Annotated in this window: 116 protein-coding genes and 1 tRNA gene; 86 read left to right on the forward strand and 31 right to left on the reverse strand. The window is 62.1% G+C overall.

Translation table 11 applies throughout. The features are described from left to right. Positions 1-62 precede the first annotated feature (62 nt). A complete protein-coding gene (locus ACYVIT_RS25175) occupies positions 63-632 on the reverse strand; it encodes a DUF6097 family protein (protein ID WP_415805739.1) in 570 nt (189 codons plus the stop codon). A gap of 211 nt (positions 633-843) precedes the next feature. Then, on the reverse strand, positions 844-1,617 hold the full coding sequence (locus ACYVIT_RS25180) for an IclR family transcriptional regulator (RefSeq protein WP_415805740.1): 774 nt from the start codon (positions 1,615-1,617) through the stop codon (positions 844-846). 203 nt (positions 1,618-1,820) lie between these two features. Here ACYVIT_RS25180 and ACYVIT_RS25185 point away from each other — a divergent pair, with 203 nt between their 5' ends. From ACYVIT_RS25185 to ACYVIT_RS25245, 13 genes are all read left to right on the forward strand, one after another. Beyond that, complete coding sequence (locus ACYVIT_RS25185) at positions 1,821-2,630, forward strand: citryl-CoA lyase (RefSeq protein ID WP_415805741.1); 810 nt, start codon at positions 1,821-1,823, stop codon at positions 2,628-2,630. Between the two features lie 76 nt (positions 2,631-2,706). Then, on the forward strand, positions 2,707-3,885 hold the full coding sequence (locus tag ACYVIT_RS25190) for a thiolase family protein (protein WP_415805742.1): 1,179 nt from the start codon (positions 2,707-2,709) through the stop codon (positions 3,883-3,885). 11 nt (positions 3,886-3,896) lie between these two features. Continuing rightward, positions 3,897-4,814 carry an SDR family NAD(P)-dependent oxidoreductase gene (locus ACYVIT_RS25195; RefSeq protein ID WP_415805743.1) on the forward strand — a complete coding sequence of 306 codons (918 nt, stop codon included), beginning with the start codon at positions 3,897-3,899 and terminating at the stop codon, positions 4,812-4,814. A gap of 30 nt (positions 4,815-4,844) precedes the next feature. Beyond that, positions 4,845-5,933 carry an acyl-CoA dehydrogenase family protein gene (locus tag ACYVIT_RS25200; RefSeq protein WP_415805744.1) on the forward strand — a complete coding sequence of 363 codons (1,089 nt, stop codon included), beginning with the start codon at positions 4,845-4,847 and terminating at the stop codon, positions 5,931-5,933. After that, entirely contained in the window at positions 5,930-7,063 is a 1,134-nt protein-coding gene (locus ACYVIT_RS25205) for an acyl-CoA dehydrogenase family protein (protein WP_415805745.1), read from the forward strand. Before ACYVIT_RS25200 ends, ACYVIT_RS25205 begins: the two co-directional genes overlap by 4 nt. A gap of 48 nt (positions 7,064-7,111) precedes the next feature. Then, positions 7,112-7,903: an enoyl-CoA hydratase/isomerase family protein gene (locus tag ACYVIT_RS25210; protein ID WP_415805746.1), complete on the forward strand. Its 792-nt coding sequence runs from the start codon at positions 7,112-7,114 to the stop codon at positions 7,901-7,903. 53 nt (positions 7,904-7,956) lie between these two features. Further along, positions 7,957-9,156, forward strand: coding sequence for a CaiB/BaiF CoA transferase family protein (locus tag ACYVIT_RS25215; protein ID WP_415805747.1), 1,200 nt, complete (start codon positions 7,957-7,959; stop codon positions 9,154-9,156). Positions 9,157-9,187: 31 nt separating this feature from the next. After that, entirely contained in the window at positions 9,188-9,907 is a 720-nt protein-coding gene (locus tag ACYVIT_RS25220; protein ID WP_415805804.1) for a nitroreductase, read from the forward strand. A gap of 54 nt (positions 9,908-9,961) precedes the next feature. Continuing rightward, a complete protein-coding gene (locus tag ACYVIT_RS25225; RefSeq protein WP_415805748.1) occupies positions 9,962-11,098 on the forward strand; it encodes an acyl-CoA dehydrogenase family protein in 1,137 nt (378 codons plus the stop codon). A 176-nt stretch (positions 11,099-11,274) separates the two neighbouring features. Continuing rightward, positions 11,275-12,285 (forward strand): tripartite tricarboxylate transporter substrate binding protein, encoded by a 1,011-nt coding sequence (locus ACYVIT_RS25230; RefSeq protein WP_415805749.1) that lies wholly within the window; start codon positions 11,275-11,277, stop codon positions 12,283-12,285. 105 nt (positions 12,286-12,390) lie between these two features. Beyond that, a complete protein-coding gene (locus tag ACYVIT_RS25235) occupies positions 12,391-13,449 on the forward strand; it encodes a dipeptidase (RefSeq protein ID WP_415805750.1) in 1,059 nt (352 codons plus the stop codon). Between the two features lie 24 nt (positions 13,450-13,473). Continuing rightward, entirely contained in the window at positions 13,474-14,040 is a 567-nt protein-coding gene (locus tag ACYVIT_RS25240; RefSeq protein WP_415805751.1) for a DUF2889 domain-containing protein, read from the forward strand. A 230-nt stretch (positions 14,041-14,270) separates the two neighbouring features. Further along, positions 14,271-15,053, forward strand: a complete 783-nt coding sequence (locus ACYVIT_RS25245) for an enoyl-CoA hydratase/isomerase family protein (RefSeq protein ID WP_415805752.1) — start codon at positions 14,271-14,273, stop codon at positions 15,051-15,053. 84 nt (positions 15,054-15,137) lie between these two features. Here ACYVIT_RS25245 and ACYVIT_RS25250 read toward each other — a convergent pair whose 3' ends face one another. The 3 genes from ACYVIT_RS25250 to ACYVIT_RS25260 form a co-directional block, all read right to left on the reverse strand. After that, positions 15,138-16,493 (reverse strand): type II toxin-antitoxin system HipA family toxin, encoded by a 1,356-nt coding sequence (locus ACYVIT_RS25250; protein ID WP_415805753.1) that lies wholly within the window; start codon positions 16,491-16,493, stop codon positions 15,138-15,140. A 3-nt stretch (positions 16,494-16,496) separates the two neighbouring features. Next, entirely contained in the window at positions 16,497-16,757 is a 261-nt protein-coding gene (locus ACYVIT_RS25255) for a helix-turn-helix domain-containing protein (protein ID WP_415805754.1), read from the reverse strand. Positions 16,758-17,021: 264 nt separating this feature from the next. After that, a tRNA-Gly gene (locus ACYVIT_RS25260) sits at positions 17,022-17,097 on the reverse strand. Between the two features lie 132 nt (positions 17,098-17,229). Here ACYVIT_RS25260 and ACYVIT_RS25265 point away from each other — a divergent pair. Together ACYVIT_RS25265 and ACYVIT_RS25270 are read left to right on the forward strand one after the other, a co-directional pair. Continuing rightward, on the forward strand, positions 17,230-17,994 hold the full coding sequence (locus tag ACYVIT_RS25265) for a hypothetical protein (protein WP_415805755.1): 765 nt from the start codon (positions 17,230-17,232) through the stop codon (positions 17,992-17,994). Between the two features lie 136 nt (positions 17,995-18,130). Then, a complete protein-coding gene (locus tag ACYVIT_RS25270; protein WP_415805756.1) occupies positions 18,131-19,522 on the forward strand; it encodes a GntP family permease in 1,392 nt (463 codons plus the stop codon). A 23-nt stretch (positions 19,523-19,545) separates the two neighbouring features. On the opposite strand, the gene ACYVIT_RS25275 is transcribed toward ACYVIT_RS25270, so the two are convergent. The 4 genes from ACYVIT_RS25275 to ACYVIT_RS25290 form a co-directional block, all read right to left on the reverse strand. After that, positions 19,546-20,445 carry a DMT family transporter gene (locus tag ACYVIT_RS25275; protein WP_415805757.1) on the reverse strand — a complete coding sequence of 300 codons (900 nt, stop codon included), beginning with the start codon at positions 20,443-20,445 and terminating at the stop codon, positions 19,546-19,548. 70 nt (positions 20,446-20,515) lie between these two features. Next, positions 20,516-21,121 carry an FMN-dependent NADH-azoreductase gene (locus tag ACYVIT_RS25280; protein ID WP_415805758.1) on the reverse strand — a complete coding sequence of 202 codons (606 nt, stop codon included), beginning with the start codon at positions 21,119-21,121 and terminating at the stop codon, positions 20,516-20,518. After that, positions 21,118-21,549, reverse strand: a complete 432-nt coding sequence (locus ACYVIT_RS25285; RefSeq protein WP_415805759.1) for a carboxymuconolactone decarboxylase family protein — start codon at positions 21,547-21,549, stop codon at positions 21,118-21,120. The genes ACYVIT_RS25280 and ACYVIT_RS25285 overlap by 4 nt, the downstream gene beginning before the upstream one ends. A gap of 52 nt (positions 21,550-21,601) precedes the next feature. Continuing rightward, positions 21,602-22,033: a GNAT family N-acetyltransferase gene (locus ACYVIT_RS25290; protein ID WP_415805760.1), complete on the reverse strand. Its 432-nt coding sequence runs from the start codon at positions 22,031-22,033 to the stop codon at positions 21,602-21,604. Between the two features lie 90 nt (positions 22,034-22,123). Between ACYVIT_RS25290 and pdxR the strand changes: the two genes are divergently transcribed. Continuing rightward, positions 22,124-23,548, forward strand: a complete 1,425-nt coding sequence (gene pdxR / locus ACYVIT_RS25295) for a MocR-like pyridoxine biosynthesis transcription factor PdxR (protein WP_415805762.1) — start codon at positions 22,124-22,126, stop codon at positions 23,546-23,548. 3 nt (positions 23,549-23,551) lie between these two features. Here the strand turns inward: pdxR and ACYVIT_RS25300 are convergent, their stop codons facing one another. Continuing rightward, entirely contained in the window at positions 23,552-24,304 is a 753-nt protein-coding gene (locus tag ACYVIT_RS25300) for an IclR family transcriptional regulator (protein WP_415805763.1), read from the reverse strand. Positions 24,305-24,408: 104 nt separating this feature from the next. On the opposite strand from ACYVIT_RS25300, the gene ACYVIT_RS25305 reads away from it, so the two are divergent. From ACYVIT_RS25305 to ACYVIT_RS25340, 8 genes are all read left to right on the forward strand, one after another. Then, positions 24,409-25,398 (forward strand): Bug family tripartite tricarboxylate transporter substrate binding protein, encoded by a 990-nt coding sequence (locus ACYVIT_RS25305; protein WP_415805764.1) that lies wholly within the window; start codon positions 24,409-24,411, stop codon positions 25,396-25,398. 18 nt (positions 25,399-25,416) lie between these two features. Further along, positions 25,417-26,922 (forward strand): class I adenylate-forming enzyme family protein, encoded by a 1,506-nt coding sequence (locus tag ACYVIT_RS25310; protein WP_415805765.1) that lies wholly within the window; start codon positions 25,417-25,419, stop codon positions 26,920-26,922. Next, entirely contained in the window at positions 26,919-27,704 is a 786-nt protein-coding gene (locus tag ACYVIT_RS25315) for a citryl-CoA lyase (RefSeq protein WP_415805766.1), read from the forward strand. The genes ACYVIT_RS25310 and ACYVIT_RS25315 overlap by 4 nt, the downstream gene beginning before the upstream one ends. Before the next feature lie 2 nt (positions 27,705-27,706). Continuing rightward, entirely contained in the window at positions 27,707-28,459 is a 753-nt protein-coding gene (locus ACYVIT_RS25320) for an SDR family oxidoreductase (RefSeq protein WP_415805767.1), read from the forward strand. After that, positions 28,456-29,298: an SDR family NAD(P)-dependent oxidoreductase gene (locus ACYVIT_RS25325; RefSeq protein WP_415805768.1), complete on the forward strand. Its 843-nt coding sequence runs from the start codon at positions 28,456-28,458 to the stop codon at positions 29,296-29,298. The genes ACYVIT_RS25320 and ACYVIT_RS25325 overlap by 4 nt, the downstream gene beginning before the upstream one ends. 101 nt (positions 29,299-29,399) lie before the next feature. Next, positions 29,400-30,395: a Bug family tripartite tricarboxylate transporter substrate binding protein gene (locus ACYVIT_RS25330; RefSeq protein WP_415805769.1), complete on the forward strand. Its 996-nt coding sequence runs from the start codon at positions 29,400-29,402 to the stop codon at positions 30,393-30,395. A gap of 92 nt (positions 30,396-30,487) precedes the next feature. Beyond that, the gene (locus ACYVIT_RS25335) at positions 30,488-32,041 is read left to right on the forward strand and encodes an amidase (protein WP_415805770.1); all 1,554 of its coding nucleotides are present in this window, start codon (positions 30,488-30,490) and stop codon (positions 32,039-32,041) included. A 148-nt stretch (positions 32,042-32,189) separates the two neighbouring features. Further along, the gene (locus ACYVIT_RS25340) at positions 32,190-33,464 is read left to right on the forward strand and encodes an MFS transporter (protein ID WP_415805771.1); all 1,275 of its coding nucleotides are present in this window, start codon (positions 32,190-32,192) and stop codon (positions 33,462-33,464) included. A 181-nt stretch (positions 33,465-33,645) separates the two neighbouring features. Here the strand turns inward: ACYVIT_RS25340 and ACYVIT_RS25345 are convergent, their stop codons facing one another. Together ACYVIT_RS25345 and ACYVIT_RS25350 are read right to left on the reverse strand one after the other, a co-directional pair. Beyond that, positions 33,646-34,983 carry an epoxide hydrolase family protein gene (locus ACYVIT_RS25345; protein ID WP_415805772.1) on the reverse strand — a complete coding sequence of 446 codons (1,338 nt, stop codon included), beginning with the start codon at positions 34,981-34,983 and terminating at the stop codon, positions 33,646-33,648. A 298-nt stretch (positions 34,984-35,281) separates the two neighbouring features. Beyond that, positions 35,282-36,526, reverse strand: coding sequence for an alpha-hydroxy acid oxidase (locus ACYVIT_RS25350; protein WP_415805773.1), 1,245 nt, complete (start codon positions 36,524-36,526; stop codon positions 35,282-35,284). 163 nt (positions 36,527-36,689) lie between these two features. On the opposite strand from ACYVIT_RS25350, the gene ACYVIT_RS25355 reads away from it, so the two are divergent. Then, positions 36,690-37,586, forward strand: a complete 897-nt coding sequence (locus tag ACYVIT_RS25355) for a LysR substrate-binding domain-containing protein (RefSeq protein WP_415805774.1) — start codon at positions 36,690-36,692, stop codon at positions 37,584-37,586. 10 nt (positions 37,587-37,596) lie between these two features. Here ACYVIT_RS25355 and ACYVIT_RS25360 read toward each other — a convergent pair whose 3' ends face one another. Continuing rightward, entirely contained in the window at positions 37,597-38,199 is a 603-nt protein-coding gene (locus tag ACYVIT_RS25360) for a hypothetical protein (protein WP_415805775.1), read from the reverse strand. A gap of 143 nt (positions 38,200-38,342) precedes the next feature. Here ACYVIT_RS25360 and ACYVIT_RS25365 point away from each other — a divergent pair, with 143 nt between their 5' ends. From ACYVIT_RS25365 to ACYVIT_RS25385, 5 genes are all read left to right on the forward strand, one after another. Further along, positions 38,343-39,179, forward strand: coding sequence for an IclR family transcriptional regulator (locus ACYVIT_RS25365; protein WP_415805776.1), 837 nt, complete (start codon positions 38,343-38,345; stop codon positions 39,177-39,179). Positions 39,180-39,351: 172 nt separating this feature from the next. After that, positions 39,352-40,245 (forward strand): TauD/TfdA dioxygenase family protein, encoded by an 894-nt coding sequence (locus ACYVIT_RS25370; protein ID WP_415805777.1) that lies wholly within the window; start codon positions 39,352-39,354, stop codon positions 40,243-40,245. A 58-nt stretch (positions 40,246-40,303) separates the two neighbouring features. Next, positions 40,304-41,290 carry a Bug family tripartite tricarboxylate transporter substrate binding protein gene (locus tag ACYVIT_RS25375; protein WP_415805778.1) on the forward strand — a complete coding sequence of 329 codons (987 nt, stop codon included), beginning with the start codon at positions 40,304-40,306 and terminating at the stop codon, positions 41,288-41,290. Positions 41,291-41,391: 101 nt separating this feature from the next. Beyond that, positions 41,392-42,297, forward strand: a complete 906-nt coding sequence (locus tag ACYVIT_RS25380; protein WP_415805779.1) for a 3-hydroxyacyl-CoA dehydrogenase — start codon at positions 41,392-41,394, stop codon at positions 42,295-42,297. A gap of 139 nt (positions 42,298-42,436) precedes the next feature. Further along, positions 42,437-43,177 (forward strand): phosphotransferase, encoded by a 741-nt coding sequence (locus tag ACYVIT_RS25385; protein ID WP_415805780.1) that lies wholly within the window; start codon positions 42,437-42,439, stop codon positions 43,175-43,177. Positions 43,178-43,920: 743 nt separating this feature from the next. Here ACYVIT_RS25385 and ACYVIT_RS25390 read toward each other — a convergent pair. Next, the gene (locus ACYVIT_RS25390; RefSeq protein WP_019726331.1) at positions 43,921-44,076 is read right to left on the reverse strand and encodes a hypothetical protein; all 156 of its coding nucleotides are present in this window, start codon (positions 44,074-44,076) and stop codon (positions 43,921-43,923) included. A 29-nt stretch (positions 44,077-44,105) separates the two neighbouring features. On the opposite strand from ACYVIT_RS25390, the gene ACYVIT_RS25395 reads away from it, so the two are divergent. The 54 genes from ACYVIT_RS25395 (at position 44,106) to ACYVIT_RS25660 (ending at position 90,635) form a co-directional block, all read left to right on the forward strand. Then, entirely contained in the window at positions 44,106-44,858 is a 753-nt protein-coding gene (locus tag ACYVIT_RS25395) for a hypothetical protein (RefSeq protein ID WP_019726332.1), read from the forward strand. A 118-nt stretch (positions 44,859-44,976) separates the two neighbouring features. Then, positions 44,977-45,189, forward strand: a complete 213-nt coding sequence (locus ACYVIT_RS25400; protein ID WP_009459729.1) for an AlpA family transcriptional regulator — start codon at positions 44,977-44,979, stop codon at positions 45,187-45,189. A 42-nt stretch (positions 45,190-45,231) separates the two neighbouring features. Next, positions 45,232-46,107, forward strand: a complete 876-nt coding sequence (locus tag ACYVIT_RS25405) for a ParA family protein (protein ID WP_009459727.1) — start codon at positions 45,232-45,234, stop codon at positions 46,105-46,107. Then, positions 46,091-46,339 carry a hypothetical protein gene (locus ACYVIT_RS25410; protein ID WP_019726333.1) on the forward strand — a complete coding sequence of 83 codons (249 nt, stop codon included), beginning with the start codon at positions 46,091-46,093 and terminating at the stop codon, positions 46,337-46,339. The genes ACYVIT_RS25405 and ACYVIT_RS25410 overlap by 17 nt, the downstream gene beginning before the upstream one ends. After that, the gene (locus ACYVIT_RS25415) at positions 46,332-47,981 is read left to right on the forward strand and encodes a ParB family protein (RefSeq protein ID WP_009459725.1); all 1,650 of its coding nucleotides are present in this window, start codon (positions 46,332-46,334) and stop codon (positions 47,979-47,981) included. The genes ACYVIT_RS25410 and ACYVIT_RS25415 overlap by 8 nt, the downstream gene beginning before the upstream one ends. A 15-nt stretch (positions 47,982-47,996) precedes the next feature. After that, complete coding sequence (locus tag ACYVIT_RS25420; RefSeq protein WP_009459723.1) at positions 47,997-48,557, forward strand: DUF2857 domain-containing protein; 561 nt, start codon at positions 47,997-47,999, stop codon at positions 48,555-48,557. Between the two features lie 3 nt (positions 48,558-48,560). Beyond that, positions 48,561-49,787 carry an STY4528 family pathogenicity island replication protein gene (locus ACYVIT_RS25425; protein WP_009459721.1) on the forward strand — a complete coding sequence of 409 codons (1,227 nt, stop codon included), beginning with the start codon at positions 48,561-48,563 and terminating at the stop codon, positions 49,785-49,787. 318 nt (positions 49,788-50,105) lie between these two features. Beyond that, positions 50,106-50,885: a PFL_4669 family integrating conjugative element protein gene (locus ACYVIT_RS25430; RefSeq protein WP_009459719.1), complete on the forward strand. Its 780-nt coding sequence runs from the start codon at positions 50,106-50,108 to the stop codon at positions 50,883-50,885. Continuing rightward, positions 50,882-51,409: a DUF3158 family protein gene (locus ACYVIT_RS25435; RefSeq protein ID WP_009459718.1), complete on the forward strand. Its 528-nt coding sequence runs from the start codon at positions 50,882-50,884 to the stop codon at positions 51,407-51,409. The genes ACYVIT_RS25430 and ACYVIT_RS25435 overlap by 4 nt, the downstream gene beginning before the upstream one ends. Before the next feature lie 72 nt (positions 51,410-51,481). Then, complete coding sequence (locus tag ACYVIT_RS25440) at positions 51,482-51,922, forward strand: single-stranded DNA-binding protein (protein WP_019726334.1); 441 nt, start codon at positions 51,482-51,484, stop codon at positions 51,920-51,922. A 278-nt stretch (positions 51,923-52,200) separates the two neighbouring features. Then, positions 52,201-54,213, forward strand: coding sequence for a DNA topoisomerase III (locus ACYVIT_RS25445; RefSeq protein ID WP_009459717.1), 2,013 nt, complete (start codon positions 52,201-52,203; stop codon positions 54,211-54,213). Positions 54,214-54,732: 519 nt separating this feature from the next. After that, positions 54,733-56,340, forward strand: coding sequence for a DNA cytosine methyltransferase (locus ACYVIT_RS25450; RefSeq protein WP_009459716.1), 1,608 nt, complete (start codon positions 54,733-54,735; stop codon positions 56,338-56,340). 242 nt (positions 56,341-56,582) lie between these two features. After that, positions 56,583-57,140: a hypothetical protein gene (locus ACYVIT_RS25455; RefSeq protein WP_009459715.1), complete on the forward strand. Its 558-nt coding sequence runs from the start codon at positions 56,583-56,585 to the stop codon at positions 57,138-57,140. A 331-nt stretch (positions 57,141-57,471) separates the two neighbouring features. Beyond that, a complete protein-coding gene (locus ACYVIT_RS25460) occupies positions 57,472-57,684 on the forward strand; it encodes a hypothetical protein (protein WP_003290186.1) in 213 nt (70 codons plus the stop codon). Positions 57,685-57,705: 21 nt separating this feature from the next. Beyond that, positions 57,706-58,098, forward strand: a complete 393-nt coding sequence (locus ACYVIT_RS25465; RefSeq protein WP_009459709.1) for a hypothetical protein — start codon at positions 57,706-57,708, stop codon at positions 58,096-58,098. Positions 58,099-58,271: 173 nt separating this feature from the next. Further along, complete coding sequence (locus tag ACYVIT_RS25470) at positions 58,272-58,958, forward strand: hypothetical protein (RefSeq protein ID WP_009459708.1); 687 nt, start codon at positions 58,272-58,274, stop codon at positions 58,956-58,958. A gap of 80 nt (positions 58,959-59,038) precedes the next feature. Further along, the gene (locus ACYVIT_RS25475; RefSeq protein WP_009459707.1) at positions 59,039-59,776 is read left to right on the forward strand and encodes a DUF5983 family protein; all 738 of its coding nucleotides are present in this window, start codon (positions 59,039-59,041) and stop codon (positions 59,774-59,776) included. 97 nt (positions 59,777-59,873) lie between these two features. Continuing rightward, positions 59,874-60,152 carry a hypothetical protein gene (locus ACYVIT_RS25480; protein WP_009459701.1) on the forward strand — a complete coding sequence of 93 codons (279 nt, stop codon included), beginning with the start codon at positions 59,874-59,876 and terminating at the stop codon, positions 60,150-60,152. Between the two features lie 288 nt (positions 60,153-60,440). Further along, positions 60,441-61,253 (forward strand): hypothetical protein, encoded by an 813-nt coding sequence (locus ACYVIT_RS25485; protein ID WP_019726335.1) that lies wholly within the window; start codon positions 60,441-60,443, stop codon positions 61,251-61,253. A 124-nt stretch (positions 61,254-61,377) separates the two neighbouring features. After that, complete coding sequence (locus tag ACYVIT_RS25490) at positions 61,378-61,731, forward strand: DUF3085 domain-containing protein (RefSeq protein ID WP_009459699.1); 354 nt, start codon at positions 61,378-61,380, stop codon at positions 61,729-61,731. Positions 61,732-62,099: 368 nt separating this feature from the next. After that, positions 62,100-63,017, forward strand: a complete 918-nt coding sequence (locus ACYVIT_RS25495; RefSeq protein ID WP_009459698.1) for a DUF3577 domain-containing protein — start codon at positions 62,100-62,102, stop codon at positions 63,015-63,017. A gap of 57 nt (positions 63,018-63,074) precedes the next feature. Beyond that, complete coding sequence (locus ACYVIT_RS25500) at positions 63,075-63,764, forward strand: DUF3275 family protein (RefSeq protein ID WP_009459697.1); 690 nt, start codon at positions 63,075-63,077, stop codon at positions 63,762-63,764. 94 nt (positions 63,765-63,858) lie between these two features. Continuing rightward, on the forward strand, positions 63,859-64,182 hold the full coding sequence (locus ACYVIT_RS25505; protein ID WP_009459695.1) for a hypothetical protein: 324 nt from the start codon (positions 63,859-63,861) through the stop codon (positions 64,180-64,182). 102 nt (positions 64,183-64,284) lie between these two features. After that, on the forward strand, positions 64,285-64,692 hold the full coding sequence (locus ACYVIT_RS25510; RefSeq protein WP_009459693.1) for a hypothetical protein: 408 nt from the start codon (positions 64,285-64,287) through the stop codon (positions 64,690-64,692). A gap of 16 nt (positions 64,693-64,708) precedes the next feature. Beyond that, positions 64,709-64,969, forward strand: coding sequence for a hypothetical protein (locus tag ACYVIT_RS25515; RefSeq protein WP_009459691.1), 261 nt, complete (start codon positions 64,709-64,711; stop codon positions 64,967-64,969). A 76-nt stretch (positions 64,970-65,045) separates the two neighbouring features. Then, positions 65,046-65,693 carry a hypothetical protein gene (locus ACYVIT_RS25520; protein ID WP_019726336.1) on the forward strand — a complete coding sequence of 216 codons (648 nt, stop codon included), beginning with the start codon at positions 65,046-65,048 and terminating at the stop codon, positions 65,691-65,693. A 25-nt stretch (positions 65,694-65,718) separates the two neighbouring features. Continuing rightward, positions 65,719-66,867, forward strand: coding sequence for a DUF6094 domain-containing protein (locus tag ACYVIT_RS25525; protein ID WP_219805742.1), 1,149 nt, complete (start codon positions 65,719-65,721; stop codon positions 66,865-66,867). A gap of 51 nt (positions 66,868-66,918) precedes the next feature. Then, positions 66,919-67,239 carry a hypothetical protein gene (locus tag ACYVIT_RS25530; protein ID WP_009459687.1) on the forward strand — a complete coding sequence of 107 codons (321 nt, stop codon included), beginning with the start codon at positions 66,919-66,921 and terminating at the stop codon, positions 67,237-67,239. Between the two features lie 90 nt (positions 67,240-67,329). Beyond that, complete coding sequence (locus ACYVIT_RS25535; protein WP_009459685.1) at positions 67,330-67,635, forward strand: hypothetical protein; 306 nt, start codon at positions 67,330-67,332, stop codon at positions 67,633-67,635. 135 nt (positions 67,636-67,770) lie between these two features. Then, positions 67,771-70,050, forward strand: a complete 2,280-nt coding sequence (locus tag ACYVIT_RS25540) for a helicase-related protein (protein WP_019726337.1) — start codon at positions 67,771-67,773, stop codon at positions 70,048-70,050. Between the two features lie 115 nt (positions 70,051-70,165). Continuing rightward, complete coding sequence (locus ACYVIT_RS25545) at positions 70,166-70,372, forward strand: hypothetical protein (RefSeq protein WP_009459683.1); 207 nt, start codon at positions 70,166-70,168, stop codon at positions 70,370-70,372. Between the two features lie 147 nt (positions 70,373-70,519). Then, positions 70,520-71,119, forward strand: coding sequence for a PFGI-1 class ICE element type IV pilus protein PilL2 (pilL2, locus tag ACYVIT_RS25550; RefSeq protein WP_009459682.1), 600 nt, complete (start codon positions 70,520-70,522; stop codon positions 71,117-71,119). Next, positions 71,116-71,757: a hypothetical protein gene (locus ACYVIT_RS25555; protein WP_009459681.1), complete on the forward strand. Its 642-nt coding sequence runs from the start codon at positions 71,116-71,118 to the stop codon at positions 71,755-71,757. Before pilL2 ends, ACYVIT_RS25555 begins: the two co-directional genes overlap by 4 nt. A gap of 14 nt (positions 71,758-71,771) precedes the next feature. After that, positions 71,772-72,497 (forward strand): TIGR03759 family integrating conjugative element protein, encoded by a 726-nt coding sequence (locus ACYVIT_RS25560; protein ID WP_009459680.1) that lies wholly within the window; start codon positions 71,772-71,774, stop codon positions 72,495-72,497. Next, a complete protein-coding gene (locus ACYVIT_RS25565) occupies positions 72,479-73,084 on the forward strand; it encodes a transglycosylase SLT domain-containing protein (RefSeq protein WP_009459679.1) in 606 nt (201 codons plus the stop codon). Before ACYVIT_RS25560 ends, ACYVIT_RS25565 begins: the two co-directional genes overlap by 19 nt. Beyond that, a complete protein-coding gene (locus tag ACYVIT_RS25570) occupies positions 73,081-73,620 on the forward strand; it encodes an integrating conjugative element protein (RefSeq protein WP_009459678.1) in 540 nt (179 codons plus the stop codon). The genes ACYVIT_RS25565 and ACYVIT_RS25570 overlap by 4 nt, the downstream gene beginning before the upstream one ends. A 4-nt stretch (positions 73,621-73,624) precedes the next feature. Further along, positions 73,625-75,814, forward strand: a complete 2,190-nt coding sequence (gene traD, locus ACYVIT_RS25575; protein WP_009459677.1) for a type IV conjugative transfer system coupling protein TraD — start codon at positions 73,625-73,627, stop codon at positions 75,812-75,814. Beyond that, positions 75,811-76,560 (forward strand): TIGR03747 family integrating conjugative element membrane protein, encoded by a 750-nt coding sequence (locus ACYVIT_RS25580; RefSeq protein ID WP_009459676.1) that lies wholly within the window; start codon positions 75,811-75,813, stop codon positions 76,558-76,560. The genes traD and ACYVIT_RS25580 overlap by 4 nt, the downstream gene beginning before the upstream one ends. A gap of 98 nt (positions 76,561-76,658) precedes the next feature. After that, positions 76,659-77,042: an integrative conjugative element protein, RAQPRD family gene (locus ACYVIT_RS25585; protein ID WP_009459674.1), complete on the forward strand. Its 384-nt coding sequence runs from the start codon at positions 76,659-76,661 to the stop codon at positions 77,040-77,042. After that, positions 77,039-77,272 (forward strand): TIGR03758 family integrating conjugative element protein, encoded by a 234-nt coding sequence (locus ACYVIT_RS25590; protein WP_009459672.1) that lies wholly within the window; start codon positions 77,039-77,041, stop codon positions 77,270-77,272. The genes ACYVIT_RS25585 and ACYVIT_RS25590 overlap by 4 nt, the downstream gene beginning before the upstream one ends. A 16-nt stretch (positions 77,273-77,288) precedes the next feature. Next, positions 77,289-77,648: a TIGR03745 family integrating conjugative element membrane protein gene (locus ACYVIT_RS25595; RefSeq protein ID WP_009459670.1), complete on the forward strand. Its 360-nt coding sequence runs from the start codon at positions 77,289-77,291 to the stop codon at positions 77,646-77,648. Between the two features lie 11 nt (positions 77,649-77,659). Next, entirely contained in the window at positions 77,660-78,058 is a 399-nt protein-coding gene (locus tag ACYVIT_RS25600) for a TIGR03750 family conjugal transfer protein (protein ID WP_009459668.1), read from the forward strand. Then, positions 78,055-78,744 (forward strand): PFL_4703 family integrating conjugative element protein, encoded by a 690-nt coding sequence (locus ACYVIT_RS25605; RefSeq protein ID WP_009459666.1) that lies wholly within the window; start codon positions 78,055-78,057, stop codon positions 78,742-78,744. The genes ACYVIT_RS25600 and ACYVIT_RS25605 overlap by 4 nt, the downstream gene beginning before the upstream one ends. Beyond that, a complete protein-coding gene (locus ACYVIT_RS25610; RefSeq protein ID WP_009459665.1) occupies positions 78,741-79,646 on the forward strand; it encodes a TIGR03749 family integrating conjugative element protein in 906 nt (301 codons plus the stop codon). Before ACYVIT_RS25605 ends, ACYVIT_RS25610 begins: the two co-directional genes overlap by 4 nt. After that, entirely contained in the window at positions 79,636-81,054 is a 1,419-nt protein-coding gene (locus tag ACYVIT_RS25615; RefSeq protein WP_009459664.1) for a TIGR03752 family integrating conjugative element protein, read from the forward strand. The genes ACYVIT_RS25610 and ACYVIT_RS25615 overlap by 11 nt, the downstream gene beginning before the upstream one ends. Continuing rightward, on the forward strand, positions 81,035-81,475 hold the full coding sequence (locus tag ACYVIT_RS25620) for a TIGR03751 family conjugal transfer lipoprotein (protein ID WP_009459662.1): 441 nt from the start codon (positions 81,035-81,037) through the stop codon (positions 81,473-81,475). Before ACYVIT_RS25615 ends, ACYVIT_RS25620 begins: the two co-directional genes overlap by 20 nt. Next, a complete protein-coding gene (locus ACYVIT_RS25625; RefSeq protein WP_019726341.1) occupies positions 81,475-84,342 on the forward strand; it encodes a conjugative transfer ATPase in 2,868 nt (955 codons plus the stop codon). Before ACYVIT_RS25620 ends, ACYVIT_RS25625 begins: the two co-directional genes overlap by 1 nt. A 13-nt stretch (positions 84,343-84,355) precedes the next feature. Beyond that, complete coding sequence (locus ACYVIT_RS25630) at positions 84,356-85,120, forward strand: DsbA family protein (protein ID WP_009459652.1); 765 nt, start codon at positions 84,356-84,358, stop codon at positions 85,118-85,120. A gap of 175 nt (positions 85,121-85,295) precedes the next feature. Then, on the forward strand, positions 85,296-85,790 hold the full coding sequence (gene radC / locus ACYVIT_RS25635; protein ID WP_009459650.1) for a RadC family protein: 495 nt from the start codon (positions 85,296-85,298) through the stop codon (positions 85,788-85,790). A 161-nt stretch (positions 85,791-85,951) separates the two neighbouring features. Continuing rightward, positions 85,952-86,398, forward strand: coding sequence for a TIGR03757 family integrating conjugative element protein (locus ACYVIT_RS25640; RefSeq protein ID WP_009459649.1), 447 nt, complete (start codon positions 85,952-85,954; stop codon positions 86,396-86,398). Then, complete coding sequence (locus ACYVIT_RS25645) at positions 86,395-87,342, forward strand: TIGR03756 family integrating conjugative element protein (RefSeq protein ID WP_019726343.1); 948 nt, start codon at positions 86,395-86,397, stop codon at positions 87,340-87,342. The genes ACYVIT_RS25640 and ACYVIT_RS25645 overlap by 4 nt, the downstream gene beginning before the upstream one ends. 9 nt (positions 87,343-87,351) lie before the next feature. After that, on the forward strand, positions 87,352-88,746 hold the full coding sequence (locus tag ACYVIT_RS25650; RefSeq protein WP_009459646.1) for an integrating conjugative element protein: 1,395 nt from the start codon (positions 87,352-87,354) through the stop codon (positions 88,744-88,746). Continuing rightward, positions 88,743-89,099: a hypothetical protein gene (locus ACYVIT_RS25655; RefSeq protein WP_009459645.1), complete on the forward strand. Its 357-nt coding sequence runs from the start codon at positions 88,743-88,745 to the stop codon at positions 89,097-89,099. The genes ACYVIT_RS25650 and ACYVIT_RS25655 overlap by 4 nt, the downstream gene beginning before the upstream one ends. Before the next feature lie 15 nt (positions 89,100-89,114). Further along, entirely contained in the window at positions 89,115-90,635 is a 1,521-nt protein-coding gene (locus ACYVIT_RS25660) for a conjugal transfer protein TraG N-terminal domain-containing protein (protein WP_019726345.1), read from the forward strand. An 11-nt stretch (positions 90,636-90,646) separates the two neighbouring features. On the opposite strand, the gene ACYVIT_RS25665 is transcribed toward ACYVIT_RS25660, so the two are convergent. The 3 genes from ACYVIT_RS25665 to ACYVIT_RS25675 form a co-directional block, all read right to left on the reverse strand. Next, positions 90,647-91,012 (reverse strand): DUF3742 family protein, encoded by a 366-nt coding sequence (locus tag ACYVIT_RS25665; RefSeq protein ID WP_009459638.1) that lies wholly within the window; start codon positions 91,010-91,012, stop codon positions 90,647-90,649. 84 nt (positions 91,013-91,096) lie between these two features. Beyond that, positions 91,097-91,729, reverse strand: coding sequence for an RES family NAD+ phosphorylase (locus tag ACYVIT_RS25670; protein WP_009459636.1), 633 nt, complete (start codon positions 91,727-91,729; stop codon positions 91,097-91,099). Positions 91,730-91,741: 12 nt separating this feature from the next. Continuing rightward, the gene (locus tag ACYVIT_RS25675) at positions 91,742-92,368 is read right to left on the reverse strand and encodes a hypothetical protein (protein WP_009459635.1); all 627 of its coding nucleotides are present in this window, start codon (positions 92,366-92,368) and stop codon (positions 91,742-91,744) included. A gap of 317 nt (positions 92,369-92,685) precedes the next feature. Here ACYVIT_RS25675 and mobH point away from each other — a divergent pair, with 317 nt between their 5' ends. Next, on the forward strand, positions 92,686-94,524 hold the full coding sequence (mobH, locus tag ACYVIT_RS25680) for a MobH family relaxase (protein WP_019726349.1): 1,839 nt from the start codon (positions 92,686-92,688) through the stop codon (positions 94,522-94,524). Positions 94,525-94,604: 80 nt separating this feature from the next. Here mobH and ACYVIT_RS25685 read toward each other — a convergent pair whose 3' ends face one another. The 12 genes from ACYVIT_RS25685 to ACYVIT_RS25740 form a co-directional block, all read right to left on the reverse strand. Further along, on the reverse strand, positions 94,605-97,256 hold the full coding sequence (locus ACYVIT_RS25685; protein ID WP_019726350.1) for an excinuclease ABC subunit UvrA: 2,652 nt from the start codon (positions 97,254-97,256) through the stop codon (positions 94,605-94,607). A 25-nt stretch (positions 97,257-97,281) separates the two neighbouring features. Further along, entirely contained in the window at positions 97,282-99,147 is a 1,866-nt protein-coding gene (nhaA, locus tag ACYVIT_RS25690; RefSeq protein WP_019726351.1) for a Na+/H+ antiporter NhaA, read from the reverse strand. A 60-nt stretch (positions 99,148-99,207) separates the two neighbouring features. Next, positions 99,208-100,521, reverse strand: coding sequence for a replication-associated recombination protein A (locus ACYVIT_RS25695; RefSeq protein ID WP_009459628.1), 1,314 nt, complete (start codon positions 100,519-100,521; stop codon positions 99,208-99,210). 51 nt (positions 100,522-100,572) lie between these two features. Continuing rightward, positions 100,573-101,880 carry an NAD(P)/FAD-dependent oxidoreductase gene (locus ACYVIT_RS25700; protein ID WP_019726352.1) on the reverse strand — a complete coding sequence of 436 codons (1,308 nt, stop codon included), beginning with the start codon at positions 101,878-101,880 and terminating at the stop codon, positions 100,573-100,575. A gap of 18 nt (positions 101,881-101,898) precedes the next feature. Next, the gene (gene fghA, locus ACYVIT_RS25705) at positions 101,899-102,729 is read right to left on the reverse strand and encodes an S-formylglutathione hydrolase (protein ID WP_007182551.1); all 831 of its coding nucleotides are present in this window, start codon (positions 102,727-102,729) and stop codon (positions 101,899-101,901) included. Between the two features lie 58 nt (positions 102,730-102,787). Then, positions 102,788-104,122: a DUF3422 family protein gene (locus tag ACYVIT_RS25710; protein WP_019726353.1), complete on the reverse strand. Its 1,335-nt coding sequence runs from the start codon at positions 104,120-104,122 to the stop codon at positions 102,788-102,790. Positions 104,123-104,304: 182 nt separating this feature from the next. After that, entirely contained in the window at positions 104,305-104,703 is a 399-nt protein-coding gene (locus tag ACYVIT_RS25715; protein ID WP_009459624.1) for a VOC family protein, read from the reverse strand. A gap of 43 nt (positions 104,704-104,746) precedes the next feature. Further along, positions 104,747-105,856, reverse strand: a complete 1,110-nt coding sequence (locus tag ACYVIT_RS25720) for an S-(hydroxymethyl)glutathione dehydrogenase/class III alcohol dehydrogenase (RefSeq protein ID WP_011871467.1) — start codon at positions 105,854-105,856, stop codon at positions 104,747-104,749. A 59-nt stretch (positions 105,857-105,915) separates the two neighbouring features. After that, the gene (gene frmR, locus ACYVIT_RS25725) at positions 105,916-106,191 is read right to left on the reverse strand and encodes a formaldehyde-responsive transcriptional repressor FrmR (protein WP_007182548.1); all 276 of its coding nucleotides are present in this window, start codon (positions 106,189-106,191) and stop codon (positions 105,916-105,918) included. Positions 106,192-106,473: 282 nt separating this feature from the next. After that, positions 106,474-107,364, reverse strand: coding sequence for a carbon-nitrogen hydrolase family protein (locus tag ACYVIT_RS25730; RefSeq protein WP_009459621.1), 891 nt, complete (start codon positions 107,362-107,364; stop codon positions 106,474-106,476). Then, positions 107,361-107,969, reverse strand: a complete 609-nt coding sequence (locus tag ACYVIT_RS25735; protein WP_009459619.1) for a GNAT family acetyltransferase — start codon at positions 107,967-107,969, stop codon at positions 107,361-107,363. The genes ACYVIT_RS25730 and ACYVIT_RS25735 overlap by 4 nt, the downstream gene beginning before the upstream one ends. Position 107,970: 1 nt before the next feature. Further along, complete coding sequence (locus ACYVIT_RS25740; RefSeq protein ID WP_009459611.1) at positions 107,971-108,378, reverse strand: ketosteroid isomerase-related protein; 408 nt, start codon at positions 108,376-108,378, stop codon at positions 107,971-107,973. 154 nt (positions 108,379-108,532) lie between these two features. Between ACYVIT_RS25740 and ACYVIT_RS25745 the strand changes: the two genes are divergently transcribed. Further along, positions 108,533-109,438, forward strand: a complete 906-nt coding sequence (locus tag ACYVIT_RS25745; RefSeq protein ID WP_009459605.1) for a LysR family transcriptional regulator — start codon at positions 108,533-108,535, stop codon at positions 109,436-109,438. 150 nt (positions 109,439-109,588) lie between these two features. Here the strand turns inward: ACYVIT_RS25745 and uvrB are convergent, their stop codons facing one another. Together uvrB and ACYVIT_RS25755 are read right to left on the reverse strand one after the other, a co-directional pair. Continuing rightward, positions 109,589-111,565 carry an excinuclease ABC subunit UvrB gene (gene uvrB / locus ACYVIT_RS25750; protein ID WP_009459603.1) on the reverse strand — a complete coding sequence of 659 codons (1,977 nt, stop codon included), beginning with the start codon at positions 111,563-111,565 and terminating at the stop codon, positions 109,589-109,591. A gap of 374 nt (positions 111,566-111,939) precedes the next feature. Further along, positions 111,940-112,371: a DUF488 domain-containing protein gene (locus ACYVIT_RS25755; protein ID WP_009459601.1), complete on the reverse strand. Its 432-nt coding sequence runs from the start codon at positions 112,369-112,371 to the stop codon at positions 111,940-111,942. Between the last annotated feature and the right edge of the window lie 285 nt (positions 112,372-112,656).

A 112,656-nucleotide genomic window follows, 5' to 3' on the forward strand; every position in this document is an offset into this window, starting at 1 on the left:
AAATCCCGTAAGGCACGGATGCCGCGTGGCGAGAGAGGCGGGACGGCCGAATCGTTGAATGCTTAATTCAGATCCAGATTCACGTCCTGGATCTTCGCCTGTACGGTGACGAACTGCGCAATCGATTCAGGATCGATGGTGGCGAAGTCCTGTTTTGCAGTCAGCTCGGGCGCCCAGCGCTGCAGGATCCTGGCCCACAGGGCGCTGAGGTCTTTGCCTAGGAGCTTCGTTTCCAGTGAGCGGATATAAAAGCAGCCGGCGATGATCCCAATCAGCAGCAAACCCGCCGCAATGCTGATGGTGATCGCAAACAGGATGAAGTCAGACATGAGCCCCTTGATCAGACCGCTGGTCGGTCCAAACATCGATAGCCCGTAAATGATCAGCGCGATCGCCAGAATCACGCCAGCAGCCACGACGAGACCTTTTTTGGCCGAATGGTAGCGGTTGAGCGATTGGCCGTATGTCTGGTCGCCCAGGGCTCGCTCCAGTGCTGCGGTCTGCGCAAAGAAGTCTTCTGACTTTTCGACGGGGATCTGCTTGGCATCAATCAGAGCGTGCAGGCCCTGTAGTTGCTGTTTTGCAAAAGCGATGAACTGAAGCGATGAGCCAAGATTGGTTAGAAAATTCACGGCAAACTCGTAAGAAAAGCATAACCGGCGGCATGTGCCCGGCATAAAAAGAGCAGGGCAGCGGCGGGATCATTGCGCCTATACGGCAACCGTCGGAGCACGACATGTCGTCAGCCCAGACGGGATCATAGCAGCGGTGCCGGCGGTGCCGGTGGGCAAGCGTCCCGATACCGATGACTCGCCTTTCCTTGTCGTATTGCGAAATCCAGCACTAGAGTATGTCCAGCGAAGATTGGATACTTGCAATGTGTTTCGCGATGGATATGGCGGCTGCCTGTTGGTCATCCCTGGTCATCCGACTGTCGATTGAGGATGTGGTGATCGCGCCCATGACGGAGCCAGCGGCGTTACGCATCACCATTCCTATCCCGATGACGCCGGGCACGTTGTAGTGCCCGATGATTGCATACTCGCGGCGTTGGGTTTCGCGAATGAGCGTGCGCAGCGTCGACTCTGTCAGCGAGCCGTAACTCCTCAGCCGCTTCGCATTCGCGCGAATGCATTCGTTTTGCTCGGCCAACGGCAACGTCGACAGGATGGCGAGACCGCCTGCACCTGCACCTAAAGGATTCCTGCTGCCGACGTTGACTGTCAGCACTTGCACAGGGTAGGAGCCGACCACACGGGCAAGGCAGATTGTCTCGTACCCGATTCGAGCAATGAGGAACGCACTGTTTCCCGTCTCATCCGCAATCCCTTTTAGTGCCGGTTCGCACACTGTTCTCAAGTCTGCACGGTCAGCGAAAGCAGCCGCCATCTGGCGGCAGTAGTCACCCAGCACATAGCGCTTCGACCCAGTGGGTCGCTTCAACAAGCCCTGTCTTTCCAGGGCCTGGACTATGCGATGCATGGTGGGGCGTTCAAGCCCACTGAGCGCCACGAGTTCGGCCACCGTCAAGCCGTGAGCTCCATGGGCAACCACTTGCTTCAACACACCGATCGTGCGATCGATGCTCTGTGTTCCGCGTGAATCTGTGTTGTTCATGATTTCGATCATATCGTGGACATGGTGAGGTAGTACAGGCCGTAATACGGGATTTTATCGAGAGTTTATTCGGAAATTTTAGTTAAAACATCCACATTGTGGATATGCAGGTTTTGAGATTAGACGCCCGGGAATACGATCCGCCCTGACGAGTTCGAGTTCCATCTGGACTGCTTTCACCTTTCATTGAAATGGAGCACTGCATGACTGACATGACAAAGACCGCGGATCGCAAATACTGGCGCACCGCTATCGGCGACCCGACACCACACGAAGGTACTTTGGTCAGGGGCTATGACGTCCTCACTGATCTCGTCGGCAAGATCGACTTTGGTGCCATGGTGTATCTGCTCTACAAGGGAGAGCTTCCCAAGGGTAACGAGTCGAAGATCATCAATGCCATGTTCATCTCGGTCGCTGATCACGGCATTTCGCCGTCCTCGACAGTCACCCGTTTTGTGCAAGCAGCTGGCGTGCCAATCCAGTGCTCGGTCGCAGCCGGTGCCATGATGTTTGGCGACGTTCACGGGGGGGCCGGTGAAGAGTTCTCGCGCTACATCCAAAAGTTGGTGTCCGAGGCAGCCTCCAGCGGACGTAGCTATGAAGACGTGGCGACAGAGTATGTCAATAATCACAAGCGGCTGGACGGTTTCGGTCATCCGCAGCATCCCGAGGGCGATCCTCGCGGAAAAGTGCTGTTTGCTCTGGCTGAAGAGTATGGGATTTCAGGTGACCATGTCCGGATGACTCGAGAGCTGGAAAAAGCGCTGATCAAGAAGAAAAAACGACCGTTGCTGGCGAACATCGATGCGGCAGTAGGCGCACTCATCTCGGACATGGGTTTTGACTGGCGGCTGGCTCGAGCCTTCATCGTTGTCCCCCGCACTGCTGGCCTGTTCGCTCATGCCTTCGAGGAGTCCGTACGCGAGCCCGGCTGGCGGCAGATCAGCTTGGACCAGGTGGAGTACGACGGTCCCGCCCGCCGCAAGAACGACAACCCCAGCGCAATCTGATTGCGCCAGCTTCGACTCTGCTGCATCTGCCGGCACCCCTTTTTGACCTTCACATAACTTTGATTGGAGAGAGACCATGACCACGCGCGTCGCAGTCGTTGGAATTGGCATGACTTCGTTTGGCAAATATATCGACCGCTCGGTCCGGACTTCGGCGGAAGAAGCCGTACGGAACGCGCTGGCAGATGCCGGCATCGGAGCCGAGCGCGTCGACCGCGTTTTTTTCGGTAACGCGGCGGCCGGACTTATCACGGGCCAAGAGATGGTGCGTGCTCAAGCCGCTTTGAGATACACCGGCCTTTTGGGCAAGCCCATGGTCAGCGTCGAGAATGCCTGCGCAACCGGTAGCACGGCTTTTCACCTTGCCTGGCATTCGGTCGCCAGTGGTCAGTCCGACGTGGCCATGGCTATCGGTGCGGAAAAACTGAGCCATCCTGACAAGGCGGTGTCGTTCGGGGCATTTGGTGGCGCGGTGGACAAGGAAGATGTCATGCCGTCGCATATCGGATCCGGCAGTGGGTCCATCTTCATGGACATCTATGCGGAGCGCACGCGGCGCTACATGGAGGCGACGGGGACGACGCCGGAGGACTTTGCCCGGGTCACTGTCAAGAGCCGGCGTGCTGGGGCTCTGAACCCATACGCGCAATTCCGTAAGGAGACGACGGTCGAAGAGGTGCTGACCGCCCGTATGATCAGCCAGCCACTTACGCTTCCAATGTGCTCGTCAATCGGAGACGGCGCGGCTGCGATCGTTCTCGTCTCGAGCCGCGTTGCCGCGCAACTGACAGGGTCCAGGCCAGTGTGGGTGGCGACCTCTGTACTTTTGTCAGGGATGGCCGACCCGACCAAGCCGAGCGCTTCCGTCAGCGCGGCGAAAGCTGCCTATGAGGATGCCTCGATCGGTCCCGATGAGGTCCATGTTGCCGAGGTTCATGATGCTTCGGCTCCCGGTGAGATCATCAACTACGAGGTCGTGCAGTTTTGTCCTGAAGGACAGGGCGCAGAGCTGCTCAGAAGCGGTGCCACGGACATCGGCGGTCGGATCTCCGTCAACCCGAGCGGCGGTTTGCTAAGCAGAGGCCATCCGATCGGCGCCACCGGTACGGCCCAGATCGCGGAGCTGGTCCAGCAGCTGCGCGGCGAAGCAGGCGAGCGGCAGCGTCCGTCGGCCAAGGTAGCCCTGGCGCAAAACTCGGGAGGCCAGGTTGGTCACGAGTCCGCCGTGGCGGTTGTCTCTATTTTGACTGCATAACGGAGGCGGCCATGACACAACGACTGCAAGGAAAAGTGATTGTGGTGACCGGCGCAGGCGCCGGCGTGGGCAAGGAAATCGCACTTGAGGCGGCGCGTCAGGGCGCGCGGGTGGTCGTGAATGACCTGGGCGTGAGCATGGATGGCGACAGCGCCCACAGCGCCGGACCGGCACAACAAACTGTCGAACAAATTCGCGCCGCGGGGGGCGAGGCCAGTGCCAACATAGACAGCGTGGCGGAATGGAGTTCGGCCCAGCAGATTGTGGCGCATGCACTCGATACCTACGGGCGTATCGACGGGCTGGTCAACAATGCCGGCAATCTACGCGACGGAATCTTCCACAAGATGACGGAAGAGGATTTCGACGCCGTGGTTAAAGTGCATCTGAAGGGCTGCTTCAATATGGCCCGCGCCGTTGCGCCGCATTTTAAAGGCCAGGAGGCTGGTGCAATCGTGCACATGACCTCGACATCTGGGCTGATCGGTAATGTCGCGCAAGCCAACTACGCTGCAGCCAAGATGGGCATTGTCGGGCTGTCGAAATCGATCGCGCTTGATATGGAGCGCTTCCACGTTCGGTCGAACTGCATCGCTCCGTTTGCCTTCACTCGCATGGTGAGCTCTATCCCGACTGACACGCCGGAAGGGTTGGCCCGCACGTTGGTCAACCAGCGTATGGAGGTAGCCAAGATCGCTCCGTTCACCTGCGCGCTGCTGACCGATGAAGCCAGCGATGTGACCGGCCAGATCTTCGGTGTCCGCAACAACGAGATCTATCTGTTCTCGCAGCCACGGCCGATTCGCACTGCGCACCGCAGCGAAGGCTGGACCGTGGATACGTGTCTCGACGTGGCGCTATCCATGATGAAGCCCTCCTTCTTCCCGTTGGACAAATCGCGCGACATTTTCACTTGGGATCCAGTTTGACGTGATGCGGATAACCACCAGGAGCAAGTGATGGGTGACGAGACAAGAGGCATGCTGCATGAGGCGGCCCTCCGAATCTTTGCAGACAAGCCTGACAATGTTTGGGAAGTGCTGCAAGGGTCCGGATTCGATAAGGCTCTGTTGCCAGAGCACAAGGGCGGCGCGGCCCTGCGTTGGACCGATGCATGCGGCATTCTGATGCTTGCGGGTGAGTACGCTGCGCCCGCGCCGCTGGCGGAAGCGATGGTCGGACATTGGCTTTTGGATCAAGCAGGTGTCGAGGGCGCGACTTTACCCACCATTGTGTCGACACACGACGAGCAAATTCGGGCGAGTCGCTCTCTCGACGGTTGGCGCGTTGATGGCACACTTCCGCGTGTGCCATGGGGGGGAGCATGCACGCATATCGCATTCATTTTGGGGGCCGGTACGGGCGCCCAACTGATCGTCGTGGCCCGCGATGCAGCAGGGGTCTCCATCTCATCGGGTCGCAATCTCGCCGGTGAGCCGCGCGACACACTGCTTCTCGATGATGTTGTGCCGCTGGCTGTTGTTGCCGCTCCCTTCGATGCCCGCGAGCTGCTTTCCCTTGCAGCTGTTCTACGTAGCGCGCTTATGGCAGGGGCGATCGAACGTTCGCTAGCGTTGGCAGTTGAATACGCCAACCTTCGTGTTCAGTTCGGACGACCGATCGGTAAATTTCAGGCAGTGCAGCAAAACATTGCCCATCTGGCAACGCAGGCGGCTGCTGCGCGTGCGGCAGCCGAGGCTGGCGGCGAAGCAATTGATGAATGGCTTGCTGGGGGTGGTAAGCCGCTAACGCAAAGCGTTGCAGCCCCCAGCGCGAAGATCCGGACTGGTGAGGCAGCAAGCCAGGCATGTGCGATCGCGCACCAAGTGTTCGGCGCAATCGGTTTCACGGAAGAACACGAGTTGCACCAATTCACCAAGCGGCTCTGGTCATGGCGGGACGAGTGCGGTAACGAAGCATTCTGGTCTCGCGAGCTTGGCGAGCAGATCCTGGCAGGAGATGTCGGACAGACCCTTTGGCATGCAATGGTCCCGACCGAAACGAGCGCAAGCGGTGCAGCAGCCGAATCCGTGGGAGCAACGCAATGAACAATCTCTCTTTTCCGCACCCGCGGCAATCCGAGATCGGCGAAAGGCTGAGGGTTGAGGTGCGCGAGTTCCTCGATGGCTGGCATGGGGATCGGCACGGCGCTGCTTCGTTTAGCGGCTTCGATCCTGAGTTCAGCAAGGCTCTCGGCAAGCGAGGCTGGATCGGCATGGGCTTTCCCAAGCAATATGGTGGCGGCGGCTACGGGCTAATGGAACGCCTTGTTGTCCTTGAGGAATTGCTTGCCGTGCGCGCACCGATCTTCGCGCATGCGGTGGCGGAGCGCCAGAGTGGACCGCTACTGCTGAGATTTGGCAACGAACGGCAGCGCGAGGAGATCGTTCCCCGCATTGCCGCCGGAGAGTGCTATTTCTGCATCGGTCTGAGCGAGCCGGACTCGGGTTCGGATCTCGCGTCGGTGCGAACGCGCGCCACAAAGGTTGACGGTGGCTGGGTCGTGAATGGCGCCAAGATCTGGACCTCGAGTGCACACCGTACTCACTACATGATACTGCTGTGCCGGACGGCGCCTCCGAGTGAAGTACGGCATGCTGGCCTGAGCCAGTTCCTGGTCGACATGAAGACACCAGGAATCACATGCCGGCCGATCGTCAACATCGCCGGCGACCACGATTTTAATGAAGTTCACTTCCAGGACGTATTCCTCGCCGACGATGCGCTCATTGGCGTAGAAGGGCAAGGCTGGCAACAGGTCACAAGTGAGCTCACGTTCGAGCGAAGCGGGCCTGATCGCTTCATGTCCCACATGGGTGCGGTTGAAGAGTTCGTTGCCGTGCTCAAGCAGCGGCCATCGAGTGAAGGCGCTAGGACTGTGGGGCGCCTCGTCGCTCACCTTTCGACGCTAAGACGGATGTCGCGCTCGGTGGCCACGATGATCACCGATGAGCAAGATGCCGCATTGCATGCGGCTCTGGTTAAGGACCTTGGCACCTGCTTTGAACAGGAGATTCCCGAGAACCTCCGGCTAGTTCTGCAGACCGAGCCCGGCGCATCTGACGCATACAGCTCGGCACTGGCCAACGTCATCCTGCACGCACCTTCATGCACTATCCGCGGCGGGACGAAAGAAGTGCTGCGCGGCATTGTAGCGAAGTCGCTGGGTCTGCGTTAGCGAGCCATCTCATTTACTACTTAAATCGAAACCCCTTAGGAGAGACAAATGGATACAGCAACGAAAACAGATGAACTGCAACAACAGCGGAGCGAAGCCGTTCTATGGTTGAAACTGAATCGACCGCAGGCATTGAACTCGCTAACGTTGTCGCTCGTCAATGCATTGGCGACGGCGATAAAAGATGCGGAAAACGACCCAGACGTTCGCGTTATTGTTCTGACCGGTGAGGGCCGCGCCTTCTGCGCAGGCGCCGATCTGAAGGATCCCGCCAGGAGTCGTCCAGAAAGCGGCGCTGAGTTTGTCAAAGCGATTGGCGCGCTAACGGAGCTAATAGAAGCTTCCCCCCGGCCGGTCATTGCAGCGATCAACGGAATTGCGGTCGCCGGCGGACTAGAGCTGGTACTTGCATGTGATGTCGTGATTGCCGCCGAGTCTGCCCGCCTTGGCGATGCTCATTCGAACTATGCGCTCTTTCCGGGTGCGGGCTCCACGGTGCGTCTGCCGAGAAAGGTGGGGCTCAACAACGCAAAGCTCCTCATGTTTTCGGGAGAGATGCTGCCCGCGAGCGAATGGAAGACGCTTGGACTGGTGAGTCAGGTGGTCGCGGATGACGGCTTTGTCGATGCTGTGTCGGCACTCGCCAAGAAACTGGCGGTCAAGAGTCCGCTGGTGCTGGCCAGAATGAAGCAGGCCCTCAATGATGCCGTGGACCAACCACTGCCGATTGCGCTGCGTTACGAGCGGGCCCTGAGCAACCTGCACCATTTCTCCTCGGATCGAGTGGAAGGGCTCACGGCGTTCAAGGAGAAGCGCGCCCCACGGTTCACGGGCAACTGAGTCTTTATCGCTTTCTGGTGACTTGGTATCGACGACTTGAAGGAAACAGAAGTATGGAATCGAAAGACAAAGGGCCGTTGGCCGGTATCCGCGTGATCGATATTGGCACTATGGTTGCAGGCCCGGTCGCCGCAACCCTGCTAGCAGACCTCGGTGCTGAGGTGATCAAGATCGAGCAACCAGGCCGCGGGGATTCACTGCGCCATATCGGGCCGTCGGTAGAAGGCGAGAGCCTATGGTGGAACGTGGAAGGTCGGAACAAGAAGTCCGTGACGCTTGACCTGCGCCAACCCGAAGGTCAGCGGGTCCTGAAAGAAATGTTGAAGCACGCGGACGTGCTCGTGGAGAATTTCCGTCCCGGCATCCTGGGTAAATGGAACCTCTCTTGGGAGCATTTGCGCGAAGTGAACCCAAGACTCGTGATGTTGAGTGTTTCTGGCTATGGCCAGACAGGCCCATACGCAAAGCGCGCAGGATATGACCGCATCGCCCTGGCGATGGGTGGTACGCTATACGCCACGGGTTATCCGGACCGTGCGCCGGTCAAACTGGGCACCGCGCTGGCCGACTACTCGACTGCGTTGTTTGGCGCTTTCGGGATCATGGTGGCCCTCTACCACCGTGACACGCGCGGTGGCGAAGGTCAGCAAATCGACCTCTCGTTGTATGAAACGGTGTTCCGCTTCACCGACGTAATGATCACAGCTTACGAGAAGTTGGGACTGTCGCGCGAGCGCACGGGCAACCTGCACTTCGCGGCAGCCCCTGGCGATCATTTTGAAACCTGCGATGGACGCTACATCGTTCTGACCGTGTCCAACGATCGCATGTTCGGTCGGCTGTGCGAGGCCATTCCGGCCCTGGGCGGCGAAGAGCGGTATTCGACACACGCGAAACGCACGGCGTGCGTCGAAGAGCTCAATGCCATCGTCGCCGCATGGATCAAGTCGCTGCCAGTGCTGGATGTCTGCCGCATCCTCGAAGAGAAAGGCCTCGCTTACTCGTTGATCTACTCTATCAAGGACATCGTTGCGGACCCGCATTATGCGGCTCGAGGCACCATCGCCAGCGTCAAGCACCCACAGATCGGCGAGCTGAAAATGCCAGCCGTACAACCACGGTTCAGCGGGACACCCTCCTCGCCGATCAAACCGGCGCCCGCCTTGGGTGCCGACACCGATGAGATTCTGCGTCAACTGGCAGGGCTCTCGGCCGGGCAGATTGCCGAGCTGCGTCAGGCAGGTACGGTCTGAGATGGTGAACACCATGGAGACACTCGTGACTATGTCCCACATCGACGCAGTCGTTCGGGATCCGGCCAGCGTGATGGCGGCCATCGAGAGCCGCTTCTCATGCCGCGCGTTTTCTCCTGACCGGCCGGTCGCGCGCCAGAAAATCGAAGAAATCCTGCGGGTCGCGAGTCGCGCTGCGTCCAGCACGAACACCCAGCCGTGGAAAGTGTACGTTCTGCAAGGCGATCGTCGGGATGCTCTCGTGGCTCAGGTGTGTGCTGCACACGATGCGACCCGTGACAATTCTTCCCTGACCGCTGAGTACGGTGAGGTAGACGGCTACTACCCCTCAGAGTGGGTCTCACCTTACATCGATCGGCGGCGCGACAATGGCTGGACCTTGTACGGTCACCTCGGGATCAAAAAGGGTGAGAAGGACAAAATGCATGCGCAGGGGCAACGGAATTACCGCTTTTTCGACGCACCGGTCGGCCTCATGTTCACCATCGACCGCGTCATGGGCCGCGGCTCGCTGATCGACTACGGCATGTTCCTGCAGACGCTGATGCTGGCGGCACGCGCGTTAGGCCTGCATACCTGTCCGCAGGCGGCGTGGAACAACTGCGCAAAGATCGTCCTCCCGTTCATCGGCGCGGGCGCCAACGAAATGCTGGTCTGCGGCATGGCACTGGGATACGCAGACGAGTCCGCGCCTGTGAATACCTACAGAACCTCGCGAGAGCCGGTGGAAAGTTTTACGCGTTGGATCTGAGTCCGGCGCCTGTGTTGACCTTTAACCCGTCCAACGACCTCATCAAGGAAATTTATGGATTTCAAACTTTCTGACGACTCGCTCGCCATGCAAGCGTCTACGCACAAAGTGGTCAACCATTTGCTCGAGTACGAGCAGCACTTCCACGAGACAAACGAGGTGCATAAGGACGTGGACGAAACCTTGCGGGAGATGGGCTACTACGGGTTGTCCATCCCTGAGGAGTTTGGTGGGACCCCTGTGGACAAAGTCACATTGGCATTGATCCAGATGGAACTCGCGCGCATGCCGCCGCAGTTCTGGCCGTCCATACGCCAGGCATTGGGGCCAATCCCACAATTGCTGCTCCTGCACGGCACGGCGAAACAAAAGGACAAATGGCTGTCACGGATCGCGGCTGGTGCCACCGCCTGCTTCGCGCTGACCGAGCCGGACGCCGGATCAGACGTCGGAGCGATGCGAACAACTGCGGTGAAGAAGGGCGACAGATGGGTCCTCGAAGGTGCCAAGACGTACATCTCGAACGCCGAACGCGGCGACCTGTTTCTTGTGTTTGCCAAGACCGACCAGAGCAAAGGCCGCGATGGCGTGTCGGCATTCCTCGTAGAGCCGACGACTGCCGGCTTCAGCATGAGCAAGCCCATTCGCACCATGGGCTTCATGACGAACGGTGTCTACGGACTGACGTTTGACAACTGCGAGATCCCTGCAGAGAACTTGCTCGGCGAGGAGAACCGCGGGTTCTACTACGCGGTATCGGGGCTGAACGAGGCTCGGGTCAACGTTGGCTGTCAAGCGCTGGGTGGCAGCCAGATCGCGTTTGAGCACGCGCTTCAGTACGCCAAGGATCGCGTGACGTTCGGTCAACCACTGTCGAACCATCAAGTTGTGCAGCACATGTTGGCCGATATGGCGATGGAGCAGCATGCCGCACGAATGCTGCTGCTGGAAGCGGCATGGGGCCTGCAAACCGGCGTGGACGTGCGCTTGAAGTCCTCTTACGCCAAGGTGTTCTGCACCGAAGTTGCCAATCGCATTGCGGATAGAGCTTTACAGATTTTTGGCGGTGCGGGCTATATCAAAGGCATGGTGGTAGAGCGGGTCTACCGCGAGTTGAGGGTCATGCGAATCTTCGAGGGGGCGAACGAGATTCAGCGCAACATGATTGCAAAACAGTTGCTAGGAGACTAGTGGGCGAAGGCTCTGTTCGGCCAATGCATAAAAACAGCCACATTATGGACTCCCTACTTTCGATTTGTGGCGCCGAAATTACGATTCAGTGACTCAGCTTCGGGCTGACTGCCGTGACCTGAGCGCCGCCATAGCGTTGTTCGACGATGATTTTTTATATAACTAGAGTGAGACAAATGAAATTCCAGAACACTTATTCGAGCCGCCGCAACTTCCTGCTGGTCGCTGCAGCCGCCTCCCTGTTGCCGCATTTAGCGTTCGCCCAGGTACCCGCCTGGCCCACCCAAGCGGTGAAAATCGTAGTGGGTACCGGCCCGGGCTCGCAGACCGACATGGTCGCTCGCCTTCTGGCGCCTCGGTTGGAGGCAATGTGGAAGCAGCCAGTCATCGTGGAGAACAAGGCGGGCGCGGGGGGCATCATCGGCACCGAGTACACGCTGGCCGCGAACGACGGCCACACGCTTCTCATGGCCAGTCCGAGTATGCTCCTGGCAAAGTACACAGCCCCCAAGCTCCGCTTCGATCCTCTGACGGACTTGATACCGGTCTACCGTGTTTTCAACACGCCGGTCGTGTTCGTCACCAATGCGAAAACGGCGCAGCGCGCGAAGACGATGGCCGAGTTGGTGGAGTTGAGTAAATCCACGCAGCAAGGGATCTTTTTCGGCGGAGCCGGTCCCGCGTCGTTCTTCACCGTCTCGATGTCGGCTCTGGCGAATCCGATGGGATTGCGCTATTCGACAATAGATTACAGTGGCGTGGGTCCAATGATCTTGGGTCTTCTGCGCGACGATACGCAACTTTCCATAAGCGGGTATCTCTCGGTGAAAGGTCAGATCGATTCAAAGGAGTTGCATGCGCTCGCGGTGATCGACAGTACGCGACTCGCTCGTCTGCCGGACGTACCCACGCTCGAAGAAGCCGTCGGCTACAAGGGCTTTCTGCCCATATCCTGGGGCGGGATCTTTGCGCCCAAGGGCACGCCCACGGCAGTGGTCGACGTCATTGCGCGCACCTTCGGAGCCTTGTATGCGGATGAACCGGGGCGCAAGTTGTTGGAGGCTCGCCTCGCAGGCGCAGGCACGTTGGTCGAGTCGTCGCCGGCGCAGTTCTCCAAGGAGTATGAGGAGGAGGCGATCGTGTGGGAGAAGTCACTCGCTGGACGTGAGACCGCCGTTTCGCAGTAATACTAAGCCAAATTGACTGCGACGTTTACCGTCTGACAAGCTATGTGCTGCGCTCATTTTCACTCGTTTGCCACCCCGTGCCACCATTCGATCTGGAGCACGCCGATGGCGTCTGTTCAGGCCATTCTCAACGGCGATGTCGGACCCAACGGTTCGACCGAAGCGGCCCGGGTTGCCGAGTTTGGCGTTAAAGCGTTGGCGGTGTTGCGCAAACACATCTCGGTAGATGTCCATACGCACGGCGGACCGCAGGGCATCTACTCGCCGGCCGCTCCTAACGGGACGCTCGCTGCCGGGATGCGGGCCGGCTCCCTTGCCGCCGTGTGCCTGTCGGAAATTCCGGACGAGCCTCTTCTTGGCAGGAATGCAGCGGGGGTCACAGGCATCACACGTTCGCCGAAGCCGGGTGAACTCTACAGGCACCATCTAGAACGACTCGCGTGGGTTGACGAGATGGTGACCCACCATGGCTTGCAGCGCGCATTGACAGCAGCCGACCTGGCATCGGCCCACGCCGCAGGCCAGCCGTCGTTGGTCGGAGGCGTTGAAGGCTTGGACTTCATGGAAGGGAAGCTGGAGCGATTGGAGGAAGCACACCAGCGCGGCATCCGTTCGGCTCAGCTTGTGCACTACACCCCAAACGATATAGGTGACTTCCAGATGGGCGTCGTGACGCACGAAGGATTGACCGAACTTGGCGTCGAGGTGATTCGGGAGTGCCATCGGTTGGGAATGATCATCGATGTTGCACACGCCACTGAACAAACGGCCAAAGCCGCGGCGAGAGTCTCTACCAAGCCGCTGCTGCTTTCACACACCGCGCTTGCCGGTTCTCGGGCGATGGCATCGACCCGATTGGTCGCCCGTTGCGTGAGTGCGGACCATGCGAGGGCGATTGCAGAGACCGGTGGTGCCGTCGGGATCTGGGCCATATTTCCTGACCTGGAAAAGTACGTCGAGGGACTGAAGGAAATGGCTGACATCATCGGGGTGGACCATGTCTGCGTGGGGACCGATCAACAAGTCGCCCCCGGTGCGCTGCAAGACTATGCGCAGTGGGTCAACCTGATCGCGGCGATGTTACGTGGCGGATTCACGCCCGAAGAGGCGGGGAAGATCGCGGGTGGCAATTACATGCGCATCTTCCGTGCTGCGATGGGATGAAGCACTCACGAGGTCGGAGATTCCATGAATACAGATACAGTGACTCGCGAAGAGTTGCACCACCGCGACGTCGACTTGCGATTTTACCGTCGCAGTGACGGCCTCTTCGAGGTCGAAGGGCGACTGGTCGACACCAAGACACACCCGTTTCGTCGCTTGTTGGCTGAAGAGGATGCCCCGCCAGGTCACCACCTGCACGACATCACCGTTCGCCTTGTGCTAGATGCTGAGCTCCGAGTTCATGCTGCGGATGCAAGAATGTCGGCGACTCCGTTCAGCATCTGCCCGGGGGCTGCAACTGCGCTGCAGGCGCTGGTGGGTCTCAGCATCGGTGCAGGCTGGAACAAGCGCGTACGCGAACTGCTTAGGGGCGTGGCGTCCTGCACGCACATTGTTGAGCTGTTGGGTCCCATGGCCACGACCGTGCTGCAAGGCATCGCGCCGCTACGCCTCGCGTCGACTGATGACCCTGAAGACGACGCACAGCGTCGTTTTCGTGTGGACAGCTGTTACGCGTTCGCGGCAGAGCGCGAAGTTGTGGTTCGCCTGTTGCCGCGCCGGCAGCGCGAGAAACTAGGCACGTCGATCTGACCGGGTCTTTTACCAAAATCAGAGAAAAGTGTGTGACTTACGAGTGATTGCCCAGCGTCACTGGCGTGTCGGCGAACTGGTTGAAGCCGTCGCTATGCTGTTCGCGCGGCTCGTCCGCGAATACCAAGCGGCATGCCGACGCGGGAAGTGGGACCGAGTCACCAAGGACTGAAGGGGCAACATGCCATTCACAACACGCGCGATGTCGCATCAGAATCGAGAGCCTTTTTATGACCACTGATATTCCCCTGCTGCTTGAGCGTGAAGGCGCTGTGGCTTCAATTTGCTTTAACCGGCCGTCGGCGCTCAACGCCATCGACCCGCCCATGGCGCGCGCATTTCTCTCCATTGTGCGCGAATTGGCCGTCGACCCGAGCGTGCGTGCCGTGATCATGCGCGGGGCTGGAAACGGCTTCATGGCCGGAGGTGACCTGGCTGTGTTGAATGCCGACCCGCGACGCGGAGCCGCAGAGCTGATCGGGCCTTTGCACGAGGCCGTTCGTGTGCTGGACACTATGGATGCCCCGCTTGTCGCGCAGGTCCATGGTGTGGCGGCCGGCGCGGGACTGAGTCTGATGCTGCAGGCCGACTTCGTGCTAGCCGCCGCTGGCACGCGCTTCAATCTCGCGTACGCGAACATCGGCGCTAGCTGCGACGTCGGCGCCTCATGGGCACTGCCGCGCCGGGTAGGGCTGAGGCGCGCGCTGGAGATTGCACTGCTTAGCGATACGTACGACGCGGATGCCGCTGAACGCATGGGCTTGATCAACCGTGTGGTACCAGCCGCAGAGCTGGCGGCCGAGGCGTCGGCGCTGGCGCACCGGTTGGCGAATGGCCCAACCCTGGCATTGGGTCACCTTCGTCGATTGATGCGCAGTTTTCAGGACCGCGACCTGGCGGGCCAACTCGACGCCGAGGCAGCTGCCTTTCAGGCCTGCGCTGCCACTGACGACTTTCGTGTCGGCGTTGATGCCTTTCGACATCGGGAGACACCGTCTTTCACCGGCCGTTGAATCCTACTTTCTTTGCTCTTTCTTTATCGACGCAGCGGCGTGCTGGCCGACGCCAGGGTGAACACGCCTCTTACTCATCTGACGCTAACCGGCCAGCCTATCGGCGGCGTCCTGCAGGCCGTTGAGGATGCTGTCTGCCACGTGTTGAGGAAAGCCCTCTGGCAGTAGCGCTCGAACCGTCTTTACGACCCCCGGTGTGCGCGCTACCAGATCGTCCAGGACATGCTCCACCCCCTGGCCGTTTGGGGTTACCACGCCATGTTCGGTACCCACGGCAACCCAGTGCCGGCGTAGGATATTCCGCACAACCCAATGAGGACTCTTCGAGCGCACAGCCATGGCCATCTTGGCTTTATACGGCGACAACTGGTTCGCGCCTTTGCCGATGATAGGGTATGCCGAGAGCACGTCGTATAACGGCGTGAGTTCGTAGGTGCCGCCCTGGCGCAGAAAAATGCTGAAGTTCTTCGCGTGACCGTCTGTGGCGCAAAGCATCCAGAATAGGACCTGCGCCTGAAAGAACATGCGCCGGTCGCGGTCCGGGGAGCGCGACGTGGCCAACAGCTTCATGATTTGGCGTACGCCGGGCCCGCCATCGGACTCGTACTTCAGGTGCGGCGGGGTGCCCGTCGCCTGGCACATGTCTTCCTGGGGCAGGCGGATGAGCCAGCGCTTGCCTTCTTCGGTCTCCCACCACATCCGGTCGAACCGCTCGACTGCCAGCACCTTCATATCCTCGAACATCAGGGGCTTGGTGCGCGCCACCGGCATTTGGTAGGCGTGCAGGATTTCCGAGCATAGCCACTCGTTTTCGACCGAGTCGCGCATGTCGAACTTCATGTTCGCAACCAGGCCCAGAGGTAATTTAAAGATGTGGGTGGTCGGCGTCGAACCATGCGGCCGGCACCATCGGCCGTCGTACCAGAGCAGGGCTGACTTCTCCTGCGCGCCGGCGATGGAAATGCGGAAGTCATCATCGTCGGCGGCTTCTCGGCCGCCCAGCGGCGCTGACGCCAGGGTGTTGCGTAGCAGACGTGCGACCTCGGCATCGGTCATTGGAACCGCGTTCACTTCCTGCGTTCCGCCTGGTGCTTCCGTGCCGGGCATTACCTGTAGTGCGCCGACACAATCCCGGCCGACTTCGGCAAGCAGTGCGAACGCATTGGTCGAGCCGGCCTGAAACCGCCGGGCGACGCGCTCCCGGATTTCTTTACTGTCCGGCAGCAGGTTCTCGAAGTAGGTACGCACGGCATCGCCGCGGAGCAACTGATTGCCCGGGGTGAAGGGGAGGGAGAGCGACAGCGGGCGTCCTAGGCTGGAGGCCACCCAGGCGTCGTCGTACTGCAGGACCTCCCCGATATGAGGTTGCACGCTCCAGGTGCCGACGAATTCGCCGTTCATCCAGAGATTCAGGGAGCGTGTGTGCGAGCGTCGCCCCATGGCTCACCAGTTCGGGCTGGCTGGCGGCTTGATCGCCGCCGATTCGTTGGTCTTGCGCAGGACGAGCTCCACGCCCAGGATGCTCAGGAGTTCCAGCAAGCGGTCGGCGCTGACCTTTTCGGCGTTGCGTTCCAATGAGGAGAGTGTTTGCTGAGTGACACCCAGGCGCATGGCCGTAGCCGCCTGTGTCAAGCCGGCCTGCTTACGAAACGCCTGGAGCAGTGTGGGCAGTTGCTCTGCAGTGCGGACGGTGAAGTCGGGCATACAAACCTCGTGCTATATCGGTGTTTTACAAACTATAGGGTGTAAATACGAAATACGCAATGTGGTTTGTAAAACGAAAATACAAATTATGAACTGTATTTTTGATTTACAGCTTCTAGGCTGTGAAGCGATCGGGCAGTGAAGGCAGCGCGTGGCCGTAGGTAGATAGCAGACATCACTGGACGAAAAAAAGGCCGAAACACGAAGTTTTCGGCCTTTTTCAATCATCTATGAACTTTGGTGGGTGTTCATGGATAAAAATCTTGGAGCGGGAGACGAGTCTCGAACTCGCGACCTCAACCTTGGCAAGGTTGCGCTCTACCAACTGAGCTACTCCCGCATTTTGGTAACACCGGTGTCCGGCACCAAAGAAAAAAATTATAGCAGGATTTTTTCGGGTTGTGCAACTGTGACCATGCTGCGGGCGCCAGGTGCATAATTCTCCCGTTTTTAGATCTGACTTCATTGCTTCATGCCATATCTCGGACTTGGCCTTCATGTGGCCATCGCCCTGTTTTTCGCCGTTCATGCGGTGCGTAGCCAGCAAAACACCTATTGGTTGTTCATCCTGTTTTCATTCCCCGGGCTTGGCAGCATCGTGTACTTTTTCGCGATCTATCTGCCGGAAATGCGTCATTCCCGCGGGTTTCGCACGACGGCAAAGGCAGCGTCACGCTTGATCGATCCCAATCAAGCCGTCCGCAAAGCTCGGCAGGACCTGGAGCGTGCGCCGACGATCCAGCATCGCATGCGGCTGGCAGACTTACTGCTCGAGGCGGGGCAGGCTGCCGAGGCATGCGAGCAGTATCAACAGGCTGCCAATGGCCCGTTTTCGGATGACCCGGATTTGTTGAAGGGCTTGGCACAGGCGCAATATGCCATCGGCGACGTGGCGGGCGCGAAAGCGTCTTTGGAAAAGCTCTTTGTCGCGCAGCCTTCCGCGAAAGAGCAGTCAGGGCCCACATTGCTCTATGCCCGCGTATTGGCACAAACCGGCTCGGAGCAGGCGCGCGAGGCATTCGCTCGGGCTGTCACCTATGGCACCGACGCCGCGGCTCGTTGTCTGTATGCGGATTGGCTGGTCCAGCAAAACAACGAGGCGGATCGCAAACAGGCACACATGCTGTACAGCGATGTTTTGCAGGACGCAAAGCATGGTCCGCGATACGCGCGCCAACATAATCGCGAGTGGATAGATCGCGCCAAGACCGGTTTGGCCGAGATGACGCAGCGATAGCAGCGGAACCAAGCTCAGCAGACTGTCATGTGTCCCATGGAATAATCAGGCAAACGCTCGGCCGCCTTGCCCTGGAACGCAAGTGTTCTCTCGGAATCTGGCGCGGCCGTGCTGCGTGGTTTTCTTTAGGAACAACATGAGTTCAGGTGATTTTCAGCTGCTTGCGACGGCGCTTGCGAGTGTCTTGATTCTGGTGGCATTGATCGTCTCGCGCATCAAGATGCATCCGTTGCTGGCGCTGCTGGTGGTGTCTATCGGGGTCGGCCTCGTGACCGGTATGCCGATTGATCACCTGGTCAAATCGATCACCAATGGCGCGGGCAAGACCTTGGGCGCAGTAGGCCTGGTGGTCGCTCTGGGCGCCATGCTGGGCAAGGTCCTGGCCGATACCGGCGTGACCGAGAGTATTTCGAACTTCATCCTGAACCGTACGTCGGTGCGGGGCCTGCCCTGGGCGATGGCGTTGGTGGCTTTCATCATCGGCATCCCGATGTTTTTCGAAGTCGGCCTGGTGGTATTGCTGCCGCTGATTTTCAGCGTGGCACGCAAAGTCGAGGAAACCTCGACACGACGCGGTTCGGCCTATGTGTACGTGGGTGTGCCTGTCATCGCGGCGTTGGCGTCGATGCACGGCATGGTGCCTCCGCATCCCGGCCCGCTGACGGCGATTGCGACACTCAATACCAGTGTCGGCGCTACGTTGATCTATGGCTTTATCGCCGCCATTCCTGCGATTGTGCTGTCGGGACCGCTATATGCGGCGTTCATCGCGCCTCGTTTGACGGTGCGTCCGGACGAGTCATTGATTGCGCAGTTCTCGCCGCAAACCGATACCGCTGCGAATGCCTCGTCTCGCCCTGGGTTGGGTTTGGGGTTGCTGGCCGCGCTATTGCCGGCACTGTTGATGTTATGTCATGCGTTGGGTGAATTGTTGTTTTCCAAAACGTCGGCCGTCGCGCAGGTGACGGCGTTCTTGGGGAACCCAGTGATCGCCATGTTGATCGGCCTGTTGTTCGCCACCATTGCCTTGGTTTACGCCCGACGCGGCGACGCGGAACATCTGCAGAAATCATTGACCGCGAGTCTGAAGCCGATCGCGGGCGTGTTGTTGATCATCGCTGGCGGCGGTGCCTTTCAGCAAGTGCTGACCGATGCAAAAGTCGGCGATGCGATTGTCCATCTGACGCATCAGTTCGCGCTGTCACCGCTGATTCTGGGCTGGATCATTTCCATGCTGTTGTCCGTATCCACCGGTTCTGCGACGGTCGGGATTGTCGGGGCGGCAGGGTTGTTGGCGCCACTGGCTGGCACTGATGCTGCGTTGAATCTGCCGTTGCTGGCCTTGTCGATCGGTTGCGGTTCGTTGTTTTTCAACTATGCCAATCATGCCGGATTCTGGCTGGTCAAAGAGTCCTTTGGCATGACCATGGGCGAGGCGACCAAGACCATTTCGGTGGTGCAGTCGATTGTGGCGGTAGTGGGCCTGGTCATGGTGTTGTTGTTGAATCTATTGCCGCCGCTGGTGTGACGCGATCCGACGAGAGTGGAACCTCACGATCGCTTCATTACCAGATAGATTCCGGCCGCGGCGAGTGCCATGCCGGGGATCGCCAGCGCCGGCAGCGTTTCCCGCAAGACCACAAACGCAATGATTGCGGTCATCGGCGGCACGAGGAAAAACAGCGCGGACACGCGCGATGCCTCACCGCGCCGGATCATGGCCAGCAGCAATGAGATTGCCAGCAGCGAGTTGCACACGACCAGATAGGCCAGCGATCCGAACAGGCCCGCCGTCCATTGCACCTGCATGGGCTCGAGCCAGAATGCCAATGGAGCTGTGACGGCCAGGCCGACGCTGTACTGCACGGTGTTGGCCGTCAGCACATCGGCTTGCGTGCCAAAACGCTTTTCCCATAATGTGCCTCCCGCGAGGGTGAGCAACGCCAGGACCGCGAATCCCAGCCCCAGTGTCGACGTCAGCGCGATGGATGATTTAGAAAGGATCACAACGATTGCGCCGGTCACGCCCAGGATCAAACCGATCCATCTGCGTAGCCCCACGCTTTCTTTGGCGACCCAGGGCGCGAGCAGCCCGATCAGAATAGGTTGTTGCGAGGTGATCAGCGCAATCGTCCCGGCAGACGTGCCGAGTTTCAGGCTGAGGTACGTGAACGCAAAATAACCGGCCTGGATCAAGAGGCCGGTGCCGATCAGGCTGACCCATTCATGGGCTGTTAACCGAAAGCTCGGCCGGCGCCAGCAACACGCGACTAGAAGCAGCCCTACCACGCACACGTAACGCAATGCCAGAAAGGTCAGCGGGTCGGCATACTGCAACCCGGCCTTCAGGAAAACGAATCCACTGGACCAGAGCAAGAGAAAAAGCGCCGGTGAGGCGATCACCCAATAGGACGTCGATGGTGTTGCGGTTTGATTTCCGGTCTGTGGCACCGTCTTGTCCCAATGTGAATGGCTGTGTTCTCCGGCTATGAGATTAACAATCTTGCAGGGGAAAGGCCATTCACGCGAGATGGAGTGCGGTGAGCAATGCCTCTTGATCCGCTGCCAATTGCTCCGGTGTGCGAAACGCCGTTCCCTGCAGCGACAGGAACTGCACGCTGTTTAATCCCACGCATCCCAGTGCGGCGGATAGATATGGTGTCAGAAAATCCGGTTGTTTGGCGTTGTCTCCTGTGAAAAGCCCTCCGGACGCGATAGCAATATACACAGGACGATCCGGCAGCAGACCGATTTTTTCGCCGGTAGGTGCCGGCGCAAAACTGCGGCCTATGCGCACGATCTGGTCTATCCAGGCTTTGAGTACAGACGGCACCGTGAAGTTGTTCATCGGCGTGCCCATGACCAGGACATCTGCGTCTTCGATTTCCAGAATCAACTGTTCCGACAGACGTGTTGCGCCATTGGCTATGCCTATCGCCAATGTCTCGCGCGAGGCCAACGCAGTCGCGTAATCGGACTCGGCGTGCGGAATCGGATCACCGCCGAGATCGCGGCGCGTGATACGCGCATCAGGATGAGCGGCGAGCAACCGCGCCACAATCGCTGCCGAAAGCTGGCGGCTATGTGATGCGGCTCTCGGGCTGCAATCGATATGGAGAATGTTCATTGGCGCATTCCGATGGCCAGTCGATTGAATGCGCTCATCAAGGCAATCGCAAAGCATAGATCCGAGATTTCGGCATCGCTGAAGTGCGCCTTGAGCGGTTCGAAATCTGCATCGGGCGCATGCGTCAGATCCACATGCGTGAGCGATTCTGTCCATGCCAGTGCGGCGCGTTCGCGTTCTGTGAATCGTTCGCTCACGCGCCAACCCGCGACGCTATCGAGCTTGGCGGTGTCGATGCCGTCGCCGCGTAGCGATTTGCTATGCATTTCCAGGCAGAATGCGCAGCCGTTGATCTGCGACATGCGCAGCCAGATCAGTTCGATCAGCGATTTTCCCAGGCCGCTTTTTTCCAGGGCTTTTTTGGTGACCATGAAACCTTGATAGGCTTCGGGGGAAAGTGTCCAATAAGGAAGGCGTAGTGTGCTCATTGTCTGTTCCGATGAGGGATACTCAAGAATAAAAAGCAGCGATAAGAGAAATTTACAGCTGCTGACCGAAATGCAGCCCTGTGGCCAACAAGCCTTGACGAAAATAAAAGCGTTGCCCCAAAGCATTGGCCAGGCCAGTGTCCAGCACAAAATGCGCGCAACCTTGGCGGCGCGCTTCGTCGCGCACGCTGTCGATCAGCGTTGCGCCCACGCGATGCCGGCGCGAATTCCCTGTGGTGATCAGGTCATCGAGATAAAGAAAGCGTCCGTATATCAAGTTTTCCTGCAGGCGATACCCTGCCAACCCTTGAATCTGTTCGTCTCGCCAGGCTGCCAGCAGGCGGTAACCCTGTTCGGCTTGCCGGCGTACCTGGGCGGTAAAGGCACTGGCGCCGGTCAGATGCGGGCGCAATTCCCGCATGACTACAAAACCGGCTTGATAGTCTTGATCGCTCTCAAGATGTCGTAAATGAAGATCGGACATGAGATTTCCTTGTGGTGAGGCCTCTAATTTAGGAAAATCTTGACCTATCAGGTAGGTGCAAGATTTGAATAAATTAATAGGACATGATTTATGGACTGGCGTGACCTGAGGTTGAGCCGGAAGCAAGGAGGACCGGTTTATTTGCAGCTATATCGCCGATACCGAGAGGCGATCGAGTCAGGCAAGCTGTCGCCAGGTGATCGTGTTCCTTCTGTGCGCAGCCTTGCCAGCGAGTTGAACCTGGCGCGTGGAACCATCGAGACGGCGTATCAAATGCTGGTCGCCGAGGGTTATTTCGTGGCGCGCGGTGCGGCCGGGACAGTGGTGTCGCCGCGATTGGGAACGCTATCGGAGCCTGTTCACGTCAAGGCGTCCAGCTCTGGGACGCATACGTTGGCACGTCCGCTGGAGATGCTAGGAGACGATGTGCCCTTCAGGCTGGGGTTGCCTGCACTGGATGCCTTTCCACGTAAAACCTGGGCCCGCCTAGCGGGGCGCAGCCTGCGTACGCTGGAGACGGCGTCGATGCTGGCGCCCGATCCGGCGGGATACGAGCCCCTGCGGCGCGCTATTGCGGCTTACCTGGGTATTTCCCGCGGTATCGCTTGCTCGCATGAGCAGGTGTTTGTGACGGTCGGCTATCGAGGTGCGTTGGAACTGGTTTATCGCACCCTGTTGCAAGCCGGAGATCTGGGGTGGTATGAGGAGCCCGGCTATCTCTTTGCTCGACAGTGTTTACACCAACTCGGCTTGCGTTTGATGCCCGTTACGGTCGATGGCGAAGGCCTGAATGTGGATGTCGGAAAACGGCGCGCGGATCAAGCGCGTTTTGTGGTGGTGACACCGGCTCATCAGAGCCCCATGGGGATGGCGCTATCGCTGCCCCGCCGGCTGCAATTGCTGGAATGGGCCAGCCATCACCAGGCTTGGATCATCGAAGACGACTACGACAGCGAGTTTCGCTATCACGGGCGTCCCTTGCCGGCATTGAAAAGCCTGGATCGGGAGGGCAGCGTGCTCTATACCGGGACGTTTAGCAAAGTGCTGTTTCCCGGATTGCGATTGGCCTACTTGGTCGTGCCGGATTCGCAAGTACAGCGGTTCCGGGACATCGTGGAGCACATGCCGGGCGCAGGCTCAATGCTGCCGCAAGCCATGGTCGCCGATTTCATCGAGCAAGGACACTTTGCGCGGCATCTGCGCAGGATGCGTTCTCTTTATGCTGAAAGACGCACTTATGTCGTCGATGCGCTGCAACGTACGCTGGGCGATCGGCTATATGTCGAACCCCAGGCTGGAGGCATTCAAGTGATGGCGCATTTACAGGGGGAGTTTGACGACAGACACATCGCGACCCAGGCGCAGGCCAATGGACTGGCTGTCCAGGCATTGAGTCAATGGTGCATGCGTAAATCGCCGCTATCGGGATTGATCATGGGTTTTGCCAATTTCGCTACGCCCGAGGCCGCCCAGGCCGCCGTGCGGCGATTGGCGGAGTTGGTCGTCGAGCGGTAGGGTTCACACGGCCTCTCCGATTTCACGGCGAATCAGTTCTGCGATGGCGCGTTGGCGGGGGGCAGGCATTCGATCGAGAATGCACGAGACGCTGAGCGCCAACCGCGGGTACCCGGAACGGTCGCGCAATGCGACGCCAACGCCGAGTACGCCCGAGACGGCGGCATTGCCGACAGTTGCCCATCCTCTGTCACGCGTGGCTTCGACCAACAGTCTCATGTGGGCCATGGTCATGTTTCCGTATGAGCGCAACGCCTCACGGTTTTGCTGGATGACGGCTTCCGCCTCATCTGGGGGTAAAGCCGCCAGCAACGCCAGCCCTGCCGCGCCGACTCCCAAGGGCTGACGATGGCCGATGGTCACGGCCAATACCTGAACGGGGTAGCTGCCGATTTCCCGATGCAGGCACAACGAGTCGGAACCAACACGGCAGATCAAAAAAGACGAGTCGCCCGTGTGATCGCTGATGCGTCGCATGGCAGGAGCGAGCCGCGCCACTGACAGCGTCTGCTCGTCACCCAATTGCGGCCAGAGCGACGCTGCGCGGTACAGGCCCGTTTGCGGATCGCGAACGGCATAGCCTTCTTCGACGAGGACGGAGATATAGCGATAGACACTCGTGCGCTGCATGGACAGCGCCCGGGCAATCCCGTTGATGTCCAGCCCCTCGGGGGAGCGTCGCAGTGCTGCAAGGATATGCAGCCCCCGTCTCAGGGTGCTTGCGCCATGGCTACTGTTTTGGGAGTCTTTGTTCATTATTCAAACACAACATCTTTGCGAGATATCCGAGCGAGCACATCATAGATCGCACAGGACAAACCTATATTGTCCAAATAATAAACAACCCATTGGAGACTGCAATGCATTCTGTTATGCGACGTTTTGCCGGCTGCCTGACACTCGCCCTCGTGAGCATCGGCTTTGCGACTGGCGCTCAGGCGGCGGACAACTATCCTTCTCGTCCTATCACACTGGTCGTCGGCTATGCGGCCGGCGGCGCCACAGACATCGTGGCTCGTCTGATGGCGAAGTCTTTGTCGGACTCGCTGGGCCAGGCGGTGGTCGTCGAGAATCGCCCCGGCGCCAACAGCAACATCGGCGCCGAAGTGGTATCCCGCGCCAAGCCTGACGGCTATACCTTGTACGTCGGTTCGATCGCGAACACGATCAACCGCACGCTGTACGAAAAGCTGAACTACGATTTCAAGAAAGACTTCGCGCCTGTGGCATTGCTGGCCACCATACCGAACATCCTGGTGGTGCATCCCAGCCTGCCCATCAAGTCGGTGCAGGAATACATCGCTTACGCCAAGAGCCATCCCGGCAAGCTGACCTGCGCCTCATCGGGCAGCGGTTCTTCTATCCATCTGTCGTGCGAGCTCTTCAAAATGGCGACCGGCACGGATATTTTGCACGTGCCTTATCGCGGCAGCGGACCGGCGGTCGCCGATTTGTTAGGCGGGCAGGTGAACTCGATGTTCGACAACCTGCCGTCATCGCTACCGCAAGTCCAGGCAGGCAAGCTGCGTGTCCTGGGCGTGACGTCGCTTGAGCGAGTCCCCTTTGTGCCTGACGTGCCGACCTTGGCGGAATCTGGTTTGTCAGGGTTCTCTGTGCAGTCGTGGTTTGCGGTGATGGCGCCTGCAGGCACACCTGTTGCCGTCGTCGAAAAACTGAATGCCGCGATCAACAAAGGCCTGACGGGGAACGAGATGCGCAGTGCGTACGAAAACGGCGGGTTCGTGCTGCCCGCACAACCCAATACGCCGGCAACCTTGCAGGCATTCATCGATAGCGAGATCGCGAAGTGGGGCAAGGTCGTGACCTCGGCTGGCATCAAAGTGCAATAACCATCTCAGGAGCTGTTTGTGTACCCGATTGATTTTTTTCTGCGGGCGGCTGCTCGCTTTGGTGATCGCATCGCGTTGGATACGCCACAAGGTGCCTGGACCTACGACCGCCTGCGCCGCGAGTCGCTGGCACTGGCGACCGCGTTGCAGACGCTCGATCCTGCACCGCAAAGCCGAGTCGCTATTTGCGCGGGCAACACCGCACAGCATGTGGTGGCGTTGCTCGCTGTCATTGCTGCGGGAAAAATCTGGGTACCCCTGAACTATCGCAGCACCAAGTCGGAGATCGTGCGCATTCTGGATGCGACTGAGCCCAGTATCGTGATGACCGATGGTATGGGGGATGCGTTGGTAGATGTCGGTCAGGCCGTGCATATACGCCTGGATGCGCCGGCTGATGGGCTGGCTCTCGCCAGCCTGCTAAAGACTTACGAGGGCCGCGAACCGGTGCGTTGCGAGCCCGGGACCGACGCTACGCAAGCGATTAAATTCACGGGCGGCACGACGGGACTGCCCAAGGGCGTGATGCAACCCTATCGTGCCTGGACGGCGGTGATCGTCAATCAGATCCATGCATGGAAATTGACCAGCGATGATCGCTACGTCGTCGCCGCACCGGTGACACATGGCACCTCGACATATTTGTTGCCGGTGTTGGCACAAGGCGGCACGCATGTCTTTCTCGAGGAGTCTTCGCCTGCCACGATTACCGCAGCGTTCCGCGAGCGCGGGGGGACGTTGTCATTTATGCCGCCCACACTGATCTATATGATCATGGCGCAGCCCGGTGTGTCGCGTGCAGATTTTCCGCAGCTGCGTAATCTGATCTACGGCGGGGCACCGATGCCGGTCGAGAAATTTGAGCAGGTCCGTGAATTTTTCGGCCCTGTGATCGGTTCTACCTATGGCCAGACCGAGTCGCCGCAAATCGTGACTGTCATCACGCCAGAGGATTTTGCTGATCCCGCCAATGTGGGATCCGTGGGCTGCGCAACGTGGTTTTCAGCGTTCGCCATCATGAACGCCGAGGGACGGATTCAACCGGCAGGTCAACCGGGCGAGGTTGTCGTGCGCGGCGATTTGGTGATGACGGGCTACTGGAGGCTGCCGGAAAAAACAGCTGAGACGCTTGTCGACGGATGGCTGCATACGGGGGACGTCGGTGTCGTCGACGAGCGTGGTTTTTTATATATCAAAGACCGCTTACGCGACGTGATCATCACGGGCGGCTTCAACGTCTATCCCATTGATGTCGAGAACGCGTTGGCGCAACATCCCGCGGTCTATGAATGCTCGGTGTTCGGCATTCCAGACGATAAGTGGGGCGAGGCCGTGCAGGCCGCTGTGCAATTCCATCCCGGCCTCTCGGTCGATTCGCAGGAACTGATGTCATTCGTTCGCGATCGGCTCGGCCCGGTGCACACGCCCAAACGCATTCATGTGATCGATAGCCTGCCGCGTTCGCCGGTCGGCAAGGTCCTCAAAAACGTTGTTCGAGATTCCGTGCTGAAGGAGGCCGTATGAACCGTCCCGTTACCCATCTGTGCGCCCATCATCTCGAGGGCATGTCGTACCGTGATGCCGATCTGGTCGAGGATCTGATTGGCAAGAAGACATTTTCCGAAGTGATGTTTTCACAAATCATGGGCCGCGATGCGCGGCCGGTGGACTTGCGCATTGTCGATGCCGTATTGATCACGCTGATGGAGCATGGATTAACGCCCAGCGCGATCGCAACACGCGTGGTGTACATGAGTGCACCGGAGAATCTGCAAGGCGCCGTGGCGGCTGGCTTGATGGCGGTCGGCAGCAGTTTTGTCGGTACGATGGAAAACTGCTCTGTGCTGCTCGATCGGATTCTCAAGGCAGACGACGCAGAGGCCGAGGCGCGCGACATCGTGCAGGCGCATCGAGATACTAAAAAGCCATTGCCTGGATTCGGCCACCACTTGCACAAGCCGGATGATCCGCGTGCGCTCAAACTATTGGCTTTGGCAAAAGCGGAGCCGGATCTGCAAGGCAAGTGGGTTAGCGCATTGGAACTGCTCGCTCGCACCGTCGACGAGATCTACGGTCGGCACATCACCATCAACGCAACCGGAGCCGTGGCGGCGTTGTTGGGTGAGCTGGGTATTCCGACCAATTTGATGCGCGGATTTGCGGTGATTTCGCGGGCAGCAGGACTGGTATCGCATATTGCCGAAGAACAACAAGACCCGTCTGGACGATTTATCTGGGAAACGATTGACCGTGAGATTCCGTATGTCGGAGCAGGGAAATCGGCGCATCACCAAGCGGGGGATTGAAGATGAGCACTTTCGACGCCAAAGGCTCGTCGCCGCCTGCCGTGCTCGTGACGGGCGGCAGCGCGGGTATAGGCCGAGCGGTGATTGAACGCTTGCTGCAAGAGGGATACGAAGTCATCAACTTTGATGTCAGCGCGCCGGCCCAGTGTTTGCCAGGCGAGACGCACGTCTGCGTCGATCTCGCGAATGCGGCGGACACCCGTCAGGCGGCTGCGGCATTGGTGGCAGAACGTGACGTCCTGCGTCTGGTGAATAACGCGGGGACGGTGCGGCCCGCCTTGCTCGAGCATGCATCGACGGAGGACCTGGCGTTCGTGATGGCGTTGAACATCCAGACGCCGATGTTACTGATGCAGGCACTGTTGCCGACGATGCGCCGTCACCGGTTTGGGCGGGTCGTGAATATTTCCAGCCGTGCTGCCTTGGGCAAAACCGAGCGCACCGTCTATGCGGCTAGTAAGGCAGGCCTGTTGGGGATGACGCGTACGTGGGCTCTGGAGATGGGCGGCGATGGGATCACGGTCAATGCGATCGGGCCAGGTCCGATCGCGACCGAACTGTTCGAGCGGGTCAACCCTCCAGGCGCACCGCAAACTGAAAGAATCCGGGCAAGTATTCCAGTGGGGCGCATGGGCACCCCTGCGGATGTGGCCCACGGAGTGGCCTCTCTGTTGGATGACCGAGCCGGGTTCATCACTGGACAGGTGTTGTATGTATGCGGCGGTATGACCGTAGGCCTGGGGAACGCAGCATGAGCACAGATCTCGACTACCTGCAGACGGTGCTGCCCGCCCCGAGCGCCAGGCTGGCGGGGAAGGTCGTCCTGGTGTCAGGGGGAGGTTCCAGCGGCCCGGGGTGGAGCATAGGCAAGGCTTGTTGCGTCACCTTGGCTCGTCATGGCGCCTCCGTGTGCGTGTTGGATGCCAATCTCGATGCGGCCCGGGATGCGCTATGTGCCGTCAAGGCGTTGGGCGCACAGGGTATCGCGTTGCAGGCCGATGTCGCTGATGCGGCAGCGATGGAGCGCGCCGTGCAGGCGGTGATGTCCGCATACGGCCGGATCGATATCCTGCAGGCAAACGCCGGCATAGGCAAAGTCGGCGGGCCCGAAGACATCGCATTAGCCGATTGGGAGCGCATTCAGAAAGTCAACGTCGATAGCCTGCTGATCGCGAGCCGGTTGATCCTGCCCATTATGAGTAAACAGGGTCATGGGTCGATCATCACCGTCTCGTCGGTCGCCGGCATGCGCTATTTGGGCTATCCGCATCTGGCCTACAACGTCACCAAAGCCGCCATCATCCATTTTGCCCGCATGATCGCTCAACAGTATGCGGAGCAGGGCATCCGTGCCAATACGGTTGTGCCGGGTTTGATCGACACGCCACGCGTGCGCAACACCGTGGCAAAGATGTTTTCGGCTGACGATTTTGAGCAAGCCAAAGCCGCGCGGGATCGGCAGGTACCCATGGGGCGCATGGGCACGCCGTGGGAGGTCGCCAACGCGGTCGCGTTCCTGGCCTCGGACGAGGCCGCCTATATCACGGGTACCGAACTGGTCGTGGATGGCGGGTTGATCGGCAAATACGTGTGAATTCCTGAAGACCCCTGCACGCCTGCCGTGTGGCATGCGTGGCGGTGTGTCATCGACACAATCACAAACCATATCAGTGGTGTTTATCAAGGGAGTTTGAAATGTGGAATCGCCGCAGTATCAAATCGTTGGTAAGCTTGGCTGCCGTCACGGCAGGGTTGGCTTGTGCTGTACCGGTATTGGCAGACGAGCCGTATCCTCAACGGCCTGTCACGATCGTCGTGGCTTTTGCTCCGGGAGGAGCAACTGATGTACTGGCCCGCAAGTTAGCGCAAAAACTGGGGGATCATTACAAGCAGTCGTTTGTCGTCGAGAACAAGCCGGGGGCAGGGGGAAACATTGGTACCGCCTACGCGGGCCGGGCCAAACCCGATGGCTATACGCTGTATCTTGGTACGGTTGCATCGCACGGCGTCGCCCCCAATCTGTACAAGAACGTGGGCTATGACCCTGTCAAGGATTTCGCACCTATCGGCTTGATCGCCGCGAGCCCTCAAATCGTCGTCGTGAACAAAGACTCGCCGCTGCATTCGATCGGCGACTTGGTGCAACACGGTAAGAGCGGCAACGCCACCTATGCCTCGTCAGGTGCGGGGACCACGATTCATTTGGCTGGCGAGATGTTCAACATCAAAGCCGGCACCAAGATGGAACACGTGCCTTTTTCTGGCAGTGGGCCCGCCGTCAATGCTTTGCTGGGCGGACATGTGGACGTGATGTTTGATGACATGCCGTCGTCGGCACCCCATGTGAAAGCCGGCAGCCTGCGTGCCTTGGCGGTAACGGGTACGACACGCTCTGACTTGTTTCCCGATTTACCCACATTGTCGGAGGTGGGTAAACCGTATGGATTAGAGGGTTTCGATGTCTCTGCCTGGTTCTTTCTGGGAGCACCGGCGGGCATTCCGGACGATATTGCAGACTCCCTTAACCGGACGCTCAACACAATCTTGGTCGAGGATGATATGCGGCGTTATGCCGCTGAACGCGGCGCCGGGACCTTGCCCGGAACACGTGATGAAGCTCGGCAGTTTATTGCCAAGGAGCTGAAAAAATGGGACGACATCATCACCCTGGGCAATATTCCGAAGCTGTAGCTTCGGCATCGGGAGTCCTCGCGTATAACCAGGAGCGTGCGGTGAAAAGTATGGCCAGCGGACAGCTTGAAATAATTGAAAAGTGGCAAGAAATGGCAAATCGCCTGGCCGAGGCCGCGATGCCCAGCCTAGGTTTGACGTCGATCCCTATGGCACAGGCATTGCACGCCACCGCCCAGGTGGAGCCGAGCCGCGATGCGGTCAATATGCCAACTGCTGAACTGGGTTGGCACGATTGGTGGGAAAAGCGGGCAGGCCTTGCCGCGCGCGCTTTCAGCGTGCAAGACCTGGCGAACATATCGCTGGATCGTTTGGCTCGCGTGAATGACGTGACGATGGCGTGCGTTGAATTGCTTCGTGAGTCAGCGCTTGATCAGGCCCGCGCATTGGACAAGCGTTTGGCAAGTGGGCTAGCGCTGGGGCCGGTAGGTGGAATGCCGTTGGCACATAAGGACCTGTTGCACCGCACAGGCTATGAGACAGGCTACGGTATGGCGGGTCCAGCCGCGAAGGCTTCGTTCGATGCTACCGTGTTGCGTCGTTTTGACGAAGCCGGAGCATTGCACTTGGCTCGGCTGCATATGACGGAACTTGCGTTTGACCCGTCCGGCACCAACGAAATGGCGGGCCATTGCCGCAATCCCTGGTCGATCGATCACATTCCCGGCGGATCATCTAGCGGCTCGGCCGCTGTGGTCGCCGCGGGCGCTGTGGATGGGGCATTGGGCAGCGACACCGGGGGCTCGATCCGTATTCCTGCCGCATTATGTGGCGTGACGGGTTTAAAGCCTACCTATGGTTTGGTCAGCCGCGCAGGCGCGATGAGTTTGAGCGCTACGCACGATCATCTCGGGCCTATTGCGCGCAGTGCACGAGATTGTGCGCTGATGTTGCAGGCAATCGCAGGGTACGACGGTGCAGATGCGGGCAGTGTGCCGGCCCCGGAAAACAACCATTACGTTGACGGGATTGATAGATCGGTGGCGGGGCTGAGGATAGGCGTGCTGCAGGGGGGCTTCGCCGACGGCGTGGATTCACGAATACAAGCCGTCATGACGCAAAGCCTGGCGTCGTTGAGATCGCTCGGAGCCGACATTCGGGAGGTGCCGGAATTCCCCTACGATACGCTTAATGAAATGGCGATCTTGATGATTCGTGCCGAAGCCACGTCGTTGTATGAGCGCCTGATAAGGCCTGGGACTGACGCCGTCCTGGGCGACTTTACCCGCGCCAGGCTGCAGGAAGGCACGCCGATTCCCGCCTCCCTGTATCTGCAGGCGATGGCTCTGCGTGGTCCGTTATTGGTGCAGTTTGTGCGGACGGTCATGTCAGATGTGGATGTACTGATGGCGCCTGTTTTTCCCCTGCCGACACCACGTGTCGATGCGTTTGACACGATGAATGCCGAGTCACGGCGTTTGCGTGGCGAATTGACGCGCCTTACCCGGCCGTTCAACTACCTAGGCTTGCCCTCGTTGTCGTTGCCAGGAGGAACCTGTGTGCCTGACGACGAAACGGCCGCGCTTCCAGTAGGGTTCCAGTTGATTGGGCGCCCTTACAGCGAGTCATTGCTATTGAGGCTCGGGCATGCATTTCAGAAAAACACGGCATGGCATCTCCGCATGCCTGCGTTGGCCACGCTATAGGGTTTCCCTTGGGCATAAGTCGCCGCCCTGAATGGTTGCTGCCAGTCTTATATAAGACTGGCATAATAATACCTGCCGGCACCTATCCCTTTGTTTGTTCCTTGCCCGAGGAACGGCCGCCGGCTCTGGCCGTCCTTTACCCGACTTTATGTCTGCCCCGTCTCCCTCCAGCCGCTCTGCGCTATTTCATCAGCCCTCCGGTTTCCTGTCGTTTCTGCTCGCTCGTGTATTGGCCATGGTTGCTACGCAGGTGCAGGCAGTGGTGGTGGCTTGGCAGGTTTACGATCTGACGCGCGAACCCATGGCGTTGGCCTATGTGGGGTTGGCCCAGTTCCTGCCCATGCTGTTCTTGTTACTGCCAGCAGGAGACCTGATTGATCGATTGCCGCGCAAACACATTCTGGGAGTGAGTTGGGGTGTAGGCGCAGTCTGCAGCGCCTTGCTATGGTGGCTATCGGATCATGGATACGACGGCGTCTCGAATATATATGCCGTGCTGGTATTGTTCGGCGCTTCGCGCGCGTTCTCCGGGCCGGCGATGCAAAGTCTGCTGCCCCAATTAGTCACGCGCGAACAATTGCCTCAGGCGATTGCCACGAACACCATGGTGATGCGCAGCGCAGCGATCGGTGCTCCCATGCTGGGTGGTTTGCTGTACGGCGCAGGTGGCAGCCACGCGACGTATCCCATCTGTATGGTGGCGTTTGCTGCAGGGGCGCTGTTACTGCAAAAAGTGCGTGTTTTGTATTCGACGGCCCACCAGAACGGGGCCGCTACGTCGCAGGCGGGCAGCACCAATATCTGGCAGCGTTTTGGTATCGGCATTCGTTTTATTTTCCGCCGCCCCATGATTCTAGGAACGATTTCGCTGGATCTGTTTGCCGTGCTGCTGGGTGGGGTTGTGGCGCTGTTGCCTATTTATGCTCACGAAGTCCTGCAGGTAGGGCCGCAGGGGCTGGGCCTGTTACGCAGCTCCGCCGCAGTCGGCGAGGTGGTGGCGGGTATCTGCCTCAGCATGTTCCCCTTTAACGCCAAGGTGGGCCAACGGATGTTGCTGGCGGTGGCAGTGTTCGGCATTGCCAATCTGGTGTTCGCGTTATCGCACTGGATGTGGCTGTCGTGCCTCGCGCTAGCCGTCGCGGGCGCGGCTGATATGGTGAGCGTGTATGTACGAGGCGCCTTGCTCCAATTTGCGACACCCGACGAGATGCGCGGCCGGGTCAATGCCGTGAACATGCTGTTTATCGGTTCGTCCAATGAGCTGGGCGAGTTCCGCGCCGGCGCCAGCGCGGCCTGGATCGGCGCTGTGCCGGCGGCGATAGCGGGCGGTCTTTGTACCTTGGGCGTAGTGGGCCTGTGGAGTTATCTGTTCCCGCCATTGCGTACTGTCAATCGATTTGAGGATGCGCAAAACCGGGATTGATCCCGGCCCTGATGCGCGTATTACGTCAGGCAGCGAACGGTGCGAGGTGTTGATGAATACCCGGGTGATCCAATCATAGTCGGCGAAGACGTCTTCCCTGCCTCGCAGGAACGGTTGCGCGACTCAGGACGTTAGCGATCCTTGAGTCGCGTCATACGTGTTCACAAGATCGGAAACAGCGTTATCGCACCGATTTGAATGCGGCGCGCAGTTCCTCGGCAAACAGCTGCGGCTGTTCCCATGCTGCGAAATGGCCACCCTTGGCTGCTGTATGGTAGTAGTACAGAGAAGGATACGCCTGCTTGCTCCAGCTCTCCGGTGCTTGGTAGATCTCGTGCGGAAAGACGGTAATGGCTACCGGCACTTTGATGTCGCGTGTCTTTTGGGTTTCGGCGCTGAAATTATTGTTATTGTTTTCCCAGTAGAAGCGCGACGACGATGCCCCTGTATTGGTGAGCCAATACAGCGTAATGTCGTCCAGGATGGCATCACGGGATATCACTTGCTCCGGCCTGCCATTGCTGTCGCTCCATTCGGCGATTTTTTCATAGGCGAATGAGGCCAGGCCCAGGGGCGAATCCGTCAATGAATAGCCGATGGTTTGCGGACGCGTGACCATCATGGCGCCGTAGGCAGCATTGCGGCCAAAGAAAGTACTCAAGGTTTGGTAGGCCTTGCGCTCCGGGTCGGTGAGTTGGGCCGGTGCGGGGTCGCCGGCAAGGAGCGACTTCATCAGCGGACCAGGTACCGTGGCGGGCATATTCAAGTGAATTGCCTTGAGTCCTGGCGGCGCCTGGCGTGCGAGTGCGTCGGAAATGACGGAGCCATGGTCACCGCCTTGCGATACATATTCCTTATACCCAAGCCGTTTCATCAGGACGTCCCACGCGTGCGCGGTGCGATCGGGCCCCCAACCCAAATCCGTGGGTTTTTCCGAAAAACCATAGCCAGGAATTGACGGAATGACCACGTCGAATGCATCCTCTGCGCGGCCGCCGTAGGCGGTGGGGTCGGTCAGCGGCCCGATGGTCTTGATGAACTCGAAGATCGAGCCTGGCCAGCCGTGCGTCAGAATGATTGGCAAGGCGTTCGGATTGCGCGATTTGACATGAATGAAATGGATGTCGATACCATCGATCCTGGTCACGAATTGAGGCAGCGCGTTCAACTGAGCTTCGGCCTTGCGCCAGTCGTACTGGGTACCCCAGTATTTCAGGAGTTCCTGCATACGCGCGGTCTGGATACCCTGAGAATCATCATTGACGGTTTCCTTGTCCGGCCAACGCGTGGCAGCAATACGCCGGCGCAGGTCGTCGATCTGGGCCTGGGGCACGTGTACGTGGAACGGGCGAATGCTTTCGTCGGCGTTGGCATCGGCAGGTACCGTAGCAGTGGCCTGGGCCGTAGTTCCTGCGGCGCTGGCGGGCTGTATGTATCCAACCAGAGCGATCGTTGCCAGGGAGGCAGTAGCAAGCACACGTCGGATAGACTGGGAATTCTGAATCAGAGCATGAGGCATGATGGTTATCCAGGTTGACTCCAATTGATGCAGAGATCAGGAGCAAGGTTGAACGAGCCATCACAGTCTAGAAATGGAGTGTCGCTGATATGTGTCGGTGCGAATGCGTTTTGCGGTCGTTCTGTATCCGTTGTGTGGTGGTAGATACAGGGAGGTACATGGAATTGGATGTGCGCTGCCAATCCATTGTTCACCAAGGCAGGCTGACCCAGGTGGAGTGATATGTTCCCGCCATTGCGCGCACTGTCACTCGATTTGAGGATGCGTAAAGCCGGGATTGATTCCGGCCCGGGTTGTGTCAACGGCTGCGTTGCCGCAGATGTTGCGGCCCCAACTCTGACGGGTTCAGCACGCCCAGCAAGGCCATGTTGCGCGCCATTTCCGTAGCGAGAATACCGATGGCGTGCGTGACGCCTGCCTGCCCGGCCACGGCGCCGGCGTAATTGAACGGCCGACCGACGAACACGAATTTTGCACCCAAGGCCAACGCCATGAGGACATCGCTGCCTCGACGAAAACCGCCATCTATCATGACGGGATAATCCGGGCCTACTGCACGTACGACATCGGGCAGTGCGCGCAAGGGAGCGATCGCGCCATCGAGTTGCCTGCCGCCATGGTTCGAGACAATGATGCCGTCAGCGCCATATTGCCGTGCCATTTGCGCGTCTTCCGGGGCAAGAATGCCTTTGATGACGAGGCGGCCTTTCCAACGCTCGCGTATCTGTTGCACGTGCGCCCAGTTCAGATGATCGCGGGCGCCAAATTCGCGCATGACGTTCGACGCGATGATGGGCGCGCCGCGTGTGGCGTGGGAGTTTTCGAAATGCGGCACGCCATGACGCAGAATGGTTTTGAATGCGGTGCCGAACAGCCAACGGGGATGGGTGATGCCATCCCAGGCCAGACGCACACTGGGGCGCAGCGGCGTGGAAAAGCGCGCGCGGATATTGTTTTCGCGATTACCCGAAACTGGGACGTCGGCGGTGACGACGAGCGTTTTGAATCCCGCGGCCGCGACACGGTCCACCAAGGCGTCGATGCGTTCGGGTTCGCCAGGAACATAGGCCTGAAACCAGGCTTTAGGATTGGCGGCGGCGATGTCTTCCAGGCGGATGAGCGAAGACCCGCTCATGATGGCGGGGATCTGCGCTGCCGCGGCGGCCTGTGTCTGGATCAGATCGCCCCGGTAGGCTGACAACGCGCTCACGCCCATGGGGGCGATGCCGATGGGCGCGGCCCAGCGTTCGTCGAACAGCGTCGTGGCCAGTGAACGGCGCGAGGTGCTGATGAATACCCGGGGGATCCAATCGTAGTCGGCGAAGGCATCCTCGCTGCCGTGTAGCGCACGATCGGTTTCGCAGCCGCCGCTGACGTAGGCAAAGATGGGCGAGGGCAGATGGCGGCGAGCGGCTTCCTCGAAATCCGCCAGCGACAGCACGCGTCGCAAGCGTTGGGGCACCTGCCATCCACCCGTATTGGATTTGGTGGGAGAGGTGTGGCTGGCGATGGGGTAGTCCTGTAGGCGGAGTTCGTCTTGCATGAAAATTCCGGAATGAGCGAGTAAGGTCGTATGCTAGAGCGAAATAATCAAGTAATGGGCGATAATTCGTCGTTCCATAAGTAAGGAATTCTTGACAATAGCGCAGCTGCCTCAGAAAAGGCTGCCATCGCGCATTCTGGATAGCCAGGGGCTCGGACAACCTATGAAACTGCAGTATTTGGCCACGCTTTCCGCCGTTGTCGCGCACGGTAATCTGACCGCCGCCGCCGAACAGGTCAATCTGACACGCAGCGCCGTCAGCTTGCAGATGAAGCAACTGGAGGCGTATTTCGGGCAGTTGCTGTTCGACAGGTCCGGGCGTCATGTGCAGCCTACTGCCTTTGCGCGCGAGGTGGTGCGTACGGTAGATCGAGCCATGGCCGAAATCGAGGCGTTGCGCAGTCATGCGGCCCGTGCGCCCGGCGGACTGGTTCGGCTGGGCATCACTGATTCCGCGCAGACCACGCTTTTGCCATTGGCGTTCGCCGATCTGTTGCGCAGCGCGCCGCAGGTGGAGCTGCAAATCGAACGCGGTTCGACGCCCATTTTGCTGGACGAATTAAAAGCCGGCAGGATCGATGTGGCGGTGCTGATCCGGCCGCCTACCGGCGGATCGAGCCGGCTGTTGTGGACGGAGTTGCTGAATGACGAACTGGTGCTCGTGGTGCCCAAGGGATTGAGATCTGCACCGCCCGCTCAGATTTTGCGTGAGCAGCCCTGGATCCGATTTGACCGCCGTATGGTCGCGGGCCGCATGGCTGGGCAATTCGTGGAAAAGCTCGTGCCTCAGCGGCAGGCGTTGATCGATCTGCCGTCGATAGATGCGATTGTGGCCATGGTTGGCGCGGGTGTCGGCGTGTCGGTGCTGCCGCGATTACGCGTCGAGCATTTGCATGCACACGCCGTGCGTGAAGTGAGCCTGGGACCGAACGCGCCAGTACGCAAGCTCGCCATGGTGCGTCGCAAAGCCGAGTCGGATCATCGGCTGCTGGATATTGTGGAGACGTCTTTTGTGGCGGCGGCGCGGCAGTTAACAGAGGGCGGGCGTCACTCGGGATAGTCGCAGCGGCCTAACCCCGCCATTGCTGATAAGCCAGACGCGTCACGGTGGAGACCGAGTCCAGTACCTTCTGATGACTCACTTGGTGCCGTAGCATCAGCCGTGCATCGGCCACGTTGCGCGATTTGCAGTACCAGTGGCAGCTGTGCTGAAACAGATACAACTCTGCCGAGAGGTGATACGCGCGGGTTTTGGGATCCCAGCCATCGTTGTTGTCTACGACATGGCGCAAGCCCGCTGCGTGGATATGCAGCAGTTCACGAAAATCCCGCGTCATGCTGGGTAGAAAGCGCTCGATGTAAGGGACACAGAACGACAGCATGCACATGGGCGTGTCCTGGCGGCTTTCCTGTTGCATGGATTTGGCCAGTGACAGTACTTGTGCAGCCACGGAGCGCTCGGTGGGAGCAAAGGTCTCCAGCACCTGGAGCTGACGGGCTTCGGTGTCCGCCTTGATGGCGCGAATGTAGCCTTGTGTGAGGGTTTCCATGTGGCGCTCGAGTTGCAGGTTGGCCAAATGGCGTCCGAGCAAAACGATGTGCGTGCGCTGATAACGCACGCGCAATACCTGCCATACCACGACTACTGCCAACAACGTTAATGCGATGTCCATCGCTTGTGATCCTTCTATGTCCTACCGATACGCCGGCGCACAAGACAAAGGGCCTAAACCGAAGTCTGGCCCTTTTTCAAATTGGGAGAGAGACGAGATCTGCATTAGAACATTAAGTCGTTGTTCCTGAATGGATCCTTGGGATGAAAAAAGCGTATGCTTTCGGCGACCTATGCGCCGCCAAGCTCCATGCCATGCCGGAAAAACCCATCAAAACCTCGCAGCGGGTGTTCGAAATACTCGAGGCCTTCGAGACCGAGCAGCGTCCTATGGCGCTGAAGGATTTCACGCGTGGTTTCGGCTATCCGCCCTCCAGTGCCTCGGCGCTGTTAAAAAGCCTCGTGACGCTGGGCTACCTGGATTATGACCGCTTCTCGCGCACCTACATGCCCACGATGCGTATGGCGTCGTTGGGTACCTGGGTGCAACGCGCGCTATTCGGCCAGAACGAAGAGGTGCTGTGCCTGATGCAGCGATTATCCGAGGCCTACGGGGAAACTGTCACACTGTCCGCGCAAAGCGACTTGTATGTCCAGTATGTTTACCTGATCCCCTCGCGTCTGCCGATCTGGTACGCCGTGCCGATCGGCACGATCAGGCCCATCACGCGTTCAGGCAGCGGCTGGGCCATGCTGGGCGCGCGCAACGATGAAGAGATCGCCGAGCTCGTGCGGCGAGTCAATTTCCATGAGCCGGATCGGGCTCGCAAGACCTCATTGACCGAGCTGATGCTGCATGTCGAAAAGGGCCGGCGCGACGGCTACGTATTCAACAAGCACACGCTGGAGCAAGGCGCAGGAGGGATTTGCATGGTACTGCCCGAACGTCGCTTTGGCCGGCTGTTCGCGTTAGCGGTTTCCGGTCCCGTGCAACGATTGGAAGAAAAAGAAGCCGAGGTCGTTGCGGCCATGCGTGCAGGCATCGCCCAATTGGAAATCGCGAAATCTACGCAGGCAGGCGAGCCGGATTCGACTGCCTGAGGACCGGGGCTTCGGCTCCATCACAACTTGGCGCCGGGATTTTCACATATATGTAAATGCAGCCGGAATGCGGCTTTCCGGCCTGTTTTCCGGGGCTCGATGATAGAGTACCTGCAAGCTTTTCAAAGCGTATTGCAGTGTGCCCTTGTCCCCAATCAGCAGGAGGGTCATCATGCGTATCGAGCGTCTGCATCCGGACTTCGGCGCGGAAATTCACGGTGTGGGTTTGATCGAGGCAACATCCGACGCGGCGGTGTTTGCCCAAGTGTGCGCCGCATTCGAAGAGTATTCCGTACTGGTATGGCGAGACCAGCCCGTCACCGACGATGTACAGGCTACGTTCTCGCGCGGATTTGGGCCGTTGGAGTTGGTCAAGGTCGGTTCGGCGGGCCATGGCACGTTTTATTCGCGGATGAGCAACATCGGCCAAGACGGAAAGATCGTGCCGCCCAGTGACAAGTCGCTGATCATCGCGCGAGCCAACCAACTCTGGCATACCGACAGTTCATTCAAACAGATACCGGCCGTGGCGTCCGTCCTGTCTGCGCGCGTCATTCCCGAGCAGGGCGGCGAGACTGAATTCACCTCGACTCGCGCTGCCTGGGAACGGTTGAGTGCGGCTGAGCAGGCCGCGCTGCGCGACGCCGTGGTGATTCATAGCTATGCCACATCGCGCAACAAAATCGACCGCACCATGATGACACCCGAAGAGCATGCCGCCTTGCCGGCCGTGCGTCGCCGCATGACCTGGCGTAATCCAGTCAATGGCCGCTGTTCGCTGTACTTGGCATCGCATGCGGGCGCCATCGAGGGGATGGGTGACCAAGATGGCGCCGATATGCTGGCTGATCTGATCGAGCGTGCCACTGAGCCAGCCTATACCTACGTGCATAGTTGGCGGCCGAGTGATGTGGTCATGTGGGATAACCGTGCCACCATGCATCGTGGCAGGCCCTGGGGACCTAATCAACTGCGCTCCATCGTGCGCACGACCATCTCGGCCACAGAACAGTCCGGCCTGAACGATGTGCTGCCTGAGCGGTGGGAGCAACGCGCAGCGGCCTGAAGCAGCGCGCGGCGGAGCCGGAAAGGCCCGCACAAAAAATACAAGAGGAGGAGACTTTATGAAAATCAGGTCCTTGATGGCGGCCTGTCTGTTCGGGATGGTGGTCGCAACTCCGTTGACGGCCATGGCCGACGACGCGGGGGACTACCCCAATCGCGCTGTGCGCATCATCGTGCCATATCCCGCTGGCGGTTCCACGGATATCCTGACCCGCCTGCTGGCACAGGGTCTGACCCAGCGTTGGGGCCAGCCGGTAGTGGTAGAAAACCGCGGCGGTGCTTCGGGCATCATTGGCAACGAGGCCGCGGCACGTGCCGAGCCGGATGGCTACACACTGCTGATGAACGGTAGCGGTCCGCATGTCGTGAACATCAGCCTGTTTGACAAGCTGCCATACCATCCCGTCAAGGACTTTGTGCCCATTGTGCTGGGCATGACGATTCCTTTGTTGATGGTGGCACCGGCCGATGCACCCTACAGTGACGTCAAGTCCTTTATCGCCTGGGCCAAGGAAAATCCGAATAAGGCCAACTACTGTTCGATTGGTCCGGGCTCGCCATCGCATTTGGCGGGGGAGCTGTTCAAGTCCATGTCGGGGCTGACTCATCTCACGCACGTTCCATACAAAGGCAGCGGTCCTGCGATCATCGATACCATCGGCGGCACCTGCGACATGATGTTCGATGCTGCGTTGTCGTCCGGGCCGCAAGTAAAAAATGGCAAGATGAAACTGCTGGCCATCGGTACCGCGCAACGAGATCCCTCTTGGCCGGATACGCCGACGGTGGCCGAAAGCGGTCTGCCAGGCTTTAGTGCATACACCTGGAGCGGCCTGATCGCGCCCGCGGGAGTACCGCCAGCGATTGTCAAAAAAATCCAGGATGCTGCCAACGTGGTGTTGCGTAGTCCGGAGGTCAAGGACGCGCTGCAGAAACAAGGCGCACAGGCCGGTGGCGGAACATCTGAAGAGTTGGGGAAATTCGTCGACAGCGAAATCGCCAAATGGGCCAAGGTGATCAAGGACAGCAACATCACCGTGAACTGAGTGCGGCGCGGCGGTTCACTTCGTTGAATATATAGCGAGCTGCTCGGGGCCTTTTGCGATCGAGGCCGTTCGAATAGGCCTGTCATTAAAAAGAGTAGGGAATGAAACTGGCGATCGTTGGATGTGGTGTGGTCGGCTCGTCATGGGCATTGGTATTTGCGCGTGCCGGTCATGAGGTCGCGATTTATGATCGCTCGCTCGAGGCCGCTGAGGCCGCGGTGGCTTTCGTCGCATCTGAGGACGCGTCATATGCGGGGCGATGCCGGATAGCGGCCGATTTAGCAGACGTGTTGGCAGGGGCCGACTATGTCCAGGAAAGCGCGCCCGAGAGACTGCCGATCAAACAGGCCCTCTATCGGGAAATGGACGCGCTGTTGTCCGCTGACACAATTGTCGGCAGTTCGACATCCGGCTTTCCTGCCTCGAGCTTTACCGCGGAGTTGGCCAATGCAGAACGATGCCTGGTGGCGCATCCGATCAATCCGCCTCACCTGATTCCGTTGGTCGAGCTCGTTCCGGCGCCTGCCACGGCAACAACGACGGTGAGTTTCGTCCATGGCTTGATGTGCGAAATTGGCCAGAGCCCGATTCAACTGACTCGGGAAATCAACGGTTTTGTTGTCAACCGTTTGCAAAGCGCTGTGCTCGGTGAGGCCTTTCGTCTGGTGGAGGATGGTGTCTGCACTCCCGCTGAGGTAGATGCCGCGATGGCCGACGGACTGGGCCTGCGTTGGTGTTTCATGGGGCCGTTTGCGACCATAGACCTGAATGCAGCAAATGGCGTCGCACAATATTGCGAGAACCTTGGTCCGATGTATTACGGTCTGGCTAAAGAGCAAGCCGATCCGCGCGAGTGGGGGCCGGCATTGATTGCCGGCATCGAAGCGTGCATGCGCGAGGCCGTGCCCGCGCAGGCTTTAACGGAACGCCGCCGCTGGCGTGATCGTTTTCTGCGGCGTATTGTTGAAGCAAAGCGGGCCATTGGCAGGGAGCTCGGGCGAGGGTGAGCGGCCTTGCTTTACCCGAACGAGGGTGAACGCTTGTGTGTCCTGAGGGCATCCAGGCGATAAATGCATCGGCGAGTCGGCAGGGGCTATCACTGCCGTGATTCAATAACATGAGTCGAGGCAACGATGGTGAGAGCAAATGCGTCATGAACGGGTAGCGGCAGGCGTTCCGGCTGGTGGCATAACTATTCCGAACAAGGTCTTGGACCTTGCAGGGACCGATTCGGTCGAGGTGGTATGGCGTAATGAATTAGGAGGCCTGACTTTTCGTTGTCACGGCGAACGGGGAGCACGCTATATCAAGTGGCAGCCTTCGGTCGGTTTGAGTCCGGCCGAGCGGGCGGATGTGGACCTCGTCATAGAGGCCGAGAAGCTACGCTGGGCGGGCCAGTTCGTTGCGGTTCCCCGCGTCGTTGACTATGGCGAGGTTGATGGCGCCGCCTGGCTCGTTACTGAGGCCATTGACGCGATACCAGCTGTCGACCTGCGGTGGCACGGTAAAGCGGAAGTCGTGGTGCGTGCCATCGCGACAGGGTTACGGCGATTCCATGATGCGCTGCCAGTGCATAGTTGCCCATATCGCGGCACATGGGTCGGGGCAAGCGAGCTGGTGCCGGAGCCCGAGCGCTTGGTAGTCTGCCATGGCGATCCGTGCGTGCCGAACACGCTCCTCAATAGCGGCGGTGGATTTTCCGCGCACGTCGACCTTTCCAGACTGGGTATTGCAGATCGCTGGGCTGACTTGGCTATTGCGACCTATAGCATCAGTTGGGAAGTGAATTTTGGGCGGAGCTACGACGACCTCTTCTTTTCGACCTATGGCGTTGAGCCAGATATGACGCGGATTCAGTTCTACCGGGAGCTCTGGGATAGAGACTGACCAGGGCGGTTAAATGATCCGCATCGGCGGCTCGTGCGATTTCAGCTGTATTTCGGGTGCTATGGAAACGCTGCCGCCAGGGCAGCGAATATTCGAAAGCATGAAAAAAAGCCCAAACCGAAGTTTGGGCTTTTTAGAATCTGGAGCGGGAAACGAGACGTGTACTAGGACAGTAAGTCGTTGTTTCCCAAACACTTTCTTCGTTGGACTGGCCAGCGAAGACCTCAATTGTAGCCTTGTTTTTCGTCCTCGGCAACAAATTCGTCCAAAGAGTTCCACAGACGTCCAAAGAGCTGCACTCAGTACACCAGACCCACGATCGGTACATCGTCGTAGGCGACTGCCTCGAACTCATCATCCACGCCCGGTTGTCTGCCCCGCATCCATCATCGTGAAGACGATCAGGCAGATGGTTCTGGTGATGGCACAGGTCGGATGCTGGGAACGCCTGCACCACAACTCACAAGGACCTTCTGCTCAAGCTCCTTTGAAAGAACGCGCACGCTGGCCACCGCGTTTCCGCACACGATTCTTTGTCGATATATCAGGATGACGGGGCAAGCATGACAGACGCGGGTTTGCTGCGTCCGGCTGGACATTCGACGACGATTGCGGCCCCTTAACGCCTCCTGAGACCGCTGGCATATCAGGTCATACCTAGACGGTTTTGCAGAAACCGTAACTTCTCACGACCCTGATAGCGTGAGCGTCACTGTCGAGCCTACGTCCCGATGCTCGACCTTCTAATCGATGAATTTTTGCACATCGAGCACACGACGACTACCAGTTGCGCGAACTGGTGAGCAGTATTCAAACCACATGACGAAGCGGCCTTCGGTGCCCACTTCCTGCACAGACGACAGGCCGACCATGAGGTCGGTGACAAAGGAGTCGGTCATGTAGTTCTTCTCCTGGAAGGAGACGGAGCATGCACGAGAACAAGAATGATGCACCAACATCAAAGGTGTTCTATCGCCCGATCGAAGCGTCCATCCGCTGGGCCGGGCTGCTGCGATACGAGCAGGTGATCCTGGCTTCGATTTCGTCGCCAAGGCGCCTGCCGCAGTCGTTGGACTGCCCACGTTGCGCCGAGCTGAGACTTTGCACCGAACGTATCTTCGACGGCATCCTCAATGGAGAACTGCCCTTCGGGCAGAACGGCATCACGACGCGCGATTCCACGCTGATCGACTCCCCTGATCTGACGGTGCGCCACGTCGATCTGAAGCGCTGGATGCGCCAACACTATCCCGAGCAACGACCGGGCTTCCTCTTCTCCCGAAGCGAGCGCATCACCCATCCCTTCATCTCGCTGGAAACTGGGCAGGCGATGCTAGTCGAGCGCCTGGCCCTGAAATCCACCTTGGACCAGTACAAACGCCAACTGCATGAGTTGCAGGAAAAGCACGGGGCGCTTCTCAAGCAGATGGCGCCCTCTGCTGGCGCACAGTGCCTGATCAGTGATCGCGCCGAAGCCACCTACCTGAACATTATCGGCAGCATGCTGGACCTGATGCTCGGCCAGTCGCCTTCGGGCGTGCCGTACTCCAGCTTCAAGACGCAGGAGGCGGTGGTCAGTGCATTGGTCGCCCATCACAGCGGCGCCATGGGGATCGCGGAGCGGACGCTAAACGGCAAGTTCGCCACGGCCAGACGCCGGCTGCGTAGCGCGACAGTCTGAGGTTTTCCATCTTGTATGTGCAATCGCGGAGATTGCATTTGCAATGTCTTTTCCCATCCATGTCTATTGAATGGAGGTCACGCCAACAAACGCCACTGAGCGTTCAGGAGTGACCGCCATGTCGCAAACACCTGCACTGCCCGCAAGCGAGCGCCGCATCCTGCGGCTTGATGAAGTCGAAACCAAGTCCGGTTTCAAACGCGCCCACATCTACAACCTGATGCGCAAAGGCTTGTTCCCGAAGGCGCTGCGCCTGGGCGTGCGCGCGGTCGGCTGGGACTCCATCGAGATCGATCAGTGGATCGCCGAGCGCGTCAACAACCGGGCCTGACCCGTTCTCCAGCGGACTTCCCATCCTCACACGGAGAACGCCATGCAGGTCGTATCCATCATTTCAACAAAAGGTGGCGTCGGCAAGACCACCACGGCCGCGAACCTCGGCGGGCTTGCCGCCGACGCGGGGCTGCGTGTGCTACTGCTCGACCTCGACGTGCAGCCCACCTTGTCCTCGTACTACGAGCTAGGTCACCGCGCACCTGGTGGCATCTACGAGTTGCTGGCCTTCAACGAGCGCGACCTCGGGCTGCTTGTGTCCCGCACGATCGTCGCGGGCCTGGACTTGGTGCTCTCCAACGACCACCGAGGCGAGCTGAACACCTTGCTGCTGCACGCGCCGGATGGCCGCCTGCGGTTGCGCCATCTCTTGCCGGTCCTGGCGCCTCTCTATGACCTGGTACTGATCGACACCCAAGGCGCGCGATCGGTGCTGCTGGAGATGGCGGTACTCGCCTCCAACCTCGCGCTGTCGCCCGTGACCCCGGAAATCCTCGCGGCGCGCGAGCTGCGGCGCGGCACCATGCAGTTGCTCGAAGACATTGCGCCCTACCGGCACCTGGGCATCGAGCCTCCACCTCTGCATCTGCTCATCAATCGCGTCCACCCTGTGTCAGCCAATGCACGGCTGATCCAGCAGGCCCTGCGCGATCTTTTCCAGGACCATGCCGGCATCCGCGTGCTGGCCACCGACGTGCCGGCCATCGAGGCGTATCCGCGTGCAGCTACGCGCGGATTGCCAGTGCATCGGGTCGAATACCGCCAGCCGCCGGGCAGAGTCGCCCCCGCCGCGCTCGACACCATGCGCGGCCTCGCAGACGAACTATTTCCGCAATGGCGGCACCGATTTGCCATGGTGTCCGGCCGTCCGCCACACCCTCTTGATGCCGGGAGGTTCCATGGCGAACGCACATGAGCTTGCCCGAGGCCACAAGCGGCTTCGCGCCCTGATCGAGTTCGCGGTTGGCGAAGGTTGGCACGTCAAACGCACGCCTGGCGGCCACCTCAAGTTCACCAAGCCTGGCTGCGCCGCGATCTACACCAGCTCGACGGCCAGTGACCACCGGGCGACCCTGAATGCCCGTGCGCAAATCCGCCGCGCCGAGCGCGAGGCCCGATACCAAGCGCAGGGAGGCGGCCATGGCTGAGATCACCTCCCAGCAGATGGCTGGCAAGCTGCTCGCGGCCGGGTTCGAGCGCAGCGGCCCGTCAGCCTCGACCTTGAGCGACCCGATCGCCGACACACCCATGGTCGTGACCCTAGATCAGTTGCGCCCCTACGACCACGATCCCAGGAAAAAACGCAACCCGGCCTACGAGGAAATCAAGGCGTCCATCCGCGAGCGCGGTCTGGACGCGGCGCCGGCCATCACTCGCCGACCAGGTGAGGACCACTACATCATCCGCAACGGCGGAAATACGCGGCTGGCGATCCTGCGCGAACTATGGTCAGAGACCAAGGACGAGCGGTTTTTCCGTATATCGTGCCTGTTCCGGCCGTGGCCCAGCCGCGGCGAAGTCGTCATGCTGACCGGCCACCTGGCCGAGAATGAATTACGCGGGGGCCTCACGTTCATCGAGCGCGCCCTCGGCGTCGAGAAGGCACGCGAGTTCTACGAGCAAGAAAGCGGCACTACCTTGAGCCAGTCCGAGCTGGCCCGCCGCCTCGCTGCCGATGGCTTCCCGGTACAACAGTCGCACATCAGCCGCATGAACGACGCGGTGCAGTATCTCCTGCCCGCGATCCCCACCGTGCTCTATGGCGGCCTCGGTCGCCATCAGGTCGAACGCCTGTCGGTCATGCGCAAAGCCTGCATGCTCGCGTGGGAGCGCTACGCCAAGGGCCGCTCCCTGGTTCAGGACTTCGACGAATTTTTCCAGGAAGCGCTGTCGCAATTCGACGTCCAGGCCGACGAGTTCTCCGCGCAGCGCGTACAGGACGAGCTGATCGGCCAGATGGCCGAGTTGCTGGGTGTCAATTACGACGTGCTCGCCCTGGACATGACCGAATCCGAAAGCCGGCAGCGCGCCTTGATCAGCGACCCAACGCCGCCCTCGACGCCGCCTGCGTTGCCGGAGCCGGAGTCGGAAACCATCGCGCGCCCAACTGCCAACACCGCGCCACCCACCGCAGGGGCTGCATCGGCAGCGCCGCCTGCAGGCCGACCTGCGCGCGAGAGCGACACGGATACCAGTCAGGCGGGTCCGGCCAGCCCTGCGGCGGGGAGCGATCTGCTTCGGGAGCACATCGTTTCGCCGGCACCGACGACCGAACGGCTCCAGTCCATCCAGCGCATGGTCGCCGATCAGTTGGGCGATGCGCTGCCTCCCGACTTCTCGGCGAGCGTCTTGCAGTCCATCCCCGTGCAGGCTGGCGGGCTCTATCCGATCTCCGATGTCTGGTACATCGATCCCGGCTTGGATACTGCCGAGCGCTTGCGCATCCACATCGCACAGTTCGCCCGCGAAATCGCGAGCGAGGCAGACCTGGACGAGTGCATTGATGACCGTGCAGAGGGTATCGGTTTCGCCTGCCGGGCCCGCACCCAAAGTCCGGCGCCGCTGGGCCGTTCCGTCCTCGCATTGTTGGCGTGCCTGGCCGGTCAGCGGCCCGCCGACGTCGGTCTGCACGACGGGCAAATCGTCATCGACCTGCCGGCATTGCTGCACGGCCAGGGTGATGCGGCCCAGCGATTGAGCGACACCGCGCTGGTCAAGCTGTTCCGGCTGCTGCGGCTGGCCCGGCGCCTGCTCGATCTTGAAGCCGGCGCTGCGGACCTTGGAACGTGAGCGAGGGAGGCCAGCATGTCCGCACCACACCCACTCAACCAGGCCGTCATCGCGCAGGCCCTCTATGACCTGCGCAATGGGCAACTGCGCCGGTGCAAACTGATGGGGTTTGGTGAGGAAGAACTGGACGCCCTCAAGCATCCCGCGCTGATCAGCGTGCTCGCCAACGCCAACGTCTCCTGGTGCTCGGTGACGGTCAACCGCGAAGTGCTCCGGCGACTACTCAAGCAGGCGCAGGACGTGGAGAAGGAAATCGCCACGGTCGATCGCATGCTCAGGCTGGGTGCGAGCACCGAGATGGTCAGTCGGTTCTATGGCCTGACCCACCAAGAGGTGGCGCTTCGCCGCGAAATCCTCGGCCTGCCCAAGCGCAAGGGCCGCCACCCCGTGCTGGACGAGAAACAGGACACGGATCTGTGGCGGCAATGGAAGGCCGTGACCGGCAGCAGGAATGTCGATCTCGAAGACGAAACCTCCATTCTCGACGCCGCCATGGACTTGGCCGAAGGCATGTCGCTGCCTCTGTCGGTGGTCTGGGCCTCGATCAAGAGCTGGGTCGATCAAGGATTGGGTTGAGCCATGGCCGTGGACGACACCGCACCACGCCGTGGCCCCGTCGCACTCGCGGACCTGTTCGACGCCGCCTTGAAAGACCTCGTGCCCAAGCCCAGTGCGCCAGCACCTATGCCTGCGCCGACGCCCGCCACGTCCGGCGATGCCTTCCTCTTCAGCGGCAACCGGCATGAGACCGTGCCGCGGCGACTGTTCCTCGACCGTCGCCTTACGCCGCTGGAGCGCAACGCCTGGCAGGTGTTCCGGCTGATGCTCAACGACGATGGCGTGACAGCCTTCCCGACGTATGAGCAGCTTCGACCCTGGCTGGCATCGATGCCCTGCGCCGGGCAGGCCTCGCATGAAACCGTGGCCCGAGCGTTGACGCTGTTGCGCCTCACCCGATGGTTGAGCCTGGTGCGGCGACGGCGTGACCCCAAGACCGGCCGCATCCTCGGCAACCTCTACGTTCTGCACGATGAACCGCTGACGCCCTTCGAGGCCATGCAGCTCGACGCCGACTACCTGGCACTGGTCAGCCAGTCCCTCGGCCATTCGGCCAAGGCCGTCCAGATGGTCGGCCTGAACACCCTTAAGGAGATCGCGGAAGATCCGCTGCTCTCCGGGCGCACATTGCCGTCGCGGCTGCAGGTTCTGGCAGAACGCCTCGCCAGCCAAGGCATCACGGCCGCCGCAAGTTATCCACAGGAGGACGCCGCCCACGATTCCGAAGAAGGAGTATCGAGCCTTCTTCGGAATGCGGATGACCCATCTTCGGAATCCGAAGCAGGGGCGAAACCCGTGCCAAACGCCTCTCTTCGGAATCCGAAGCAGGCCCGTACAGTACGTAGTAGTCGTATTAATGAAGTACGTACTACCGCGCAGGCGCGCGCGCTGGGCGATCTGCAATGGCCCAAGCGCTTCACGGAACTGAAGGCAGAGCAGCAGACAGGTGCCAGGGTGGCATTGCAGCAGGTTGATGCCGCGCTGAGACAGGCCGTGCTGGACGAATGGGCCACACGATGCAGCAGTCATGGCATACGCAATCCTGCGGGGTATCTGTTCGGCATCATCCAGCGCGCCATCCATGGCGAGTTCAATGCCTGGGCCAAGAAAGACGCGCCATCGGCATCCGTCCCACCAAACGAGCGACCACCACCAGCACCGCCACCTCAGCCGCAGGGTAAGCCAGTGCCGCCAGAAGTCGCCAAGCAGCACATCGAGCGGCTACGCAATCTGCTCGCCAGCAAATGAGTCGGCATGCCAGGCGGTGAAACTAGATGCCCATGGCCGCCAGTAGAGCTATCCCCTGGGGATAGTTCCGCTGCTGGGCACAACGCCAAGCTGTCGCAGGCCTGGGATCGACCATCTGCCGCAGCATCGGCGTTGTCCCCCCTGATCTCGGCGTGCAGCGTTCGTTAGCGCTCCATGGAGCTATCCCCTGGGGATAGCTCGCGCCGCATGCAACCGCCACGCCCTAAACCGGGGCCCGCCGGGATTCGGATTCTTGACTGACTGCCTTCCGCTTCCTGTCGAAGCTGGCCGCTCCTTTTCCAACAACGAGCAGACACCATGGCAACCAATGAACCTCTGCAACTGAATCTCGGCTCCCTGCGCAGTGCGATGTCGCTGACCCTGCACACCCATCACGCTTCCCGCATCTGGCATGGCCGCGCCGCCGCCGAGGGGCGACCGGGCATCGTCGGCCTGAATGGCTATATCGCTCAGATGAACAAGATGCGGCGGGGCTCAGAACAAGACGATCCGTACTCGGACTGGTGGATGCTGCGCATCGAGGACAAGCTCGACCACACCAAGGTCACGCTGCAATCGCTGCGCGAGCAGGTGGACCAGGCGCTGGCGAGTGTGCCGCCGGCGCTCAGCCTGGGCGAAAACCTCAACGTGCAGCCGGTCAAGCTCCCGCTCTTCGTCAACGCGCAGCTCGGCTTTGCCGCGGTCTATCTCCTGGCCGACTACGACGACATCGCCCGCAAGCTGATCCTCGCCCATCACACCGCGCTCATTGACCGCAGCACCTTGGAACGCTGGCTCAACGAGGGCGCACATTCATTGCGCAGCCTGTTCTCGCTGGCCCAGCAGTATCGCTATTCGGGCTGCACACGCGATGACTTCGCGTCGAAGAATGCCGCAGCGCGGGCAGCGCTGGAGAAGTATGGCGAACTGCCGCAGGACGTGCTGGAAGGCACGCGCCGGTCGAAGTTTGCGCCGCCCATCGTGCGCCGTGGCCTGAAGCAGCGCGGCGACGGTCCTGCCGAAGCATCACTGCTCGGCGATGAAACCACCACCGCAGAGTCGCCCGAAGCCGCAGCCGGCGAGGACGAGCCGGCATGAGCGATCCGAACCCACCGACCCGCTACTTCCGAGGCCTGCAACAGGGTGCCTTCATGCGGCTGGAACACGCGGCCTATCTAAAAGGCCTTTTAAAGCCTTTTAAGGGTAAAGGGGACTTCGAGGCCTGGGCCAGCCAGTGCTTCGCCATGCGCGACGAGTTGATTGCCCTGGCACAGCGACAGGTACTGGAGCAGGCATGCGGGCACCCCTTCCACCTGCTGCCCATCGAACTGGCCCAACAGACCACTGGCGCAGGAACCGTCTTCTTGCGCTGGCGCAGACACGACAGGTCGGCCATGGGCGTGGCGCTGTGGCGGGAGCTGGTCGCCAGCAGCAGCACACCCGTCAACCTGCTGGCCGACCTGCACGCGATCGAGCTGCAGCGCATCACGTTGAACATGCAGATCAGCCTGCTGCACACCTTGGGCAGGCAGGCGCAGGAATGCGCCAGCAAGGCGGCCGAGGCGGACGACGCCTACCTGCGCCGGCTCACGCCCATTCCCGCCGCAATGCGCGATCGGTGATTGCGCCGGGCACCCAGCACGCTCCCGGCGCCGACGAGGCACGGGTATTTCAACCACCACGGAGATCACATCATGAGCACGCATTTTTCCGGCGAAGGCAACATCGGTTCGCCACCGGAGTACCGCGAATTCCCCAACGGCAACGACGAACCCAGTCGCCTGCTACGCCTGAACGTCTATTTCGACAACCCTGTGCCGAAGAAGGATGGCACGTTCGAGGACCGGGGCGGCTTCTGGGCGCCGGTGGAAATCTGGCACCGCGACGCCGAGCACTGGAAGGACCTGTACCAGAAAGGCATGCGCGTGCTGGTCGTCGGCCGCATGGAGCGCGAACCCTGGACGGATAACGAGGATCAGCCGCGCGAGACCTGGCAGATCAACGCGCGCAGCGTCGGCATCCTGCCGTACCGCATCGAATCCGTGACCCTCAGCCCGAAGCCGCAAGAGGCAGAGCCCAAGCCCCAGGCCGCGCAGGAACCGGCTGCGCCGAAAGAATCCAAGCGCAGGAAGTGAACCGGCATGGAGGGCGGTCGCACGTCTTCGCCGCCCTCCATGCGCTCGCGAGCTATCCCCAGGGGATAGCTCCACCAACGTCCACCGACTTTCACGCGCTCCCTCATATCGCGGCTCCCGGTCCGCACACCTGCGGCCACGCGCCACCCCCGCACAAGCCATTCCATCCCGTGAAAGCGGTCACCGCCGCATGCGGCTTGTTTGCTGCTGCCCCAGGTGGCGCTCGGCATCCTCGATTCCAGCAACTCCATGAACAACGGGAATCGGGATGGACGGACATGCGGCTGTTCTTGTGCGAGAAGCCCTCCCAGGGCAAAGACATTGGCCGGATTCTCGGTGCCACGCAGCGCGCTGAAGGCTGCCTCAACGGTTCCGGCGTCACCGTCACCTGGTGCATCGGCCATCTCGTAGAAGCCGCAGCGCCCGAAGCCTACGACGAGCAGTTGAAGCGCTGGTCCATCGAGCAGTTGCCCATCATTCCTCAGCACTGGCGGGTCGAGGTCAAACCGAAGACCGCCACGCAGTTCAAGGTCGTCAAGGCGCTTCTGGCTAAGGCGACCCAGCTTGTCATCGCCACAGATGCCGACCGCGAGGGCGAGTTGATCGCCCGCGAGATCATCGACCTGTGCGGCTACCGCGGCCCCATCGAACGGCTGTGGTTGTCGGCGCTCAACGATGCTTCCATCCGCGCGGCACTCGGCAAGCTCCGGCCATCGGCCGAGACGTTGCCGATGTACTACTCGGCGCTGGCACGCTCTCGGGCGGACTGGCTCGTCGGCATGAACCTCAGCCGCTTGTTCACGGTGCTGGGACGACAGGCTGGCTACGACGGCGTGCTGTCGGTCGGCCGCGTCCAGACCCCCACGCTCAAACTGGTCGTGGACCGCGACCGCGAGATCGCCGCCTTCGTGTCCGTGCCGTACTGGGCCATCGACGTGTCCCTGTCCGCTGGTGGCCAGGCTTTCACCGCGCAGTGGGTTCCCCCGAACACATGCACCGACGACGCCGGCCGCTGCCTGCAGCAGCCCATCGCGCAGCACGCCGCGCAGCAGATCCGCGCCGCGGACAGCGCCCAGGTGGTGGCGGTCGAAACCGAGCGCGTGCGGGAAGGCCCGCCGCTGCCGTTCGACCTGGGGACCTTGCAGGAGGTGTGTTCCAGGCAGCTTGGGCTCGATGTGCAGGAGACCTTAGACATTGCTCAGGCCCTATACGAGACGCACAAGGCCACGACGTACCCGCGCTCCGATTCGGGCTACCTGCCCGAAAGCATGTTCGCCGAGGTGCCAACGGTCCTCGACAGCCTGGTCAAGACCGATCCCTTGCTGCGACCGATCATGGACCAGCTCGACCGCACTCAACGCTCACGCGCCTGGAACGACGCGAAGGTGTCTGCTCACCACGGCATCATCCCGACGCTCGAACCGGCGAACCTCTCGACCATGAGTGAGAAAGAACTGGCAGTGTATCGGCTGATCCGGGCGCATTACCTGGCGCAATTCCTTCCTCACCACGAGTTCGACCGCACTGTGGCGAACCTCTCCTGCGGCCAGCAGACGCTGGCGGCCACCGGCAAGCAGGTCGTCGTCAAGGGTTGGCACCTGGTGCTGGCCGAACCGCAATCCGAGGAGGATGGCGACCCTGCGGCGCGCAGCCAGGTACTGCCCGCGCTGCGCGAGGGCCTGGCATGTCAGGTGGCCGACGTCGATCTGAAGGCGCTCAAGACGCTGCCCCCTCGACCCTATACGCAGGGCGAGTTGGTCAAGTCCATGAAGGGCGTCGCCAAACTGGTCTCGGACCCGCGCCTGAAACAGAAGCTCAAGGATACGGTCGGCATCGGCACCGAAGCGACGCGGGCCAACATCATCAGTGGCCTGCTGACGCGGGGCTACCTCGTGAAGAAGGGCCGCGCCATCCGTGCCTCGGATGCGGCCTTCACCCTGATCGACGCGGTGCCCACAGCGATTGCCGACCCAGGGACAACCGCCGTCTGGGAACAGGCGCTGGACATGATCGAAGCTGGACAGCTCACGCTGGACGTATTCATCGGCAAGCAGGCTGCATGGATCTCACAGTTGATCGCGCAGTACGGCAGCACGTCCCTGTCCATCAAGGTTCCCCACGGACCGCCTTGCCCACAGTGCGGCGCACCGACGCGCCAGCGCACCGGCAAGAGCGGCCCATTCTGGTCGTGCAGTCGCTACCCCGACTGCAAAGGCACGCTGCCGGTCGAATCCGGCACGTCCAGGCGTGGTGCCTCGCGCCCGCGCCGCAGCGGCCGCAAAGGCTCCTGACCGACCCCGTTCCCCGTGAGCCGTGCCCGCCATCGGCGGCGCGGCCTGTGTTCCGCACGCCCTGCGGGACGCCCAGCGCGCAACGCCTTCTTGTCCGTGTGCGCGTCCCGCCTGGCCGTCCCCGGCCGCGGGACCTGAAGGTAGCTTCTCCGCGAACCGCCTCCTGCGCGTTCTGCTGATCTGCATTTCTCCCGCCTCTGCGAAGGGTCCCCCGGTGGCTTGCCAAGCTGCGCGAGCCACCCGGAGACCCTTCGTGGTCAGCGGTATTCGGTGCCGGTGCCCGCCGGCGCAAAAACGGGCTCCCTTTGTGCGCGGATGTGCGCCAGACGATGCCGGCGCGAACCACGACATGCGCCGGGTGTGATTGCTGATGAGCAGACGGTTCTAGCGACGACCGGGCCTGCACCAGCCCACGGGTGGTTCTGTCCTCCCGAGCCGAAGGCCGCAGGGCCTTCGGCGCCTTTCTCCTGCCTATCAACGTCCCGGCCCGCCCCGGGCCACACGAACAGGAGACCCGACATGAACCCGCAACCTTGCACCCTTCGCGGTGCGCCCCAGGCCGCGCCACTGCTGTACGGCAGCGTGTGCAGCGGCATCGAGGCCGTGAGCCTCGCATGGCAACCCCTCGGCCTCAAAGCCGCGTGGTTCGCCGAGATCGAGCCGTTCCCGAGCGCCGTGCTCGCCCACCGTTACCCCCATGTGCCCAACCTGGGCGACATGACCGCGATCGCCCGTCAGGTGCGCGCCGGCATCGTGCCGGCGCCCGACATCCTGGTCGGCGGCACGCCGTGCCAGTCGTTCAGCGTTGCCGGCGCGCGCCAGGGGCTGAACGACCCGCGCGGCGCCTTGACCCTTGCCTATGTGGAGCTTGCAAATGCCATCGACCAAACCCGCCACCAAGACCGCCGCCCGCCGGCAACGCTCGTCTGGGAAAACGTCCCCGGCGTCCTCAACGACCGCAGCAATGCCTTCGGGCATTTCCTGGGAGCACTGGCCGGAGAAAGCCGTGCGCTCCAGCCGCCAGGGGAAAAATGGGCGCACGCTGGTTGTGTGTCTGGACCCCGCCGCCGCATCGCCTGGCGCGTGCTCGACGCTCAATATTTCGGTGTCGCCCAACGCCGCAAGCGCGTGTTTCTTGTGGCATGTGGTGGTGATGACCTCGATCCCTCCGAAGTACTTTTTGAGCGCACAGGCCTGCGCGGGGATTCTTCTGCGGGCCGCGCGCCGTGGCAAGAAGCTGCCCGCGCTGCTGGATCGGGTGCTGCTGCAGCAGGCGGATACGCAGGATTCGCTGGACTGAACCAGCCCTACGGCAAGGTCACGACGACGTTCGGATTCAGCGGCGGCATCGGCCCCGTCGATGTTGCGGCATGCCTGATGGCCGCGGGTCCCAAGCACGACATCCGCACCGAGACGTTCATGGTGCAGTCCATCGCCGGCAGCATCGCCCACACCCTCGACACCGCCAACAACGGCAAGGGCAGCAGCGAGGACGGTACGGGAAAGGGCGTGCCGATCATCGCCTTCACCGCCCAGGGCAGCGGCGCGGACGCCACGATCGACCTGACGCCGACGCTGCGTGCCGGCGGGCATCGCAACAGCCATGCGAACGCAGGCGTCGTACCCGCCATCGCCTTCGCGCAGAACAACCGCGGCGAAGTGCGCTTCGAGTCGGGGCATGGACAGGTGTCTTGCACCGTCCTGTCCAACGGCAAGCCGGGCTACGGTGTGCCGATGGTGGCCTGCGTTGCCCTGCGGGGACGGACGCAGGGTCTTGCCGCCGAACTGGGCGGAAGCGTTGCAGCGGCGTTGCGTACCAGCGGCGGCGGCGCAGACAAGCCCCATGTCCTGGCCCCCGACTTCGAGGCACATTTCCGCTACGACTGGAATGAATCCGGTGCAGCGGACTGGTCGCAATGGCGGGTGCGGCGGCTGATGCCCATGGAGTGCGAGCGGCTGCAGGGCATGCCCGACGACTACACGCTGATCCCGTATCGCGGCAAGCCTGCCGCAGACGCTCCGCGCTACAAGGCGATTGGCAACTCCATGGCCGTCCCGTGCATGGCTTGGCTGGGCAACCGGCTGGTGCAGTGCCTGCACAAGACGGACTTGACCGATTCGGATTGATCGACGACGCAGCCTGCCGGCCGCGCCATTCTCTCCCTGCATTGCCGATGTATCGGCAGCAGCCCGCAGCCAGGGTGTCAAGGCTGCCGTGGGTTCCGCCCACGCCACCCACCAGTTCGCTTCGGCATCTCACCGGCGAACGCTGCCCACCGGGGCATCGATGCCTCCTTTCTCCAACCCACGGGATGGTCGCCACGTCCCGTTAGGGGCATGTCGCCACCCGGTCGATTTCAGGATCTCCCATGGAAACCATCACCAAGCAAGACCGCATCACGCTGAAGAACCTCAAGGTGGCCGACTTCGCCAGCGAGGAAACGCTGTGCTTCACCGCGACCATCGTGTTCGACGGCATTCCCATCGCCGAGGCCCGCAACGACGGCCACGGCGGCTCGACGTTCCTCCACGCACTCAACGGCAAGGCGGCGCTGCTGGCGCAGGCCGAAGCCTTCGCCAAGGGCCTGCCGCCTGCGCCGCTCGACCTGGGCCACGAGGGTGAAGACCCTCATTACATCGCCATGACGCTCGACTTCCTGGTCGATGAGCTGGCCGATGCCATGCACGCGGAACGCAAGGTGCGAGCCGCGTTCAACCGCGACATCGGCAACAAGGTGCTGTTCATCAAGGACCGCAAACTGCTGTTCATCAAGGGCATCAAGCTCAAGGCCATCGCCGACCGCAAGTCGTACTTCGCTTCGCTGCGCGCCCGGCAGGCCCAGCCCATCGTCATCCTCGCCGAGCTGCCGCCCGAGCAGGCATTCGACCTGTGGAAGCAGCATGTCCTGGGCGACAAGCCCGACTGACCCAGCACCACCGCACCCTCCTGACAGCCCCGCACTCGACGCGGGGCTTTTCTTTTCTCTGAGCCCATCAATCGGGGCTGTGCCGGATGCGGTTTTCCAACTGACGCAGCACGGCCCTCGCAAGAAGCTGCCCGCATGTTCGCTGATTCGTCAGCACATGCCAGCAGCCAGGGTTCCAGGCTGCCGCGGGTCTCTCCCGCGTCACCCACCAGTCCGCATCGCATCAATTCTGCGGATGAGCGTCCCCGTGACGCTGATGCTTTTTATCAACCGCGTGCGGGAGCTGCCATCCCGTGAGGGACAAGGCCCCGCTTTTCCAAGGAGCCCGTCCATGTCCCAGCAAGCCTCTTTCGGCCAGTTGGCCCTGACCTACTGCGGCAAGTTCCTGCCGCTCGAAGTCTTGCAAAGCGCCGCCGGCCACTACATCGGCACGCGCGATACCGAAGGTCCCGTTTCGCGGGAATCCCGCGAGTACTTCCGCAGCTATGCCGCGGCTCAACGCGCCCTCGAAAGAGGCGGCTGGTCCCAGCTCGCCATTCCCTGATCCAACTGGAGAAATCACATCATGAACCAGCTACTGCCGCGGGAAGTCGTCGATCAGATCATGCGGGAAGAGCAGCATTTCGCTGCCGCGCCCCAAGCCTTCTTCGAGGCCTGGAAGCGCGGTGTCGAGATTGCTGGTCCCGAGTGGTTCGGCGACGGCACCCGTGAAGGCCTGAACCGGGCCAACACCAAGTGGGATTTGCGTCCCGACATGCTGCGGCTCAACGATGCCCTCGGCGTCCTGAGCAGCGGCGAACGCATGTTCCTGTCCGCCATGGTCAGCTTCTACAACGCGCGCGAGGGCGGTGCCATGCTCAAGCGCTGCCACTTCCACGGGCTGTCGGACTTCGACGGTCTCGATCTGGAACGCCGCAAGGTCATCGCCGACCTGCTGGTGAACTACAGCGGTTGGTGAGTCGGTCTCCGGCACGCCACTGTCTTCTCGATCCTCCCGTGAGGGACATGCGCTCATAAGGCCATGTCCCTCAATTTTTCTTCCCCATCGCCCGGCGCCAACGGCCCTGGGCTATTCCCTGCGGATGCCATCGTCCGCAGGGGCTGGCTCCGCTCTTCTCGAAAGGAGCCAGCATGGCAAACAACTACTACGAAGGCACGGGCGTTCTCGTGCTCGACCGCGTTACTCCCGTCATCAAGGCACTGTTCGATGCCTTCGCGCTCGACGAAAACCATCCCGGCAATGGGCAGGCCTACATCGCCCAGATCGCCGAGACCAATGATCCACGCTGGACAGATGTGCTGGACGGTCTGGAAAACCTGGCCACACAACTCGGAATCCCCATGCCCGACGACGAAGAGTTGTCGATTCCGCCTCTGCTTGAACGGCTGGCCGCGCACTTCGGTGCTGACCAGGACGGGGAGCTGGAGAACCTGATAGAGCACCACCACTTCGAGGACAGCGCGGACCTGGAAGCCCTGCTTCTGATCGCTACCCGCTTCGATGATGGCCATAACCTGACCGCCATACAGTTTGAGGGCTGCTGGTATTGCAGCAAGCCAAGGCTATTCGAGTTCGGCGGCAACGGCTGCTACCTGAGCCGCGAGGTCCAGGTCTTCAGAACGTCCTCGCAGGCGCTTCAACTCGGCGATCAACTGCGCAACACCATCCTGGCCGCCGACATCGAAGAGGCCTCAGCGTTGATCGCGCTGGAGGCCGCCAACCTGCTTGCCGGCATCACCGATGAGCAATTTCGCCTAAATGTGCGCCATCGCATCGCCGAACGGCTGGCTCAGACGTCAACGATCAGCGCCGACTGACGCATTTTCCACTTTCAACCCACCGGGTCCAATTCCCGGTGGCGGGGATTGGCTCCATTATTCAAATCTGGAGAGTTCCCATGTCCCTGAAACCCAATCCCTTTCTCCGCGGATACTGGAATCTGAAAATCGTCCGCACGCTGTGCATCAGCTACGAGGATGGAAGCCCGCATGTCTGGCGAATCATCCACCCGAGCCAAAAGCACCTTTCCGACGAGGAAATGATTTCATCCTCGTGCATCGTCACCAGCGATTTCGCCGTAGTCAGGAATGGTCCCGAACCCGTGAGTGCCGAGGTACTGGCCGAATGCGATGCCGGAGAAGGTGTCAGCGGCGAAGGCGTAATCGGCGCCGTGGTCTATGCCATCCATGGCGATGACTTCGACGGCCGCCCCATCCACGTCGGCGACGCCTATTCGGCAGAGGCAGCGCGGGAGGTCGTACAGCGCCTGAGTTTCGAGACCGGCTATTACAGCCGGTGCTGGGAAATCAGCAGCGCGCACATAAGCGAGGAAACCAGCCAATACCTCGCCAACCTGGCAGACCTCGCCACGCCGGAGGCCTTCCTGTTCATCGCGTTCCGGGTTCCGTACAGCCCGGCGATCGGCATCAAGCTGATCTCCACCCCCTGGACGGACAAGAACCTGGACCACGCCGAGGGCATCAGTGCGGAGCAGCTTCGCCAGGAGCACCGAAGCAAGGGTATGCCGGATGACCTGGCGAACGTCATTGAACTGGCTGGCCAGGCCGATGTGCGCATCCTGATTCTCGACGCCGACGCACCCGTGCTGTTGGGCCTGCCGTTGGCCGAATCCTAGCAGCCGCTCGACGCAACATCCTTCCTCTTTGTTCTCCCCCATACCGGCCCGTCTCCCTCCCGGAACCGGGCTGATCCATTTTCATAGGAGCAACCTCATGTTCCCCGACCTCATCTCGCGCACGCCAGACTTCGAGCACCAGCTCGGCGCCTGCGTCAATGCCATGGGCCAGGACGACGCCATCGGCCAGATCCTGGTATTCGAGCGCATGAGCGGCACGCTGCACATGCGCCATATCGCCAGCGCCGACCTGGTGGACACCGACATTGACGACTACGAAATGGTCGTCTTCGACGGTGGCAACACCAGCGGCGATACATGGAAGCATGTCTTCTTCCCACGTCAGCGCGAGCACTACTTCGTGTACGAAGCCTGACCCAACCAAGCCCCTTTCGAGGGGCTTTTTCTTGTCCGCAGCGCAGGAAAGCGGGTGCGACGCTGTGCGATTTCTTGCGGGCAGGCCGCCCATTCCAGAGCCATCCTTGCTCCATGTTCGTCGGCGTTGCCGACACATGCCCTGGCAGCCGAGACCTTCAAGGCTGCAAGTGCGGGAAACCGTGCTGGTCGTTTCTTCCTATGGACGTACCCCGTCCGTTCACGCCACCCACAAGGGACCTCTCCCTTGCGGGCGGGGAATCCCTTGTTCTTCCTCAAGGAGATTCCCATGGACCGTTCCCTCATCAAATCCATGATGCCTTCGCTTGTCGCGGGCCATATGCCTCGCAACGTGCGTTCGTTCAAATACCGCGTATTCGATGATCAGCCGCAGTCCTCGACGTTGGGCTTCGCCATCGACCCTCAGCCCTTCAACGGCAAGGTGGTCTCCGCGACCGACGATGCCATCGTCGTCAAGCTCAAGCCTTCCGAGTTCGCCGTGCTCGATCCCAACCTGGTGACCACCGTTCCCAGCGAGGGCGCCAAGGTCCATGTCCAACCCTACGCCCGGCGACGTTTCGACGGGCTGCGCGCGGACACCCCGGAAGTCGTCACCGAGAAGACTTCGGATGGCACGCCTTACACCATCACGAGGCATATCCTTGGCAAAGCACCCGCCAAGCTGCCAATTCCCGAGCCGCAGTGCATGGAGCTGGGCCAACTCATCGAGCAGTTGGAGGAGATGCCCGCGCCCGACGGGTTCCGGTGCATCACCCACATGCTGGTCGATGCAGGTGCCCGCGACTTCGCCTGGGTCGATCCCAAGCCCTCCAAGATCATCGAGACCCCGCCGGCGATCAGCTTCACGGTCTCAACCACCAAGTTCGAGGGTCAGGTGACGATCCTCTACGACCGTGGCGGCGACACCTACGTGGTGGAGCTGCACCGCGACGGTGAGTTGATCGATAGGCACGACGAGGTGTATTTCGACATGCTCGGTGAAGTGCTGGAGCGGCTCATCGACGACGGGCGCTGGCGCCTGATCGGCGTGAGCGTGATCGACGCCAAAGCCTCTCGTCAACGTCAGGCGGTTCCAGCCTGACGCGCCAGACAGGAAGCCTAGCGGCACGACTGATCAGTCCACAGCCTACCGGCGACTGCCCCACAAGCCTTCCATCCGTTTCGGTGGAGGGCTTTTTTCTTCATCCATACAGGAGATTTCAACCATGTCACTGCGATTCAGAGGCTCCGACCTGCGCCCCGTGCTTGCCGAGGCCATCGCCAACCAATGCCGCGTCGCCCTGGCCAAGGACCAGGGCGTGTACTTCCTCGCCGAGCGCGGAGAGCGCCGCCCCGATGGCCGCGTGAAGCTGCTGGCCTATGCCGTCGGCTGCAACCCGGATACCGACCCGTTCGATGACTGGTGGGAACTGGCACGCGCCGAGCTTGGCGGCGACGATTTCGGCGAGTTCTTCGACCCGAAAGACAGCGTTTTCACTCGCATTCTGCAAAGCTCAGATGATCTGGAGCTGTCCGCCACCGCTACGTATCTGTCACTGGCGGCGGTGGAATCGGCGTAGTCCAAAAATGTCCGCATACCCCTTGAAGCCCCCATTTCGGGGGCTTTCTTTTGGGCGGAACTGGGCAGCCTGGAAAAAATGGGAAGCGCCCGGATGCCGATTGATTGCTGTCGCGCGCGCGAGGCCCGGCCATGCTGACCCCATGCCTGCTGACGTTGTCAGCGACATGCCAGGCAACCATCGGTCTTCGAGGTTGCGTCGCAGTTCCCACTGCGTGACCGAGCCAGCTCGCACCGCATCCATCCGCGAGCGGCCACCAGTCTCTGGTGGCGGATGCTTTCGCCTTATCGACCCACCGCGGGGTTACGCACCTTTCCCCGCATGCGTGGGGCTGGTGTGTCTCCGCTTCTTCCCTATGGAGATTCACCATGAACACCACGTCCAACGAGAAATCGTATTTCGACCTCCACACCTCGGGCATCGGCTACATCCAGCGTGTCCGTGAAGTGCCTGTCCGGGGCGGCCGCCGTGCGCAGCCTTTCCTGGCATGCACCGTTGCCGCGCTGGTCGGCCCCGCCAGGGACCCCAGCTACCGCTACTTCGACGTCAAGGTCTCGGGTGCCGAGGCCAAGAACCTCGTCCAGCGCTACATCGGCGTTGACGATCCCAAGCAGCGCCCGCTGGTGCGCTTCCGCCTCGGCGACCTGTGGGGCGATGCGTACATCCGCGACAAGGGCGAGCGCAAGGGTGAAGCCGCCGCGTCCCTCAAGGCGCGACTGCTCAAGGCCGAGCCGCTTGACCGGGCCGAACTGGCTTCCATCAAGCAGCACGAGCTGATCACCCGCGGCATCGGCTACCTCAGCCGTCCGAAGGACGTCACCCCCAAGGATGGCGATCCGTTCCTGTCGTGCTGCGTCGCGGCTCTGGCCGGGCCTGTCGGTGAACCGGACTATCGGTACTTCGACACCATCGTCGCCACCCCTGAAGCCGAGCACCTGGTTCGCCGGTGCGTGCAGGCCATCGAAGGGGACCGCAAGGTGCTGATCGCCTTCAAGTTGAACGACATGAAGATCGATCCGTACATCCGCACCAAGGGTGAGCGCGCCGGGGAGCCGGGAGCGAGCCTGGAATCGACGCTGATCCACATCGGTCTGATCAAGATCGACGGCACCCAGGTCTATCCGACGAGCCAGGCGCAAGCCGAGGCGCCGCAGGCCGAGGACGCACCCGCGCCCGAAGCCGAGGATGCCGCCGACACCGCTGCCGACCAGCCTATCGAGTCCGCCGAGCGCGAGCCCGCAGGTGAAGTCGAAGAGCAGGAGCCGGCATTGGCTGCTTCGTTCTGATCCGGCATGGCCCCTCACGGGGCCTTGCCTTTTTCCTATTCCTCAAGGAGAAGCATCATGGCAGTCACATCGGCACCCGAGAAATCGGCCACGCCCATCATCGTCCCGGGCCAGCTCGCGCTGCGCACCATTCACGGCCGCAACGGAAAGTTCAACGTTGGCAAGCTCGAATGCCAACTCGGCAAGTTCACGATTAAAGACGCGGAGTTGGAGCAATACCCCGAGGGCAAGTACCAAGGGGAATTCGTTCTTCGCTACATCTTCCTCAAAGGCTATCCGATCAGCGACGGCAGCATGCGTTTCGAGATGCGCGCCAACCTGGACGGTATGACACTTTTCGGCATCGACAAGCTGAGCAAGGCCGAAGCACATAGCTTTGCTCCGCAGGAAGTCGATCCGCTCGATGAAGAGCAAGGGACACAGCCTGCGACAACGCCGGCCAAGCCCGCCAAGGCATCCAGGTCCGCCAAACCTGCACCCGTGCAGACGTCCGCGGACCCGCTGGTCGATACCACGCCCTTCGGCGTGGACGCGCCGCCTGCTGCGGCTGCTGCCCCCGGCAGCACCGAGGATGGCGACGCCGCGCTGTTCGGCCTGTTGTGGCCGCTGGGCGAGTCTGTGAAGCTGGATTCGACCATCGACCGCCGCACCCTGCGCGCGCAGATCGCCCGCCTGGGCGAACTGGGCTACGCGCTGGACTTCAAGACGCAGGAGTGGAGCCGCCAGGCCGAACTGCAACCTGCGTGATTGCAGACACCGCATCCGCGGTGTTCTTCATCCACCCGCCGGGGTTCCTTCCCCATGCGGGGGTGGCCTCGGCTTTCTTCTGGAGGTCTCCATCATGTCCATCATCACTTGCGATACACCCCGTTCCGCGCTGGACGAAACCGCGTGGCGCGCCGTTTGCAAGACGGCCGCCGAGCATGCCCAACGTGGTTGCGGCCTGTCCTGGGATCACTGGGTCACGCTTTTCAGCTCGGAGATCGACGCGCAAGCCAGTCGATTGCCGGAAAGCCAGCGCGTTCATGCGCTGGAAATCGCGACCCAGGAATGGGACTACGCAACACCCGCCGAACGGCAGGAAACCCAGGACTGGCTCGCTGAAAACGGCTGCTGTTCGCATGGGATCACGCTGGGTTGCTGCCCGGCCGGTTGCGGTTCCTAGCCCGCACTGCATTCCATCGCCGCACACGCGGCATTCCATCACCCGCTGGGGGTTCTTCCCCACGGGGAGGCCTCTGGCTCTACATTCTTCAGGAGGCCTCTCATGGGCTGGTATTTCTCTCCCCAATCGCGGTCTGAACTGATCGCGGAACTGATCGCACCGCAGGAGACCGAGCGCGCCAGCGTGAAGGTCATCGCCCACACGCTGCGCGGCAACGTCCTCTGGTCCGTCGCGGAAGTGACGGCCAGGGCCGAAGGCGTGCATCGTGATCTCGCACCGGGCCAGTCCCTGCGCTACATCCGCTGCGATCTTCTGGAGCGCAGCGGCAGCCAATGGGGCTACAAGCCCTTGGACGAGTCCATGCACCCGTACTACTACTCGTGCCCGTTGAGCTACCTCGACATGACGCCGGAGCAGTCCGCCGACTGGCGTGCAGGCGTTCGCGCCTACCACGCGCGGCGGCGCACCCCCACGGCATCCACGGCACCCGCCGCGGCGCTGTTGGCCTGAGTCAGGAGGAACCGACATGGACCCGATCCTGGCTGCGCTCCCCGCCTCACTGTTGAAACTCGTTGAAGGCAGTTTGTCCAACGACGAAGTGTCTTCCGACGAGGAAATGCAGGAGTACTTCATCAGCAACGGCCTTACCGAGGAACAGGCGCGGCAGGCGCTGACCTACCGCGACCAGTACCTCAACAACATCTACCTGGACGGCTTCACGCCGATCACCGCGGTGGACGAGGCGCTTCACTTCAACCCGCACACCCGGCAGTTCGAGCCGGACTGAGCGATTTTCTTCCACCCCCTGGGGCAGTACTTGCCCCGGCGGGCGGTGCTGTTCCCGTTCATCCGAGGACACCACCATGCCCGCAAACACTTCTTCCACGCTGTACCGCATCGACGAATGCCCGGACGTGATGGCCGACGCCTGCGTCGGCGATGACCAGGGCAACCTGATCTTCCTGTCCATCTGGGCGCGCGACACCGCCGTCCAGCAGTTCCTCGCTCGCCTGACCCTCGGGCGCGACGAGCAAGGACTGGACCAGTTCCACGTCATCACCGACCAGGGCGGCAGCGTCCCGGTGTTCGTCGGCAACGTCGATCGCCTGGAAAAGCGCATGACCCGCGCCTACCGGCGAACGCTGTTCGGTTCGCTGTCCAACGTGTGGCTGTTCGACCGGCGTTGCGTGAAGCCCGACAAGGCCAACGCCAGCGCGCTGGCATTGCTGCCACGCGACAGCTCCCACCGGCTTGACCGCCTGTGGATGCTGGTGCGGGACACCTGCCCGTTGCCGCTGCTCGACCACTGGCGCGAGACCGTGCTGGAACTGCTGCAAACCCGCGAGATGCTGGCCCGCCTTCCGTTCGCCCTCGGGCCGTTGGAAGGCCATCGGCTCGCCATCGACGTGCCGGCGCTGACCCTGGCGCTGGGTTCCCTGATCCGAAGTGACGTACTCACCGCCTATCCGTATCCGGCCAAGATTTGGACGCCGGAAGCGGTAGCGGCTTGACCCACCTGCGGAGGCACGCCTTGGCGTGCTTCCGCCATTCCTCCCCGCCAACCAGGAGACTTCCATGGCCCTCATGTTCCCGCGGCTTGCCCGCAATTTCGCCAAGAACGGTTACTACCCGACCGACGAACCCACGCTCGAAAGAGCCCTCAACGCACTGATGCCCAGCGACGGGCCGATGTGCATCCTCGATCCCTGCGCCGGCGAAGGCGTGGCGATCGCCGAAGCCGCCCATGCCCTCGGGCGCGAGCAGGCCAAGGCGTTCGCCGTCGAGTTCGACCCGGAGCGGGCACGTCATGCCCGCGGCCTGGTCGATCACTGCCTGCACGCGGACCTGATGGACACGATGGTCTCCAAGCAATCCTTCGGGTTGCTCTGGCTCAACCCGCCGTATGGCGACCTGTCCAAGGACGTCAACGGCAACATCGGCTACCAAGGCCAGGGCCGTGCCCGCCTCGAAAAGCTGTTCTATCAGCGTTCGCTGTCGCTGTTGCAGTACGGCGGCGTGCTGGTCTTCATCGTCCCCGGCTACGTGCTCGACGCGGAGTTGGTCGGTTGGCTGACACGCCACTACACGGACCTGCGCATCTACCGAGCGGTGGAAACGCAATTCAAGCAGGTGGTGATCTTCGGCCGAAGGGTGCGACAGCGTGAACAGGCTCCCGATGGCGTCAAGGCCGTGCGCAATCTGCTGCTGCAGGTTGGGCTTGGCGAAGTCGAAGCCGAGGAGCTGCCGAGCGATTGGCCGTTCCTGCCGTACATCGTCCCCGCCAGTCCGGCCGAGCCGGAGCATTTCTTCCGCGTGACGATGGAGCCCGAGCAGTTCGCCGACGAGGTTGGCAGGCTGCAAGGCCTCTGGCCGTCGCTGGACACGCACCTGGGGGCCGCGCAGCAGTCGCTGCGTCCACCGGCGCGGGCTTTGTCCCACTGGCATCTCGCCCTGGCTCTGGCCGCGGGCGCGATCTCGGGGGTTGTGCGCTCCAAGACCGGGCGCGTGCTCGTCGTCAAAGGTGACACCCACAAGGACAAGACGCTCCAGCGTGAATTCACCGAACGCGAAGACGGCTCGATCGCCGAGACCCGCATCCTCACCGACAAGTTTGTGCCCGTCATCCGCGCGTGGGACATGACGCCTGGCTCCGCGACACGGGGCGAGGTGTTGACCATCCGCTGACTCACCGGACGCGCTGCCGTCCTGCTATTCCCACATCGAAGGAGAAACACCATGTTCGCAAACCCGTTCAAGCGGCCCGCGCCGCAGAAGCAACCGTTGTTCGCACCGGGTACGCTGAAGTTGAGCGAGAAGGTGCATTGGTTGGCACGCAAAGGCCTGATCGACCCCTTGGCCTATGTCCAGCGCCACGTGCGCGGTGACTGGGGCGAGATCGACGAGGCCACCCGCCAAGCCAACAACGTCGCAATCCAACAGGACAACCTAATGATCTCGCAGTTCAGGATCACGCCGGACCTGGCACTGATCGTCAAGACCAGCGAGGACCATGAAACCACGGTGGTCCAGCTATCCGAGGAGCAAGATCTGATTTGACGGCCCCACATCGTCATTCTCATCCACCTGACGGAGCCACTTCACTCCGCCAGGGGTGTCGTGGCTCAATAACCTTTCAAGGAGGAGCCCATGGCATCACATCGCATCGAAACCTACTGCCAGAGGCTGGCGTTCCCCATCGGGGCGCTTATCTTCAGCAAAGGCATTGACCGCCTGGTCCGCTCGGGTCGCCTCGACCCGATCCCGTACTTCAGGCGCCACACCCGTGGTGACTGGGGCGACGTCAACGTCCAGCAATGGCAGGCCAACAGCACCGCGCTTCAATCAGGTGCTTCGCTGGCATCGCACTACGTGATCCACCCGGGGCTGGCCATTCGCATCGTTACCGACGCGGAGCGCCGCGCCACCGTCATCGTTCTGCCGTCCGAGGACTGAGCACGGTTCACCCGCTGGCCATCCAGGCCAGCACCTTCAACCACCTTCGGCCACGCGCCGATTTACTTCCCACCACGGGGCATGCCACTGCCCCACTGGGGGTGGTGCATGCCCCATTTTCTTTGGAGCATCACCATGTCCCTCGATCTCGAAACCAATGCCGCTGAAGCCGCGCCCGTACAGGGCGAACTGCTCGATGCGGAATCTTCCCCTCTGACCCTGAGCCTTCAGGATTTCGTCGGCGAGTTCGGCGACGAACTGCTCGACGCCCTCAACAGCGCTAATCCGCCGGTCTATACCGGCCAACCGCAGGCACATCGCCAGCTCATCGTCGCCAGCCTCAAGCGCAAGCTGTTCCAGGCCCAGGCCGAAGTCGTCCATGCCGCCGCCGAGCTGCTGATTGACCGTGGCGAACATGCCGCGATCGTCAATGGCGAAATGGGCTGCGGCAAGACGACCGTCGGCATCGCCACGGCCGCCGTGCTCAACGCCGAAGGCTACCGCCGCACCTTGGTTCTTTCGCCGCCGCACCTTGTTTACAAGTGGCGGCGCGAGATCCAGGAGACGGTAGCAGGCGCCAAGGTGTGGGTGCTCAACGGCCCCGATACCTTGGTCAAGCTCATCAAGCTACGCGAGCAGTTGGGCGTGCAGCCCACGGGCCAGGAGTTCTTTGTCCTGGGGCGCGTCAGGATGCGGATGGGGTTCCACTGGAAGCCTGTCTTCACTCAGCGGCGTACCCGCCACGGCAACGTGGCAGCGTGCCCGGACTGCGGCACGGTCATCACCGATCTCGACGGCGAGCCGGTCAACCCGGTCGAACTCGAAGCCGAGGAATCCCGCAGGAAGTGCAGCCACTGCGCCGCCCCCCTGTGGACGCTGATCCGCCCGAGAAGCCTGTCCGGCAGCGATCAGTCCTCGGCCGTCCTCAAAGCCTTGAAGCGCATCCCGACCATCGGGGAAGTCACCGCGCAGAAGCTGATGCAGAAGTTCGGCGACGGCTTCCTGGCCTCGATGCTCGGCGACAACATCCATGAGTTCATCAACCTCATGGACGGCAACGGCGAACTGGTGTTCTCCGACCGTCAGGCCACGCGCATGGAACGCGCGATGGCCAACATGGAGTTCGGGTTTGGCGAGGGCGGCTATCAGCCGTCCGAGTTCATCAAGAGATACCTGCCGCAAGGCACGTTCGACCTGCTCATCGCCGACGAGGCACACGAGTACAAGAACGGCGGCAGTGCCCAGGGCCAAGCCATGGGCGTGCTGGCGGCGAAGGCTCGCAAAACCTTGCTGCTGACCGGCACGTTGATGGGCGGCTACGGGGACGACCTGTTCTACCTGCTGTTCCGAGCCCTTCCCGGGCGGATGATCGAAGACGGCTACCGCCCGACCACGAGCGGCAGCATGACCTCGGCCGCGATGGCGTTCATGCGCGATCACGGGGTCTTGAAGGACATCTACTCCGAGAGCGCCGGCACGGCGCACAAGACGGCCAAGGGCACCAAGGTATCGGTGCGCACGGTCAAAGCCCCGGGCTTCGGCCCCAAGGGCGTCTTGCGCTGCATCCTGCCGTTCACGATCTTCCTCAAGCTCAAGGACATCGGCGGCAACGTCCTGCCGCCGTATGACGAAGAGTTCCGCGAAGTCGCGATGGACACGGCGCAAGCCGCGGCCTACCGCGATCTGGCGGGCCGGCTGACCGCGGAGCTGAAACAGGCTCTGGCGCGACGCGATACGACTCTGCTGGGTGTGGTCCTCAACGTGCTGCTGGCCTGGCCGGATTGCTGCTTCCGGTCGGAAACCGTGGTGCATCCGCGCACGCGCAACACCTTGGCGTTCGTCCCGGCTCAGTTCAACGAGTTCGAGATCAGCCCCAAGGAGCGTGAGCTGATCGATATCTGCAAACAGGAGAAGGCGCAGGGCCGCAAGGTCCTCGCCTACACGGTCTATACCGGCACGCGCGACACCACGTCGCGCCTGAAGGTACTGCTGGAGCAGGAAGGTTTCAAGGTGGCGGTGCTGCGCGCGAGCGTGGATGCAAGCCGCCGCGAGGACTGGATTGCCGAGCAACTGGATCGTGGCATCGACGTGCTCATCACCAACCCCGAGTTGGTCAAGACGGGATTGGACCTGTTGGATTTCCCGACAATCGTGTTCATGCAGTCGGGCTACAACGTGTACTCGCTCCAGCAGGCGGCCCGCCGCTCCTGGCGCATCGGGCAGAAGCACCCCGTGCGCGTGATCTATCTCGGCTACGCCGGTTCCTCGCAGATGACATGCCTCGAACTGATGGCCAAGAAGATCATGGTCTCGCAGTCCACCTCGGGCGATGTACCCGAATCGGGGCTGGATGTCCTGAACCAGGATGGTGATTCCGTCGAGGTCGCACTGGCCCGGCAACTGGTCGCCGCCTGATTCCCACGCCACAAGCCGGCCTAGCGCCGCCGGCATTTCTGTTGTTCCCACCTTGCAGCCACGCCCACGTTCTCCGTGGACGTGGCTGCGCTTTTTTCATCCCAAGGAGATTTCCATGAATACCAACACCCAACCGTCCGAAGCCATCGACACCCAACGGAAGCTGGAAGCCGAGATTGCGGATTTCCTGCGGCAGCGCATCGAAGATGGGAACCTCGATGCGGAGGACATCCCTGTGCGCCTGGCACGCTATGGTCTGATGGCCCCCGAGGCGTTCCTCGCCGAAATGCGTGAGCGCATGGGCATCGACGACGAGAAATAAGAGACCCATTTTCACAGGCCCCAACTTGGGGCCTTTCTTTGGTGAAGGCGCTGCCGGCAAATCGGGCGCTGTCTGGTTCGCATTGTTTGCTGCCGCTCGTAGCCCGAGCGGCGATGGTGAGGGCTCGATGTTTCAGGACGCCGAGCTATGTGCCCCTCTCCACCCTGGTTTCACCATCCCGAACGCCGCCTGCTGGCGGGATTTTTCGGCCTGCTTTGGTCGGTGCTGGCCGGTGGCTGCGCGACGACGACTGCGCCGGTCGCGCCCGACACCATCGAGGAAGTCTCGGCCGCGCCCGAACCCGAAGCGCCCGAGTACATCCCGGTCGTGCGCTACGCCCGCTACACGCTGGTCGAACTGGCCCCTACAGCGGCGCAGCGCGACCTGCTGTTGCAGACCATCGACGTGTCGATGCCCGAGGATGCCCGCGCCACGGTCGGCGATGGGCTGCGGCATGTGCTCAAGCGCAGCGGCTACAGCCTGTGCCAAACGGCGCATGCCGTGATCGAGCTGTATGAGCTGCCGCTCCCGGCGGCGCACCTGCATCTCGGTCCCATGACCTTGCGCGATGCGCTGCTCACCCTGGCTGGTCCGGCCTGGGAACTGCACGCGGATGACCGCGCACGACAGATTTGCTTCGAGCGGCCCGGCGACAGCGTGGCCGCCGAACCCATGCCCGAACCGACCGCCGCCGATGCGGTGCAGACCTTCCCGCTGATGCCTTCCACTCCAGGAGGCCAGCCGTGAACGCTCCGCAATCTTCGCGTCGCCCGACCGCCGCCGTGGTGGTGCAAAGCATGCTCTGGCTCTGGCTGCTCGGTCTAAGCGTCATCGTGGCCCTCGGCTACCAGGCGATGAGCGACCAGGCCGACCAGGAACGGCTCGATTCCCGTCTGCAACGCCTCGAAGCGCAGGCGGTGGCCCTGGCCGAGGCCATCGAGACCATCCAGCAGCGTCCGGCCGTCGCAACGGCGGCGGACCTCAAAGACACCCGCCAAATCCTGGAAGCACGCGCTTCCCAGGTTGAGAAAACACTGAGCGGCTACGCAGCCGCCGACGACCTTCAGGCGCTGCGCGCGGAGATCGAGCAGATCAAGACGCGCCAGACCGCCGCGCGTGCAGCAGCCCCCGTCCAGCCGCGCACATCGAGCAAGCCCGCCGCCAAGTCTGAACCGCCGCCATTGCCGTTCCGCATCGTCGGCGCCGAACTGCGCGCCGGCCAGCGCAGCGTGTCCGTCGCGCCGAGCAGTGGGGACTTCACGCCCGACCAGCTTCAGGTGCTGCTGCCCGGTGATGCGGTCGGCCCATGGCGCTTGCAGGCAATCGATGGCAGCGCCGCGGTGTTCCAAGCCGGCGACCAGACCCGTCGCGTGGCGATTCCCTGATCGGAGCACACCACATGAAGCCGTCGATCATCCTTTCCGCACTCCTACTGGCTTCAGTCCAGTGGCCCGCGTGGGCGCAGCAGTCAGCCACGGCTCCCGCTCGCAATGCGCAGAGCCAGGAGCGCCCGCTGGCCGCCCGCGTCCTGGACGACCGAGTAGCAAGCAACTGGGGCCTCCAACCCCAGGAATGGGTGCGTTACCGCGAGCTGATGGATGGGCCGCTGGGAATCTACTCGCCCAACCTGGACCCGCTGTCTGCCCTAGGCATCGAGGCACGGACCGACGAAGAACGGCGGCGCTATGCAGAGCTGCAGGTGCAAATCGAAGCACGCCGCGTCGAGAAGTTGCTCGCCTACCAACGCGCCTACGACGAAGCCTGGCAGCGCCTGAACCCCGGCATGCAGCGCGTGAACCTGCCCGACGACGGGCCGGGCGCCGGCACCGCGCGCGGCAGCGGCCGAATGGCGGTGTTCGTCAAGGACGGCTGCGCGGCCTGTGGGCAGCTCGTGCAGCGCCTGCAATCCTCGGGTGCCGAGTTCGACCTGTATATGGTGGGCAGCCGCCAGGACGATGCACGCATCCGCGACTGGGCCAAGCGCGCGCAGATCGACCCGGCGCGCGTGCGCAGCGGCAGCATTACCCTCAACCACGACGGCGGCCGCTGGCTGTCGCTGGGCCTGCCCGGTGACTTGCCCGCGGCTGTGCGCGAGGTGAACGGCCAATGGCAGCGTCAGCCGTAGCGGCCACCTCCGTCTCGCAGCTCCTGCGCGCACTGGTGCTTGCTACCGGCCTGTGCGCCTGCGCCGTCCATGCCCAGGAGGTTCCACCACCGGCCTACCAACTCGCCGCACAGCGGGCGGGCATCCCCTCGACCGTGCTCTTCGCCGTGGCCTTGCAGGAGAGCGGTGTTCGGCGCAACGGGCGCATCGTCCCGTGGCCGTGGTCCCTCAATGTCGCCGGCCAGTCGCGCCGCTTCGCCACGCGCGCCGACGCCTGCTCGGGCTTGCAACAGGCAATGCGCGCCACGCCCCACACGCGCATCGATGCAGGCCTGGGCCAGATCAACCTCGGTTACCACAAGCACCGCTTCACCAGCGCGTGCGACCTGCTGGACCCCTATCGCAACCTCGCCATCGCCGCTGAGATCCTGAAGGAGCAGCACACGTCCGGCGAAGACTGGCTGTTGGCGATCGGCCGCTACCACCGTCCTGCGGGCGGCGAGCCCGCCGCCCGCTACCGGCGCAGCGTGTCGCGCCATCTCGCGCGTGTGCAGGGCGCACGCCCAAACGCCGCGGTGCTCGCCACGCGCCAGGAGACTTCCCCATGACGAAATCCCATCTGGCCCTGCGGGGCCTGCTTGTGCTGCTGGCGGGTCTGCCGCTGGCATCGCGTGCCGGCGATCCGCTGATCGTGGTCGAAGATCGCGGTGGCACGTCGGCGCTGCCGTACTACGAGGCCCTCAACCTCCAGCCGCGCGCCGATGTCCCGGCCCGGCCGCCCATTCCGACGCCACAGGTTCCCGCCACACCCGCGGACGAGGCAGCGATGCTGCCGGTGCGCAGCACCAAACTCACGCCTGGCACCGTCGCTCGGCGCGTGATCGAAGCGCCCGGCCTGCGGCCGTTCGTGGTCATCGGCGACGACGACGCCTCCCGGGCCTGGTTGCAGCGCCGCGGCGTTGCTTTGCGCGAACGCGGCGCGGTCGGCCTAGTGGTCAATGTCGAGACCGCGCAGGGCCTGGCAGGGCTGCGTGCCCTGGTGCCGGGCGTGCCGCTCGCGCCCGTAGCCGGAGACGACCTGGCCGATCGCCTAGGCCTGCGGCATTACCCGGCGCTGATCACGGCCACCGGCATCGAGCAATGAAGCCATGTCGGGGAAACAGCCGGTCGAGGTTCTGCTACGCCCAGCGGTGGAGCTATACACCGTCGCAGCGTGTGCAGGCGCCGCGTTTCTGTCCCTGGTGGCCCCGTGGTCGCTCGCGCTGAGTCCGGCCATGGGCGTCGGCAGCGCCCTGGCGTTCGGCGCCTACGGCGCGATCCGCTACCGCGACGCTCGCGTCATCCTGCGTTATAGGCGCAACATCCGCCGCCTGCCGCGTTACGTGATGACGAGCAAGGATGTGCCCGTCAGCCAGCAGCGGCTTTTCATCGGGCGCGGATTCCTGTGGGAGCAGAAGCACACCCATAGGCTCATGCAGACATACCGGCCGGAGTTTCGCCGCTACGCGGAGCCGACACCGGCCTATCGCCTGGCGCGTCGGCTGGAGGAACGGCTGGAGTTTGCGCCGTTCCCGCTGTCCCGGCTCTCCGCTCTCACGGGCTGGGACGTTCCGTTCAACCCTGTGCGCCCGCTGCCACCTGTAGGTGGCCTGCCGCGGCTGCATGGCATCGAACCCGACGAGGTGGACGTCAGCCTGCCGCTGGGTGAGCGCGTCGGACATTCGCTGGTGCTGGGCACGACGCGCGTGGGCAAGACGCGGCTGGCCGAGCTGTTTGTGACTCAGGACATCCGTCGCAAGAACGCTGCCGGCGAGCACGAGGTCGTGATCGTTATCGATCCCAAGGGCGACGCGGATCTCCTGAAGCGGATGTACGTCGAAGCCCAGCGCGCAGGCCGTGAAGGCGAGTTCTACATCTTCCACCTCGGTTGGCCGGAAATCAGCGCCCGCTACAACGCGGTAGGACGCTTCGGTCGCATCTCGGAAGTCGCCACCCGTATCGCAGGGCAACTCTCCGGTGAAGGCAACAGCGCGGCCTTCCGGGAGTTCGCGTGGCGCTTCGTCAACATCATTGCCCGCGCTTTGGTGGAACTGGGGCAGCGCCCGGACTACATGCTGATCCAGCGGCACGTCATCAACATCGACGCACTGTTTATCGAGTACGCCCAGCACTACTTCGCCAAGACCGAGCCCAAGGCCTGGGAGGTGATCGTCCAGATCGAGGCCAAGCTCAACGAGAAGAACATCCCGCGCAACATGATCGGGCGCGAGAAGCGCGTGGTCGCGCTGGAGCAGTACCTTTCCCAGGCGCGCAACTACGACCCGGTGCTCGACGGCTTGCGCTCGGCAGTTCGGTACGACAAGACCTACTTCGACAAGATCGTCGCATCGTTGCTGCCGCTGCTGGAAAAGCTCACCAGCGGCAAGATCGCCCAGCTCCTGGCCCCGAATTACTCCGACCTGACCGACCCGCGCCCGATCTTCGATTGGATGCAAGTCATCAGGAAGCGCGCCATCGTCTATGTGGGACTGGACGCGCTGTCCGACGCCGAGGTTGCCGCAGCGGTCGGCAACTCCATGTTCTCCGACCTGGTTTCGGTCGCGGGCCATATCTACAAGCACGGGATCGACGATGGCCTGCCGGGCGCATCCGCTGGCACGCGCGTGCCGATCAATGTCCATGCGGACGAATTCAATGAACTCATGGGTGACGAATTCGTGCCCCTGATCAACAAGGGCGGCGGTGCCGGGCTACAGGTCACGGCGTACACACAGACCCTCTCGGATATCGAGGCCCGCATCGGCAACCGCGCGAAAGCTGGCCAGGTGATCGGCAACTTCAACAACCTGTTCATGCTGCGCGTGCGCGAGACGGCCACCGCCGAACTGCTGACGCGGCAGTTGCCGAAGGTCGAGGTCTATACCACCACCATCGTCTCCGGGGCGACCGATAGCTCGGACATCCGTGGCGCGACGGATTTCACGTCGAACACCCAGGACCGCATCAGCATGTCCAGCGTGCCGATGATCGAGCCATCGCACGTAGTCGGCCTGCCAAAAGGCCAGTGCTTCGCGCTGCTGCAAGGCGGCCAGCTTTGGAAGGTTCGCATGCCGCTGCCGACACCAGACCCGGATGAAGTGATGCCGGCGGATCTGCAGCAACTGGCCGGATACATGCGCCAGAGCTACAGCGAGGCCACGCAGTGGTGGGATTTCACCAGCTCCCCTGCCTTGCAGGATGCGGCCTTGCCCGATGACCTGCTGGACGATGCTGCTCCAGCCGAGCCTGCTGCGGTGGCCACCGACACCGACCACAGTACCGACGAGGCCGCGCCATGAAGGACGCCGCCTCGACCGCGCAGCGGGAGCAGAACCAGCGCCAGGGTCTGATCGTCGGCACCATCACCTTGCCATTTCGCCTGCTCGGGGTATTGATTGGCTCGCTGCTGTTCTCGATCGTGGTGGAGTGCGTCGGCATGCACCTGTTCTGGAAGGATCAGGGCTGGCGCCATTCCCAGCAGATGTTGCAGTACGAGCTTGGGCACCTGTCCAGCCACTTCACGCGCAGCGTGGTCGTGCAGGAGCCAGGGCGCACGGCGCACGAGTTGGTGGATACAGGCTACGAATGGGTGTTCGTTCGCTCGGGGCTGCTGGCGCGCATGAGCCAGACCGCCGAGCGCGTCCGCGCGCCCAGCCACGAGCAGGCGCGCAACTTCCGCTACTACATCAGCCAAGTCTATGTCTGGGCCGAGAGCTACCTCATCGCCGCAGCCTTCACGACGCTGACCTTCCTAGTGCGCCTGCTGGTCCTGGTGCTCACGCTGCCACTGATCTTCACGGCCGCCTTCGTCGGTCTGATTGACGGTCTGGTGCGACGCGACGTGCGCAGGTTCGGCGCGGGCCGCGAATCCGGGTTCATCTACCACCGTGCAAAAGCCAGCCTCATGCCGCTGGCCGTGCTGCCGTGGATCACGTACCTGGCGCTGCCGATCTCGGTGCATCCATTGCTGATCCTGTTGCCGAGCGCCGCCTTGCTGGGACTGGCCGTGAGCCTGACTGCGGGCAGCTTCAAGAAGTACCTCTAGCAGATCAATCCGGTCATCTGCAGGTTCCTATTGTTTGCGGCCTGAAACAGCCCCGATCTCCACGATCTAGCCATTGCTGATCACACAGGAATGGCGCGATGTTGGCTCCGATCTGGCTGCGCGCCGCGCATCGCGGCGTGCCCACTTTTCTCGTGACGGCCCTTGTACTGGGTCAGTCCTCGATGGCGTTGGCCGAGTCCCCGGCGCAGCGTCAGGAGTTGGTCGCAGCGCTGCGCCAGCTCGACGCGCTGGAGCGCACCGTCGCCGACAGCGCTACGCATGCCCCCATCCAGCCGGGCGAGCGCTACCACTTCGATTACCCGAGGCTGCTGGCTGACCTGGCGCGCGTGCGCGCCGGCATCCAGGCCCATCTCACACCGTCGCGCGCCCAGCCGCGCGACGCCTCCGAACTGATCGGCGACTACCGCACGGAGCGGGTCGTCCCGCCATCACCGCCGACGACCACGGAGGGCAAGCCATGAACGGCGCCCAGGTCTCGGCATTTCAAGCCAACAGCGGCATCGCGCCTTCAGCGATGGCGACCGTCCTGGTCGGCGTCGTGTTCGCGGTCCTGCTCGTCTGGGGCGTCTGGGCCATGCGAACGGCCTACGTGGGGTGGTCCGAAAGCCGCCTCAACCAGCGCCAGTTCCTCGGCGTCTGCATCCGATTCGTCGCGATGTACCTCGTCCTGACTTTCTTCCTCCTCTCCTGACCTGAAAGGCATGACCATGCAAAACTGCATCCTCACTTCCCGTCTTGCCCAGCGCGCCACCGTGGCCCTGGGCACCGCAGCGCTGCCCGCCCTGTCGTTCGCGCAGGGTCTGCCGCAGTTGGAGAACCCGACCCGCGGCACAGGCAACGGCATCATGGAAACGATCCGCAACTACGGCTACGACATCATCATGCTCGTGGCTCTGCTGGTGGTGGCGTCCATGTTCATCGGCGTGTGCTACCACGCCTACGGGACCTACGCGGAAATCCACACAGGCCGCAAGACGTGGGGCCAGTTCGGCCTCACGGTCGCCATCGGCGCCGTCTTGCTCGTGATCGGCATCTGGCTGCTCACCGAAGCCACCGGCATCCTGTAAGCGAGGCCGGTATGTCCGAGCAGCAGCACGTCCGTGCGGACGGGACGGTCACGTTCCTTCCGCACCGGCTCAATCGACATCCCGTTGTGGTGCGCGGTCTCACCGCCGACGAGTTGTGGATCTGCTGCGGCCTGTCCGGCGCCGCCGGTCTGCTGGTCGGCGCACCGCTGTCGTGGGTGTTCCGCACGATCGCGCTAGCACCCACGTTCGTCGTCCTGGGCGTGGCCTTCGGCGTGTTCATCGGCGGCGGCATTCTTCGCCGCCTCAAGCGCGGGCGTCCCGACACCTGGCTGTATCGGCAACTGCAATGGCGCATTGCCACACGCCATCCGCTGATGGCGGGCTGGGTAGGCGGCCATGTGCTGATCTCGCGCTCCGGCTTCTGGACCACCCGAAGGAGCGCACGATGAGCCGCTTCAAGAACGAGATCACCCACCTGCAGGCGCACATCAAGACGCTTCGCCTGGGTGCTGGCGCCCTGATCATCGTCGCCCTGGTCATGGGTGGCGGCTGGTGGAGCGCTCCCCGCGATCTGACCATCCACGTTCCGCCTGACCTGCGCTCCGGCAGTACCAGGAAGTGGTGGGAAGTGCCGCCCGAATCGGTCTATGCGTTCACGTTCTACGTGTTCCAGACGCTCAACCGCTGGCCGACGAATGGCGAAGAGGACTACGCGCGCAACCTCCACACGCTCTCGCCGTACCTCACCCCATCCTGCCAGGCCTTCCTGCGCGCGGACTACGACTACCGCCGCAGCACGGGCGAGTTGCGCCAGCGCGTGCGCGGCATCTACGAAATCCCCGGCCGCGGCTACGGCGACGACCCCACGGCCCGCGTGCGCGTGGTTTCCGACCGCGACTGGGTAGTGACGCTGGACATCACCGCCGACGAGTACTACGGCGCCGAGCAAGTCAAGCGCGCTCTGGTGCGCTATCCCGTGAAGGTCACGCGGGTGGACGTCGATCCTGCCCGCAACCCGTTCGGCCTGGCGCTCGACTGCTATGAGGGCGCGCCCCAGCGCATCAGCACGCCGGAGCCGACGCGCCCGGCGTCTGGTGGCCTGTCTCCGCAAGCGCCCCAAGGAGAAACCCCATGAAGCATCCTGTACTCACGCTGCTGGGGCTGTTGGCCGTGGCCGCGGCTCCTGCTGTCCAGGCGGTGGAGATCCTGCGCTGGGAACGTATGCCGTTGGCGGTGCCGCTGAAGGTCGGCCAGGAGCGTATCGTGTTCATCGACCGCAACGTCCGCGTGGGCGTACCCTCGGGCGTCGGCGAGCGCCTACGGGTGCAGAGCGCGGGCGGCGCGGTGTACCTGCGCGCCAGCGAGCCGATCGAGCCCACGCGGCTGCAATTGCAGGACGCCGACACGGGCGCGCTGATCCTGCTGGACATTGCGGCGGAGCCAGCCAAGGACGGCGAAGCCGAGCTGGAACCAGTGCGCATCGTCGAGGGCAACAGCACCCCGGCGCGCTATGGCGATCAGCCCGGCGATGACAACGAAGCTCCGGCGCGCGCCCAGGACCAGGCAGGTGCGCGGGCGGCGCGACGCGAGACCCCGGTGCCGGTTGTCCTGACGCGCTTCGCCGCGCAGAACCTCTACGCTCCGCTGCGCACTGTGGAGCCGTTGCCCGGCGTCATGCGGGTGAACCTGCGTCGTGACCTCGACCTCGGCACGCTGATGCCGACGCTGCCCGTGCGCGCGGTCGCGCTCGCGTCGTGGCGTCTGGAAGACCAGTGGGTCACTGCCGTGCGACTGACCAACAACAGCAGCGGCTGGATCACTCTCGATCCGCGCATCCTGCAAGGCGATTTCCTCACCGCCACCTTCCAACACGAGGCACTTGGCCCGCGTGGCACGCCCGAGGACACGACCGTCCTGTACCTGGTGACGCGCGGGCGCGGCCTGGCGCAATCGCTGCTACCGGCGATCAACCGCTTCGACCCGGCCGTGCATCTCCCGCAACCGGAAGACCGCAAGGAGGCCCGCCATGCGCAGTAATGGACTCCTGAAGTGGCTGATGGTCCCGGTTGCCTTGCTGGTGCTGTTCGTTGCCATCCGGCTGTTCTCGGGTGGCAGCAGTTCGGCGCCACCGGCCGCGGATGCCGGTGCCAAGCTCACGCCAGCGGAAATGAAGGCGTTGGGCATCGAGGGCGATACCCCGCGCGACACCGTGGCGACGCTCGTTGCCCAAGTGAAGCAGTTGCGCACCGAGCTTCAGACCGCGCTCTCGGACAACAAATCCCAGCGCGAAGAAAACCAGCGACTGCGCCAGCGCGAGAACTCCATTGATCAGCGCATCAATTCGGCCCTCGACTCCGAGCGTACCAACCTGCGTCGCGACCAAGAGCAGGCAGCCAGCGCGCGCCAGCAGACCGAAGGGTTGCTTGCCGACCTGCAGCGGCGTCTGGACAGTATCGGCGGACGTGGCGGCGGCCATGCCGACCTGCCGGTGGGTCTGGGGCTGCGCGACGGCGACGAGGCCGGCATGGAAGGCGGCGTGCGATGGGTCGAACCCGACGATGCGAGGAAGGCCGAGGGGCGGAACAGCAGTCGTGGCACGGGTAGCGGCATGAGCTTCCCGACGAGCTTCGGCCCCGCGCAGAGCACGTTGGAAACCACGGCGGAAACCGTGGCGAACGCGGGCGCACGCGCAGCAGGCGTCAAGAGCGCCAAGGCGGTCTATACCGTACCGACCAATTCGACGCTGATGGGGTCGGTGGCGATGACGGCGCTGATCGGCCGCGTGCCGATCGACGGAACCGTTAACGATCCATACCCCTTCAAGGTGTTGGTCGGACCGGACAACCTGACCGCCAATGGCATCGACATTCCCGACGTGGCCGGTGCCGTGTTCAGCGGCACCGCATCGGGAGATTGGACGCTCTCGTGCGTGCGCGGCCAGGTGCGCAGCATCACCTTCGTCTTCCACGACGGCACGATCCGCACCATCCCCGAAGACCGCGACGGCAACCAGCAGAACAACCAGCAGCGAGACGGCCTGGGCTGGATCAGCGACCCATACGGCATTCCCTGCGTCAGCGGGGAGCGGCGCAGCAACGCCCAGCAGTACCTCGGCTCGCAAGCCCTGATTACCGCCGCCGGTGCCGGCGTCGCTTCGCTGATCGACAGCGACAGCGGCCAGATGTCCTACGTCGGCGCCGACGGCTCCATCGGGAGCGTCGGCATCTCGGGCAATGAAGCCGTGGGCCGCATCCTGGCCGGTGGCGTGCGCGACATGGCCGACTGGGTGAACAAGCTATACGGCCAGGCCTTCGCCGCCGTCTATGTCCAGCCCGGCGCGAAGGTCGCCGTCCACCTCGAAAAGCCGCTTGCCATCGACTTCGATCCCGAAGGCCGCAAGGTCGATCACCGCGCAGGAGAAAGCCATGCTCTCGAACTTGAATAAGGGCCTGGCGCTGGCCCTCGCCGTCGCGGTGCTCGGCGGCTGTGCCACCAGCAAGGAAAAGCTGCTCCCGCACGGCGACAGCACGATGATGGACATCTGGCAGCAGAACGCCGGCGACGGCAGCGGTGGCGCCGGCCAGGTGGCGCGCAGGCAATTGCTCGATGCACGCCAGAGCCTGCGCCGGCCGCTGACCGAGGCCGACGTGGAGGCCGCGCCCGCCGAACAGATGCGCTACACGCGCACGGCGCGAAACGAGGTCTATCGCCAGTTCCACCGCCTCCCGAACCCCGATCTTGTCATGTATGTGTACCCGCACCTGGCGGGTACCGACCCCGTGCCTGTTCCGGGCTACACGACAGTCTTCCCCCTGTACCAGCGCGTGCAGTACGCCATGCCGGGCGAGCGCGTGGAGGACTACTGATGCGCTGGAAACTCCCTTGGCCGAAGCTGGCTGCATCCGATGGTGGCAATGACGAGCAGCCGGACGGCTGGCAGCGCCACGTCGAGGCGTTGCGCCAAGCCGGCATCGCCGAACCCGGAGCGACGATCCAGGGCCGCAAGCCGGCGACCGTGGCGGACGAGCAGGCGCTGTACGACGTCGCGCAGTCGTTCGCGGAGCTGCTGCCGTGGGTGGAGTTCCTGCCGCCGTCGAAGTCCATGCTGCTGGAGGACGGGCAATCGGTCGCAGCCTTCTACGAGCTGGTCCCGCTGGGCACCGAAGGTCGGGAGCCTGGCTGGCTCGCGCATGCCCGCGATGCGCTCGAAAACGCGCTCCAGGATTCGTTCGATGAGCTGGACGAGAACCCCTGGGTGCTCCAGCTCTACGCCCAGGACGAACCCAGCTTCGACCAGTACATGCAGACCCTGCGCAACTACGTGCAGCCGCGCGCTCGCGGCACAGCCTTCACCGAGTTCTATCTTCGCTTCTTCGGCCACCACCTGCGCGCGGTGGCCAAGCCCGGCGGCCTGTTCGAGGACACGGTGGTCACGCGGTTGCGCTGGCGCGGCCAGACGCGGCGCGTGCGCATGGTGGTCTATCGCCGGGCCACCGGCCAGGCGAACCGCCGTGGCCAGACACCCGAGCAAATGCTGAACATCGTCTGCGATCGCCTTTGCGGCGGCCTGGCGAACGCCGGCATCCAGGCCCGGCGCATGGTCGCGGCCGATGTTCACGACTGGTTGCTGCGGTGGTTCAACCCACGCCCAACGATGCTCGGGCCAAGCGCTGAGAATCGAGAGCGCTTCTATGCGCTGGCCCGCTATCCCGACGAGGTGGAGGAAGGCGAGATCGAGCTGGCGAGTGGTCGGGATTTCAGCCAACGGCTGTTCTTCGGTCAGCCTCGCTCCGATGCCGGGCACGGTACCTGGTACTTCGACGGCATGCCGCACCGTGTGCTGGTCACCGACCGACTACGCATGCCGCCCGGTACGGGACACCTGACTGGCGAAACCCGCAAGGGCGATGCGATCAACACGCTTTTCGATCAGATGCCCGAAGACACCACGATGTGTCTGACCATGGTGGCGACGCCCCAGGACATCCTCGAATCGCACCTGAATCACCTGGCGAAGAAGGCTGTCGGCGAAACACTGGCATCGGAGCAGACGCTCAAGGATGTGCAGGAGGCGCGCTCGCTCATCGGCAGCGCGCACAAGCTCTACCGCGGCACGCTGGCCTTCTATCTGCGCGGGCGCGACGAAGCCGAGCTTGACAGGCGCGGCCTGGACCTCGCCAACGTGATGCTCAACGCGGGGTTGCAGCCCGTGCGCGAGGACGATGAAGTTGCGCCGCTCAACAGCTACCTGCGCTGGCTACCGTGCTGCTACAACCCTGCGCAGGATCGGCGGAACTGGTTCACCCAACTGATGTTCGCCCAGCATGTGGCGAATCTCTCGCCGGCGTGGGGACGCAGCCAGGGTACGGGCCATCCGGGCAACACGTTCTTCAACCGCGGTGGCGGGCCGATCACGTTTGATCCGCTGAACCGCTTGGACAGGCAGATGAACGCCCATCTGTTCCTATTCGGCCCCACCGGCTCGGGCAAGAGCGCAACGCTCAACAACCTCTTGAATCAGGTCACGGCCATCTACCGGCCGCGGCTGTTCATCGTGGAAGCCGGCAACAGCTTCGGCTTGTTCAGCGACTTCGCCAAGCGCCTGGGTCTGACCGTAAACCGGGTCAAGCTGGCTCCTGGCTCAGGCATCAGCCTGGCGCCGTTCGCCGACGCTCGCCGGCTGATCGAAACGCCCAGCAACGTGCAGACGCTTGATGCCGATGCACTGGATGAAGAATTGCCAGCCGATTCCTCGGTCATGGAGGAGGACGAGCAGCGCGACGTGCTGGGTGAACTGGAGATCACGGCACGGCTGATGATCACAGGCGGCGAGGACAAGGAAGAAGCCCGGATGACGCGGGCCGATCGCTCGCTGATCCGCCAGTGCATCCTCGATGCCGCCGAACACTGCGTGGCCGAGAAACGCACGGTGCTCACGCGCGACGTGCGCAACGCGCTGCGCACGCGCGGCCAGGACCCGACGCTGCCCGAGATGCGGCGCGTGCGGCTGCTGGAGATGGCGGACGCGATGGACATGTTCTGCCAAGGCACGGACGGCGAGATGTTCGATCGCGATGGCACGCCGTGGCCCGAGGCCGACATCACGCTGGTGGATCTCGCGACCTATGCCCGGGAGGGCTACAACGCGCAGCTCTCCATCGCCTACATCAGCCTGATCAGCACGGTGAACAACATCGCCGAGCGCGACCAGTACCTGGGCCGTCCGATCATCAATGTGACCGACGAAGGCCACATCATCACGAAGAACCCGCTGCTCGCGCCCTACGTTGTAAAAATTACAAAAATGTGGCGCAAGCTAGGGGCCTGGTTCTGGCTGGCTACACAAAATATCGACGATCTGCCGCGTGCCGCGGAGCCCATGCTCAACATGATTGAGTGGTGGATCTGCCTGTCGATGCCGCCCGATGAGGTCGAGAAGATTGCACGCTTCCGCGAACTCTCGCCCGCGCAGAAAGCGCTGATGCTCTCGGCGCGCAAAGAAGCGGGCAAGTTCACCGAGGGCGTCATCCTTTCCAAGAGCATGGAAGTGCTGTTCCGTGCCGTGCCGCCCAGCCTGTACTTGGCGTTGGCGCAGACCGAACCCGAAGAGAAGGCCGAGCGCTACCAGCTCATGCAGCACTACGGCTGCACCGAACTGGAAGCGGCCTTCAAGGTGGCCGAGAAGATCGACCAGGCGCGCGGCATCGAGTCGCCGGCCTTGGAACTGTCGTAAGACGGAGAACGCCATGGAACAGAAACGTCCTTCCATTCCGATGCAGGTCCAGGCGTTCCGCCGCCGCAACGGGCGGCCCCGCTGGCCCTGGGCATTGGTTGCTGTGCTGGTCGCGCTGCTGCTGATCTGGCTTGTGCCGAGGTCGCCCGGCGAATCCCCGCCGCAGCCGCCCACGCCGGTCAGCATGGCACCGGTGGCCGGGCCGCCCTGGCTAATGGGCAACCCCAAAGGCCGTTTCACGCTGACGCTCTATGCCGACCTGGAGTGCCCGTTCTGCCGGGAATATTTTCCGCAGCTCAAACGGTGGGTGGGCACCAACGCCGACGTGGCGCTGCAATGGCACCACCAGCCGCTAGCCGCGCACGAGCCGGCCGCGTCGGCCGAGGCACGTCTGGCCGAATGCGCAGCCGAAGCTGGCGGGCATGCCGCGTTCTGGCAGGCGGTCGAATGGGTCTATGCCCACACGCGCAGCGACGGCCTGGGCTTGCCGGATGGCTTGCGCTACCCCGAATCGACGCCAGCCATCGAGCAGTGCATGTCAAGCGAAAGGTCCAGTGCCGCTATCCGCGCCCAGGCCGCGGAAGCCACCAAGAGCGGCGTTACCGCCACACCGTCACTGCGTCTGCTTGATCGCGAGACGGGCCAGGCCATCCTGCTGCAGGGACCAATCGAGGGCGACGCCTTGTTGTCTGCCATGGACATGCTGACGGCTGACGGTCCGACCGGCACACCCACATCCGAAATGCCTGCCGACGTCGTCGGCGACATGCCCAGGTAGCCCCGGTCTTCAAGGCTACGGCGCAGTCCGCTGCGCTGACCGCAACCCGTTCGCCTCGCATCCTGGTCGCGAACGATCGCCGCTGCCGCGGTGATGGATGCACCTTGTTCGTTCCCTAGGAGGGCTGGCCCTCCTAGGGCGCGCGCCCTCCGATCTCACCGTCTGGAGGTTCGCCATGTCTTTTGTCGTCAACGACTCCTGCCCGGAGTCGCTTTCCGTCACCGCTGCCCAACACGAGGACTGGATCATCCAGCAAGCCATCGTGCTGCTGGAGAGGCGGGTTTTCAAAGCTGGACCGTGCCTCAGCCGACCGGCCGCTGTGCGGGACTATCTGCGCGTGAAACTGGTCGCTGAACCCAACGAGATATTCGCCGCTGTGTTCCTGGACAGCATGCACCAGGTGCTGGCCTACGAGCCATTGTTCAGGGGCACGATCAACTCGACTTCTGTTTATCCACGTGTCGTCGTACAGCGTGTGCTGGAGTTGAACGCCGCCGCGGTGGTCTTCGCGCACCAGCACCCCTCGGGCATCTCCGAGCCGTCGAGCGCGGATCGTGTGCTGACCCAGCAACTGCAGGCCGCGCTGGCGCTCATCGATGTACGGGTACTGGATCACATCATCGTAGGCCAAGGTTCCCCGTTCTCCTTTGCGGAGTCAGGCCTGCTGTAACGGTCGCATTGCTTCATTGATCCCCGCGGAGGCTTCGGCCTCCGTTTTTTTATGGCGCGGGACAAGCAGGTATGCGGGCAGCCCGCGATGCGCATTGTTTGTTGGGGTGGCATCGGGTTCGCGTTTGACTATGGCCCTGATCAACTTTCGGGGCACGCGACATGCCGGCATCCTTTTCCACGTTCGCGTCGGGCTGGCGAACCCTTGGTCTCGTCGTGGCGCTGCCGGCGTCCCTGGCCGTGTTCAGCCCCGTCGCCTTCGCAGCCGACGTACTGGTCGTCACCGACAGCCACCACCCGGTCAAGACCATGGGCGGCGAGCGGCTGATCGAGCTGGACGAAGCCCGCCGGATTGAAGCGGAGCTTTCTGCGGAACTGCCCGCCGCCCCCGAACAGGCGGCGGCCACCGTCAAGCGTCGGCTGAGCCAAGGCGGCGCCGACCTACAGCGCCGCATCGCTTCCGCATACCAGGGCGTCACCGACGCATGGAGCCTGGGCATCACCAGCATCCCGGCTGTCGTGGTGGATCAGCGCTACGTGGTCTATGGCGAGCCGGATGTGGCCCGCGCTGTCGCGCGCATCGAGCAGCGTCGGAGGACCCAGCCATGACGCGACCATTCGACCTGATGCGCCGCATGCGGGCCGGCGTGGCTTCCTTGCTGCTGCTCAGCGCCACGGGTAGCTACGCCTTGAACACCACCGCCATCGTTGCCTCGGTGGCCTCGCCCGATTGCTTGGAGTACCGGGTGGTAGGTATCTGCTACTGGCTCTACTGCACCTGGGGAGGATGCACGGTGCGCACCTCTGTCAAGGTGCGCCACTACATCCCCGATGCGGTCGTCTCCAGCTACAGCAACACGGGCGAGAACCCGTGGGTCGAAGTCCGGGCGATGAGTACGGCCAATCCGTCCGCCCAAGCGGGGGGCGATGGAACGACGAACGAGGATCACGAAAACAATCTTGCGAAATTCAAGAACGCCGACGTGATCGGCCATCCCGGCGTCGAGGTGTTCAACCAGTTTGTTTCGTCCTCGGGCTACTTCTGCGAGGGCGCAGGAACGGCATTCATGCCGTATCTGCTCAGCACCTTGGACACGCTTGCCTGGCGCTACAACGTGCCCGAGATGGCCTACCCGGAGGCATTGATTCCCGGCATGCGCGAGGTCGGCGCACGCACCACGATGAACCTTTGGGGCAACGTGTATCCCCGCGGCGGCTTCCTGCACCAGACCGACGACCACAAATCGGGGGCCGTGGTGGCCCAGCGTGCGGGAGATATCGTCACTCGCCGGGGGCAGTTGCACGTGTACCAGCCGCTGCTTGCCAACGCCCGCGATGGCTACTGGCCCGCCGGCGCGCTGATGGAGGGTGATGCCTCGACTGGCAAGTGGCAGGAACTCACGCCCGTCCTGTCCTCGTCTTGCACGGTTTTCCCACGCACCGGCTTCCTGACCCAGGCCCAGCAAGGCGACTACGCCTGGGCACTGTGGCGGCCGTATGCCTGCTGCGAACGCCGTGGACAGGTGTTCCTTGGAAGCGTTGATTTCCTTTGAGGTGCCGCGATGAAGCGTTTCGACTCTATGCAGTTCTCCCCTCCGGCTCGTGGCAAGAGGATCTGTTTGGCGCTCACCGGCGCGTTGGTTCTGGCAAGCGGCGTGGCCTGGGGCCAACTGGGCTACCAGACCAGCGGCAACGTCATCGGCGATGACGTCATGTACTCCATCGGCGGCGGCAGCGCCGTTTCGATGGGTCGCGCAGCCGGCATGCGCTCGCTCGGCGTGGGTGTCGGCTGGAACAGCAATCTGATCTGCGGTGACATGAGCATCCAGACCACGTTGAAAAATCAGCTCAACGGCGTGACCAATGGCTTTCAGCAGATCATGTCCTCGGTGATCCAGAGTGCTACGAGTGCTGTGGCCTCCCTGCCGGCGTTGATCATCCAACGGGCTGATCCGGGCCTCTACAACCTGCTCACCAACGGCGTTCTGCAAGCGCGGCTGGATTTCGACCGCTCGAAGCTGACGTGCCGCGCCATGGCCGAAAAGATGGCCGAAACGGCCGGCGGCCAGCTCGGCTGGAGCCAGATGGCAGAGGGGTTGGCACTGCGCGATGCTGTTTCGAGCACGGATGCCGTCTCGGCCGTCGAGCAAGCCGAGACGCGCCGTGGCAACGACGGCGTGCCTTGGGTCGGGGGAAGCAATGCCGGCGGCTCCGGTCAGCCCGCGATCAAGGTGGTCGGCGACGTCACCCGCGCGGGCTACAACCTGGTCAATGGCCGCGGTGTGACCGACACATCGGCAATCGCACCGGCAAGTTGCGCGAGCCTGTCGTGCCAGACCTGGACCACGCCGCAAGCGGCCGTCGAGTGGGCGACGCGGGTGCTCGGCGAGAAGGAGCAGCGCACCTGCGACGCCTGCACCAAGACGGAGACGGTGCCCGGCGTCGGGCTGACGCCGCTGATCCAGGATGAGTACGATGCCAAGCTGCAGGCGCTCCAGGACCTGGTCTCCAAGGCGAAGAACACGACGCCCGAAAACCTGCGCGAGGCCGGCAGCGCGTCGCTGCCCATCACACGCGGAGTGATCGAGGCACTGCGCGACGAGCCGGACCAGCACCTGCTGTCGCAGCGCCTGGCGTCCGAGGTTGCGCTGGCGTCGGTGCTGGAGAAAGCGCTACTGCTGCAACGCACGCTGCTGACCGGCAAGAAAGAGCCCAACGTGGCGGCCAACCAGCTCGCCGTGGAAGCTGTGAACCACGAGAGCGACACGCTCGATCGCGAGATCCGCAACCTCAAGACCGAGCTGGAGCTGCGCCGGGAGCTGGCAAACAATTCGCCCATGGCGATCATCCAGCGCCACGGCACGCGCGCGGCGGGCTCGCGTGGGATCTACGAAGGCGATCCGGTGCCTGACCGCCTCGATCAGTTGCAGAAGGGCAATCCGGGAGGCCGGCCATGAGCCCGATGCGTGCGGCCTGGCTGCGCCCGCGCTGGCTGTTCAGCCGGCGCGCAGCAAAGGCGCTGCTGTGGACGGTGGTACTCGCGGCCGTCGCCGTGTGCGCCAACATCGTTGGCATCTACCTCGTCGGAAGCGTCGCAGGCTGGGAGCGTTGGCTGGCGGCAGCAGCGGGCTACTTCCTGGTCTGGCGGCTGTGCCTGTACGGCGCGACGGCCTACGGCTGGGTCTGGATGCGTCGCCGACTGCTGGCGCGCGAGGACGACGCGCAAGCGCGGCGCCGCCTGGTGCGCAGCGAGATCGCCGGCGTCGTTGCCATCGTGGCGCTTGAAGCCAGCCTGTTGATGCAGGGCTGAGGGGAGATCCGAGCCATGACGCTTTTCGCGACCGACTACCTGGAGTACTACCTGACCCTGGTTTCCTGGATCGTCAACAACGGCATCTGGGCGGTACTGGTATCCAGCGGGGTATTCGCACTGCCCTTCGTGGCGATCATCGTGCAGGAATGGCTCAAGGCCCGTGGGGAGGGTGCAGACGAAGGCAATAAGGGCGTGCTCTCGGCCGCACGCATTGAGAACCGGGTGTTCGTCGCCATCGTGGTCGTGATGTTCGCCGGCATCCCCTTCATCGACGTGGACCTCAACACCATTCAGTACGACAGCTCGCGCTCGGCTCAATGCCAGGTCAGCGTGCCGCAGCCCACGGATACCGGCTGGTCCCAGTCCTTCAGCACCATCAACAACCAGAGTGCCAAGGTGCCGGTCTGGTGGGCATTCATGCACGCGCTCTCGCGCGCCGTCACCAGTGCCTCGGTGGCAGCGATCCCGTGCGGAACAGACCTGCGACAGATGCGCATGGAGATCGACGCTACCCGCATCAACGACCCGGTGCTGGCTCAGGAAGTGGCCGATTTCACACACGACTGCTACGGGCCAGCACGCGCTAAATTGTTCATGGCGCGACCGGAGCTGGACGAAGCTCAAATGAACGACGTGACATGGATCGGTTCGAGGTTTTTCACGGACACCGGCGGCTACTACGACAGCTACCGCTCCAGCACGGCGCGCGAGTCATGGCCCTATGACGACACTCGCGACGCAGGGCTTGCGCAGGTGGCCAGTGGCGGCGGCTACCCGACTTGCAGGCAGTGGTGGGCCGATGGCAGCAACGGCCTGCGAGCACGGCTGCTGAGCCAGGTGGACCCCAGCCTGTTGAATCGCTTGGCGGGCTGGGCCGGGTTCCTCAGCCGTACCGAGGTGGACGATTCGGTGGTCCGTACCATCGCGTCACCGCGACAGCAGAAGCTCAACCAGGGTTCGGTCTATACCGACTACGGCGGCCAGATCGACAAGACCCTGCCGAACATCGTGACGCGGGCCACGGGGGACGTAGGAATGGCGGTCGGGGCACTTGCCGCATTCCCTGCCATGGACGTGGTGCGCCAGGCGCTGCCCATGGTGCTTGCCTTGCTCAAGATGGCGCTGGTCATCTGCATCCCGCTCGTGCTGGTCGTCGGCACCTATGACCTGAAGACGGTCGTCACCGTCAGCGTCGTGCAGTTCGCGCTGTTCTTCACCGATTTCTGGTTCCAACTCGCTCGCTGGATCGACAGCACCATCCTCGATGCGCTCTATGGGTGGGGCTTCGGCTGGAACCGGCCGCACACTAACTTCGATCCGCTGGTGGGGTTGAACAATGCCTTTGGCGACCTGCTCCTGATGTTCGTCATGGGCACGATGTTCCTGGTCTTGCCGGGTTTTTGGCTTGCGAGCCTTACTTGGGTTGGGATTCGGGCTGGACACGTCATCCAAGGGCTTTCGGATGGCAGCAAGAGTGCCGGCCAAGCAGGCGGTAAGGGCGCTGGGGCCCTTACCGGAGGTAAGCTGAAGTAGCGCGGCGCCGGTCAGTCGTCGGTGTACAACTCGTGCGACGTATCGTTGTACAGGTTGGGATCGTAGCCCGGCGTCTTGCGCAGTTCGGTGAGGTCGGTGAAAGGCCACTCGTCTTCATCCGAGGTATTGGCAGCAGCAGCCCATCCCGCCACCACGACTCCCAACAACACGAGTGCGAACCAGAAGGCGACGTAGAGCAGCGCGCCCAGCACAGCCAGCTTGACCGCCCACAGCAGCACTGTGGCACCAACCGAAGGCACCCCTTTGACCATCAACCAATTCGATACCCGCCGTTCGCCACGCGCATAGGCACGCCATACACGGCCAAATGCGCGGCCGATACGTTCTGCGGTGCTGGTACGAGTTGTGGTGTTCATGGTCGTCTCCTGCTACTGAGGGATGTCTATTCCAGGGTGCTCCACTTCATTCCGTTTCAGGCTTCAATGTGTTTTCTCGCTGCTTCAGGACGCTTCGTCATCCGGTTCCACCGGGCCCGGGTCGGGTTCCACGCCGATGCGGTAGGTGGCAACGAAACGCGGCCAATCCACATGGTCAACCAGATCGATGTCCTCGATGACGCTGACCTTCGCTCCCGCACGCTCGAACAGGGCGATGCTCTTGGCGGGATAGTTGTTGCGCGACGGATAGAGCACTCCGTCGAACAGAGGTTGGCCGTCGTCGCCGACCATCGCATGCACCTGAGCGGACACCTGCTGCGTGTGCGTGTAGTCGCGGCTGGCCAACTGCTCCAGGTTCAGGCCAAAGTAGCCCGCCATGACGCTCGGTGCCGTGAGATCGGCCAGAAGCACGTCGGCCACCACCCCTACAGCGCGCACCATCCTGCCCTGGACTTCTTTCAATGCGATCGAGCGCTTCGCGTCATCAAGCCACTGATGCTTGTGAAACACCGACTCCATCAACGCCGTGGGCAGGTCGCGCCCCAGGTAGAGCACGCCGTAGGCTCGGGCCGGGTCGTCGTAGCGATTGGTGCTGCTGCGACCATAGTACAGCGGGCTGCCCCGATAGACGACGCGGCTCACATGCTGGAGCAGTTCACCGGCATCGATCAGAAAAGAAGGCAGCTCGTGGTTCATGGCAGTCTCGCTTCAATGCACCTGAACGCCCAGCACGTTAAACACGGCCTCGGCCACGGCGTCGATCGTGCCATGCGTCACCGCATCCACCGGCGAGCGACCGCCCAAGCCTTCGAGCGGTTCGGACAGTGCGCGGTAGATCGTCCAGTGATCGATACCCTCGACCTCCTGAAGCACGGTTTGGGTCAACTGCTGCTTTACCGGGTCGAGCTGCCAGTCGGGCAGCTTCTGACCGCGCGGCCCCACGTTCAGCGCCAGCAGCCGACGCGCGAGGATGTCCTTGTAGATCTGCTGGCGCGACTTGTCCGCCAGCTTGGCGAACTCCGCGGGCGGCAGGTTGTGCGGCTGGTTGAAGGTTTCCAGTAGCACCGCACGGCCTCGCTGGACGTCGGTTTCATTCGGTGCCCAGCGCGTGTCGGCGCGCAGCGCGGCCGCCTTGCGTGCAAGGGCCTGCCCAACGGTCTCCCCCTGCAAGTTGGCGGGCAGTGTTACCGCTTCCACGCGCTCGTGGACGAACGCCTGCAACTCGGCCGCGAAAGCCGTGGCATCCCGGATTTCGACGGTATCCGCGAAGCGGCGTACATCTTCCACCGTGACGCGCGGCAGACGGTCGGCAATGAATTCAATGGCAGTGGGCATGGTCATCTCCCAAGTAGGTTTGAGACAGGTTTCACTCTAGTCGCCTTTGTCGCGTTTGTCAACTTTGACGCCTAGAAAGCAACCTACCCGGCGGAAGCAGCGCCTTCGCAGCATAGACCGAGGCCAGCGCCTGGTCGCCGTCCAATGCATTCGAGCGGGTTCCACATTGACGGTGGAGCCGCGATCCAGGCCCCGCTATACCGAAACGGTTAAAGGCCAAAGGGTCGAAATGGCAAGGGAATGGGGTGCAAGGGGAAAGGCCCTACCTCGAAAAGGCCAAAAGGCCTCCCGGTCGGCCCGTCATTAGGACACCTCACATGCTCTCCCTGTTCCAGCGAAAACGGCCCCCGGTCGCTGCCGCACCGACGCCATCACCCGTCACCGACCTCCCGAAAGGGCTGCTGCGTCCTGAGTCGGCCGCATCGCTGCTGGCCACCCCACGCCGGCAGAAGCTGCTGGAGCACATCTGGCAGCGCACGTCGCTCTCACACCGGCAATTCGTCACCCTGTACCGCACGCCCCTGGAACGCTACGCCGAACTGGTCCAAGCCTTTCCGGCCTCCGAAGCGCATCACCATGCCTATCCGGGCGGCATGCTCGACCACGGCCTGGAGATCGTGGCCTACAGCCTGAAACTGCGGCAGTCCCATCTGCTGCCCATCGGTGCCAGTCCCGAAGACCAGGCGGCGCAGTCCGAAGCCTGGACCGCCGCCGTCGCCTATGCTGCGCTGCTCCACGATATTGGCAAGATCGCCGTCGATCTACACGTCGAACTGGCCGACGGCAGTACTTGGCATCCGTGGCATGGCCCGCTGCACCAGGCGTACCGATTTCGCTACCGTGACGACCGCGAATACCGCCTGCACAGCGCCGCAACAGGCTTGCTCTATCGCCAACTGCTCGACCGCCACGTCCTGGACTGGCTCAGCGACTATCCGGCTCTCTGGGCACCGCTGCTCTATGTGCTGGCCGGTCAGTACGAACATGCCGGTGTACTGGGGGAACTCGTCGTGCAAGCAGACCGGGCGTCGGTGGCCCAGGAGCTGGGCGGCGATCCGGCGCGCGCCATGGCCGCGCCTAAGCACGCACTGCAACGCAAGCTGCTGGACGGGTTGCGCTACCTGCTCAAGGAACAGTTGAAGCTGAACCAGCCGGAAGCCTCCGATGGCTGGCTCACCGAGGATGGTTTGTGGCTGGTGAGCAAGACGGTCTCGGACAAACTGCGCGCACACCTCCTGTCTCAGGGGATCGATGGCATTCCTGCGAACAACACCGCCGTGTTCAACGTGCTGCAGGACCACGGCATGCTCCAGCCCACCTCGGACGGCAAAGCGGTCTGGCGCGCGACCGTCACCAGCACGACCGGCTGGTCCCATTCGTTCACCCTGTTGCGTCTCGCTCCCGCGCTGATCTGGGAGTCTGGCGAGCGACCAGCACCTTTCGCAGGCACGGTAGAGATCGACGCGACGCCCGCAGAAAACGACGCCAGCATGTCGGCTCCCGTGCCAACCGTCTCGGTGAACCCAGCGCAGGGAGGTCAAGAGCCTCCAATTTGGGAGGACGACAGCACCACCATCGTTTCACCGCCCGCGGCCCAGCCCGTGCCCGACGTCATGGAGGACTTGCTCGCGATGGTGGGCTTAGGTGAGTCGGCCGGCGTTGGACAGGATGCCGAAGAGTTCCTCCACCCTCCCGCGCCAGCAACAGCCGCGACGTCCATTCCATCACCTGTACCCGCGCCTACGCCTGGGTCATCGGCAACGAAGCCATCCACGGAACAGTTCATGGTTTGGCTGAAGCAGGGAATCACCTCACGACGGCTCATCATCAACGACGCGAAGGCGCTCGTGCATACGGTGAATGACACGGCCTACCTGGTCAGCCCGGGTGTGTTCCAACGCTATGCGCAGGAGCATCCCGAAGTGGCCGCGCTCGCCAAGCAGGAGAATCAACAGGATTGGCAGTGGGTGCAGAAGCGCTTCGAGAAGCTGCAGCTACATCGCAAGCACCCCAATGGCCTGAACATTTGGACCTGTGAAGTCACGGGCCCGAGGAAGTCCCGCCGACTGCATGGCTACCTCCTTGAAGATGGGTCCTTGGCATTCCCCGAAATACCGCCCAACAATCCCTATCTTGCTCTGACTCAGGAAGGATGACGCGATTCGGGCATTGATCGCCACCGTCGTTTGGCGACGATCAATACCCCGCGAAAGCTGGCAACATTTGGCGAACTGAGCTACTCGGCCCGCGCCAACTCCTGCGCAAGGAACGGAGCGGTTCGGCTGCCAGACGTTCGGGCCACCTGCTGAGGGGAGCCCGCCACCACGATGCTGCCGCCGGCAGCGCCTGCACCAGGCCCCACGTCGATCACCCAATCGGCCTGAGCCACCGCGCGCATATCGTGCTCGATCATCACCACGGTGTTGCCGGCATCGACCAGGCGCTGCAACTGCACCAGCAGCCGGTCGGCATCGGACGCATGCAGCCCGGTGGTTGGCTCGTCGAGCACGTACAGGCTTCGGCCGCGCTGGCTGCGCTGAAGCTCGGTCGCCAGCTTGATGCGCTGCGCCTCGCCACCGGAAAGTTCCGTGGCCGGTTGCCCCAGGCGCAGATAGCCCAATCCGATATCGCGCAGCAATTGCAGGGGCCGGGCCACGGCGTCTTCACCCGCAAAGAATTCGCTGGCTTCGTCCACGGTCATCTGCAGCACCTCGGCGATGTTGCGCCCGTTCCATTGCACCTTCAGCGTGGCCTCGTTGTAGCGTGCGCCATGGCACGTCGGACACGGGGCGTACACGCTGGGCATGAACAGCAACTCCACACTGACGAAGCCCTCGCCCTCGCAGGTCTCGCAACGCCCCTTAGCCACGTTGAACGAGAAGCGCCCGGCGTCATAGCGGCGGCGTCGCGCATCGGGCGTGGCGGCGAACAGCTTGCGCACGTGGTCGAACAGGCCGGTGTAGGTGGCCAGGTTGGACCGGGGCGTGCGCCCGATCGGCTTCTGGTCCACCTGCACCAGGCGCTGTATGGCGTCCACGTCGCCCGCCAGATGACCGCCAGTCGCTTCGATCACTGCCGGCCCTTCGCTGGTGGCGCTTTCGGCCGCGTCGTCCTCGGGCTCGTGGCCCAGGTGCAGTAGCACCAGCTCCGGCAGCGCCTGCGCGACGAGGCTGGACTTGCCCGAGCCGGAGATGCCGGTGACGGCCGTCAGCACGCCCAGCGGAATGCGTGCGTCCACGCCATGCAGGTTGTGACGATGGATGCCCTGCAGCTCCAGCCAGCCGGTCGCTTCGCGTGCCCGGCTTCCCGGCGCGGCGATTTCGTCGAACAGATAGCGGGCGGTGCGCGATTCGGCAATCTTGCGCAGGCCGTCCGGCTCGCCGCTGTAGAGCACGCGGCCGCCACGCTCCCCGGCATCCGGCCCCACATCCACCAGCCATTGCGCGCGGCGCATCAGGTCCAGGTCGTGCTCGACCACGAACACCGAGTTGCCCGCGTCACGCAGCCGGTCGAGCGCGTCGTACAGCGCCTGGCTGTCGGAGGGGTGCAACCCCGCCGAGGGCTCGTCGAGCACGTACACAACACCGAACAGCAGGGAACTCAATTGCGTGGCCAGCCGCAGGCGCTGCAACTCGCCGGCCGAAAGCGTCGGCGTGGCCCGGTCCAGCGTCAGGTAACCCAGGCCCAGCCCACGCAGTTGACGCAGGCGCGCCATCACACCGCCGGCCAGGCGCTGCGCGGCGAGGCGCTTTTCTTCCGACAGCGCGGAGGTGCGGCGCACGTCGGGCGATACCGCATGGACGGCACGGCCGGAGGCCGCGCGTTCGGCACGGTCGCGTCGGGTCGCTTCCTTGTCCGTAGCCGCCCCCGCTGCATGGGCGCGGAAATCGCCCTGGGCAATGGGTTCGAGCAAGGCCGCCAACTGGTCCAGCGGCATCTGCATGAACGCGCCGATGTCCACGCCGGCGAAGGTGACCGACAGCGCCTCGGGCTTGAGCCGCTTGCCGTGGCAGGTGGGGCACGGCTTGCCCTCCATGAACCGGGACACGCGCTTTCTCATCAGTGCGCTTTGGGTATTGGCAAAGGTGTGCAGCACATACCGCCGGGCGCCGGTGAAGGTGCCCATGTAGCTCGGCTCCATCTTGCGCTTGAGCGCCGTGCGGGTCTCGGCGGGCGTGAAGCCGGCGTACACCGGCACTGTCGGTGTTTCCTCGGTGAACAGAATCCAGTCGCGGTCCTTCTTCGGCAGGTCCTTCCACGGTCGGTCAACGTCGTAGCCCATGCTGACCAGGATGTCGCGCAGGTTCTGGCCTTGCCAGGCGGGGGGCCAGGAGGCGATCGCCCGCTCGCGGATGCTCAGGGAGGGATCGGGCACCATGATGGCCTCGGTCACCTCGTACACATGGCCCAGGCCGTGGCAGGTCGGGCACGCTCCCTGCGGCGTGTTGGGCGAAAAATCCTCGGCGTACAGCATCGGCTGGTTGGCTGGGTAGGCGCCGGCGCGCGAATACATCATCCGCACCAGGCTGGACAGGGTGGTCACACTGCCCACGGAGGAACGCGCGTTGCTGGAGCCCCGCTGCTGTTGCAACGCCACCGCCGGCGGCAGGCCGTCGATCGCATCGACGTCCGGCACGCCGGCCTGGTCGATCAGGCGCCGCGCATAGGGGGCCACCGACTCGAAGTAGCGCCGCTGCGCCTCGGCGTAGATGGTGCCGAAGGCCAGCGAGGACTTGCCGGAGCCGGAAACGCCGGAGAACACCACCAGCGCGTTACGCGGGATGGAAACGTCCACCTCTTTGAGGTTGTTCTCGCGCGCGCCGCGCACTTCCACCATGCCGCTGGCCGCAGCGGTACAAGAGGATTCACCGAAAGAATTGTTTGGCATGTTCTTATCCTGTAGTTCGTCCCGCTCAGGACGGGACTTCCTGAGTTCGGGGGCCGCGGCGACTGGCTTCGAGCGCCGCGGTGACAGTGCGGGCGTCGTAGCTGCCGCGCAGACGACGACCCTCGACGAAGAACGTCGGCGTGGCGTGCGCACCGCTGGCGACGGCACTGGCGAGGTCGCGCTCGACACGCTCGATCACCGCGGTGCTGTCGAGATCCGCGATGAACCGTTCGACGTCGAGCCCAAGCTCGGCGGCGTAGCCGATCAGATGCTCGCGCTCCAGCGCATGCTGACGGGTGAACACGAAGTCCAGCCACGGCCAGAACATCCCCTGGTTCGCCGCTGCCTCGGACGCCCGCGCGGCAATCGGCCCGTGCGGGTGGTGCGGCAGATGGCGCACCACATACCGCAGGTCGTCCCCGAAGTGGGCGCGCAGATCGTCCCACGAACCGGTGGCGTGCGCACAGTACGCGCACTCGAAGTCCACGTACTCGACGAGTGTGAGCTGGGCGTCCTCCGGCCCGCGGATGTGATCGATCTCCGGATCGACCGGTGGCTCAAGCACCATCGGCAGGTCAGCGGTCTTCTCACCCCACCGCTGGGCGGCGACCTTGAAGATCAGCCACCCGAGCAACGTGGCGAACACCATCGACACGAGCACGCCGACCGTCGCCTGGCGGCCCAAGTCGGAGGTCGTGCCGAACGCGAGCCCGATGATCAGCAGCGACACGGTGAACCCGATCCCGGACAGTGCCGCACCACCGAACACGCTGCCCACCCCGACGCCCTCGGGCAGCCGGCCCAGGCCGAGACGGACGGCGATGAGAGTGATGAGCCCGATGCCCAGGAGCTTGCCGAGCACGAGCCCTGCGATGACGCCCCACGTGACTGGCGAGCCGAAGGCCTCGGCGAGCAGCCCGCCACGCACGTCCACTCCGGCGTTCGCCAAGGCGAACACCGGCACGATCAGCAGCGCCGTCGGCAGCCGCAGGAACTCGTGCAATCGCTCGTTCACCGAGATACCCCGGGACAGCCCGCAGTCCACCGCGCGGGCCGATGCGGCACTCGGAGACTGCCAGAAGTCGCGGAACAGTTGTTTTGCCGCGACGACCTTGTGACGTTGCGTCGCGTAGGCGGGGATCAGCAGCCCCGCGGCCATCCCGGCGAGAGAGGCATGGATGCCGGAGTACACGGTTGCGAGCCACAGCACGATCACGATCAGCACATACGGCATTGCCCGCCACTGGCGGGTGCGCCCTAGCCGCCACAACGCAACGAGACTGGCGAGGGCGATCAACAACGGGACGATCCGAATCTCATCGCTATAGACGATGCCGATGATGGACACGGCGAGGAAGTCATCGACCACGGTCAGGGTGAGCAGGAACACGCGCAACTGACCGGATAGCCGCGGGCCGACGATCGCCAGGGTGCCCAGCATGAATGCCGTATCGGTGCCGACCACCGCCCCCCACCCGTGCAGGCCCTCACTTCCGGCCAGCCCCACGATCAGGACATACACCAGCGCGGGAAGCACGACACCCGCGACCCCCGCGATCAGAGCGAGACGGGCACGGCTGCGATCCCGGAGCGATCCGTGGGCGAACTCCTGACGCACCTCCAGGCCGATCAGGAAGAAGAAGACCACCATCAGGCCGTCGTTGACCCAGTGATGCAGGTCCATGTGCAGGCCCAGCGGCCCGAAGTCAAACCCGACGTCCAGGTGCCACAACTCGAAATAGGCATCGGATAGCGGCGAGTTCGCCCACGCCAGCGCCACGACCGTGACGATCACCAGCAGCACCGCAGCACCAGACTCCGTGCGCAGATAGCGGGCAACGCGTCCCCGGCTGATCTTCGCCGAGGATGCACCGAAAGAAGTGGCTGACATGTTCTTATCCTGTTCCTGTAGTTCGTGAAGTCGCGATGAGCCGGTTTCGGAGACGACCAGTCAGGCGTCCGCCTCTGGCAGCGTCCCATCATCCAGCGAGCGCAGCCAAGTAAGCCTTTCTCCCAGCCTGCGCTCAACACCTCTGTCCGTTGGCTGATACCAGCCCGGCCGCGCCACGCCCTCGGGAAAGTAGCTTTGCCCAGCGGCATAGCCGTTGGGCTCGTCATGGGCGTAGCGGTAGCCTTCGTGATACCCCATCTGCTGCATCAGCTTCGTCGGCGCATTGCGAAGATGGAGAGGCACAGGCAGGGAGCCGTTGTTCTTGACGAAGGCCTTCGCCTTGTTCCAGGCGGCATAGGCAGCGTTCGACTTGGGGGCGGCAGCAAGGTAGGTCGCCGCGTGGGCAATCGGTATTTCGCCTTCGGGGGAACCCAGCCTCTCATAAGCCAGCGCGGCATTGAGCGCCAGTTGCAGCGCCTGCGGGTCGGCATTGCCGATGTCTTCGCTGGCCACCACGATCATGCGGCGCGTCACCTGGCTGACGTCGCCGCTGCCGTCGAGGATGCGGGCCAGCCAGTACAGGGCCGCGTCGGGGTCGGAGCCCCGCAGCGACTTGTGGAAGGCGGAGAGCTGCCAGTAGAACTCGTCGCCGCCCTTGTCGAACCTGCGCAGTGATGGGCTGGTGGACAGTTTGGCAAACTCGCCATCGACCACGGCCTTGCCCGCGCCCGACGCAGCATTCGTCACCTGCTCAAGCAGATTGAGGAAGCGCCTGCCATCGCCATCGGCAAAGCCCTTGAGCAGATCCAGCGCGTCCGCGTCCAACGTGACGCCCTGGAGATGCGGCAGTGCGCGTTCGTAGAGCTGGTTCAGTTCGTCGCCGGACAGCGGTTCGAGGGTATAGACCTGCGCGCGCGAGAGCAGCGCGGAATTGACCGCCAGCCCCGGATGCTCGGTCGTCCCCCCCACCAGGGTCAGGAGCCCCGACTCGACATGGGGCAGTAGGGCATCCTGCTGCGCCTTGTTGAAGCGATGGATCTCATCGACGAAAAGCACCGTCGATCGACCATGGTTGTCCAGTTCTGCCTGGGCCTCGTCGATGGCTTGCCGGATGTCCTTCACCCCGGCAAGCACGGCCGAGATGGCGATGAATCGGCTGTCGGTCGCACTGGCGGCCAGGCGCCCCAGGGTGGTCTTGCCCACGCCTGGCGGCCCCCAGAGGATGAACGAGTGCAACTTGCCCGCCTCGAACGCGAGACGAAGCGGCTTGCCGGGGCCGAGCAAGTGCCGTTGCCCGACGAATTCATCCAGCGTCTTGGGCCGCAGGAGTTCGGCCAAGGGAGGCTTGGGCTTTGTCGTGAATAGATCGGTCAAGTTCCTCTCCCTGGCATTTCTGATAGTTGACGTTCCGATAACGTTGGCACCTCAATCCAGGGAGCCGGATTTGTCCAACGCCGCGGGCTCTTTGTCGCTAATCGCATGCATGATGATGCGAGAGCCGCGGTAGCCGATGCTGTGGTTCCATACCCAGCTCAAAGCGACGCTGAGACGATTTCGCGTACCGATCAGAAAGTAGATGTGCGCCAGCTTCCAGATCCACCACGCAAAGGCACCACGCAGCTTCACCCGCCCCATGTCAATCACCGCCAGGCTGCGGCCGATGGTGGCCAGGTTCCCCTGATGCCGGTATTTGAAAGGTCCGTCAGCGGGCTTGCCCTTCAAACGCCGTCCAATGAGGTTGGCGACGTACTTCCCTTGCTGTTTGGCGGCCGGGGCGATGCCCGGCACGGGCTTCCCATCGGCCATGGTGCACGAGGCTGTATCGCCGATGGCGAAGACCTCCGGCCGACCGGCCACCGTCAGGTCAGGGCCAACGACCACCCGACCCGCACGATCAGACGCAGCGCCCAGCCAGCGAGCCGCGGGAGACGCCTGGACTCCGGCGGCCCAGACGATGGTCTTGGCCGAAAGGGGCTTGCCACCGTACACCACGCCATCGGCCGAGCATTCGGTGACCGGCGTACCCAGCACGACCTCGACGCCGAGCTTTTCGAGCGCCTGGCGCGTATAGGCCGAAAGATCCTCTGGAAAGACGGACAACAGACGCGGGCCAGCCTCGATCAGTACAACCCGCGACGTGCTCGGGTCGATCGAGCGAAAGTCACGCGCCAGCGTGTCTCGTGCAAGCTCGGCGATGGTTCCGGCCAATTCAACCCCGGTGGGACCACCACCGATGATGACGAACGTCTGCAGCGCGGCACGCTGCTGAGGATCGCTCGTGCGCTCAGCCTCCTCGAAAGCCGCGAGGATTCGGCCCCGAATGGTCGTGGCATCTTCCAGCGTCTTCAACCCCGGCGCGAAAGCCCCCCATTCGTCGTGTCCGAAGTAGGCATGGGTAGCGCCTGTCGCGAGCACGAGCGTGTCGTAGGTTTGCCGCAATCCATTGTTGAGAATGACCTGACGCGCGTCCTGGTCGATACCTTCCACTTCCGCCATCAAGGTGTTCACTTCCGGGCGATTTCGGAAGAGATAGCGAATAGGCCAGGCGATCTCGGATGTCGAAAGTGACGCCCCTGCAACCTGGTAAAGCAAGGGTTGGAACAGGTGATGATTGCGCCGATCGATGATCGTCACATCGACCTCGGCACCAGCAAGCTGGTTGGCAACCTCGATCCCGCCGAAGCCCGCTCCGATAATGACGACGTGATGTCGGTTTTTGGAGGTCTTTGTCATGACCTGATCTCCTCTCTCTCAGCGTTTCAGCGCCGATGCGTGGTGTGCCATATGCTCGCCAATGAAACTGGCAATGAAGTAGTAGCTGTGGTCGTAGCCTGGGCGCAGATTCAACGTGAGCGGGTGCCCCGTCTCGTCGCAGGCCTTGCGCAGCAGGTCGGGCTGAAGCTGGCTCTCCAGGAACTCGTCGCCCAAGCCCTGGTCCACCAGCAACGGCAAACGCTCCTGCACGGTGCGAATCAGCTCCACGGTGTCGTACTGTTTCCACACCTCCCGATCGCTGCCCAGGTACGCCTCGAAGGCCTTGTGCCCCCAGGGAACCTGGGTGGGGGCGACGATGGGCGAGAAGGCCGAGACGCTTCGATAACGGCCCGGGTTGCGCAGGGCGATGACCAGAGCACCGTGTCCTCCCATGGAATGGCCGCTGATGCTCCGCTCCGCTGTCACGGGAAAGTGGGCCTCGATCAGCGCCGGCAGTTCCTGCACGACGTAGTCGTACATCCGATGATTCGCAGCCCAGGGTTCCTGTGTGGCATTGACGTAGAACCCCGCGCCCTGTCCGAGGTCATAGGCAGGATCGTCGGCAACGCCTTCGCCGCGAGCGCTGCTATCGGGCGCGACGACGGCAATGCCATGTTCGGCCGCGTAGCGCTGGACGGCGGACTTGGTGATGAAGTTCTGCTCGGTGCAGGTCAGGCCCGAAAGCCAGTACAGCACCGGCACTTTGCCGTGCTGCGCCTGCGGAGGCAGATAGACGCCGACCTTCATCGTGCAACCGAGCGTCGTCGATTCATGCTGATAAACGTCCTGCCAACCATCAAAGCTGGCGTGATGTTCGATGCGTTCCATGTAGTTCTCCTATGTTCAAAGGAACGGCGCAGCTCTCGCGCGCCAAGACGGCAGCTCGTCAGGAAGATTTCTCTTCCGCCACCGTGTCGCCGTGGGCATGCCTGATCCTGCGCACGATCCACCAGATCGTCAGCATCACCGCAGGCACCAGAACCGCCATCACCGGCGCCACGCTGTCGTGAACCATCGGAATGCCCTTGAGCAAGTAGCCGAGAAGACTCACGACGTAATAAGAAATTGCCGCGACCGACAGGCCTTCGACGGTCTGCTGAAGGCGCAATTGCATCTTGGCCCGGTTGTTCATCGACGCCAGCAGATCGCGGTTCTGGCGTTCAAGCTCAACGTCGATCCAGGAACGCAGCAACGCGATGGCCCGGGTCAGCTTGTCTGAGAGCTTGGCCTGGCGCTCCTTTACGGATTGGCATGTCCGCATGGCTGGAGCGATGCGGCGCTGCAGGAAATCCGCCCAGGTGCAGTACCCGGATACGGCCTCTTCCGAAAGCGCTGCCAGCCTTTCCTCGACGATCTCGTAGTAGGCACGGCTGGCACCGAAGCGATAGAGATTCGCCGCAACTCCAGCTTCCAGCTCGGCAGCCAGGCCGGTCAATTCGGACAGCAGCACGTCGCTGTCGCGCCGTTCCACCAAGCTCGTACACATCTCGTCGGTGATCGCCGCAAGGCGCGACTCCATGCGTCGCAGCTCCGACGTCATCGATCGTGTCAACGGCAGGGACAGCAACGCCAAGGTACGGTAGGTCTCGATCTCCAGCAGACGTTGAGCCAGCGCACCCGCCCGCGCCGGGGTCAAATCGCGGGCCAGGACGAGGATCTGCGTCAGGCCATCCTCATCCTGTCGGAAGTCGGTCAGAATGGCGGCAGAGCCGTTCTCCACCAGCGAGTAGCACAGGCTGGCAGGATCGAAGCGATCGGCCTCCTTCTCCGTTTCCGGCGTCCACGGAAGAAGTCTCAAACGGATGCCGGATACGACCGGGCCGGGAGGCACAAATCCATGCCTGAACGGGTTTTCGCCGCACGGCTCTCCCGTCTCGGAATCCAGCGAAGCGCACCAGAGATACGTCGAGAACTCGGTGTGCTTTTCACAGTGCAGGTCTCCTTCGTCCCATGTCACGCCGTGAAGCGGCGTAGCATGGTCGGGTTCGGCAACGCCGAAGCGATGAGACAACTCGCTCATCGCCATCTGATCCTTGGCCTGGTCGCCTTCGGTCATGAAAGCGAGCTGCAATATGCCGCGCGGGGCCTGAATCAACAGATGCGGGCGCGCATGCACTTCACCCACGGCGGCAGCACGATCGGTGTAGGCCGGCATGCCGTACACGGTGGCGGTCGGGGTGGGTTGTACGGTCGTCGTATTTATGTTGGCCGGCTCTTTCATAACGACCTCATTTCTTCTTGGTTGAAAAACACGCTTCAAAGCAAATGCCCGCAGCCATGCGTTTCGCACATGGCTGCGGGCCGATCTTCATGAGCAGACACCGCTCTACACGGTCCGTCTAATAGGCTCGCCGTGTAGAGGCTTGTGCTGGCCCTTTCAGAACGCCCTCAGCTTCCTAGCTTTCAGACGAAGGTGTACGAGCAGACCTTGTTGCCCGCCGGATCACGCAGGTAGGCCGCATAGGCACCCGGCAGGTGGCCACGCGGGCCAGGCTGGCCCTCGTCGGTGCCGCCTGCGGCAAGGCCGGCGGCGTGGAAGGCATCCACTTCGGCGGGAGTGGCGGCCGCAAAGCCGACCGTCACGCCGTTGCTCGAAGGCGCTTCACCATTGCCCGGACGGGCGATGATGAAAGCCGGCTTTTCGCGACCGAAAAGCACCCATCCGTTGCCGAAAGGACCGAGGTTCTTGATGCCGAGAGCACCCAGGGCGGCGTCGTAGAACGCGGCCGACTTCTGGACGTCGGCGGCGCCGATGAAGACGTGCGAGAAGATGCCGTCGCCGGAAATGACAGGAGTGGACATGGTTAGTTTCCTTGATGGTTGGTGTTGAATGGATAGTGGGTGATCAGTAGTGGATCACCGTGCGAATCGACTTGCCTTCATGCATCAGGTCGAAGGCGTGGTTGATCTCGTCGAGACCCATGGTGTGGGTGACGAACGGGGCGAGATCGATCTCGCCTTTCATTGCGTCTTCCACCATGCCCGGAAGTTGGGTACGCCCCTTGACCCCGCCGAAAGCAGAGCCCTTCCAAGTCCGGCCGGTGACCAACTGGAACGGACGGGTCGAGATTTCCTTGCCGGCACCGGCGACACCGATGACGATCGACTGGCCCCAGCCACGATGGGCAGCTTCCAGAGCCGAACGCATCACGTTGACGTTGCCGATGCACTCGAAGGTGTGATCGACACCCCAGCCGGTCATCTCGATGAGAACCTCGTGAATCGGCTTGTCGAAGTCCTTCGGATTGAGGCATTCGGTCGCGCCGAAGGTACGAGCCAGCTCGAACTTCGCCGGATTGGTATCGATGGCGATGATGCGGCCCGCTTTGGCCTGGCGTGCACCCTGAATCGCGGCGAGACCGATGCCGCCGAGGCCGAAGATGGCCACCGAGTCGCCCGGCTGCACTTTGGCCGTGTTGTGCACGGCGCCGATGCCGGTGGTCACGCCGCAGCCCAGCAGGCAGACGTGCTCGGGATTGGCGTCCGGGTTGATCTTGGCCAGCGAGACTTCGGCGACGACCGTGTATTCGCTGAAGGTCGAGCAGCCCATGTAGTGGTAAAGCGGCTGACCGTTGTACGAGAAGCGAGTCGTACCATCGGGCATCAGCCCCTTACCCTGGGTTGCACGAACCGCGACACACAGGTTGGTCTTGCCGGACTTGCAGAACAGGCACTCGCCGCACTCGGCGGTATAGAGGGGAATGACGTGATCGCCAGGCTTCACGCTGGTCACACCTTCACCCACCTCCACGACGATACCCGCACCTTCATGACCCAGCACGACCGGGAAGAGACCTTCGGGGTCGTCGCCCGACAGGGTGAAGGCGTCGGTATGGCAAACGCCGGTGTTCGTGATCTTGATGAGCACCTCGCCCTTGCGCGGCGGCTCGACGTCGATCTCGACGATTTCCAGCGGCTTTCCTGGCCCGAAGGCAACTGCTGCACGTGATTTCATGATGTCGCTTCCTTTACTAGCTAACTAAATTTGCCCTCACCGAGGGCACCCTGGTGCCTCTACCGCAGATAGGAGCGGACGATAGAGATGGTCTCGTCAATGGACTTGTTCTGCGAATCGCTCCTGATTTCGCTACTGGGAAACTCTTCCCGCAGATAGCTCTCCAGAACCGTTGCCATCAATCCGTTGACTGCCCCACGAACGGCCGCAAGCTGCTGAAGAATTGCAGGACATTCCGCACCTGCATCAAGCGCTTGCTCAAGAGTCGCTACCTGACCTTTGATGCGCCTGATGCGCGTCAGTGCTTGCTTCTTTTCTTCCGGGCTGTGTGGCATCGAACACCTCTCTACTTGGGTACACCGCCGCATTATACAATACTCCCCCATAGTATATGCGGCCGAACTTCGCCACAAAATCTGTGCTCTTCGAGCACGCTTACAGGCTAGTACAGATTTGTTCCCAAGAAGCGCAAAACATTCAAATTAATGAATATTTCTTGCATGTATCGACAGCATCGGGGCAAGTTCAAAACTGGTCAAACTGGAAAAATCTATGCGCAGATAGACGTGGCCTATCTAAGCCGACTCATCGAACTGAAGCTAACAAGATGAGACCGGCTAGGCGACCTGACGACCCGAATACCGAGCCTTCCGCAGTGCAGGCAACATCTGGCCGTCCCAGTCACGATCGACCGCAACCTGGGCCTGTTCCTGGTTTCGTTCGAGTGCTTCAACGTCAAGATCACCGATCGCCCATGTCTGCGTGCCGCAAGTCGTCGCGAGAATGCCATCATCCGGGAATCCACGATCCATTGGTGCATAGATCGTGGCCTCGCCAGTGTTCGTGTCCAACGCCGGACTCCAGTCAGCAGCTCCGGTCGTCACGGCCTGCGCGATGAACATTCGGTTCTCCAGCGCCCGCGCCATGCAGCCCACACGGACCCGGGTTGCACCTGCTTGGGTGTCGGTACAGCTCGGGACCAGCAGCAGGCGCACTCCCGCCTCTCTCTGGGCTCGCACGGGCAATGGAAACTCACTGTCATAGCAAACAGCGATGCCGGCACGCACACCGTTCAGGTCGAACACCTTGAGTTCGTCGCCACCTTCGATGACGCCGGTGTCCTTCTCGAACCCCGTCAACTGCAGTTTGTCCTGGTAGTCGCGTGTACCGTCAGGCGCAAACCACCAAGCTCGGTTGCGGTAGCGGTCCAAACCAACCTGGGTCAAAAACGTACCGGCCTGAATGGTCATGCACAACTCGCGCGACAGGTCGGCATACAGTGCCAGCCAAGCAGGCTGCAAGGCCTGCAGCGCGGCCAGAGAGGCGTTGAAATCACGGCGGATGCTAGGCTTGAACGTTGCAGCCAGTTCGAGGGATAGATACTCGGGCAACACGGCCAGTTCCGCTCCGCCACGGCGCGCCTCCTCCAGAACCAGTCGCTGCCGCGCAGCAAATGCCTCGAAGTCCGTCGGCTTACCCACTGCATATTTCGCAACTGCTACTTTCACTTCGCGTTCTCCAGAGAGTGCAGCCACATCGTGAGCGTCTGCTCGGTTTCGGTCGGCTCACCCACCTCCTTCCAGGGCAGCGTAACCTTCATGTCCGACTGTCGCACGTAGCCACGACGGGTCCAGAAGGCATCATTACTGCGGTAGTTGGAAGGACGCCGGGGATCGTCGTCTGCTCGATCCACCGACGCGAACGATGTCCACTGCATGCCGCCCAACGAACGGGCATGCGCTTCGCGTTCGTCAAAGAAGCGATGGCCCAGGCCAAGGCCCCGAAAGGCTGGGAGCAGGACTGATTCGCCGCAGTAAAACACTGCCTCCATCGGGATTCCTCGATCGGCGAACGGTACCTGGAAGGCCGGCTCCGTATCGCCGAGCGGCAACCCCGTGGACGCACCCACAACCACGTCATCAGCGAGCACGAGCACCAACAGGCTGTCTGCCGAACGGGCGTACATGGAAAGGTAGTGCTTCTCGTATTCGATGTCGCCCTCGTACAGGTATGGAAAGCTGCGGAAGACCTTCGCCCGCAGATGTGCCACGGTGTCGAACCATTCGGCAATGTCCGGCCCACGACGAACCAGCACCTGCACGTCGCTGGTCATTTCAGGCGTCCCCTCCGACCTGTGCGATCCAGTCGCCGAGGTTGTAGTAGTTGGTGACACGAGCGATCTTGCCATCGCGGATCTCGAAGAACGCGCCACCCGGCAGCACGTAGCGCTGGCCCTGGGCGTCCGGCAGCCCGTCGTCCGTCACCTTGTATTCGCCATGCACCACGTACTCCGCGCCTGCGCGCAGGCCGTCGGCGCTGACCATCACCACGATCCCGCGGAGTTGCTCGCCATAGCAGCGGTCCATGCGCTGCAGGAAGGCGCGGAAGGCTTCGCGACCGACCTCACGAGCGCCCTGGTTCAAATCGTGCGCGACGTCATCGGTCAACATTGACAGCATGGCCTCGCGGTCACCGCGGTTGAAGGCGTCGTAGTAGGCAGTGATGAGAGTCGCAGCGTTCATTCGCGTTCCTTGTTGGGTTGTTCGGAGCGGAGCATTCCGGGGTGCTGTCAGTCTGGGCAACCGCGCCTCCCTTGTATATGGAATTGTTGCGATTTTATAATTCCACCATCTGGAACAATTAACGAGCGGCGAAACCGACCATGAGGCGTGCGTCATGAACAAGGAAATGGAACTACTGCGCATCTTTCGGGTGGCGGCCGAAAGCAGCAGTTTTCGCGATGCAGCCGTCCGGCTGGGGACTTCTCCGCAAGGTGTCACCCGTGCCATCCAGCAACTGGAGCAACACTACGGCGAGGTGTTGTTTCATCGAAGCACGCGCCAGGTGCGCATCACCGCCTTCGGCGAAGGGCTGTTAGACCAGGTGCGCCCGGCATTGGAGCGGTTCGAGGATCTGTGGCGAACGCCTGGCTCCGACCAGCAGGCATCCCTGTCCGGTACGGTTCGCATCACCGCACCGCACAGCTTGGGCACCAGAGCGGTGCTGCCGGCACTGGAGCGCGTGGCCGCGCGTCATCCCGACATCACGCTGGATGTGCGCCTGTCCGATCGCATCAGCAATACGGTTGACGAAGGGATTGACGTCGGAATCAGGGTCGGATTCATGCGTGATAGCCGCTTCGTCGCACGCAAGGCAGCCGACATGAAACTTCCGATCGTTGCCGCTCCGCGCCTGATCAAGAAAGTGGGCGTACCTGAAAACATCGATGCGCTAAGCAGCCTGCCAGCTACCGTGGCCTTGGATATCAATACCGGCCGTCCCTGGCCTTGGCACTTCAAGGCGGGACGCCAGTGGACACCTGCCGCACCCACTCTCGTCGCCGACAATGCCGACATGGAAATGGGAGCGGCGCTGGCCGGGATCGCGTTCGCGCAACTGGCGGACTACATGGCCGCCCCCTACATTGCCAGCGGGAAGCTCGTGCGAGTGTTGGAGAGCGAAGAACCTCCGGCATGGGGGTTGTACGTCTATCGGCCTCAGCGTGGCCCCATTCCGGGAAGGGTTCGAGCGGTATTTGATGAAATGCTGGTCGCCGTTGGATCGTTGCCAGCTTTGCGCTGACACGTCGCAAGACACTGAAAGGCACACGCCCTGGAAAGCGGGGCACTGAGCCTTGGCGGCTCGCCCCTCCGGTTGAATGATGAGCCGACCGTCTGCCCGCTTGCGCCAGGTGCAGATCGGTCGGCCATGCAACCCTATGCCGGCAAACGATTAGATGTAAATGAATTGCCGGTACAAACCATCCAACTGACGACGAATATCTTCGACGCGCTGCTCGTCACCGGTATCGGTAAATTCGAGTAGCTGCTGTTCCTTGGCAGTGATCTGATCGCAAAGGTCGGACAAATTCTCGCAGAAAGCCTCGGAGTGAACGGTGGGCTCCTCCGTATTCGTCTCTTCTCCTGCTAGTTTTCGCACAGACGAGGCCGGAGAAATCCCATTTTCCTCGTTAAAGGCAATTTGAAGCTGCCTGCGCCTATTGGTTTCATCGATCGCCTGTTTCATCGCCGGAGTCACCGCGTCGGCGTACAAGATCGCCTTGCCGTTTTCATTCCGAGCGACTCGACCTATCATCTGAATGAGAGCATGGGCCGAACGCAAGAATCCTGCACGGTCTGCATCGAGAATAGCAACCAATGATGCCTCTGGAATATCCAGCCCTTCGCGCAAAAGACTAATCCCAATCAAAACATCGAACTCTCCTGCGCGCAGGCCATTGATGATCTCAACACGATCCTCCGCTTTTATGTCCGAATGCATGTAGCGCGCTCGAATCCCGTTGTCCGTCAAGAAATCCGTTAGCTCTTCTGCACTGACCTTCGTCAGCGTAGTCACGAGCACGCGATTTTTCTTCTTCACGCACTTCGATATTTCGGCAAGCAGGTCATCTATGTATCCGTCCGCTTTCCGCACCTCAACCTTGGGATCAAGCAGTCCCGTTGGTCTGATAACTTGTTCGACAACCCTGTCTTTCGACACCCTCAGCTCGTAGTCTCCCGGAGTAGCGGAAACAAAGATGGTCTGAGGCTTGACCTTCTCAAATTCACCAAAGTTCAACGGGCGATTGTTCTTAGACGAAGGCAAGCGGAACCCGTAATCTATCAACGTCTCCTTGCGCGCCTGATCCCCCCGGTACATTGCGGATATCTGTGGCACCATGACGTGGGATTCATCGACGAACAGAAGCCCATCTTTCGGCAGGTAATCCAGCAATGTGATCGGAGGCGAGGCCGGGTCCCGTTCGCTGAAGTAGCAGGAATAATTTTCCATGCCCGAACAATAGCCTACCTCGCGCATCATCTCCACGTCATGCGTGATCCGCTCGTACAGCCTGTTTGCCTCGACCAAGCGATTATTCCTGTTCAGCTCGGCAACCCGCTCTTCCATATCAGCGAGTATCTTCTTGGACGCGGAATCTATTTTATTCGTGGGCGGTGCAAAAAGCGTCTTTGGCGAAACCAAGTAATGGTCAATTGCCCCAAGCGTTTTACCTGTAACAGGGTCTAGCCATTGAACAGACGCAACAGAGTCATCCAGCAGTTCCACCCGAACTGCCCTATGCTCGGAATCAGCAGGAAAGATATCGATCACATCACCTTGAGCGCGAAACGTTGCACGTTTGAGAGTGCGCTCAGTGCGATCATATTGCAGCAGAGCCAAACGACGAATCAGCTCTCTCTGGTTTAGTTTGACCCCAGGGGACAGAGCGATCTGCAACGCTCGGTACGCCTCCGGGTCACCCAGGCCGTAGATTGAAGACACCGAAGCGACGACGATCACATCGCGGCGCTCAATCAAGGATTTGGTCGTGGACAGGCGTAGGCGCTCAAGGTGATCGTTGATGGCCGAGTCCTTTGGAATGAAACGATCGGTGCCCGGCATATAAATCTCGGGCTGAAAATAATCGTAGTAGGAAACGAAGTACTCGACAGCATTCTCAGGAAAGAAGTGCTTCATTTCACCATAAAGCTGCGCGGTCAATGTCTTGTTAGGAGCCAAGATCAACGTGGGCCGCTTCAGACGATGAATCACATTGGCCATCGTAAAGGTCTTACCAGAGCCGGTGATACCCTTCAGCGTCTGGTGTGTCGCACCTTCTTCTATGTCCGATAGCAGGCGCGCTATCGCCTCTGGCTGGTCCCCCGCCGGCGTATAGCTGGAGTGCAGAATGAACGTACCGGTTGACATTAGATATCTCCTAATTGAGCTACTTCAATTTGTCCTGATGTATCGGCTATTTCGGAAGACCTATAGCAGTACCAAACTGGGGTGTAAATGACGGCGATCCTGCCACGCCCCACCTGGGCGTAGGCGTCGCCAACATGATAGCCCAACACACGGGCGGGCTTCCCAGTGCATATCCGCCGAGCGCCACGACGTCAGCCAGCGGCCCGTCTGCCAATGCACCTGGAGCTACTCGCCTCGTTCAGCGCCGACATCGAGTCGTGGCGGGCGAGATTGCTCTGTACGCCCCATGTGTGGCGGCGGCTCCCGCCGATGCGCGCCTTTGCCTCTCTCAGCCATCAAGACGAGACGCCGGAGGCGTGGAGCTACGTCACCTGCTAAAGATGCACGATCTCAACATTCGGCCATTTGCCTGCAAGGTACTCGGCCACTAGCCTCCGATGGCAGTGATGGGGCTTGTCTTCGCTGCAAAGCAGGCAACTGTTATCAATCTTTTCTTTATCGATTGACTCAATCTTTCGGGACGACATTAAATCCAGAAACTTCCTCGCGTAGATATCCCAATCTCCCCCTTTTATTTTATATGCCTCGAACATGTCCTTGGTTGGAGCAAGTGCTGGCAGGTGCTCATATTCCATCCCACACAACGCCTCGGAAAAATACCGAAGATCCTCGCGCTTTGCGAAGCCGGCCAATTGCGAAACATTATTCAGACGAACATCGACTAGGCGTTTGGCACCAGAATCACCTAATTTGGTGAAGAAGGATCGCGCGGAGGTCTTAGTGAATCCAATCGTGAATATCTTCATCTGCCTTACTCCACTCGTTCCTTCATCCATAAATGGCTGTTATTGATCTGCCGCCAGGTACGCCCGTCAATCGCAGCCAAGGAAACGCCGGGGGCATGGCGTACTAGCTACTCCACAACGGCCACGGCAGGCTCCATTCTCTGGCCGCTTCAACGACTCGCGGCCACGACCCGAGCAGCTCAAGAGCTTAGCACCGCCTTTTGCGGTTGCGTGCTTCACCACTCCCGCTTCTTCCCTTCCAGAACGCGCCAACTGCTAAGCTACATGAGGACGACTCGCCCTACA

It is taken from the genome of Bordetella muralis (assembly GCF_054781015.1).

Bases quoted from the DNA above. Each gene is read 5' to 3' on its own strand.
- ACYVIT_RS25180 (WP_415805740.1), bottom strand. From the start codon at position 1,617: ATGAACAACACAGATTCACGCGGAACACAGAGCATCGATCGCACGATC.
- ACYVIT_RS25185 (WP_415805741.1), top strand. From the start codon at position 1,821: ATGACTGACATGACAAAGACCGCGGATCGCAAATACTGGCGCACCGCT.
- ACYVIT_RS25190 (WP_415805742.1), top strand. From the start codon at position 2,707: ATGACCACGCGCGTCGCAGTCGTTGGAATTGGCATGACTTCGTTTGGC.
- ACYVIT_RS25195 (WP_415805743.1), top strand. From the start codon at position 3,897: ATGACACAACGACTGCAAGGAAAAGTGATTGTGGTGACCGGCGCAGGC.
- ACYVIT_RS25200 (WP_415805744.1), top strand. From the start codon at position 4,845: ATGGGTGACGAGACAAGAGGCATGCTGCATGAGGCGGCCCTCCGAATC.
- ACYVIT_RS25205 (WP_415805745.1), top strand. From the start codon at position 5,930: ATGAACAATCTCTCTTTTCCGCACCCGCGGCAATCCGAGATCGGCGAA.
- ACYVIT_RS25210 (WP_415805746.1), top strand. From the start codon at position 7,112: ATGGATACAGCAACGAAAACAGATGAACTGCAACAACAGCGGAGCGAA.
- ACYVIT_RS25215 (WP_415805747.1), top strand. From the start codon at position 7,957: ATGGAATCGAAAGACAAAGGGCCGTTGGCCGGTATCCGCGTGATCGAT.
- ACYVIT_RS25220 (WP_415805804.1), top strand. From the start codon at position 9,188: ATGTCCCACATCGACGCAGTCGTTCGGGATCCGGCCAGCGTGATGGCG.
- ACYVIT_RS25225 (WP_415805748.1), top strand. From the start codon at position 9,962: ATGGATTTCAAACTTTCTGACGACTCGCTCGCCATGCAAGCGTCTACG.
- ACYVIT_RS25230 (WP_415805749.1), top strand. From the start codon at position 11,275: ATGAAATTCCAGAACACTTATTCGAGCCGCCGCAACTTCCTGCTGGTC.
- ACYVIT_RS25235 (WP_415805750.1), top strand. From the start codon at position 12,391: ATGGCGTCTGTTCAGGCCATTCTCAACGGCGATGTCGGACCCAACGGT.
- ACYVIT_RS25240 (WP_415805751.1), top strand. From the start codon at position 13,474: ATGAATACAGATACAGTGACTCGCGAAGAGTTGCACCACCGCGACGTC.
- ACYVIT_RS25245 (WP_415805752.1), top strand. From the start codon at position 14,271: ATGACCACTGATATTCCCCTGCTGCTTGAGCGTGAAGGCGCTGTGGCT.
- ACYVIT_RS25250 (WP_415805753.1), bottom strand. From the start codon at position 16,493: ATGGGGCGACGCTCGCACACACGCTCCCTGAATCTCTGGATGAACGGC.
- ACYVIT_RS25255 (WP_415805754.1), bottom strand. From the start codon at position 16,757: ATGCCCGACTTCACCGTCCGCACTGCAGAGCAACTGCCCACACTGCTC.
- ACYVIT_RS25265 (WP_415805755.1), top strand. From the start codon at position 17,230: ATGCCATATCTCGGACTTGGCCTTCATGTGGCCATCGCCCTGTTTTTC.
- ACYVIT_RS25270 (WP_415805756.1), top strand. From the start codon at position 18,131: ATGAGTTCAGGTGATTTTCAGCTGCTTGCGACGGCGCTTGCGAGTGTC.
- ACYVIT_RS25280 (WP_415805758.1), bottom strand. From the start codon at position 21,121: ATGAACATTCTCCATATCGATTGCAGCCCGAGAGCCGCATCACATAGC.
- ACYVIT_RS25285 (WP_415805759.1), bottom strand. From the start codon at position 21,549: ATGAGCACACTACGCCTTCCTTATTGGACACTTTCCCCCGAAGCCTAT.
- ACYVIT_RS25290 (WP_415805760.1), bottom strand. From the start codon at position 22,033: ATGTCCGATCTTCATTTACGACATCTTGAGAGCGATCAAGACTATCAA.
- pdxR (WP_415805762.1), top strand. From the start codon at position 22,124: ATGGACTGGCGTGACCTGAGGTTGAGCCGGAAGCAAGGAGGACCGGTT.
- ACYVIT_RS25300 (WP_415805763.1), bottom strand. From the start codon at position 24,304: ATGAACAAAGACTCCCAAAACAGTAGCCATGGCGCAAGCACCCTGAGA.
- ACYVIT_RS25305 (WP_415805764.1), top strand. From the start codon at position 24,409: ATGCATTCTGTTATGCGACGTTTTGCCGGCTGCCTGACACTCGCCCTC.
- ACYVIT_RS25315 (WP_415805766.1), top strand. From the start codon at position 26,919: ATGAACCGTCCCGTTACCCATCTGTGCGCCCATCATCTCGAGGGCATG.
- ACYVIT_RS25320 (WP_415805767.1), top strand. From the start codon at position 27,707: ATGAGCACTTTCGACGCCAAAGGCTCGTCGCCGCCTGCCGTGCTCGTG.
- ACYVIT_RS25325 (WP_415805768.1), top strand. From the start codon at position 28,456: ATGAGCACAGATCTCGACTACCTGCAGACGGTGCTGCCCGCCCCGAGC.
- ACYVIT_RS25330 (WP_415805769.1), top strand. From the start codon at position 29,400: ATGTGGAATCGCCGCAGTATCAAATCGTTGGTAAGCTTGGCTGCCGTC.
- ACYVIT_RS25335 (WP_415805770.1), top strand. From the start codon at position 30,488: ATGGCAAATCGCCTGGCCGAGGCCGCGATGCCCAGCCTAGGTTTGACG.
- ACYVIT_RS25340 (WP_415805771.1), top strand. From the start codon at position 32,190: ATGTCTGCCCCGTCTCCCTCCAGCCGCTCTGCGCTATTTCATCAGCCC.
- ACYVIT_RS25345 (WP_415805772.1), bottom strand. From the start codon at position 34,983: ATGCCTCATGCTCTGATTCAGAATTCCCAGTCTATCCGACGTGTGCTT.
- ACYVIT_RS25350 (WP_415805773.1), bottom strand. From the start codon at position 36,526: ATGCAAGACGAACTCCGCCTACAGGACTACCCCATCGCCAGCCACACC.
- ACYVIT_RS25355 (WP_415805774.1), top strand. From the start codon at position 36,690: ATGAAACTGCAGTATTTGGCCACGCTTTCCGCCGTTGTCGCGCACGGT.
- ACYVIT_RS25360 (WP_415805775.1), bottom strand. From the start codon at position 38,199: ATGGACATCGCATTAACGTTGTTGGCAGTAGTCGTGGTATGGCAGGTA.
- ACYVIT_RS25365 (WP_415805776.1), top strand. From the start codon at position 38,343: ATGAAAAAAGCGTATGCTTTCGGCGACCTATGCGCCGCCAAGCTCCAT.
- ACYVIT_RS25370 (WP_415805777.1), top strand. From the start codon at position 39,352: ATGCGTATCGAGCGTCTGCATCCGGACTTCGGCGCGGAAATTCACGGT.
- ACYVIT_RS25375 (WP_415805778.1), top strand. From the start codon at position 40,304: ATGAAAATCAGGTCCTTGATGGCGGCCTGTCTGTTCGGGATGGTGGTC.
- ACYVIT_RS25380 (WP_415805779.1), top strand. From the start codon at position 41,392: ATGAAACTGGCGATCGTTGGATGTGGTGTGGTCGGCTCGTCATGGGCA.
- ACYVIT_RS25385 (WP_415805780.1), top strand. From the start codon at position 42,437: ATGCGTCATGAACGGGTAGCGGCAGGCGTTCCGGCTGGTGGCATAACT.
- ACYVIT_RS25390 (WP_019726331.1), bottom strand. From the start codon at position 44,076: ATGACCGACTCCTTTGTCACCGACCTCATGGTCGGCCTGTCGTCTGTG.
- ACYVIT_RS25395 (WP_019726332.1), top strand. From the start codon at position 44,106: ATGCACGAGAACAAGAATGATGCACCAACATCAAAGGTGTTCTATCGC.
- ACYVIT_RS25400 (WP_009459729.1), top strand. From the start codon at position 44,977: ATGTCGCAAACACCTGCACTGCCCGCAAGCGAGCGCCGCATCCTGCGG.
- ACYVIT_RS25405 (WP_009459727.1), top strand. From the start codon at position 45,232: ATGCAGGTCGTATCCATCATTTCAACAAAAGGTGGCGTCGGCAAGACC.
- ACYVIT_RS25410 (WP_019726333.1), top strand. From the start codon at position 46,091: ATGGCGAACGCACATGAGCTTGCCCGAGGCCACAAGCGGCTTCGCGCC.
- ACYVIT_RS25415 (WP_009459725.1), top strand. From the start codon at position 46,332: ATGGCTGAGATCACCTCCCAGCAGATGGCTGGCAAGCTGCTCGCGGCC.
- ACYVIT_RS25420 (WP_009459723.1), top strand. From the start codon at position 47,997: ATGTCCGCACCACACCCACTCAACCAGGCCGTCATCGCGCAGGCCCTC.
- ACYVIT_RS25425 (WP_009459721.1), top strand. From the start codon at position 48,561: ATGGCCGTGGACGACACCGCACCACGCCGTGGCCCCGTCGCACTCGCG.
- ACYVIT_RS25430 (WP_009459719.1), top strand. From the start codon at position 50,106: ATGGCAACCAATGAACCTCTGCAACTGAATCTCGGCTCCCTGCGCAGT.
- ACYVIT_RS25435 (WP_009459718.1), top strand. From the start codon at position 50,882: ATGAGCGATCCGAACCCACCGACCCGCTACTTCCGAGGCCTGCAACAG.
- ACYVIT_RS25440 (WP_019726334.1), top strand. From the start codon at position 51,482: ATGAGCACGCATTTTTCCGGCGAAGGCAACATCGGTTCGCCACCGGAG.
- ACYVIT_RS25445 (WP_009459717.1), top strand. From the start codon at position 52,201: ATGCGGCTGTTCTTGTGCGAGAAGCCCTCCCAGGGCAAAGACATTGGC.
- ACYVIT_RS25450 (WP_009459716.1), top strand. From the start codon at position 54,733: ATGAACCCGCAACCTTGCACCCTTCGCGGTGCGCCCCAGGCCGCGCCA.
- ACYVIT_RS25455 (WP_009459715.1), top strand. From the start codon at position 56,583: ATGGAAACCATCACCAAGCAAGACCGCATCACGCTGAAGAACCTCAAG.
- ACYVIT_RS25460 (WP_003290186.1), top strand. From the start codon at position 57,472: ATGTCCCAGCAAGCCTCTTTCGGCCAGTTGGCCCTGACCTACTGCGGC.
- ACYVIT_RS25465 (WP_009459709.1), top strand. From the start codon at position 57,706: ATGAACCAGCTACTGCCGCGGGAAGTCGTCGATCAGATCATGCGGGAA.
- ACYVIT_RS25470 (WP_009459708.1), top strand. From the start codon at position 58,272: ATGGCAAACAACTACTACGAAGGCACGGGCGTTCTCGTGCTCGACCGC.
- ACYVIT_RS25475 (WP_009459707.1), top strand. From the start codon at position 59,039: ATGTCCCTGAAACCCAATCCCTTTCTCCGCGGATACTGGAATCTGAAA.
- ACYVIT_RS25480 (WP_009459701.1), top strand. From the start codon at position 59,874: ATGTTCCCCGACCTCATCTCGCGCACGCCAGACTTCGAGCACCAGCTC.
- ACYVIT_RS25485 (WP_019726335.1), top strand. From the start codon at position 60,441: ATGGACCGTTCCCTCATCAAATCCATGATGCCTTCGCTTGTCGCGGGC.
- ACYVIT_RS25490 (WP_009459699.1), top strand. From the start codon at position 61,378: ATGTCACTGCGATTCAGAGGCTCCGACCTGCGCCCCGTGCTTGCCGAG.
- ACYVIT_RS25495 (WP_009459698.1), top strand. From the start codon at position 62,100: ATGAACACCACGTCCAACGAGAAATCGTATTTCGACCTCCACACCTCG.
- ACYVIT_RS25500 (WP_009459697.1), top strand. From the start codon at position 63,075: ATGGCAGTCACATCGGCACCCGAGAAATCGGCCACGCCCATCATCGTC.
- ACYVIT_RS25505 (WP_009459695.1), top strand. From the start codon at position 63,859: ATGTCCATCATCACTTGCGATACACCCCGTTCCGCGCTGGACGAAACC.
- ACYVIT_RS25510 (WP_009459693.1), top strand. From the start codon at position 64,285: ATGGGCTGGTATTTCTCTCCCCAATCGCGGTCTGAACTGATCGCGGAA.
- ACYVIT_RS25515 (WP_009459691.1), top strand. From the start codon at position 64,709: ATGGACCCGATCCTGGCTGCGCTCCCCGCCTCACTGTTGAAACTCGTT.
- ACYVIT_RS25520 (WP_019726336.1), top strand. From the start codon at position 65,046: ATGCCCGCAAACACTTCTTCCACGCTGTACCGCATCGACGAATGCCCG.
- ACYVIT_RS25530 (WP_009459687.1), top strand. From the start codon at position 66,919: ATGTTCGCAAACCCGTTCAAGCGGCCCGCGCCGCAGAAGCAACCGTTG.
- ACYVIT_RS25535 (WP_009459685.1), top strand. From the start codon at position 67,330: ATGGCATCACATCGCATCGAAACCTACTGCCAGAGGCTGGCGTTCCCC.
- ACYVIT_RS25540 (WP_019726337.1), top strand. From the start codon at position 67,771: ATGTCCCTCGATCTCGAAACCAATGCCGCTGAAGCCGCGCCCGTACAG.
- ACYVIT_RS25545 (WP_009459683.1), top strand. From the start codon at position 70,166: ATGAATACCAACACCCAACCGTCCGAAGCCATCGACACCCAACGGAAG.
- pilL2 (WP_009459682.1), top strand. From the start codon at position 70,520: ATGTGCCCCTCTCCACCCTGGTTTCACCATCCCGAACGCCGCCTGCTG.
- ACYVIT_RS25560 (WP_009459680.1), top strand. From the start codon at position 71,772: ATGAAGCCGTCGATCATCCTTTCCGCACTCCTACTGGCTTCAGTCCAG.
- ACYVIT_RS25565 (WP_009459679.1), top strand. From the start codon at position 72,479: ATGGCAGCGTCAGCCGTAGCGGCCACCTCCGTCTCGCAGCTCCTGCGC.
- ACYVIT_RS25570 (WP_009459678.1), top strand. From the start codon at position 73,081: ATGACGAAATCCCATCTGGCCCTGCGGGGCCTGCTTGTGCTGCTGGCG.
- traD (WP_009459677.1), top strand. From the start codon at position 73,625: ATGTCGGGGAAACAGCCGGTCGAGGTTCTGCTACGCCCAGCGGTGGAG.
- ACYVIT_RS25580 (WP_009459676.1), top strand. From the start codon at position 75,811: ATGAAGGACGCCGCCTCGACCGCGCAGCGGGAGCAGAACCAGCGCCAG.
- ACYVIT_RS25585 (WP_009459674.1), top strand. From the start codon at position 76,659: ATGTTGGCTCCGATCTGGCTGCGCGCCGCGCATCGCGGCGTGCCCACT.
- ACYVIT_RS25590 (WP_009459672.1), top strand. From the start codon at position 77,039: ATGAACGGCGCCCAGGTCTCGGCATTTCAAGCCAACAGCGGCATCGCG.
- ACYVIT_RS25595 (WP_009459670.1), top strand. From the start codon at position 77,289: ATGCAAAACTGCATCCTCACTTCCCGTCTTGCCCAGCGCGCCACCGTG.
- ACYVIT_RS25600 (WP_009459668.1), top strand. From the start codon at position 77,660: ATGTCCGAGCAGCAGCACGTCCGTGCGGACGGGACGGTCACGTTCCTT.
- ACYVIT_RS25605 (WP_009459666.1), top strand. From the start codon at position 78,055: ATGAGCCGCTTCAAGAACGAGATCACCCACCTGCAGGCGCACATCAAG.
- ACYVIT_RS25610 (WP_009459665.1), top strand. From the start codon at position 78,741: ATGAAGCATCCTGTACTCACGCTGCTGGGGCTGTTGGCCGTGGCCGCG.
- ACYVIT_RS25615 (WP_009459664.1), top strand. From the start codon at position 79,636: ATGCGCAGTAATGGACTCCTGAAGTGGCTGATGGTCCCGGTTGCCTTG.
- ACYVIT_RS25620 (WP_009459662.1), top strand. From the start codon at position 81,035: ATGCTCTCGAACTTGAATAAGGGCCTGGCGCTGGCCCTCGCCGTCGCG.
- ACYVIT_RS25625 (WP_019726341.1), top strand. From the start codon at position 81,475: ATGCGCTGGAAACTCCCTTGGCCGAAGCTGGCTGCATCCGATGGTGGC.
- ACYVIT_RS25630 (WP_009459652.1), top strand. From the start codon at position 84,356: ATGGAACAGAAACGTCCTTCCATTCCGATGCAGGTCCAGGCGTTCCGC.
- radC (WP_009459650.1), top strand. From the start codon at position 85,296: ATGTCTTTTGTCGTCAACGACTCCTGCCCGGAGTCGCTTTCCGTCACC.
- ACYVIT_RS25640 (WP_009459649.1), top strand. From the start codon at position 85,952: ATGCCGGCATCCTTTTCCACGTTCGCGTCGGGCTGGCGAACCCTTGGT.
- ACYVIT_RS25645 (WP_019726343.1), top strand. From the start codon at position 86,395: ATGACGCGACCATTCGACCTGATGCGCCGCATGCGGGCCGGCGTGGCT.
- ACYVIT_RS25650 (WP_009459646.1), top strand. From the start codon at position 87,352: ATGAAGCGTTTCGACTCTATGCAGTTCTCCCCTCCGGCTCGTGGCAAG.
- ACYVIT_RS25655 (WP_009459645.1), top strand. From the start codon at position 88,743: ATGAGCCCGATGCGTGCGGCCTGGCTGCGCCCGCGCTGGCTGTTCAGC.
- ACYVIT_RS25660 (WP_019726345.1), top strand. From the start codon at position 89,115: ATGACGCTTTTCGCGACCGACTACCTGGAGTACTACCTGACCCTGGTT.
- ACYVIT_RS25665 (WP_009459638.1), bottom strand. From the start codon at position 91,012: ATGAACACCACAACTCGTACCAGCACCGCAGAACGTATCGGCCGCGCA.
- ACYVIT_RS25670 (WP_009459636.1), bottom strand. From the start codon at position 91,729: ATGAACCACGAGCTGCCTTCTTTTCTGATCGATGCCGGTGAACTGCTC.
- ACYVIT_RS25675 (WP_009459635.1), bottom strand. From the start codon at position 92,368: ATGCCCACTGCCATTGAATTCATTGCCGACCGTCTGCCGCGCGTCACG.
- mobH (WP_019726349.1), top strand. From the start codon at position 92,686: ATGCTCTCCCTGTTCCAGCGAAAACGGCCCCCGGTCGCTGCCGCACCG.
- ACYVIT_RS25685 (WP_019726350.1), bottom strand. From the start codon at position 97,256: ATGCCAAACAATTCTTTCGGTGAATCCTCTTGTACCGCTGCGGCCAGC.
- nhaA (WP_019726351.1), bottom strand. From the start codon at position 99,147: ATGTCAGCCACTTCTTTCGGTGCATCCTCGGCGAAGATCAGCCGGGGA.
- ACYVIT_RS25700 (WP_019726352.1), bottom strand. From the start codon at position 101,880: ATGACAAAGACCTCCAAAAACCGACATCACGTCGTCATTATCGGAGCG.
- fghA (WP_007182551.1), bottom strand. From the start codon at position 102,729: ATGGAACGCATCGAACATCACGCCAGCTTTGATGGTTGGCAGGACGTT.
- ACYVIT_RS25710 (WP_019726353.1), bottom strand. From the start codon at position 104,122: ATGAAAGAGCCGGCCAACATAAATACGACGACCGTACAACCCACCCCG.
- ACYVIT_RS25715 (WP_009459624.1), bottom strand. From the start codon at position 104,703: ATGTCCACTCCTGTCATTTCCGGCGACGGCATCTTCTCGCACGTCTTC.
- ACYVIT_RS25720 (WP_011871467.1), bottom strand. From the start codon at position 105,856: ATGAAATCACGTGCAGCAGTTGCCTTCGGGCCAGGAAAGCCGCTGGAA.
- frmR (WP_007182548.1), bottom strand. From the start codon at position 106,191: ATGCCACACAGCCCGGAAGAAAAGAAGCAAGCACTGACGCGCATCAGG.
- ACYVIT_RS25735 (WP_009459619.1), bottom strand. From the start codon at position 107,969: ATGACCAGCGACGTGCAGGTGCTGGTTCGTCGTGGGCCGGACATTGCC.
- ACYVIT_RS25740 (WP_009459611.1), bottom strand. From the start codon at position 108,378: ATGAACGCTGCGACTCTCATCACTGCCTACTACGACGCCTTCAACCGC.
- ACYVIT_RS25745 (WP_009459605.1), top strand. From the start codon at position 108,533: ATGAACAAGGAAATGGAACTACTGCGCATCTTTCGGGTGGCGGCCGAA.
- uvrB (WP_009459603.1), bottom strand. From the start codon at position 111,565: ATGTCAACCGGTACGTTCATTCTGCACTCCAGCTATACGCCGGCGGGG.
- ACYVIT_RS25755 (WP_009459601.1), bottom strand. From the start codon at position 112,371: ATGAAGATATTCACGATTGGATTCACTAAGACCTCCGCGCGATCCTTC.